This is a genomic window from Kitasatospora sp. NPDC094028 (genome assembly GCF_049543595.1).
In the GTDB taxonomy this organism is placed as follows: Bacteria; Actinomycetota; Actinomycetes; order Streptomycetales; family Streptomycetaceae; genus Kitasatospora.
On record NZ_JBMVFA010000009.1, the window covers coordinates 1 to 112,142 of the forward strand.

Annotated in this window: 107 protein-coding genes and 1 riboswitch (1 of these 108 running past the window's edge); of the genes, 46 read left to right on the plus strand and 61 right to left on the minus strand. The window is 73.7% G+C overall.

The window, feature by feature from the left end; translation table 11 throughout:
- Nucleotides 1-194: hypothetical protein (locus tag ACPC54_RS15985; protein WP_498965391.1), on the plus strand; the 194-nt coding region annotated here is incomplete at its 5' end.
- 288 nt (nt 195-482) lie between these two features.
- Here ACPC54_RS15985 and tyrS read toward each other — a convergent pair.
- Nucleotides 483-1,754 (minus strand): tyrosine--tRNA ligase, encoded by a 1,272-nt coding sequence (gene tyrS, locus ACPC54_RS15990; RefSeq protein ID WP_498965610.1) that lies wholly within the window; start codon nt 1,752-1,754, stop codon nt 483-485.
- Between the two features lie 296 nt (nt 1,755-2,050).
- Between tyrS and ACPC54_RS15995 the strand changes: the two genes are divergently transcribed.
- Entirely contained in the window at nt 2,051-2,590 is a 540-nt protein-coding gene (locus ACPC54_RS15995; RefSeq protein WP_045708873.1) for an HNH endonuclease, read from the plus strand.
- A 63-nt stretch (nt 2,591-2,653) separates the two neighbouring features.
- Here the strand turns inward: ACPC54_RS15995 and ACPC54_RS16000 are convergent, their stop codons facing one another.
- The 7 genes from ACPC54_RS16000 to ACPC54_RS16030 form a co-directional block, all read right to left on the minus strand.
- Nucleotides 2,654-4,507, minus strand: coding sequence for an outer membrane protein assembly factor BamB family protein (locus ACPC54_RS16000; RefSeq protein ID WP_498965392.1), 1,854 nt, complete (start codon nt 4,505-4,507; stop codon nt 2,654-2,656).
- A gap of 104 nt (nt 4,508-4,611) precedes the next feature.
- The gene (locus ACPC54_RS16005; protein ID WP_498965393.1) at nt 4,612-4,920 is read right to left on the minus strand and encodes a 4a-hydroxytetrahydrobiopterin dehydratase; all 309 of its coding nucleotides are present in this window, start codon (nt 4,918-4,920) and stop codon (nt 4,612-4,614) included.
- Nucleotides 4,921-4,952: 32 nt separating this feature from the next.
- Nucleotides 4,953-5,132 carry a DUF1272 domain-containing protein gene (locus tag ACPC54_RS16010; RefSeq protein WP_498965611.1) on the minus strand — a complete coding sequence of 60 codons (180 nt, stop codon included), beginning with the start codon at nt 5,130-5,132 and terminating at the stop codon, nt 4,953-4,955.
- Between the two features lie 70 nt (nt 5,133-5,202).
- Complete coding sequence (locus ACPC54_RS16015) at nt 5,203-5,961, minus strand: sulfite exporter TauE/SafE family protein (protein ID WP_498965394.1); 759 nt, start codon at nt 5,959-5,961, stop codon at nt 5,203-5,205.
- 161 nt (nt 5,962-6,122) lie between these two features.
- Entirely contained in the window at nt 6,123-7,160 is a 1,038-nt protein-coding gene (locus tag ACPC54_RS16020; protein WP_498965395.1) for an SPFH domain-containing protein, read from the minus strand.
- 10 nt (nt 7,161-7,170) lie between these two features.
- Entirely contained in the window at nt 7,171-7,593 is a 423-nt protein-coding gene (locus tag ACPC54_RS16025; protein WP_498965396.1) for an NfeD family protein, read from the minus strand.
- Between the two features lie 136 nt (nt 7,594-7,729).
- A complete protein-coding gene (locus ACPC54_RS16030; protein WP_498965397.1) occupies nt 7,730-8,521 on the minus strand; it encodes an ABC transporter ATP-binding protein in 792 nt (263 codons plus the stop codon).
- A 149-nt stretch (nt 8,522-8,670) separates the two neighbouring features.
- Between ACPC54_RS16030 and ACPC54_RS16035 the strand changes: the two genes are divergently transcribed.
- Complete coding sequence (locus ACPC54_RS16035) at nt 8,671-9,474, plus strand: Rv1486c family protein (RefSeq protein WP_498965398.1); 804 nt, start codon at nt 8,671-8,673, stop codon at nt 9,472-9,474.
- 12 nt (nt 9,475-9,486) lie between these two features.
- On the opposite strand, the gene ACPC54_RS16040 is transcribed toward ACPC54_RS16035, so the two are convergent.
- The 3 genes from ACPC54_RS16040 to ACPC54_RS16050 all read right to left on the minus strand — a co-directional run bounded on the left by ACPC54_RS16040 (nt 9,487) and on the right by ACPC54_RS16050 (nt 14,143).
- Nucleotides 9,487-10,149: a response regulator gene (locus ACPC54_RS16040; RefSeq protein WP_498965399.1), complete on the minus strand. Its 663-nt coding sequence runs from the start codon at nt 10,147-10,149 to the stop codon at nt 9,487-9,489.
- Entirely contained in the window at nt 10,142-11,239 is a 1,098-nt protein-coding gene (locus tag ACPC54_RS16045) for a GAF domain-containing sensor histidine kinase (RefSeq protein ID WP_498965613.1), read from the minus strand. The genes ACPC54_RS16040 and ACPC54_RS16045 overlap by 8 nt, the downstream gene beginning before the upstream one ends.
- A gap of 318 nt (nt 11,240-11,557) precedes the next feature.
- The gene (locus tag ACPC54_RS16050) at nt 11,558-14,143 is read right to left on the minus strand and encodes an FHA domain-containing protein (RefSeq protein WP_498965400.1); all 2,586 of its coding nucleotides are present in this window, start codon (nt 14,141-14,143) and stop codon (nt 11,558-11,560) included.
- A gap of 291 nt (nt 14,144-14,434) precedes the next feature.
- Between ACPC54_RS16050 and serB the strand changes: the two genes are divergently transcribed.
- The gene (gene serB / locus ACPC54_RS16055; protein WP_498965401.1) at nt 14,435-15,679 is read left to right on the plus strand and encodes a phosphoserine phosphatase SerB; all 1,245 of its coding nucleotides are present in this window, start codon (nt 14,435-14,437) and stop codon (nt 15,677-15,679) included.
- Nucleotides 15,680-15,785: 106 nt separating this feature from the next.
- Here the strand turns inward: serB and ACPC54_RS16060 are convergent, their stop codons facing one another.
- From ACPC54_RS16060 to ACPC54_RS16070, 3 genes are all read right to left on the minus strand, one after another.
- Entirely contained in the window at nt 15,786-16,313 is a 528-nt protein-coding gene (locus tag ACPC54_RS16060; protein ID WP_498965402.1) for a SixA phosphatase family protein, read from the minus strand.
- Between the two features lie 123 nt (nt 16,314-16,436).
- The gene (locus ACPC54_RS16065; protein WP_498965403.1) at nt 16,437-16,559 is read right to left on the minus strand and encodes an SGM_5486 family transporter-associated protein; all 123 of its coding nucleotides are present in this window, start codon (nt 16,557-16,559) and stop codon (nt 16,437-16,439) included.
- 55 nt (nt 16,560-16,614) lie between these two features.
- A complete protein-coding gene (locus ACPC54_RS16070; protein WP_498965404.1) occupies nt 16,615-17,946 on the minus strand; it encodes a CynX/NimT family MFS transporter in 1,332 nt (443 codons plus the stop codon).
- Nucleotides 17,947-18,101: 155 nt separating this feature from the next.
- On the opposite strand from ACPC54_RS16070, the gene ACPC54_RS16075 reads away from it, so the two are divergent.
- Nucleotides 18,102-18,782, plus strand: a complete 681-nt coding sequence (locus tag ACPC54_RS16075; RefSeq protein WP_498965405.1) for a FadR/GntR family transcriptional regulator — start codon at nt 18,102-18,104, stop codon at nt 18,780-18,782.
- 76 nt (nt 18,783-18,858) lie between these two features.
- On the opposite strand, the gene fabI is transcribed toward ACPC54_RS16075, so the two are convergent.
- Both fabI and fabG read right to left on the minus strand, forming a co-directional pair.
- The gene (fabI, locus tag ACPC54_RS16080) at nt 18,859-19,626 is read right to left on the minus strand and encodes an enoyl-ACP reductase FabI (protein WP_498965406.1); all 768 of its coding nucleotides are present in this window, start codon (nt 19,624-19,626) and stop codon (nt 18,859-18,861) included.
- Nucleotides 19,627-19,628: 2 nt separating this feature from the next.
- Nucleotides 19,629-20,348 (minus strand): 3-oxoacyl-[acyl-carrier-protein] reductase, encoded by a 720-nt coding sequence (gene fabG, locus ACPC54_RS16085; protein ID WP_498965407.1) that lies wholly within the window; start codon nt 20,346-20,348, stop codon nt 19,629-19,631.
- Between the two features lie 316 nt (nt 20,349-20,664).
- Here fabG and ACPC54_RS16090 point away from each other — a divergent pair, with 316 nt between their 5' ends.
- From ACPC54_RS16090 to ACPC54_RS16115, 6 genes are all read left to right on the plus strand, one after another.
- Nucleotides 20,665-21,810: an MBL fold metallo-hydrolase gene (locus ACPC54_RS16090; RefSeq protein ID WP_498965408.1), complete on the plus strand. Its 1,146-nt coding sequence runs from the start codon at nt 20,665-20,667 to the stop codon at nt 21,808-21,810.
- A 128-nt stretch (nt 21,811-21,938) separates the two neighbouring features.
- Nucleotides 21,939-23,495: a TldD/PmbA family protein gene (locus tag ACPC54_RS16095; RefSeq protein ID WP_498965409.1), complete on the plus strand. Its 1,557-nt coding sequence runs from the start codon at nt 21,939-21,941 to the stop codon at nt 23,493-23,495.
- Nucleotides 23,495-24,901: a metallopeptidase TldD-related protein gene (locus ACPC54_RS16100; RefSeq protein WP_498965410.1), complete on the plus strand. Its 1,407-nt coding sequence runs from the start codon at nt 23,495-23,497 to the stop codon at nt 24,899-24,901. The genes ACPC54_RS16095 and ACPC54_RS16100 overlap by 1 nt, the downstream gene beginning before the upstream one ends.
- 29 nt (nt 24,902-24,930) lie before the next feature.
- Nucleotides 24,931-25,482, plus strand: a complete 552-nt coding sequence (locus ACPC54_RS16105) for an RNA 2'-phosphotransferase (protein ID WP_498965411.1) — start codon at nt 24,931-24,933, stop codon at nt 25,480-25,482.
- A 124-nt stretch (nt 25,483-25,606) separates the two neighbouring features.
- Nucleotides 25,607-25,993, plus strand: coding sequence for a DUF3099 domain-containing protein (locus ACPC54_RS16110; protein ID WP_498965412.1), 387 nt, complete (start codon nt 25,607-25,609; stop codon nt 25,991-25,993).
- A 264-nt stretch (nt 25,994-26,257) separates the two neighbouring features.
- The gene (locus tag ACPC54_RS16115) at nt 26,258-26,482 is read left to right on the plus strand and encodes a hypothetical protein (protein ID WP_498965413.1); all 225 of its coding nucleotides are present in this window, start codon (nt 26,258-26,260) and stop codon (nt 26,480-26,482) included.
- Between the two features lie 177 nt (nt 26,483-26,659).
- Here ACPC54_RS16115 and moaA read toward each other — a convergent pair whose 3' ends face one another.
- The 4 genes from moaA to ACPC54_RS16135 all read right to left on the minus strand — a co-directional run bounded on the left by moaA (nt 26,660) and on the right by ACPC54_RS16135 (nt 31,015).
- Nucleotides 26,660-27,649 carry a GTP 3',8-cyclase MoaA gene (gene moaA, locus ACPC54_RS16120; protein ID WP_498965414.1) on the minus strand — a complete coding sequence of 330 codons (990 nt, stop codon included), beginning with the start codon at nt 27,647-27,649 and terminating at the stop codon, nt 26,660-26,662.
- 80 nt (nt 27,650-27,729) lie between these two features.
- Nucleotides 27,730-29,340 carry a monocarboxylic acid transporter gene (locus ACPC54_RS16125; protein WP_498965415.1) on the minus strand — a complete coding sequence of 537 codons (1,611 nt, stop codon included), beginning with the start codon at nt 29,338-29,340 and terminating at the stop codon, nt 27,730-27,732.
- The gene (locus ACPC54_RS16130; RefSeq protein WP_498965416.1) at nt 29,337-29,693 is read right to left on the minus strand and encodes a DUF485 domain-containing protein; all 357 of its coding nucleotides are present in this window, start codon (nt 29,691-29,693) and stop codon (nt 29,337-29,339) included. The genes ACPC54_RS16125 and ACPC54_RS16130 overlap by 4 nt, the downstream gene beginning before the upstream one ends.
- Before the next feature lie 278 nt (nt 29,694-29,971).
- The gene (locus ACPC54_RS16135; RefSeq protein ID WP_498965417.1) at nt 29,972-31,015 is read right to left on the minus strand and encodes a zinc-dependent alcohol dehydrogenase family protein; all 1,044 of its coding nucleotides are present in this window, start codon (nt 31,013-31,015) and stop codon (nt 29,972-29,974) included.
- 156 nt (nt 31,016-31,171) lie between these two features.
- Between ACPC54_RS16135 and ACPC54_RS16140 the strand changes: the two genes are divergently transcribed.
- The gene (locus tag ACPC54_RS16140; RefSeq protein WP_498965418.1) at nt 31,172-32,167 is read left to right on the plus strand and encodes a DEDDh family exonuclease; all 996 of its coding nucleotides are present in this window, start codon (nt 31,172-31,174) and stop codon (nt 32,165-32,167) included.
- Nucleotides 32,168-32,198: 31 nt separating this feature from the next.
- Nucleotides 32,199-33,002, plus strand: a complete 804-nt coding sequence (locus tag ACPC54_RS16145) for an SURF1 family cytochrome oxidase biogenesis protein (protein ID WP_498965419.1) — start codon at nt 32,199-32,201, stop codon at nt 33,000-33,002.
- 11 nt (nt 33,003-33,013) lie between these two features.
- On the opposite strand, the gene trxA is transcribed toward ACPC54_RS16145, so the two are convergent.
- Together trxA and ACPC54_RS16155 are read right to left on the minus strand one after the other, a co-directional pair.
- Nucleotides 33,014-33,346: a thioredoxin gene (gene trxA / locus ACPC54_RS16150; RefSeq protein ID WP_498965420.1), complete on the minus strand. Its 333-nt coding sequence runs from the start codon at nt 33,344-33,346 to the stop codon at nt 33,014-33,016.
- 3 nt (nt 33,347-33,349) lie between these two features.
- Complete coding sequence (locus ACPC54_RS16155; RefSeq protein ID WP_498965421.1) at nt 33,350-33,766, minus strand: MerR family transcriptional regulator; 417 nt, start codon at nt 33,764-33,766, stop codon at nt 33,350-33,352.
- A 96-nt stretch (nt 33,767-33,862) separates the two neighbouring features.
- Between ACPC54_RS16155 and ACPC54_RS16160 the strand changes: the two genes are divergently transcribed.
- Nucleotides 33,863-34,624: an SDR family oxidoreductase gene (locus ACPC54_RS16160; RefSeq protein WP_498965422.1), complete on the plus strand. Its 762-nt coding sequence runs from the start codon at nt 33,863-33,865 to the stop codon at nt 34,622-34,624.
- Nucleotides 34,625-34,630: 6 nt separating this feature from the next.
- Here the strand turns inward: ACPC54_RS16160 and ACPC54_RS16165 are convergent, their stop codons facing one another.
- The 9 genes from ACPC54_RS16165 to ACPC54_RS16205 all read right to left on the minus strand — a co-directional run bounded on the left by ACPC54_RS16165 (nt 34,631) and on the right by ACPC54_RS16205 (nt 41,579).
- Nucleotides 34,631-35,254 carry an alkaline shock response membrane anchor protein AmaP gene (locus ACPC54_RS16165; RefSeq protein WP_498965423.1) on the minus strand — a complete coding sequence of 208 codons (624 nt, stop codon included), beginning with the start codon at nt 35,252-35,254 and terminating at the stop codon, nt 34,631-34,633.
- Nucleotides 35,255-35,262: 8 nt separating this feature from the next.
- A complete protein-coding gene (locus ACPC54_RS16170; protein ID WP_498965424.1) occupies nt 35,263-35,859 on the minus strand; it encodes a DUF6286 domain-containing protein in 597 nt (198 codons plus the stop codon).
- Nucleotides 35,856-36,203 (minus strand): hypothetical protein, encoded by a 348-nt coding sequence (locus ACPC54_RS16175; RefSeq protein WP_498965425.1) that lies wholly within the window; start codon nt 36,201-36,203, stop codon nt 35,856-35,858. The genes ACPC54_RS16170 and ACPC54_RS16175 overlap by 4 nt, the downstream gene beginning before the upstream one ends.
- A complete protein-coding gene (locus ACPC54_RS16180) occupies nt 36,200-36,391 on the minus strand; it encodes a hypothetical protein (RefSeq protein ID WP_045699408.1) in 192 nt (63 codons plus the stop codon). Before ACPC54_RS16180 ends, ACPC54_RS16175 begins: the two co-directional genes overlap by 4 nt.
- A gap of 45 nt (nt 36,392-36,436) precedes the next feature.
- Nucleotides 36,437-36,985: an Asp23/Gls24 family envelope stress response protein gene (locus tag ACPC54_RS16185; protein ID WP_498965426.1), complete on the minus strand. Its 549-nt coding sequence runs from the start codon at nt 36,983-36,985 to the stop codon at nt 36,437-36,439.
- A 199-nt stretch (nt 36,986-37,184) separates the two neighbouring features.
- A complete protein-coding gene (locus ACPC54_RS16190; RefSeq protein ID WP_498965427.1) occupies nt 37,185-37,991 on the minus strand; it encodes an enoyl-CoA hydratase/isomerase family protein in 807 nt (268 codons plus the stop codon).
- A 243-nt stretch (nt 37,992-38,234) separates the two neighbouring features.
- Nucleotides 38,235-38,468, minus strand: coding sequence for a helix-turn-helix domain-containing protein (locus ACPC54_RS16195; protein ID WP_498965428.1), 234 nt, complete (start codon nt 38,466-38,468; stop codon nt 38,235-38,237).
- Between the two features lie 328 nt (nt 38,469-38,796).
- Nucleotides 38,797-40,395, minus strand: coding sequence for a ribosomal protection-like ABC-F family protein (abc-f, locus tag ACPC54_RS16200; RefSeq protein WP_498965429.1), 1,599 nt, complete (start codon nt 40,393-40,395; stop codon nt 38,797-38,799).
- Between the two features lie 203 nt (nt 40,396-40,598).
- On the minus strand, nt 40,599-41,579 hold the full coding sequence (locus tag ACPC54_RS16205) for a hypothetical protein (RefSeq protein ID WP_498965430.1): 981 nt from the start codon (nt 41,577-41,579) through the stop codon (nt 40,599-40,601).
- 387 nt (nt 41,580-41,966) lie between these two features.
- On the opposite strand from ACPC54_RS16205, the gene ACPC54_RS16210 reads away from it, so the two are divergent.
- The gene (locus ACPC54_RS16210; protein WP_498965431.1) at nt 41,967-43,133 is read left to right on the plus strand and encodes a glycoside hydrolase family 26 protein; all 1,167 of its coding nucleotides are present in this window, start codon (nt 41,967-41,969) and stop codon (nt 43,131-43,133) included.
- 4 nt (nt 43,134-43,137) lie between these two features.
- Here ACPC54_RS16210 and ACPC54_RS16215 read toward each other — a convergent pair whose 3' ends face one another.
- The 9 genes from ACPC54_RS16215 to ACPC54_RS16255 form a co-directional block, all read right to left on the minus strand.
- Nucleotides 43,138-44,307 (minus strand): GNAT family N-acetyltransferase, encoded by a 1,170-nt coding sequence (locus ACPC54_RS16215; RefSeq protein ID WP_498965432.1) that lies wholly within the window; start codon nt 44,305-44,307, stop codon nt 43,138-43,140.
- Nucleotides 44,304-45,131, minus strand: a complete 828-nt coding sequence (locus ACPC54_RS16220; RefSeq protein WP_498965433.1) for a Wzz/FepE/Etk N-terminal domain-containing protein — start codon at nt 45,129-45,131, stop codon at nt 44,304-44,306. The genes ACPC54_RS16215 and ACPC54_RS16220 overlap by 4 nt, the downstream gene beginning before the upstream one ends.
- A gap of 46 nt (nt 45,132-45,177) precedes the next feature.
- Nucleotides 45,178-46,293 (minus strand): glycosyltransferase, encoded by a 1,116-nt coding sequence (locus ACPC54_RS16225; protein WP_498965434.1) that lies wholly within the window; start codon nt 46,291-46,293, stop codon nt 45,178-45,180.
- Nucleotides 46,290-47,132, minus strand: coding sequence for a polysaccharide deacetylase family protein (locus ACPC54_RS16230; RefSeq protein ID WP_498965435.1), 843 nt, complete (start codon nt 47,130-47,132; stop codon nt 46,290-46,292). Before ACPC54_RS16230 ends, ACPC54_RS16225 begins: the two co-directional genes overlap by 4 nt.
- Nucleotides 47,122-48,894: a lipid II flippase MurJ gene (locus ACPC54_RS16235; protein ID WP_498965436.1), complete on the minus strand. Its 1,773-nt coding sequence runs from the start codon at nt 48,892-48,894 to the stop codon at nt 47,122-47,124. Before ACPC54_RS16235 ends, ACPC54_RS16230 begins: the two co-directional genes overlap by 11 nt.
- A complete protein-coding gene (locus ACPC54_RS16240; RefSeq protein WP_498965437.1) occupies nt 48,891-50,204 on the minus strand; it encodes an O-antigen ligase family protein in 1,314 nt (437 codons plus the stop codon). Before ACPC54_RS16240 ends, ACPC54_RS16235 begins: the two co-directional genes overlap by 4 nt.
- Before the next feature lie 5 nt (nt 50,205-50,209).
- The gene (locus ACPC54_RS16245) at nt 50,210-51,733 is read right to left on the minus strand and encodes a sugar transferase (protein WP_498965438.1); all 1,524 of its coding nucleotides are present in this window, start codon (nt 51,731-51,733) and stop codon (nt 50,210-50,212) included.
- 380 nt (nt 51,734-52,113) lie between these two features.
- Entirely contained in the window at nt 52,114-53,268 is a 1,155-nt protein-coding gene (locus ACPC54_RS16250) for a glycosyltransferase (protein WP_498965439.1), read from the minus strand.
- A 173-nt stretch (nt 53,269-53,441) separates the two neighbouring features.
- On the minus strand, nt 53,442-53,882 hold the full coding sequence (locus ACPC54_RS16255; protein ID WP_498965440.1) for an SRPBCC family protein: 441 nt from the start codon (nt 53,880-53,882) through the stop codon (nt 53,442-53,444).
- A 100-nt stretch (nt 53,883-53,982) separates the two neighbouring features.
- Here ACPC54_RS16255 and ACPC54_RS16260 point away from each other — a divergent pair, with 100 nt between their 5' ends.
- Nucleotides 53,983-54,879, plus strand: a complete 897-nt coding sequence (locus ACPC54_RS16260; RefSeq protein ID WP_498965441.1) for a HipA family kinase — start codon at nt 53,983-53,985, stop codon at nt 54,877-54,879.
- A gap of 19 nt (nt 54,880-54,898) precedes the next feature.
- On the opposite strand, the gene ACPC54_RS16265 is transcribed toward ACPC54_RS16260, so the two are convergent.
- The 4 genes from ACPC54_RS16265 to ACPC54_RS16280 form a co-directional block, all read right to left on the minus strand.
- Entirely contained in the window at nt 54,899-55,219 is a 321-nt protein-coding gene (locus ACPC54_RS16265) for a hypothetical protein (RefSeq protein WP_498965442.1), read from the minus strand.
- A 174-nt stretch (nt 55,220-55,393) separates the two neighbouring features.
- Nucleotides 55,394-56,884 carry a S8 family peptidase gene (locus tag ACPC54_RS16270; protein WP_498965443.1) on the minus strand — a complete coding sequence of 497 codons (1,491 nt, stop codon included), beginning with the start codon at nt 56,882-56,884 and terminating at the stop codon, nt 55,394-55,396.
- A gap of 237 nt (nt 56,885-57,121) precedes the next feature.
- Nucleotides 57,122-58,252 carry an amidohydrolase family protein gene (locus tag ACPC54_RS16275; RefSeq protein ID WP_498965444.1) on the minus strand — a complete coding sequence of 377 codons (1,131 nt, stop codon included), beginning with the start codon at nt 58,250-58,252 and terminating at the stop codon, nt 57,122-57,124.
- A 3-nt stretch (nt 58,253-58,255) separates the two neighbouring features.
- Nucleotides 58,256-59,710, minus strand: a complete 1,455-nt coding sequence (locus ACPC54_RS16280) for a type I glutamate--ammonia ligase (RefSeq protein ID WP_498965445.1) — start codon at nt 59,708-59,710, stop codon at nt 58,256-58,258.
- Nucleotides 59,711-60,234: 524 nt separating this feature from the next.
- Between ACPC54_RS16280 and ACPC54_RS16285 the strand changes: the two genes are divergently transcribed.
- From ACPC54_RS16285 to ACPC54_RS16325, 9 genes are all read left to right on the plus strand, one after another.
- Nucleotides 60,235-62,010, plus strand: coding sequence for a 3-hydroxyacyl-CoA dehydrogenase family protein (locus ACPC54_RS16285; RefSeq protein WP_498965446.1), 1,776 nt, complete (start codon nt 60,235-60,237; stop codon nt 62,008-62,010).
- 167 nt (nt 62,011-62,177) lie between these two features.
- Nucleotides 62,178-63,098, plus strand: coding sequence for a TetR family transcriptional regulator (locus ACPC54_RS16290; RefSeq protein WP_498965447.1), 921 nt, complete (start codon nt 62,178-62,180; stop codon nt 63,096-63,098).
- A gap of 383 nt (nt 63,099-63,481) precedes the next feature.
- A complete protein-coding gene (gene ccrA, locus ACPC54_RS16295) occupies nt 63,482-64,819 on the plus strand; it encodes a crotonyl-CoA carboxylase/reductase (RefSeq protein ID WP_498965448.1) in 1,338 nt (445 codons plus the stop codon).
- 10 nt (nt 64,820-64,829) lie between these two features.
- Nucleotides 64,830-66,860: a protein meaA gene (locus tag ACPC54_RS16300; RefSeq protein ID WP_498965449.1), complete on the plus strand. Its 2,031-nt coding sequence runs from the start codon at nt 64,830-64,832 to the stop codon at nt 66,858-66,860.
- Between the two features lie 42 nt (nt 66,861-66,902).
- Nucleotides 66,903-67,865 carry an HpcH/HpaI aldolase/citrate lyase family protein gene (locus tag ACPC54_RS16305; RefSeq protein ID WP_498965450.1) on the plus strand — a complete coding sequence of 321 codons (963 nt, stop codon included), beginning with the start codon at nt 66,903-66,905 and terminating at the stop codon, nt 67,863-67,865.
- Between the two features lie 4 nt (nt 67,866-67,869).
- A complete protein-coding gene (locus tag ACPC54_RS16310; protein WP_030059972.1) occupies nt 67,870-68,373 on the plus strand; it encodes a MaoC family dehydratase in 504 nt (167 codons plus the stop codon).
- A 148-nt stretch (nt 68,374-68,521) separates the two neighbouring features.
- Complete coding sequence (locus ACPC54_RS16315) at nt 68,522-69,724, plus strand: acyl-CoA dehydrogenase family protein (protein WP_045704018.1); 1,203 nt, start codon at nt 68,522-68,524, stop codon at nt 69,722-69,724.
- Between the two features lie 669 nt (nt 69,725-70,393).
- Nucleotides 70,394-71,086 (plus strand): phosphatidylserine decarboxylase, encoded by a 693-nt coding sequence (locus tag ACPC54_RS16320; protein WP_045704017.1) that lies wholly within the window; start codon nt 70,394-70,396, stop codon nt 71,084-71,086.
- Nucleotides 71,073-71,954, plus strand: a complete 882-nt coding sequence (locus tag ACPC54_RS16325) for a CDP-alcohol phosphatidyltransferase family protein (protein ID WP_498965451.1) — start codon at nt 71,073-71,075, stop codon at nt 71,952-71,954. The genes ACPC54_RS16320 and ACPC54_RS16325 overlap by 14 nt, the downstream gene beginning before the upstream one ends.
- 104 nt (nt 71,955-72,058) lie before the next feature.
- Here the strand turns inward: ACPC54_RS16325 and ACPC54_RS16330 are convergent, their stop codons facing one another.
- Nucleotides 72,059-73,330 (minus strand): hypothetical protein, encoded by a 1,272-nt coding sequence (locus ACPC54_RS16330; RefSeq protein WP_498965452.1) that lies wholly within the window; start codon nt 73,328-73,330, stop codon nt 72,059-72,061.
- Between the two features lie 773 nt (nt 73,331-74,103).
- Nucleotides 74,104-75,210, minus strand: a complete 1,107-nt coding sequence (locus ACPC54_RS16335; protein ID WP_498965453.1) for an alpha/beta hydrolase family protein — start codon at nt 75,208-75,210, stop codon at nt 74,104-74,106.
- 676 nt (nt 75,211-75,886) lie between these two features.
- A riboswitch (cobalamin riboswitch) is annotated at nt 75,887-76,014 on the plus strand.
- Nucleotides 76,015-76,152: 138 nt separating this feature from the next.
- Between ACPC54_RS16335 and ACPC54_RS16340 the strand changes: the two genes are divergently transcribed.
- From ACPC54_RS16340 to ACPC54_RS16375, 8 genes are all read left to right on the plus strand, one after another.
- Nucleotides 76,153-77,118, plus strand: coding sequence for a cobalamin biosynthesis protein (locus ACPC54_RS16340; protein WP_498965454.1), 966 nt, complete (start codon nt 76,153-76,155; stop codon nt 77,116-77,118).
- Nucleotides 77,115-78,659: a cobyric acid synthase gene (locus ACPC54_RS16345; protein ID WP_498965455.1), complete on the plus strand. Its 1,545-nt coding sequence runs from the start codon at nt 77,115-77,117 to the stop codon at nt 78,657-78,659. Before ACPC54_RS16340 ends, ACPC54_RS16345 begins: the two co-directional genes overlap by 4 nt.
- Complete coding sequence (locus ACPC54_RS16350) at nt 78,652-80,754, plus strand: putative cobaltochelatase (protein ID WP_498965456.1); 2,103 nt, start codon at nt 78,652-78,654, stop codon at nt 80,752-80,754. Before ACPC54_RS16345 ends, ACPC54_RS16350 begins: the two co-directional genes overlap by 8 nt.
- Nucleotides 80,755-80,760: 6 nt before the next feature.
- Nucleotides 80,761-81,366 carry a cob(I)yrinic acid a,c-diamide adenosyltransferase gene (cobO, locus tag ACPC54_RS16355; protein WP_045704009.1) on the plus strand — a complete coding sequence of 202 codons (606 nt, stop codon included), beginning with the start codon at nt 80,761-80,763 and terminating at the stop codon, nt 81,364-81,366.
- 4 nt (nt 81,367-81,370) lie between these two features.
- Entirely contained in the window at nt 81,371-82,738 is a 1,368-nt protein-coding gene (locus ACPC54_RS16360) for a cobyrinic acid a,c-diamide synthase CobB (RefSeq protein WP_498965457.1), read from the plus strand.
- 125 nt (nt 82,739-82,863) lie between these two features.
- Nucleotides 82,864-83,406: a chloramphenicol phosphotransferase CPT gene (gene cpt, locus ACPC54_RS16365; RefSeq protein WP_498965458.1), complete on the plus strand. Its 543-nt coding sequence runs from the start codon at nt 82,864-82,866 to the stop codon at nt 83,404-83,406.
- Nucleotides 83,407-83,447: 41 nt separating this feature from the next.
- Complete coding sequence (locus ACPC54_RS16370) at nt 83,448-83,924, plus strand: OsmC family protein (protein WP_498965459.1); 477 nt, start codon at nt 83,448-83,450, stop codon at nt 83,922-83,924.
- A 73-nt stretch (nt 83,925-83,997) separates the two neighbouring features.
- Nucleotides 83,998-84,543 carry a hypothetical protein gene (locus ACPC54_RS16375; protein ID WP_498965460.1) on the plus strand — a complete coding sequence of 182 codons (546 nt, stop codon included), beginning with the start codon at nt 83,998-84,000 and terminating at the stop codon, nt 84,541-84,543.
- Nucleotides 84,544-84,765: 222 nt separating this feature from the next.
- Here ACPC54_RS16375 and ACPC54_RS16380 read toward each other — a convergent pair whose 3' ends face one another.
- Complete coding sequence (locus ACPC54_RS16380) at nt 84,766-85,284, minus strand: MarR family winged helix-turn-helix transcriptional regulator (RefSeq protein ID WP_498965461.1); 519 nt, start codon at nt 85,282-85,284, stop codon at nt 84,766-84,768.
- A 142-nt stretch (nt 85,285-85,426) separates the two neighbouring features.
- On the opposite strand from ACPC54_RS16380, the gene ACPC54_RS16385 reads away from it, so the two are divergent.
- The 3 genes from ACPC54_RS16385 (at nt 85,427) to ACPC54_RS16395 (ending at nt 88,371) form a co-directional block, all read left to right on the plus strand.
- Nucleotides 85,427-86,356, plus strand: a complete 930-nt coding sequence (locus ACPC54_RS16385; RefSeq protein WP_498965462.1) for an EamA family transporter — start codon at nt 85,427-85,429, stop codon at nt 86,354-86,356.
- Between the two features lie 228 nt (nt 86,357-86,584).
- Nucleotides 86,585-87,391 carry a serine hydrolase gene (locus ACPC54_RS16390; protein ID WP_498965463.1) on the plus strand — a complete coding sequence of 269 codons (807 nt, stop codon included), beginning with the start codon at nt 86,585-86,587 and terminating at the stop codon, nt 87,389-87,391.
- A 20-nt stretch (nt 87,392-87,411) separates the two neighbouring features.
- Nucleotides 87,412-88,371, plus strand: coding sequence for a hypothetical protein (locus ACPC54_RS16395; RefSeq protein ID WP_498965464.1), 960 nt, complete (start codon nt 87,412-87,414; stop codon nt 88,369-88,371).
- 18 nt (nt 88,372-88,389) lie between these two features.
- Here ACPC54_RS16395 and ACPC54_RS16400 read toward each other — a convergent pair whose 3' ends face one another.
- From ACPC54_RS16400 to ACPC54_RS16415, 4 genes are all read right to left on the minus strand, one after another.
- Nucleotides 88,390-89,109, minus strand: a complete 720-nt coding sequence (locus ACPC54_RS16400; RefSeq protein WP_498965465.1) for a hypothetical protein — start codon at nt 89,107-89,109, stop codon at nt 88,390-88,392.
- A 69-nt stretch (nt 89,110-89,178) separates the two neighbouring features.
- Nucleotides 89,179-90,207 carry a TolB-like translocation protein gene (locus ACPC54_RS16405; protein WP_498965466.1) on the minus strand — a complete coding sequence of 343 codons (1,029 nt, stop codon included), beginning with the start codon at nt 90,205-90,207 and terminating at the stop codon, nt 89,179-89,181.
- Nucleotides 90,204-91,553 (minus strand): MFS transporter, encoded by a 1,350-nt coding sequence (locus tag ACPC54_RS16410; RefSeq protein ID WP_498965467.1) that lies wholly within the window; start codon nt 91,551-91,553, stop codon nt 90,204-90,206. The genes ACPC54_RS16405 and ACPC54_RS16410 overlap by 4 nt, the downstream gene beginning before the upstream one ends.
- A 5-nt stretch (nt 91,554-91,558) precedes the next feature.
- Nucleotides 91,559-92,461, minus strand: coding sequence for an alkaline phosphatase family protein (locus ACPC54_RS16415; RefSeq protein WP_498965468.1), 903 nt, complete (start codon nt 92,459-92,461; stop codon nt 91,559-91,561).
- A gap of 234 nt (nt 92,462-92,695) precedes the next feature.
- Between ACPC54_RS16415 and ACPC54_RS16420 the strand changes: the two genes are divergently transcribed.
- A complete protein-coding gene (locus tag ACPC54_RS16420; protein WP_498965469.1) occupies nt 92,696-94,066 on the plus strand; it encodes a cobalamin biosynthesis protein in 1,371 nt (456 codons plus the stop codon).
- The gene (gene cobC / locus ACPC54_RS16425) at nt 94,063-95,109 is read left to right on the plus strand and encodes an Rv2231c family histidinol phosphate aminotransferase CobC (protein ID WP_498965470.1); all 1,047 of its coding nucleotides are present in this window, start codon (nt 94,063-94,065) and stop codon (nt 95,107-95,109) included. The genes ACPC54_RS16420 and cobC overlap by 4 nt, the downstream gene beginning before the upstream one ends.
- On the opposite strand, the gene ACPC54_RS16430 is transcribed toward cobC, so the two are convergent.
- From ACPC54_RS16430 to ACPC54_RS16460, 7 genes are all read right to left on the minus strand, one after another.
- Nucleotides 95,096-95,887 carry an MOSC domain-containing protein gene (locus ACPC54_RS16430; protein ID WP_498965471.1) on the minus strand — a complete coding sequence of 264 codons (792 nt, stop codon included), beginning with the start codon at nt 95,885-95,887 and terminating at the stop codon, nt 95,096-95,098. The genes cobC and ACPC54_RS16430 overlap by 14 nt on opposite strands.
- The gene (locus ACPC54_RS16435) at nt 95,887-96,417 is read right to left on the minus strand and encodes a hypothetical protein (protein ID WP_498965472.1); all 531 of its coding nucleotides are present in this window, start codon (nt 96,415-96,417) and stop codon (nt 95,887-95,889) included. Before ACPC54_RS16435 ends, ACPC54_RS16430 begins: the two co-directional genes overlap by 1 nt.
- Entirely contained in the window at nt 96,414-96,959 is a 546-nt protein-coding gene (locus tag ACPC54_RS16440; RefSeq protein ID WP_498965473.1) for an HAD domain-containing protein, read from the minus strand. The genes ACPC54_RS16435 and ACPC54_RS16440 overlap by 4 nt, the downstream gene beginning before the upstream one ends.
- A 117-nt stretch (nt 96,960-97,076) precedes the next feature.
- Complete coding sequence (gene glnII, locus ACPC54_RS16445; RefSeq protein ID WP_498965474.1) at nt 97,077-98,099, minus strand: glutamine synthetase GlnII; 1,023 nt, start codon at nt 98,097-98,099, stop codon at nt 97,077-97,079.
- Nucleotides 98,100-98,272: 173 nt separating this feature from the next.
- Complete coding sequence (locus ACPC54_RS16450; RefSeq protein WP_498965475.1) at nt 98,273-99,232, minus strand: SCO1860 family LAETG-anchored protein; 960 nt, start codon at nt 99,230-99,232, stop codon at nt 98,273-98,275.
- Between the two features lie 159 nt (nt 99,233-99,391).
- Nucleotides 99,392-100,069, minus strand: coding sequence for a uracil-DNA glycosylase (locus ACPC54_RS16455; RefSeq protein WP_498965476.1), 678 nt, complete (start codon nt 100,067-100,069; stop codon nt 99,392-99,394).
- Between the two features lie 93 nt (nt 100,070-100,162).
- Complete coding sequence (locus tag ACPC54_RS16460; RefSeq protein WP_498965477.1) at nt 100,163-101,254, minus strand: amidohydrolase family protein; 1,092 nt, start codon at nt 101,252-101,254, stop codon at nt 100,163-100,165.
- A gap of 173 nt (nt 101,255-101,427) precedes the next feature.
- Between ACPC54_RS16460 and ACPC54_RS16465 the strand changes: the two genes are divergently transcribed.
- Entirely contained in the window at nt 101,428-102,507 is a 1,080-nt protein-coding gene (locus ACPC54_RS16465) for a pyridoxal-phosphate-dependent aminotransferase family protein (RefSeq protein WP_498965478.1), read from the plus strand.
- A 55-nt stretch (nt 102,508-102,562) separates the two neighbouring features.
- On the opposite strand, the gene ACPC54_RS16470 is transcribed toward ACPC54_RS16465, so the two are convergent.
- Nucleotides 102,563-104,206: an APC family permease gene (locus ACPC54_RS16470; RefSeq protein WP_498965479.1), complete on the minus strand. Its 1,644-nt coding sequence runs from the start codon at nt 104,204-104,206 to the stop codon at nt 102,563-102,565.
- 235 nt (nt 104,207-104,441) lie between these two features.
- On the opposite strand from ACPC54_RS16470, the gene ACPC54_RS16475 reads away from it, so the two are divergent.
- On the plus strand, nt 104,442-104,723 hold the full coding sequence (locus ACPC54_RS16475) for a hypothetical protein (protein WP_498965480.1): 282 nt from the start codon (nt 104,442-104,444) through the stop codon (nt 104,721-104,723).
- On the plus strand, nt 104,720-105,010 hold the full coding sequence (locus ACPC54_RS16480; protein ID WP_498965481.1) for a hypothetical protein: 291 nt from the start codon (nt 104,720-104,722) through the stop codon (nt 105,008-105,010). The genes ACPC54_RS16475 and ACPC54_RS16480 overlap by 4 nt, the downstream gene beginning before the upstream one ends.
- Nucleotides 105,011-105,025: 15 nt before the next feature.
- On the opposite strand, the gene ACPC54_RS16485 is transcribed toward ACPC54_RS16480, so the two are convergent.
- Nucleotides 105,026-105,628 (minus strand): hypothetical protein, encoded by a 603-nt coding sequence (locus tag ACPC54_RS16485; RefSeq protein ID WP_498965482.1) that lies wholly within the window; start codon nt 105,626-105,628, stop codon nt 105,026-105,028.
- Nucleotides 105,629-105,816: 188 nt separating this feature from the next.
- Between ACPC54_RS16485 and tmpA the strand changes: the two genes are divergently transcribed.
- Nucleotides 105,817-107,415: a 2-trimethylaminoethylphosphonate dioxygenase gene (gene tmpA / locus ACPC54_RS16490; RefSeq protein WP_498965483.1), complete on the plus strand. Its 1,599-nt coding sequence runs from the start codon at nt 105,817-105,819 to the stop codon at nt 107,413-107,415.
- A gap of 28 nt (nt 107,416-107,443) precedes the next feature.
- On the opposite strand, the gene ACPC54_RS16495 is transcribed toward tmpA, so the two are convergent.
- Nucleotides 107,444-108,229 (minus strand): GntR family transcriptional regulator, encoded by a 786-nt coding sequence (locus ACPC54_RS16495; RefSeq protein ID WP_045703188.1) that lies wholly within the window; start codon nt 108,227-108,229, stop codon nt 107,444-107,446.
- A 343-nt stretch (nt 108,230-108,572) separates the two neighbouring features.
- Between ACPC54_RS16495 and ACPC54_RS16500 the strand changes: the two genes are divergently transcribed.
- The 4 genes in view from ACPC54_RS16500 to ACPC54_RS16515 are tightly spaced (at most 31 nt apart) and all read left to right on the plus strand, a layout consistent with a single transcriptional unit that may run on beyond the window.
- A complete protein-coding gene (locus ACPC54_RS16500) occupies nt 108,573-109,748 on the plus strand; it encodes an ABC transporter substrate-binding protein (protein WP_498965484.1) in 1,176 nt (391 codons plus the stop codon).
- 8 nt (nt 109,749-109,756) lie between these two features.
- Nucleotides 109,757-110,734 (plus strand): ABC transporter permease, encoded by a 978-nt coding sequence (locus ACPC54_RS16505; RefSeq protein ID WP_498965485.1) that lies wholly within the window; start codon nt 109,757-109,759, stop codon nt 110,732-110,734.
- A complete protein-coding gene (locus ACPC54_RS16510) occupies nt 110,734-111,543 on the plus strand; it encodes an ABC transporter permease (protein ID WP_498965614.1) in 810 nt (269 codons plus the stop codon). The genes ACPC54_RS16505 and ACPC54_RS16510 overlap by 1 nt, the downstream gene beginning before the upstream one ends.
- A gap of 31 nt (nt 111,544-111,574) precedes the next feature.
- Nucleotides 111,575-112,142 carry the 5' portion of an ABC transporter ATP-binding protein gene (locus ACPC54_RS16515; RefSeq protein ID WP_498965486.1) on the plus strand. The gene runs 518 nt beyond the window's last position, so only the first 568 of its 1,086 coding nucleotides appear in the window; the start codon lies at nt 111,575-111,577; its stop codon lies beyond the right edge, outside the window.

A 112,142-nucleotide genomic window follows, 5' to 3' on the forward strand; every position in this document is an offset into this window, starting at 1 on the left:
TCTCCAACCCCAGAAAATCTGAGGCCGGGGATGTCAACATATCTGGCGTTGACTTTTGGCACGCTGTTGAGTTCTCAAGGAACGGACGCTTCCTTGGAGCCGCCTTCCAGCGGACCCTCCGGGCGCTTCGTTCTTTCGTGTTTCCAGCTTATCAGATGTTTTCCGCTCCGTTTTCCGGAGTTTCATTCATCTGATTTCCCGAGCTGGCCGGGGTCACTTTCTGCGACGCCCTCCACATTAGCGCATTTCGGCTGTTACCCGAAATTCACGCTCACCCCGGTTGACGAAAACGCCAACGAACCCAACCGAATGGGCGTTCAAGGGTGAGAGTGGGTCTTGCTGAGTGGATGGCCGCTCCAGCGACTCGTTCAACACTAGGACACCTGGAGGACATCGTCAAACGTCGAGGGCGGGATCCGGCTGGATCCCGCCCTCGGTGGTCGAAGCCGCAGCTCAGCGGCGTCGGGTTTCGGTCACTTCGGTCACGCCGACGCCGGCACCAGCTCCGCCGCCGCCAGGTTCCGCTTTCCGCGGCGCAGCACGAGCCAGCGGCCGTGCAGCAGGTCGGCCTCGGTGGGCACGGCCTCCTCGTCCGTCACCTTGACGTTGTTGAGGTAGGCACCGCCCTCCTTGATCGTGCGGCGGGCGGCCGAGCGGCTCGGCGCCAGGCCGACCGCGACCAACAGGTCGACCACCGGCTGGAGTTCGGCGACCTCGGCCTTGGGCACCTCGGCCAGGGCGGCGGCGAGGGTCGGGGCCTCCAGGTCGGCGATGTCGCCCTGGCCGAACAGCGCCTTGGACGCGGCGACCGCGCGCTCGTACTGGTCGGCGCCGTGGACGAGCGTGGTCAGCTCCTCCGCAAGGGCGCGCTGGGCGAGGCGGGCGGCGGGGCGCTCGGTGGTCTCGCGCTCCAGCTCCTCGATCTCCTCCTTCGAGCGGAAGCTGAAGATCCGCAGGAAGTTGGAGACGTCCCGGTCGTCCGCGTTCAGCCAGAACTGGTAGAAGGCGTACGGGGTGGTCAGCTCGGGGTCGAGCCAGACAGTGCCGGACTCGGTCTTGCCGAACTTGGTGCCGTCCGCCTTGACGATCAGCGGCGTGGCCAGCGCGTGCACGGACTTGCCGTCCGCCTTGCGGATCAGGTCGGTGCCGGCGGTCAGGTTGCCCCACTGGTCGCTGCCGCCGGTCTCCAGAGTGCAGCCGTAGCGGCGGTTCAGCTCCAGGAAGTCCATGCCCTGGAGGATCTGGTAGCTGAACTCGGTGTAGCTGATGCCCGCGTCGGAGTTGAGCCGCCGGGCGACGGCCTCCTTGGCGATCATGTTGTTCACGCGGAAGTACTTGCCGACGTCGCGCAGCAGGCTGATGGCCGACATCCCGGAGGTCCAGTCCAGGTTGTTGACCATGCGCGCCGCGTACGGGCCCTCGAAGTCGAGGAAGCGCGAGATCTGGCCGCGCAGGCGCTCGACCCAGCCGGCCACCGTCTCGGGGTCGTTGAGGACGCGCTCGGCGGTGGGCTTCGGGTCGCCGATCAGGCCGGTGGCGCCGCCGACCAGGCCGAGCGGGAGGTTCCCCGCCTGCTGGATGCGGCGCATGGTGAGGATCTGCACCAGGTTGCCGAGGTGCAGGCTGGGCGCCGTGGGGTCGAAGCCGCAATAGAACGTGACCGGGCCGTCCGCGAACGCCTTGCGCAGTGCGTCCTCGTCGGTGGACAGGGCGATCAGCCCACGCCACCGCAGCTCGTCGACGATGTCCGTCACGGTCACGCTTCTCCTTCGATCGGGCGTCCGCCCGGCTCGGCCCCCGATTCGGTGAGGGGCCGCGGGTCGGTACGACTCCAGCCTGGTAGAGCCTACGCGGTTCCGGCCAGGGAGTTTTCGTCGAGGCACCCGGCCGGGGTCGCCCGGGCACTCCCCCGGGTTCCTCCCCGACACCGGAAATTCCGTTGTTCGTCGGCTGTGTGCCCATTCAGAGTGGTTCCGCCGCCGCGCGGCGGCAGTGACGTGTGTGGAGACGGTCGTGCCGCCGTGGCACGCCCGTGGGAAGGGTGTGCCGAGTGCGCAACACGCTGGTTCTGAACGCGAGCTACGAGCCCCTGACGACGGTGTCGCTCCAGCGCGCCGTCGTCCTGGTGCTCCAGGACAAGGCGGTGGTGGAGCAGGCGCACCCGCTGCGCTCGATCAGGGGGACGGGCGTGACCGTCCCGGTGCCCCGGGTGATCAGACTGCAACGGTACGTACGGGTGCCGTTCCGACAACAGGCCCCGTGGTCGAGGCGGGGTGTCCTGGCCCGGGACCAGCACCTCTGCGCGTACTGCGGACGGCGGGGCACCACGGTGGACCACCTTCAGCCCAAGTCGCGTGGCGGCGAGGACAGTTGGATGAACACGGTGGCCGCGTGCGCCGAGGACAACCAGCGCAAGGCGGACCGGACGCCCGAACAGGCCGGGATGCGGCTGCTGCGCCGGCCGTTCGTGCCGACGCCGCAGGCGACCCTGATGCTGGCTCTCGGCCTGCGGGGCTCGGAGGCCAGGGAGCTGGCCGACTGGCTCCCCGCGATCCCGGGGCAGCCCGCCCAGGCGGTCCCGGCGGCCTGAGCCCACGGGCGCCCGAGCGCGGATGCCCGAGCGCGGGCGCCCGAGCCCACGCGTGCGCCGGGCTCAGCCCTTCGCCTGGTAACCCGCCGCCGTCCCGAACGTGCCCGAGTGCTCCGGCACCACGACCACCTGCCCGCCGCCGATCAGCACCCGCCCGGACACCAGCAGCGAGCCCGTGCCGGGCGGGAAGTTCCCGCCGGTCGCCTCCTGGCCGCCGGCCACCGGGAACCTGCTGAGGCGGGCGGGCTGGTCGCGGCGCTCGTCGGCGGCGAGCACCAGCGCGCCGCCGTCGAGGCCGACCAGCCGGACGGCGCCCTTGGCGGCCGACTGCGCCTTCCAGCGCTGCTTGCCGGTGTCGAGGTCGTAGCCGGCCACGGCGACCGGCCCGCTGCCGCTCGCCGGCACGATCGAGGCGACCATCGTGCGGTCCTGGAAGTAGACCTCCGGGGTGGCCGAAAACGTACCGTGGGCGACGTCCAGCCGGCCGCCGTCCGCGACCACCGGGATCTCGGCGGCCGGGTCGCCGGCCGCGCCCCAGGCGAACACCCGGTCGTCCTCGGGCTTCCCGCCGGTGGTGAGGACGACGGCGGGCTCGGCGGAGAGCACCGTGACGGTCTTCGGCTGGTTGTTCAGGCCGCGCCACCAACTCACCTTGCCGTCCGCGGTGTTCAGCGCGACGGCCTGGTTCGCGGGGGTCGAGTCGGCACAGGAGGAGGCGACCAGCACGGTCTTGCCGGTGACGCCGCCGGAGAGCGTGCAGAACTTGCCCTGCCCGGTGTACTGCCAGACGTCCTTGCCGTCCGCGGCCTCCCAGGCGACCGCCCGGTCGTCACCGACCGCGACCACCTTGTCCTCGGTCACGCCGATCCGCGCGACGTAGGCGCCCTTGGCGTCCGAGACGGTCTTCGTCCACGCGGTCTTGCCGGTCTTGGTGTCCACCGCCGCGACCAGCGTGCAGGGCGCCTTCGGATCGGCCTGGGCCCGGAACACCGCCGCTCCCAGGCCTGCCTGGTTCACGGTCGCGGACAGCCCGCACGGGACGGCCCCGACGGCCGGCGGCTCGACCGCCCAGGTGGGCTTGCCGGCCGTACGGTCGTAGGCGCGCACGCCGGAGGCGTCCGCCCGGACCACCGCGTCGCCCAGCAGCCAGCTGCCGACCAGGGTGTCGTCCGCCCCCGGCTGTGCCGCCGCCGGCTGGGCGGCCCACGCCCGGGTGTGCGCCACGGCGAAGCCCGGCTCGCCACCGCTGTCCGCGGCGGCCCGGTCACCGCCCTCCGCGCCGACCATCAGCCCGGCCGCGACCAGCACCGCCAGCGCCGCGACCCCGGCTCCCGTGCGCACCAGCAGGGCCCGGCGGCTCGGCACGTGCTCCCCGGTGAGGACCTTCTCGCGGGCCGCCTTCGCCCTGGCCGCCAGCGAGGAGCCCGAACGCCCCTCGGCCCCACGCCGGGCGGTGGCCCTCGACGGCGCGGCGGCGGGTGCGACGGGCTCCGCGGGGGCCTCCTCGTCGGCCGGCTCCGGCTCAGGCTCCTCGGCGAGCTGCACGTAGCCGTCCGCCGAGTACTCCGCGCCCTCCGGTGCGTACAGCTCCTCCGGCGTGCCCTGCTGCTGCCCGTGGTCCGGGTACTGCGGGTACGCCGGGTACTGCTCGTGCTGCTCGTACTGCTGGTACTGCTGGTACTGCTGGTACGGATCCTGCTGGTAGCCGCCCTCGACGTACCCGGTCTGGCCGTACCCGTTCTGGCCGTGCCCGCCCTGCGCGTACCCGCCCTGCCCGTACCCCTCCCACGACACCGGTGGGGCGGGCTGGAAGGGCTGCTGCTGCTCGTAGCCGCCGCCCTGCCAGTCCTGCTGCTGCGCCTGCGGGTACCAGGGCTGCTGCCCGGCGTGGGCGTCTCCGAAGGGCTCCTGCGCCATCCGTTCCGTCCCTCCGAGCCGCCCTGCCTGCCGATGCGGCAGTCAGCATCTCACGGCCGTCCGGAGGGCGGGCCTCCGCCCTGGGAGGGCCGGAAAGGCAGGGCCTAGACCCCCGCCGACTCCGCGCGCAGGGCCTCGTCGATGCGGGCGGCGAGGGTGAAGTCCAGGCCGGTGAGCCCGCCCGCGCTGTGGGTGGAGAGGACGAAGCGCAGGCTGCGCCAGCGGATGTCGATGTCCGGGTGGTGGTCGAGCGCCTCGGCCTGCTCGGCGACGGCGTCGACGACCCGGATCGCGGCCGGGAAGTCGGGGGCGTCGGCCGAGCGGACGATGGCGTCGCCCTCCCGGGTCCACCGCGGCACGGCCGCCAGGGCCGCCGTGATCTCGTCCTCGCTCAGCCGTGCCCTGCTGCTCATCGAAGTGCTCCCATTCCGGGTCGTGGTGCGGGTCAGGCGGCCTTCCGGCGCGGACGGACCACGAGCTCGCCGCCGCAGTTGGGGCAGGCGGAGGCCATCGCCGCGGTGCAGTCCGGGCAGAAGGTGCACTCGAAGGAACATATCGAGGCGGGGCCGTCCACCGTCAGCGACACCGCGCAGCGCTCGCACGACTCGCGCATCTCCAGGGCCATGTCCTGTTCCTCCGAATTCCAGACGATCACAAGGGAGTTCATTCACACATCAGGCCGACCGCCGACGCGGTCAGCCCAGCAGCAGCTTGGTGACGGCGGCCAGACCGACCACCACGATCACCGCGCGCAGCGCGACGGGCGGCAGCCGGCGGCCGACCTTGGCGCCGAGCCCGCCGCCGATCAGCGAGCCGACCGCGATCAGCCCGGCGGCCGTCCAGTTCACCGTCGAGGTGAACAGGAAGAACAGGGCGGCGACGCCGTTGACGATCAGTGCCAGCGCGTTCTTCACCGCGTTGATCCGCTGCAGGTCCTCCTGCAGCAGCATGCCCATCAGCGCCAGCAGCAGCACGCCCTGCGCGGCGCCGAAGTAGCCGCCGTAGATGCCGGTGAGGAAGACGCCGGCGAGCAGCACCGGGCTGCCGTCCGGGTCGCCGCCGGGGCGACGCCGGGCGGCGACGGCCCTGGCGACCCGGGGCTGGATCACCACCAGCACCAGGGCGAGCAGGATCAGCGCCGGGACGATCGCGTCGAAGGCGCCCTTCGGCAGCTTGATCAGCAGCAGCGCGCCGACCAGTCCGCCGAGCAGCGAGGCAGTGCCCAGGCGCAGCAGCCGGCGGCCCTGGTCGGCCAGTTCGCGCCGGTAGCCGATCACGCCGCTGAGCGAACCGGGCACCAGGCCGAAGGAGTTGGAGACGTTGGCGGTGACCGGCGGGATGCCGACGGCGAGCAGCACCGGGAAGGTGATCAGCGTGCCGGAGCCGACGATGACGTTGATCATCCCGGCGCCGACGCCGGCCACCAGGACGGCCATCGCCTCCCAGAGCGTCACGGGTCACCCCTCCTCGTGGTCCTGTCCGACGTGATCATGCCGGACGGCCGCCCCCGGGGACCAGAGCCGCCCGCCATTCGGGACGCACGACACAGTGGCGCGGGAACGCCGAGGGCCCGCCACCGTACGGCAGCGGGCCCTCGCCGGGGTTCGGGGTCCGATCACTCGGGGTCGATCTTGCGGTACTCCCGCGGCCGGGCGGCGCCCTTCTCGGTGTCCACCGGGCGCGGCCCGGAGGCCGGGTCGATCGGCACCTGGGTGGCCGCCGGCGCCGGCGCCGGGATGCTGGGCGCGGCGACCGCGCCGCCGTTCATGCCGCCGCCGTTGCCGGTCAGCCCGTTGAAGGCGCCGCCGAGGCCCTTGAGCGCGTCGCCGACCTCGCTGGGGATGATCCACAGCTTGTTGGCGTCGCCCTTGGCGAGCTCGGGCAGGGTCTGCAGGTACTGGTAGGCGAGCAGCTTCTGGTCGGCGTCGCCGTCGTGGATGGCCTCGAAGACCGTCCGGATCGCGGCCGCCTCACCGTCCGCGCGCAGCACGGCCGCCTGGGCCTCACCCTCGGCCTTGAGCACCTCGGCCTGCTTCTCACCTTCGGCCTTGAGGATCTGGGACTGCCGCTGGCCCTCGGCGGTGAGGATCGCGGCGCGCTTGTCCCGCTCGGCGCGCATCTGCTTCTCCATCGAGTCCTGGATGGAGGTCGGCGGCTCGATCGCCTTCAGCTCGACCCGGTTGACCCGGATGCCCCACTTGCCGGTGGCCTCGTCCAGGACGCCGCGCAGGCCGGCGTTGATGACCTCGCGGGAGGTCAGGGTGGACTCCAGGTCCATCGAGCCGATGATGTTGCGCAGGGTGGTGACGGTCAGCTGCTCGATCGCCTGGATGTAGCTGGCGACCTCGTAGGTGGCCGCCCGGGGGTCGGTCACCTGGTAGTAGATGACGGTGTCGATGTTGACGACCAGGTTGTCCTGGGTGATCACCGGCTGCGGCGGGAACGGCACGACCTGCTCGCGCAGGTCGATCCGGTTGCGGACCCGGTCGATGAACGGGACGACGATGTTCAGCCCTGCGTTGAGCGTCCGGGTGTAGCGGCCGAAGCGCTCCACGATCGCGGCGCTGGCCTGCGGGATGACCTGGATCGTCTTGATCAGCGCGATGAAGGCCACCACGACCAGGACGACCAAAACGATAAGGACGGGTTCCACGGACTCTCCCCTAGACGACCAGGGCGGTCGCGCCCTGGATTTCGAAGACCTCGACCTGCTGCCCGGGCTGGAAGACCTGGTCCGGGTTGAGCGCGCGAGCCGACCAGATCTCGCCCTTGAGCTTGATCCGGCCGCCCTCCCCGTCGACGGATTCCACGACGACCGCGGTGGCGCCCTGGAGCGCCTCGATGCCCATCTTGACCTGCGCTCCCTTCCTCAGCTGCCGGTAGGCGATCGGGCGGACGAAGGCCACCAGCGCGACCGAGACCACCACGAAGACCAGGGTCTGCAGAACCCCTCCCCCGCCCAGCCCGGCCACGGCCGCGGCCGCCAGCGCGCCGACCCCGAACATGCCGAACTCCGGCGCCGTGGTGAGCACCAGCGGAATGCCGAGCACCACGGCGAGCAGGAGCCACCACGTCCAGCTGTCCACCCGACACCATCCTAGGGAGCGAAGGGTCCTCAGGGCGGACAGTTCCCGCAGGTCCAGGGGCGGAAACCGGTCGCACGTGCGACCGGTTCCGACGCCCCCTCAATCAGGACACGCCGTTCGGGGCGCGGCCCGGGGCTCAGCCGAGCGGCAGGCCCTGCGCCGACCAGCGGTCGCCGTGGCGCTCCAGGGTCAGCGGCAGACCGAAGCACTTGGAGAGGTTGCGGGCGGTGAGCTCGGTGTCGATCGGACCGGCGGTGAGCACCTTGCCCTGACGGATCATCAGGACGTGGGTGAAGCCGGGGGCGATCTCCTCGACGTGGTGGGTGACCATCGCCATGGCCGGGGCGAACTCGTCCTGGGCGAGCGCGCCGAGCCGGCGGACCAGGTCCTCGCGGCCGCCGAGGTCCAGGCCGGCGGCGGGCTCGTCGAGCAGCAGCAGCTCGGGGTCGGTCATCAGGGCGCGGGCGATCAGGGTGCGCTTGCGCTCGCCCTCGGAGAGGGTGCCGAACTTGCGGGCGGTGAGGCCCGCCATGCCCATCCGGTCGAGCAGGGCGAGGGCGCGGCCCTCGTCGGACTGGTCGTAGCTCTCCTGCCAGCTGACCGTCATGCCGTAGGCGGCGGTGAGCACGGTCTGCAGCACGGTCTGCTCGGCCGGGAGCTTGTCGAACATCGAGGCGCCGGCCAGGCCGATCCGGGAGCGCAGCTCGAAGACGTCGATCTCGCCCAGCTTCTCGCCGAGCACCGAGACCTTGCCCGAGGTCGGGAACAGGTACGAGGAGGCGATCTGCAGCAGGGTGGTCTTGCCGGCGCCGTTCGGGCCCAGGATGACCCAGCGCTCACCCTCGGAGATGGACCACGAGACCTGGTCGACCAGCGCGCGCCCCTCCCGGACCACGGATACGTCCACCAGCTCCAGCACGTCGCTCATGCCCACGCCTTCCCCAAAACAGAAATCTCGGCCGTCGATGCGGGCGGCGGTCCCGGCCCCGGCAGCCGGTGGGCACGGGGTGGGTGCGCCGCACGCGCATGGGCAAACCTACGCCACCCGGATGACCGCCGATTCCGTAGGCTGGCCGGATGCTCGCCACTCCTGCCGACAATCCGTACGAAGAGCCCCGTTCGGGGCGGCTGACCGCCTGGGGCAGCGCCCTGCTCGCCGGGCTGGTGCCGCCGGACGACGCCGCCGCCGCGATCCAGGGCGCCGACGAGAGCCACCGGGTGACCGGCCTGCCCGGGGACGGGCCGGCGGACCTGCACGGCCTCACCTGGGCGCTGGGACGGCTGCGGGTGCTCGGCGCGAAGGGCCTGCGGCTGGCGCTGCCGTCCGCCGGCCACCCGCTGGGGCTGACCGGCCCGGCGGCGTTCAACGAGCGGGCGATGGGCGCGGGCGAGGCGGTGCTCGCGGTGGGCCTGCCGCTCGGCCTGGTGCCGGAGATCACCGTGTACGGCCCGGAGGGGGATCGCTCGGCCACCGTGCTGTGGCGCTGTGCCGAGGTCGGCGACACCCCGCCGGCCGACGTCCCCTCGCTGCACGAGGCCGAGCGGGAGCTGGCGGACGGGCTGCGCGAGGCGACCCTGCTGCTGACCCGGCTGGACGTGGCCGGCGCCGGGCCCGGGGCGCTGCGTGCCCTGGAGGCGTACCGCCGGCGCGGGCACGCCGAGCTGCTGGCGCCCGGCTACCCGCCGCGCGCGGTGCGGGTGCTGGAGTCGGCGCGGCAGGTGTCGGCGCTGCTGGCGATCGCCGCGGACGGGCACGGCGCGGCGGTGAGCGCCTCCGAGATGGCGGCCCGGCAGTCGGTGCTGGCGCCGCTGCGGCGCACCGCCCGGCGGGCGCAGGTCGCGGCGTACAACGCCCTGGTGGACGAGCGCGAGGCCCGCTAGGCGGGACTGCTCCTAGCCGCCGCTGGGGCCGGCCTCGCCGTTGCGGACGGCCCAGAGCGCGGCCTGGGTGCGGTCGGCGAGGTCCAGCTTCATCAGGATGTTCGACACGTGGGTCTTCACGGTCTTCTCGGACAGGTGCAGGCTGCGGGCGATCTCCCGGTTGGAGCGGCCGTCCGCGATGTGGCCGAGCACCTCGCGCTCGCGCTCGGTGAGGGTGCCGCCGCGGCCCTGCGGGGCGCGCGGGCCGTCGTCGGAGAGCAGCGCCTCGGCCAGTTCGGGCTGGAGCAGCACGTGGCCGGCGTGCACCGAGCGGATCGCGCCGGCCAGCGCCTCCGGGTCGACGTCCTTGTAGACGTACCCGGCGGCGCCGGCCCGCAGCGCGGGGACCATGGTGCGGTGCTCGGTGAAGCTGGTGACGATCAGGATGCGGGCGCGGCTGCCCTCGTCCTTGAGCGTGCGCAGCGCCTCGATGCCGTCCACGCCGGGCATCTTGAGGTCCATCAGGACGACGTCGGGGTCGAGTTCGCGGGCGCGCTCGACGCCCTCGGCGCCGTCGGCGGCCTCGCCGACGACCTCGATGTCGTCCTGGACCTCCAGGAAGGTGCGCAGTCCGCGGCGGACCACCTGGTGGTCGTCGACCAGCAGGACGCGGATCGACGGCGTGCTGTCAGGCACCGGGGACCTCCATCTCGACGAGCGTCCCCCGGCCGGGGGCGGATTCCAGGGTGAGGGTGCCGCCCACGGCGGCGGCGCGGTCGCGCATCGAGGCCAGGCCGAGGTGGCGGCCGGCCCGGCGGACGGTGTCGGGGTCGAAGCCGCGGCCGTCGTCGCGCACCCGCAGGACGGCGCCGCGGGCGGACGTCCCGGCCAGGGTGACGGTGACCCGGCGGGCGCCGGAGTGGCGCAGCGCGTTGTGCAGCGCCTCCTGGGCGACGCGCAGCAGCGCGGCCTCCTGGGCGGGCGGCAGGGCGCGCACGCCGTCCGCGGCGTAGGCGAGGTCGGCGGTGTGGGCGCGGTCGAGGAGCTGCACCTGGGAGGCGAGGGTGGCGCTGAGCCCGTCCTCCTCCAGGGCGGCGGGGCGCAGTTCGACGACGACGGCGCGCAGTTCGTCGGCGGCCTCGGCGGCGAGCCGGGCGACCTCGGCGAGTTCGGCGCGGGCCCGGGCCGGGTCGCGGTCGACGAGCTTGGCGGCGGCCTTGGCGGTGAGGCGCAGCGAGAAGAGCTTCTGCGAGACGGCGTCGTGCAGGTCGTGGGCGATCCGGGCGCGTTCGCCGGCCAGGGTGAGTTCGCGGCTGCGCTCGTAGAGGCTGGCGTTGGTGAGGGCGAGGGCGGCGTGCGCGGCGAGGATGCGCAGCAGTTCCTCGTCGTGGTCGGTGAACAGGCCGCCGCCGCGCTTGTTGGCGAGGAAGATGACGCCGATGACCGGGGGTTCGTCCTCGGCGGCGTCGGTGTCGAGGACGGGCATGCCGAGGAAGGCGTCCATCTCGGGGTGGGCCTCGGGCCAGCCGCCGAAGGCGGGGGCCTGCCGGACGTCGGCGAGCCGGGTGGGGCCGGTCTCGTGGAGCATCTTGGCGAGCACGCCGTGCTGGCGGGGCAGCGGGCCGATCGCCCGCCACTGCTCGTCGGTGACGCCGTCGACGACGAACTGGGCGAAGCCGCCGTGGTCGTCGGGCACGCCGAGGGCGGCGTACTCGGCGTCGAGCAGTTCGCGGGCGGAGGCGGTGATGCGGCGCAGCACCTCGCGGACCTCCAGGTGGCGGCTCATCGCGAGCAGGGCGCGGCTGACGGCGGCGATCCCGGCGAGCGGGTCGCAGGCGGGCAGCGGGCCGTCGTCGGGCAGCGGGCCGTCGTGCGGCCGCGGCGTGGCGCCGGTGGGCCGGGGGTCGTCACCGGTGGTGCTGGGCATACCGCCAAACTACCGCCGCCGCAGGGGCGGTCGCGTCCGTCCGGGGCCGTGCAGGGCGCAGGTCCACAGCCCTAGGACCAGCGACCCGACGGGCCCGGCGGACGGCCTGGAAACGCCGGAGGGCGGCCCTCCCCGGCGTGGGGAGGGCCGCCCTCGGGGCGAACGGCGGAGCGGGCGTCAGCCCTTCTGCATGACCTCGGGCTCGTGCCGGCGCTGGAGCCGGGTGACGATCACGCCGATGGCGACCGAGATGGCGATCAGCGCGGCCGCGTCGATCGACCACTGGGCGACGCTCTGGTGCCACAGCGGGTCGTACTTGGGGTGCTCGAAGTCCTTGTTCCAGGGGCCCATCAGCTTGGACAGGTCCAGCGTGGTGGCGACGATGCCGGTGCCCCAGCGGGCGGGCATCAGCCAGGCGGCCTGCTCCAGGCCGGGCTTGCTGAAGATCTGGAACAGGCAGCCGGTGAAGACGACCTGGACGATGGCGAACATGACCAGCAGCGGCATGGTCTTCTCGGAGGTCTTGACCAGGGCCGAGATCATCAGGCCGAACATCATCGCGGTGAAGCTGAGCAGGATCATGCCGATGGTCATCTCGATGATCGGCAGGTTCTTGACCAGCAGGCCGTGCTGGGGCAGCTTGCGCGGCAGGAAGCCGACGGCGGAGATGATGGCGCCCTGGATCACGCTGAACACGCCCAGCACGATGACCTTGGACATCATGTACGCCGAGCGGGAGAGCCCGGTGGCTCGTTCTCGCTCGTAGATCGCCCGTTCCTTGATGAGTTCTCGGACGGAGTTGGCCGCGCCGGAGAAGCAGGCGCCGATGGCCATGATCATGATGATCGTCGCGGCGCCGCTGTTGAGGTGCAGCTGGGACTTCGGGTTCGCCGCCAGGCCCGCCTCGTTGGGGACGAGCACGCTGACCGCGCCGATGACGGCGGGTAGCAGCACCGACAGCGCGAGGAAGCCGCGGTCGGAGGCGAGCACGGACATGTAGCGGCGCATCAGCGTCCACAGCTGGGAGCCCCAGCTCTGCGGCTTCGGCGGCTTGACGGCCTCCTGGGCGACCTGGACGTGCTGCACCTCGCCGGCCTCGACGGTCGGCGCGGAGTACTGCTGGTAGTGCACCGAGCCGCGGTAGCGGCCGGCCCAGTCGTGGTCCGGGTAGTTCTCGAAGGCCTGGAAGACGTCCGCCCAGGTCTCGTAGCCGAAGAAGTGCAGGGCCTCGTCCGGCGGGCCGAAGTAGGCCACCGAGCCGCCCGGCGCCATCACCAGCAGCCGGTCGCAGAGCGCGAGTTCGGCCACCGAGTGGGTGACGACCAGGATGGTGCGGCCGTCGTCGGCGAGGCCGCGCAGCATCTGCATGACCTCGCGGTCCATGCCCGGGTCGAGGCCCGAGGTGGGCTCGTCCAGGAAGATCAGCGAGGGCTTGGTGAGCAGCTCCAGGGCGACCGAGACGCGCTTCTGCTGGCCGCCGGAGAGCGCGGTGATCTTGTTGTCGGCGCGCTTGTCGAGGCGCAGCTCGTACAGCACCTCGTCGATCCGGGCGTCGCGCTCCTTGGCCTCGGTGTCACCGGGGAAGCGCAGCCGGGCCGCGTACTTGAGGCCCTTCCGGACGGTCAGTTCGCGGTGCAGGATCTCGGACTGCGGCACCAGGCCGATCCGGGAGCGGAGTTCGGCGAACTGCTTGTAGAGGTTGCGGCCGTCGTACAGCACCTCGCCGCGGTCGGCCGGGCGGTAGCCGGTCAGGGCGCGCAGCAGGGTCGACTTGCCGGAGCCGGAGGGGCCGATGACGGCGACCAGGGACTTCTCCGGGAGGCCGAAGCTGACGTCGTCGAGCAGGACCTTCTTGCCGCCCTTGTGCTCGACCTCGACGGTCAGGTGGCGGGCGGAGAAGGAGACGGCGCCGGTGTCGACGAACTCCTGCAGCTGGTCGCCGACCAGCTGGAAGCCGGAGTGGCCGACGGTCAGCCGGTCCTGCGGGCCCATCAGCTGACGCTGCACCCGCTGGCCGTTGAGGTAGATGCCGTTGTGGCTGCCGAGGTCGACGATCTCGTAGCGGCCGTCCGGGAGTTGGCGCAGCTCGGCGTGGTGGCGGGAGACCTGGAGGTCGGACACCACGATGTCGTTGTCGAGCGCGCGGCCGATCCGGACGGTGCGCATCGCGGCGGTCAGGTTGCGGATGACGGTCGGCTGCGGGCCGCCGCCACCGCGCTGCGGCGCGGACGGGAAGCCGTCCTGCGCGAACGGGTCCTGCGGGAAGCCGGGCTGCGGCTGGGCCTGGTACCCCTGCTGCTGCGGGAAACCGGCCTGCGGCGGCTGCTGCCCCGGGTACGGCTGCTGCTGGTACGGCTGCTGGGGGGCCTGCGGCGCCCAGTTCTGCTGGGCCGGCGGCTGCGCGTCCGGGACGGGCCCGCGGGTGGTGACGGCCTCGTGCACAGGGGTCGCCTGCGGGGCGGCGACGGTCGCGGGGGCCGAGAAGGCGAGCCGGGGGCCGTTCTCCGCGTTGCCCAGGTTGACCACGGCACCGGGGTACAGCTGGGCCTGCATGGTGCGGGCGCCGGCCACGTACGTGCCGTTGGTGCTGCCGTGGTCGTCCAGCTGCCAGCCGCTGCCGTTGAAGCTGATGGTCCCGTGTCCCCAGGAGACCCTGGCGTCGTCGAACGGGAAGTCCGACTGCGGGTTGCGCCCGATGGTGTAGGACCGCCCGGGCTCCAGAGTCCGCTGCTGTCCGTTGATCTCGATGACGAGTTGCGGCACTTCTTGCCTGCCCCGCTCTCTCGGTTCCCCCGATTTGTGGCCCCCGCCGGGGGTGCACTGGCCTGAAACTGACGGAGGAATCATTCCAGCCCGCCGACCTCAGGTGAAAGTCACCCCGGGTGACTGTGACCAGGCTGCTACCCGGCGGCTCGCCCGCCCGCCTCCGGAGCGCTCCCGGCCCGGCACCGACGGTCGGCGTTCCCGCGCCCCTTCGGCTCGGGGCGTCCACCCGTCCGCGACGTGGGACGGGTGCTCGGGGGCCGCGGGCCGGCGGGTAGCGTGGGAGTCACCATGAACGCATCGCCCCTGGCCGCTGAGCCCCTCCCCGCCGCCCAGCACCGGACCGCGGACGAGCGCACCCTGCTCGTCAAGGTGTTCGGCAAGGACCGCCCCGGCATCACCGCCGGCCTCTTCGCGACGCTGGCCGGTTTCGGCGTCGACGTCATCGACATCGAGCAGGTCGTGACCCGCGGCCGCATCACGCTGTGCGCCCTGGTCACCCCACCGTCCGCACCCGGCGCCGAGGGTGGTCTGCGGGCCACCGTGCACCGCTGGGCCGACGAGCAGAAGCTCCAGGCCGAGATCCTCTCCGGCATCGGCGACAACCGGCCGCGCCGCGAGGGCCGTTCGCACGTGACGGTGCTCGGCCACCCACTGACCGCGGCCGCGGTCTCCGCGCTGACGTCGCGGATCACCGCGGCGGGCGGGAACATCGACCGCGTCTTCCGCCTCGCCAAGTACCCGGTGACGGCGGTCGAACTGGCCGTCTCGGGTGTGGCCCCCGAGGAGCTGCGGGCGGAGCTGGCCCAGGAGGCGGCCACCCAGCGGGTGGACGTCGCGGTGGTGGCGGCCGGCCTGGAGCGCCGGGCCAAGCGCCTGGTGGTGATGGACGTGGACTCCACGCTGATCCAGGACGAGGTGATCGAGCTGTTCGCCGCCCACGCGGGCTGCGAGGAGGAGGTCGCCGAGGTGACGGCGGCGGCGATGCGCGGCGAGCTGGACTTCGCCGAGTCGCTGCGGGCCCGGGTGGCGCTGCTGGCGGGGCTGGACGCCTCGGTGACGGAGAAGGTGCGCGCGGAGGTCCGGTTCACGCCGGGGGCGCGCACCCTGATCCGCACGCTGCAGCGCCTGGGCTTCCAGGTGGCGATCGTGTCCGGCGGGTTCACCCAGGTCACCGACCACCTGGCGGCGGAGCTGGGGCTGGACTTCGCGGCCGCCAACACCCTGGAGGTCGAGGACGGGAAGTTCACCGGCCGGGTGGTCGGCGAGATCGTGGACCGGGCCGGCAAGGCCCGCTGGCTGGCGCGGTTCGCCGAGCAGGCGAAGGTGCCGCTGGAGCAGACGGTGGCGATCGGCGACGGCGCCAACGACCTGGACATGCTGAACGCGGCCGGGCTCGGGGTGGCCTTCAACGCCAAGCCGGTGGTGCGGGAGGCCGCGCACACCGCCGTGAACGTGCCGTTCCTGGACACCGTGCTGTACCTGCTGGGCATCACCCGCGAGGAGGTCGAGGCGGCCGACCTCCCGATCGAGTAACGGCGCCGGACGCACGTGAGGGGCGCGCGGATCCGATCCGCGCGCCCCTCACCCGTGCTCGGACGGCCTTCCGTACGGCCCGGCGGGCCCGCGTACGGCCCGGCGGTCAGTCCTGCGGCGTGTGGTACGAGACCAGCTCCGCCACGCCCGGCTCCACGCCCTTCCAGGAGCCGCTGAAGCTGAGCACCGCGATCGCCGCGGTCGGGAAGCCGCCGAGCCGCAGCCGCTCCAGCGCGTCCCGGTCGCCCTCGTCCCCGGCCAGCACCTGGGTGAGCCCGAGCACGCCGGGGTTGTGGCCGACCAGCACCACGTCGGCGTACTCCTCCGGGGTCTCCTGCAGGACGGCGATGATCTCGCCCGGGCTGGCCTCGTAGATGCGGTCCTCGTACACCGTCTTGCGGGCCCGCTTGGGCAGCTCGTGCGCCGCCAGCTTCCACGTCTCCCGTGTGCGCAGGGCGGTGGAGCAGAGCACGAAGTCGGGGTTGATGCCGGAATCGGCCATCCAGCGGCCGGCGTCCGGGGCCTGGTGGCGGCCCCGGTCGGCCAGCGGCCGCTCGTGGTCGTCCACGCCGTTCGGCCAGTCGGCCTTGGCGTGGCGGAGAACGATGATCCTGCGGGGCATTTCGGCGCTCATACCCAGCAAGCTTGGCAGAAAAGCCGCCCGGCGGCGCGATGCTCCGGGGTGCCGCCACGCGCGGGGGCGGCAGGTGCCACCATGCGCCGTTCACCGGCGCTTCATCCGGGTGGTGGCGGCCGGTCAGCCCATCGCGTCGGCGACGGAGGCGACGATCGCCACCACCACCACGATGGCGGCGAAGATGAGGGCGATCCGGCCGAGCTGCTTGCGGCCGTCGGTGGGGTTCGGGTCGAGAACGGGCATGTCGGGATTCTCCCACCCCGAACACACCCGTCCGCCGCCACCCCTCAGCCCTTGGTCAAGCCTTGACCCGCGCGGCGGGGAGCACCGCCTCGTCCTCGATGTGCCGGGCCCGCGCGGCCCGCAGGCCGAACAGCATCTGCGGCACCAGCAGCAGCGCCAGGAAGCCGAGCGGCCAGTACCACTCGCCGGTGACCTGGTAGATCCGGCCGATCAGGATCGGGCCCGGGATGGAGATCAGGTAGCCGACGCCCTGGGAGAAGACGGACAGCTGCGCCACCCCGCCGGCCGTCCGGGCGCGCAGCCCGATCATGGTCAGCACCAGCGGGAAGGCGCAGTTGGACAGGCCCACCAGCACGCACCACAGCCACGGCGCCCCGGCCGGGGCGAGCGCCAGACCGGCGTAGCCGGCGATGCCGCAGGAGGCCAGCACCACCACGAACAGCCGCTGGTCGCCGCGCCGGGCGGCCAGGTTGGGCAGCACGAAGGAGACCGGCACGCCGATCACCATGGTGACCGCGAGCAGCGCCCCGGAGGTGCCCTTGTCGATGCCGGCGTCCTGGAAGATCTTCGGCAGGAAGCCCATCACCACGTACGCGCCGGTCGCCTGCAGGCCGAAGAAGCAGGCCAGCGCCCAGGCCGTACGGCTGCGGGTGATCGGCAGCCTGGCGGGCGCGGCGCCGTCCGAGGCCCGCTCGCCGCGCTCGCGCCGCACGACCAGCACCACCAGCCAGAGCACCAGGGCGAGCGCGCCCAGGCCGGCCCAGGCGCCGAGGCCGTAGCGCCAGTCACCCCCGAGGGAGTTGGTCAGCGGCACGCTGACCAGGGCGGCCAGGGCGGTGCCGGCGGACAGCGCCATGGAGTACAGGCCGATCATCGGACCGACCCGGTCCGGGAAGTACCGCTTGATCACCACCGGCAGCAGCACGTTGGAGACCGCCACCCCGGCCAGCGCGAGCGCGGTGAGCAGCAGGAACACCGCCGTACCGCCGGCGAAGGAGCGGGCGAGCACGCCCGCCGTGATCGCGCCCATGCCGGCCGTGATCACCGCGATCGGGCCGATCCGGCGGGCCGCCGCGGGGGCGAGGAAGCCGAACAGCGCGAAGCACAGCGAGGGCACGGCGGCGAGCAGCCCGGCGAGCGTCGGGTTCATCCCGAGGTCGGCGCGAACCTGGTCGAGCAGCGGCCCGAGGCTGGTGACCACGGGGCGCAGGTTGAACGCGGCGGCGGCGATCGCGACGGCGAACAGCCAGACGCCGTACTTGGCGGCGGGAGGAACGGGGGCCGCGGGGGCGGGGGCCGCGGGGGTGGCGGAGGTGCCGGCGGGCCGCTCGGTCTGCGGCCGGGCCCCGGCCCGTGCGGAAGCGGTGGTGTCTGCTGCGGGAGGCATGCGGGCCATCATAGAATGATGGGATGAATTGATGCACCTCGGAATTGGCATGATGGGCCGACCGCCCGTCCCCCGTCATCCGCCGTCACCCCCCGGCCATCCACCGGACACCATCCACCCGGCCCCACCCGAGCCGTAGCCGCAAGGAGACCCCCGTGGCGCTGTCCTCGCCGAGGCGCACCCCGCTGTCCGACCAGGTGATCGCCCAGCTGCGCGCCCAGATCACCTCCGGGGAGTGGCCGGTCGGCTCGCGCATCCCCACCGAGGCGGCCCTGGTCGAACAGCTCGGGGTGGCCCGCAACACCGTCCGCGAGGCCGTCCGCGCCCTCGCCCACAACGGACTGCTGGACATCCGGCAGGGCTCCGGCACGTACGTCCTCGCCACCAGCGAGCTGGCCGGGGTGATGCACCGCCGCTTCGCCGACGCCGACCCGGCGCAGGTCGCCGAGCTGCGGGCGACGCTGGAGACCTCGGCGGCGGGCCTGGCCGCCGAGCGCCGCACCGAGCGCGACCTCGCGCTGCTGGACGCCGCGCTCGCCCGCCGCGAGAGCGCCTGGCAGTCCGGGGACGCCGAGGCCTTCGTCCAGGCCGACGCCGCCTTCCACCAGGCCGTCGTCGCCGCCGCGCACAACGACGCGCTGCTCGCCGTCTACTCCGACCTCGGCGAGGTCACCCGGGAGCACCTGCGCAAGGACGTCGGCCCCGAGCTGATCGCCGAGCGCTACGTCGGCCACGACACCATCCTGGAGGCCATCCGGGACGGTGACAGCCGACGCGCCTCGGTGGAGGCCGGCCGCGCCATCGGCGTCTGCGCGGACGCCTGCGCCGAGTCCTGAGGAGCGCGCAAACGCCGCTGCCCGGCACCCCCTGCGATCAGGGGTGCCGGGCAGCGGCGTACGGGCGGGGCGGGCGTCAGGCGCCGATGGCGTGCAGACCGCCGTCCACGTGGACGATCTCGCCGGTGGTCTTCGGGAACCAGTCCGACAGCAGCGCGACGATGCCGCGGCCGGCCGGCTCCGGGTCGCTCAGGTCCCACTTCAGCGGGGAGCGCTGGTTCCAGGTGTCGGCCAGCTCGGTGAAGCCCGGGATGGACTTCGCGGCCATCGAGCCGATCGGACCGGCCGAGACCAGGTTGCAGCGGATGTCCCGCTCGCCCAGGTAGCGCGCCAGGTAGCGGTTGGTGGCCTCCAGCGCGGCCTTGGCCGGGCCCATCCAGTCGTACTGCGGCCAGGCGAACTGCGCGTCGAAGGTCAGGCCGACGACCGAGCCGCCGTCCTGCATCAGCGGCAGCAGCGCCGTGGTCAGCGACTTCAGCGAGTACGCCGAGACGTGCATCGCGGTGGCCACGGACTCCCACGGGGTGTCCAGGAAGTTGCCGCCGAGCGCGTCCTGCGGGGCGAAGCCGATCGAGTGGACGACGCCGTCCAGGGTCGGCAGGACCTCGCGGACCTGGTCGGCCAGGCCGGCCAGGTGCTCCGGGTTGGAGACGTCCAGCTCCAGCACCTTCACCGGCTTCGGCAGCTTCCGGGCGACCCGCTCGGTCAGGCTCGGGCGCGGCCACGCGGTGAGGATGATCTCCGCACCCTGCTCCTGGGCGAGCCGGGCGGTGTGGAAGGCGATGGACGACTCCATCAGCACACCGGTGATGAGGATGCGCTTGCTTTCGAGGATTCCACTCATGATCAGTGACCCATGCCCAATCCGCCGTCCACGGGAATGACGGCTCCGGTGATGTACGCGGCCTCGTCCGAGCTGAGGAACCGCACGGTCGAGGCGACCTCGGCGGGCGCCGCGTAGCGGCCCAGCGGCACGCCGGCGACGATCTCCGCGCGGCGCTCGTCACTGAGCACGGCGGTCATGTCGGTGTCCACGAAGCCGGGGGCGACCACGTTGACGGTGATGTTGCGCGGGCCCAGCTCGCGGGCCAGCGAGCGGGCGAAGCCCACCAGGCCGGCCTTCGACGCGGCGTAGTTCGCCTGGCCCGGCGAGCCGGACAGGCCCACCACGGACGAGATCAGGACCACGCGGCCCTTCTTGGCCCGCATCATCAGCTTGGAGGCGCGCTTCACCACCCGGAACGTCCCGGTGAGGTTGGTGTCCAGGACGGACGTGAAGTCCTCCTCGGACATGCGCAGCAGCAGGGTGTCGTTGGTGATGCCCGCGTTGGCGACCAGCACCTGGACCGCGCCGTGCTTCGCCTCGATCTCGGTGAAGGCGGCGTCGACCTGGGCGGCGTCCGTGATGTCGCAGCGCACCGCGAGGACGTCGTACTTGGCCAGCGCCTCGGGCACCTCGCCCGAGCGGCTGGTGATGGCGACCTTGTCGCCCGCCTCGGCGAAGGCCTGGGCGATCGCGAGGCCGATGCCCCGGTTTCCTCCGGTGACGAGAACCGAGCGGCTCAACGATCCACCTCTCTCCCCTGGGTCTGCGCGTACGTCGGAATGCGTACGCAGTCTGTGACGCTATCGGGCGCCCGGCGACGGCGGCGCATCGGGCTCCCACAGCGCCGCACCGGAGGAACTGTCGCAATCCGACAATCCCGGTCACCGCGCCCGACTCCGCAGGTCGGCGCACCGAGGGGTTGCGCGAACGCCCCTTTCCGGCCACTGTGCGGGAACAACACGGACGGGTGCACCCGTTGCCCCCGTGGTGCGGACCGACCCGGGACCGACCGCACCGACCCCCGAGGCGTCCCGGCGAACAACGAAGGCAGCGCCCATGACCAAGGCCCGGCCCGGGAGTCCCCGCCGACCCGCACGACTGCTGGCCCTGACCGCCCTGGCGGCAGGCCTCGGCGCGGCCGCCTGGTCGCTGCGCGACCTGCCGGCGGCGTTCGGGCGGCGGCCGGACGCCGAGCGCGAGGAGCGGGTGCGCGACTCGCCGCAGTACCGCGACGGCGCCTTCCACAACGCCCCCTCGACGCTCGCCCGCGCCTCCGAGGCCCCCGGCTTCGACGCCGGCACCGCCCGCCGGATGCTGTTCGAGCGCGGCGGCCGGGTCCCCGCCCACCCGGTGCCGACCGTCCGCCCCGAACCGACCACCGGCCCGGCCGCCGAGGGCGTGCGGATCACCTGGTACGGGCACGCCTCCGCGCTGGTCGAGCTGGAGGGCTTCCGCGTCCTGCTCGACCCGATCTGGAGCGACCGCTGCTCCCCCGCCGCGCACGTCGGCCCCAAGCGGCTGCACCCGGTGCCGGTGGAGCTGGAGGAGCTGCCGCCGGTCGACGCGGTGCTGATCTCGCACGACCACTACGACCACCTGGACATGGCCACCGTCAAGCGCCTGATGCACACCCAGTCCGCGCCGTTCGCGGTGCCGCTCGGCATCGGCGGCCACCTGCGCCGGTGGGGCGTCCCCGAGCACCGCATCATCGAGCTGGACTGGGACGAGACCTGCACCCTGGGCGACCTGGTGCTCACCCTCACCTCGGCGCACCACTTCTCCGGTCGCGGCCTGACCCGCAACACCACCCTGTGGGGCTCCTGGGTGATCGCCGGCCCGACCCGCCGGGTCTTCTACACCGGCGACTCCGGCTACTTCGAGGGCTACGCCCGGATCGGCGAGCAGCACGGCCCGTTCGACGCCGCGCTGGTGCAGATCGGCGCCTACGACGCGGCCTGGGCGGACATCCACATGACCCCCGAGGACGCCGTGCTCGCCCACCGCGACCTGCGCGGCGGCCTGCTCGTCCCGGTGCACTGGTGCACCTTCAACCTCGGCCTGCACCCGTGGGCCGAGCCAGTCGAACGGCTGCTCGCCGAGGCCAAGGCGCAGGCCGTCCCGCTGGCCGTCCCGCGCCCCGGCGAGCAGGTCGACGTCGACAACCCGCCGGAGCTGGACGGCTGGTGGGAGACCGTCGGCTGACACGGGCCGACCACCACGGGCGGGCCGGCCGAAATGTGCTGGCCGAATACCCGGTGGACGGGAAATGATGCGGTGCGGGCGCCCCTGTGCGGTGCCCGCGCCACACCCCCCGCGACCTGGGAGCCCGCTTGCCTCCGATCCCTCCGGCCGACCGCGTCGGCGCCCCGCGCGCCGTCGACCCGCTGTTCCTCGCCCTCCCGCTGCGCGCCCTCGCCGACGCGGCCCTCACCCGGGCCCGCGAACTCGGCGCCGCGCACGCCGACTTCCGGCTGGAGCGGGTCCGCAGCGCCTCCTGGCGGCTGCGCGACGCCCGCCCCGCCGGCACCTCCGACAGCCTGCAGCTCGGCTTCGCCGTCCGGGTGCTGCTGGACGGCGCCTGGGGCTTCGCCGCCGGCGTGGACCTCACCCCCGGCGCCGCGGCCAGGGTCGCCGAGCAGGCCGTCGCGGTGGCCCGCCTCTCCGGCGGGATCAGCCGGGCGGCCGGCGCCACCGAGCGGGTCGAGCTGGCCGACGAGCCGGTCCACCGGGACGTCACCTGGGTCTCCGCGTACGAGGTGAACCCCTTCGAGGTGCCCGACGCCGAGAAGACGGCGCTGCTCGCCGAGTGGAGCTCCCGGCTGCTGGCCGCCGAGGGCGTCTCGCACGTCCAGGCGAGCCTGCTGACCGTCCAGGAGAACAAGTTCTACGCGGACACCGCCGGCACCGTCACCACCCAGCAGCGCATCCGGCTGCACCCGGAGCTGGAGGCCACCTCGGTCGACGAGCGCACCGGCGCCTTCGACACCATGCGCACGCTGGCCCCGCCGGCCGGCCGCGGCTTCGAGTACCTGACCGGGACGGGCTGGGACTGGGACGCCGAACTCGCCGAGCTGCCCGGCCTGCTGGCCGAGAAGATGAAGGCCCCGAGCGTGCGGGCCGGCCGCTACGACCTGGTCATCGACCCGTCCAACCTCTGGCTGACCATCCACGAGTCGATCGGCCACGCCACCGAGCTGGACCGCGCCCTCGGCTACGAGGCCGCCTACGCCGGCACCTCCTTCGCCACCTTCGACCAGCTGGGCACGCTGAAGTACGGCTCCGAGCTGATGCACGTCACCGGCGACCGCACCGCCGAGCACGGCCTGTCCACCATCGGCTACGACGACGAGGGCGTGGCCACCCAGTCCTGGGACCTGGTCCGGGACGGCATCCTGGTCGGCTACCAACTCGACCGCGGCATGGCCAAGTTGAAGGGCTTCGAGCGCTCCAACGGCTGCGCCTTCGCGGACTCCCCGGCGCACGTGCCGGTGCAGCGGATGGCCAACGTCTCGCTCCAGCCCGCCGCCGACGGCCCGGACACCGCGGGCCTGCTCGCCCAGGTGGAGAACGGCCTGTACATCGTCGGCGACCGTTCGTGGTCGATCGACATGCAGCGCTACAACTTCCAGTTCACCGGCCAGCGCGCCTACGCCATCAAGAACGGCGAACTCGCCGGCCAGGTCAAGGACTTCGCCTACCAGGCCACCACCACCGACTTCTGGGGCTCGATGGCCGCGGTCGGCGGCCCGCAGACCTACGTCCTCGGCGGCGCCTTCAACTGCGGCAAGGCCCAGCCCGGCCAGGTCGCCGCGGTCAGCCACGGCTGCCCGTCCGCGCTGTTCCGCAACGTCAACGTGCTCAACACCCAGCAGGAGGCGGGTCACTGATGACCGACCTGACCGCGAACCGGCCGCACGAACTCGTCGAGCTGGCACTCGGCCTCTCCCGCGCCGACGGCTGCGTGGTGATCGCCGACGAGGAGTCCACCGCCAACCTGCGCTGGGCCGGCAACGCGCTGACCACCAACGGCGTCACCCGGGGCCGGCGCCTCACCGTGATCGCCACCGTGGACGGCGCCGAGGGCACCGCCTCCGGCGTGGTCTCCCGCGAGGCCGTCACCGCCGAGGACGTCGAGGCCCTGGTGCGCGCCGCCGAGGACGCCGCCCGCGCGGCCGGCCCGGCCGAGGACGCCCAGCCGCTGGCCGCCGACCGCCCGTCGTCCCCGGACTTCACCGAGCCCCCGGCGGAGACCTCGATCGAGGTCTTCGACGCCTTCGGCCCGGCCCTCGGCGAGGCCTTCGCCCGCGCCGCCGCCCAGGGCGAGCTGCTGTACGGCTTCGCCCGCCACGAGGTCACCAGCAGCTACCTGGGCAGCTCGACCGGCCTGCGGCTGCGCCACGACCAGCCCACCGGCATGGTCGAGATCAACGCCAAGACGGCCGACCTGTCCGGCTCCGCCTGGGCCGGCGCCGCCACCCGTGACTTCACCGACGTGGACGTCGCGGCCCTGCACGCCGAGCTGACCAAGCGCCTCGGCTGGGGCGCCCGCAAGGTCGACCTGCCGGCCGGCCGCTACGAGACGCTGCTGCCGCCCTCGGCCGTCGCCGACCTGATGGTCTACCTCAACTGGTCCTCCGGCGGCCGGGACGCCCACGAGGGCCGCACCGTCTTCGCCAAGCCCGGCGGCGGCACCCGGATCGGCGACAAGCTCAGCGCCCTGCCGCTGACCCTGCGCTCCGACCCGAGCGAGGAGGGCCTGGAGGCCGCGCCGTTCGTGCTCGCGCACTCCACCGGCGGGGACGTCTCGGTCTTCGACAACGGCCTGCCGATCGAGGCCACCGAGTGGATCCGCGAGGGCGTGCTCAACGACCTGGTCACCAACCGCCACGCGGCCGGCCTCACCGGCCTGCCGCTGCGCCCGCCCGTCGACAACCTGGTGCTGGAGACGGCCGACCAGGCGACGGCGCCGACGCTGGACGAGATGATCGCCCGCACCGAGCGCGGCCTGCTGCTCACCTGCCTCTGGTACATCCGCGAGGTGGACCCGGCGACGCTGCTGCTCACCGGCCTCACCCGGGACGGCGTCTACCTGGTCGAGAACGGCGAAGTGGTCGGCGCCGTCAACAACTTCCGGTTCAACGAGTCCCCGGTGGACCTGCTGAACCGGATCACCGAGGTGGGCCGCACCGAGCGCTGCCTGCCGCGCGAGTGGAGCGACTACTTCACCCGCACCGCGATGCCACCCGTGCGTGTCGCGGACTTCAACATGAGTTCGGTCAGCCAGGCCTCATAGCCGCTGGTCGACGGGGGGATACGAGAGACATGACGGACGAGAAGCGGACGGTCAGAACCAGCAAGATGCTGTCCCGCATCCTGCGGCACGACCCCGGGCGGGTCGGCATCGAGCTGGACGAGGCCGGCTGGGTCCGGATCGACGTGCTGCTCGCCGCCCTGGCGGCCAAGGGCAACCGGCTGACCAGGGCCGAGCTGGACCACGTCGTGGCGACCAACAACAAGCGCCGTTTCGGCTACTCCGCGGACGGTCTCTCGATCCGCGCCAACCAGGGCCACACGGTGGCGGTCGACCTCGGTCTGGCCGCCGCCGTGCCGCCCCCGGTGCTGTACCACGGCACCGCCGACCGCCACCTGGCGTCGATCTTCCACGAGGGCCTGCGCCCGATGGCCCGCCAGGACGTCCACCTGTCGGCGGACACCGAGACGGCCACCCGGGTCGGCGCCCGGCACGGCCGCCCGGTGGTGCTGACCGTCAACGCGGCCGCGATGACGGCGGACGGCCACGAGTTCCGGCTCAGCGAGAACGGCGTCTGGCTCACCGACGCCGTCCCCCCGCAGTACCTCTCCCGGCGCTCGTAGCGCGCTCGCACACCCGACCGGGTGGGCGCCGCCCACCCGGTCTCGTCGCCGCCCCGCCTCCGGCGTACCGTGAGGAAGTCGTGCGGCGAGGCACGCGGACGCGTGGACGAGGGCGGTTGGACACATGGGCAAGAACGGTGGCGAGGTCTACCGGATCACCGGAGCGCGCAGCAGCCTGAGCGAGGACGTCGGGGGGCGCCAGCGCCGGTACGTCATCTCGATGCTGCTCCGCACGGTCTGCGTGCTGCTCGCCGTGGTGCTGTGGGACGTCCAGCGCTGGCTGGCCTTCGGGGCGCTGGCGGGAGCCGTGCTGCTGCCGTACTTCGCGGTGCTGATCGCCAACGCGGGCCGGGAGCGGGCCCCGGGTCTGCCGAGCACCTTCGACATCCCCGCCGACACCCCGCTGATGCTCGGCCCCGGCGGCACCGGTGGGACGGGTGGGAAGCCTGCGCCGGGTGGTACGGGCGGGGCTCAGGAGGCGACCACCGATTCTTCACAGGACGTGAGCTGACTGTCCGTTCTGGTCGGTTTCGTCATGATGTGGACCGCCGAAAGCTCAAAATAACCTCAGATTAATCATGCAGGACCTCCCCATCCGAGGCCCTCGGCGTGACATACTGCGTACGCGCTCCGCATCCCCCGTCGGAGCGACGGACCGACGCCGGGCGGCTCCCCCCGTGGCTGCCCGGCGTCGCCATGCCCGCGCCCGGGCAGCGCGGGGTCGCGTGACAGACTGGCGGTGACGACGCACCCGCCAAGCACCGAGGACGGCCCGATGGACACCCCGATCTGCTCCGCCAAGGGCTGCCGGGCGGACGCCCGCTGGGTGCTGGTGTGGAACAACCCCGCGCTGCACACGCCGGACCGCCGCAAGACCTGGCTCGCGTGCGACGAGCACCGCGAGCACCTGTCGCAGTTCCTCGGCGTGCGCGGCTTCCTCAAGGAGACCGTCGCCTTCGCCGACTGGACGCCCGAGCCAGCGGAGAACCCGGGCCGCTAGGGCCCGTCTTCAAACCCCCGCCTGCGGGCCGACGCCGGGGCACGCACCTCGCCGCGTTGTCGTCGGTCGCCAATGCTCCGCAGTGGCTCCCTCCTCCGCCTTGCGATGCACGCACCCCAACGCCGCCCCGCCCGCCCTCCGGGCGGACGACGGGGGTTTGAAGACGGGCCCTAGGACTCAGCCGCCGATCGCCGACATCGGCCGGTCGGGCTGGTGGAACTCCGGGTCGTCGATGCCGGCCCCGGCCTTCTTGCCCCACATCGCCGCCCGCCACAGCGCGGCCAGCTCGGCGTCGTCCGCCCCCGAGCGCAGCGCGCCGCGCAGGTCGGTCTCCCCGGTCGCGAACAGGCAGTTGCGCACCTGCCCGTCCGCGGTGAGCCTGGTCCGGTCGCAGGCCCGGCAGAACGGGCGGGTGACGGAGGCGATCACGCCCACCCGGCCCGGGCCGCCGTCCACCAGCCAGCGCTCGGCGGGCGCCGCGCCCCGGCCGGCGGCGGGCTCCGGGGTGAGCGCGAAGCGGGCGCCGAGCAGGTCCAGGATCTCCCCGGCGGTGACCATCGAGGAGCGGTCCCAGCCGTGCTGGGCGTCCAGCGGCATCTGCTCGATGAAGCGCAGCTCGTAGCCGTGCTCCAGGCACCAGGCCAGCAGGTCGGCCGCCTCGTGGTCGTTGACCCCGCGCATCAGCACCGCGTTCAGCTTGACCGGTGCCAGCCCGGCGGCCTCGGCGGCGGCGAGCCCGTCCAGCACGTCGTGGTGGCGCCGGCGGCGGGTGAGGGTGTGGAAGACGTCCGGGTCGAGGGTGTCCAGCGAGACGTTCACCCGGTCGAGCCCGGCCGTGCGCAGCGCCGCGGCCGTCCGGGCCAGGCCTATGCCGTTGGTGGTCAGCGACAGCTCGGGGCGCGGCTCAAGCCGCGCGCAGGCCTCGACGATGCCGACCAGTCCGGGCCGCAGCAGCGGCTCGCCGCCGGTGAAGCGCACCTCCCGCACGCCCAGCTCGCGCACCGCGAGGGAGACCAGCCGGACGATCTCCTCGTCGGTCAGCAGGTCGGGCTTGGCCAGCCACTGCAGGCCCTCCTCCGGCATGCAGTAGGTGCAGCGCAGGTTGCACCGGTCGGTCAGGGAGACGCGGAGATCGACAGCCTGCCGACCGAAGGTGTCCAGCAGCACGTACGTCCCTTCCCGAGAAATGCGACCGGCCCGGCCACCGTCGACGGCGGGGCCGGGCCAGCATAGTCATCGCACAACGATCAATGGGCGCCCAGTCCGGTCAGCGAGCGGACCTCCAGTTCAGCGTACTTCGCCGGGTCGGCCCGTTCGCGGGAGAGCAGGGTGCCGATCCACCCGGCGAGGAAGCCGACCGGGATGGAGACCAGGCCGGGGTTCTCCAGCGGGAACCAGTGGAAGTCGGAGTCCGGGAAGAGCGAGGTCTTGGCGCCGGAGACGACCGGGGAGAAGACCACCAGCACCACCGAGCTGATCAGGCCGGCGTAGACCGAGCTGACCGCGCCGGCGGTGGTGAAGCGCTTCCAGAACAGCGAGTAGAGCAGGGTCGGCAGGTTGGCCGAGGCGGCCACCGCGAAGGCCAGGGCGACCAGCGCGGCGGTGTTGAGCTTGTCCGCGTAGAGGCTGAGCACGATGGCGACGGCGCCGATCACCACCGCGGCCCACTTCGCCGAGCGCACCTCCTCCTTCTCGCTCGCCCGGCCGCGCCGGATCACGTTGGCATAGAGGTCGTGTGCGAAGGAGGCGGAGGAGGCCAGGGTGAGCCCGGCGACCACGGCGAGGATGGTGGCGAAGGCGACGGCCGAGATCACCGCGAGCAGCACCGCGCCGCCGGTCGTCCCGGCACCGCCGCCGAGCACCTCGGCGAGCTGCGGGGCCGCCGTGTTGCCGGAGGCGCTGGCGGCCTTGATCTCCTTGGAGCCGACCAGCGCCGCCGCGCCGAAGCCGAGCGCCAGCGTCATCAGGTAGAAGACGCCGATGATGCCGATCGCCCAGAGCACCGACTTCCGGGCCGCCTTGGCGGTGGGCACGGTGTAGAAGCGGACCAGGATGTGCGGCAGGCCGGCGGTGCCGAGCACCAGCGCGATGCCCAGGCTGATGAAGTCGAGCTTGGAGGTGTTGCTGACACCGTACTTCAGCCCCGGTTCCAGGAAGGCCTCGCCCTTGCCGCTCGCCGAGGCGGCCGCGCCGAGCAGCTCCGAGGGGTTGAAGTGGTACTTGGCGAGCACCAGGACGGTCATCAGCGCGGCGCCGGCGATCAGCAGGACCGCCTTGACGATCTGGACCCAGGTGGTGCCCTTCATGCCCCCTATCACCACGTAGACGACCATCAGCGCGCCGACCGCGACGATGGTCCAGCGCTTGGCGCCGTCCCCGCTGACCCCGAGCAGCAGGGCGACCAGCGTGCCGGCCCCGACCATCTGGGCGAGCAGGTAGAAGATCGACACCACGATGGTGGAGACGCCGGCGGCGGTGCGCACCGGGCGCTGGCGCATCCGGAACGCCAGCACGTCCGCCATGGTGAAGCGGCCGGAGTTGCGCAGCGGCTCGGCGATCAGCAGCAGCGCGACCAGCCAGGCGACCAGGAAGCCGATCGAGTACAGGAAGCCGTCGTAGCCGGACAGCGAGATCGCCCCGGCGATGCCGAGGAAGGACGCGGCGGACATGTAGTCGCCCGAGATGGCCAGGCCGTTCTGGAAGCCGGTGAAGCCGCGGCCGCCGGCGTAGAAGTCGGCGGCGCTGCGGTTCTGCCGCCCGACCCAGACGGTGATGACCAGGGTGGCCAGGACGAAGACCCCGAAGAGGGTCATGGTCAGGCCGCGGTGCTCCGTGGCGGAGCTGGCGAGCTCTGTCATTCGGCGGACTCCCGGGGGGCGTGGACGACGGCGCCGTGCGCCTCGCGGATCGCGGTGGCGGTCGGGTCGATCCGCCGGTTCGCGTAGCGGGCGTACCAGGCGGCGATGGCGAAGGTGGTGGCGAACTGGAGCAGCCCGAGCACCAGGGCCACGTTGACGTGCCCGACGACCTTCGTTCCCATCAGCCCGGGGGCGTAGCAGGAGAGCAGGACGTACAGCAGGTACCAGAGTACGAATCCGATGGTGACGGGGAAGGCGAAGCTCCGGAACGAGCGCCGTAGCGTGCGGAACTCCTCGCTCCTGTCGATGAGTTGGACGTCCGTAGGGGTCGTGGTGATCGGCGGCGAATCCACTCTTACTCCTCACTCCTTCGGCGTAGCGGTCACACGTGGGGAACGATCGAACGTGAGGGGCGTCACAGTTCTCGTGCGCGCCGCGCAATGCTAGGAGCGTCGTGCCCAACCCGAAAGGGGTTGATCACGATCAGCCAGTCGTTCACCCCCTCGCACCATCCAATTGGCCGAAAAACGCCACAACCTCCACAACCGGAGCCGGCCACACACCGAAGGGGCGGCACCGCCCAGCGATGCCGCCCCTTCAGGACTTTGACGAACCGTCAGCCGCCGACCCGTCAGAAGCTGATCCGGACCTTCAGTGCGGAGCGGTCGTCCATCGCCCGGTAGCCGTCCGGCACGCCGTCCAGGTCCACCGTCCGGTCGAAGACCAGGCCCGGCTCGATGGCGCCCGCGAGGACGTCCGGCAGCAGCTCGGGGATGTACGCGCGGGCCGGCGCGACGCCACCGTTCAGCGAAACGTTCCGCCCGAACATCTGGCCGATATCCACCCCGGCGCTCCCGCCGTGCGGCACCCCGACGTAGCCGACCGCGCCGCCGTCCCGGGCGATCGAGATCGCCGTGCGCATCGACTCCTCGGTGCCGACCGCCTCCAGCACCGCGTGCGCGCCCTGCCCGCCGGTCAGCTCCTTCACCGCCTCGATCGCGGCCTCGCCGCGCTCGGCCACCACGTCCGTCGCCCCGAAGCGCCGGGCCAGCTCGGTCCGGGCCGTGTGCCGGCCCAGCGCGATGATCCGGCCCGCGCCCAGCCGCCGCGCCGCCAGCACCCCGCACAGGCCCACCGCGCCGTCGCCGACCACCGCGACCGTGGCACCCTCGCGCACCCCGGCCGAGACCGCCGCGTGGTGCCCGGTGGCCATCACGTCGGACAGCGCCAGCAGCCCGGGCAGCAGCTTCTCGTCCCCCGCCGCCTCCTTCGGCAGCTTCACCAGGGTGCCGTCCGCGAACGGCACCCGGACCGCCTCGCCCTGCCCGCCGTCCGAGCCGACCTGGCCCCAGAACCCGCCGTGCGGGCAGGAGGTCTGCAGGCCGTCGCGACAGAACTCACACGTCCCGTCCGACCAGACGAACGGCGCCACCACGAGGTCGCCCTTCGCGAAGCCGCGCACCTCGGCGCCGACCTCCTCGACCGTCCCCAGGAACTCGTGGCCGATCCGCTGCCCGGCCACCCGCTGCGCGACCCCGCGGTACGCCCACAGGTCGCTGCCGCAGATGCAGGCGTTCAGCACCCGGACCACCACGTCGGTCGGGTGCTGGATCACCGGGTCCGGGACCTCTTCGATCCGGATGTCGTTGGGGCCGTGGATCACGGTGGCGCGCATGGAATCTCGTCCTCACGGGAGCGGAGCAGAAACGGAACGGCTGCCGGAAAGCAGTCGGAACAGCTGTCCGAATTCCCCCGTCGACCACTCTATTCCCGGCACCCGGCCCGAACACTTCGACCGGGTCCGCCGCCCCGCCCCTTATCCTGTTGGACCATGCAACCGATCCAGCCCGAGACGTACGGCGCGCCGCGGACCGCCCCGGTCCCCGCCCAGCGCTCCGCCGCCCCCGCCGAGGGCTTCGCGGTGGTCGACGTCGAGACCACCGGTCTCGGCCGCTCGGACCGCGTCATCTCCGCGGGCGTCTACCAGCTGGACCACGACGGCGAGGTCACCGACCACTGGTACACCCTGGTCAACCCCGAGCGGGACCCGGGCCCGGTCTGGATCCACGGCCTCACCGCCGAGCTGCTCGCCTCCGCCCCGACCTTCCCCCAGGTCGCCGACGAGTTCGCCGAACGGCTGCGCGGCCGCGTCCTGGTCGCCCACAACGCGCTCTTCGACTGGAACATGATCTCCCGCGAGTTCTCCCGGGCCGGCCTGCGCGCCCCGGTCGAGCAGCGGCTGTGCACCATGGTCCTCTCCCGCGACCTGCGCCTGCCGCTGCCCAACGGCAAGCTCTCCTCGCTCGCCGCCCACTTCGGCGTCCAGCAGCGCCACGCCCACAACGCCCTGGACGACGCCCGGGTGCTCGCCGAGGCCTTCCGCCCCAGCCTGCACCTGGCCCGCTCGGGCGGCGTCCCGCTGCCGCTGCAGAACTGCGTCGCGGTCACCGACCTCGGCGAGGACGAGCCCGCCGCCCCCGGCCGCTCCTCCTGGACCGGATCCCAGTACCGCCAGTCCAAGAAGCGCCCGCCGTGCCCGTACTCGAACCCGGGCCGCTGGGAGGACGGCAAGCCGCTCGTCCAGGGCATGCGGGTGGCCTTCACCGGCGACACCGCCACCGACCGCGAGCTGCTGGAGGACCGCGCCGTCGAGGCCGGCCTGCACATCGCCACGTCGGTGAGCCGGCTCACCAGCCTGCTGGTCACCAACGAGCCGAACAGCTGGAGCGGCAAGGCCCGCAAGGCCCGTGAGCTGGGCACCCCGGTGGTCGGCGAGGACGCCTTCCTGCAGCTCCTGCGCGAGGTCGCCCCGCACCCCGGTGCGTGAGCCGGGTGTGAGGTCGGCGTACCGTTCCCGTGTGTACCGTTTCCTGCTGACCCGCCAGTGGCTGATCACCATCCTGATCGCGCTGCTGCTGATCCCCGCGACGATCGAGCTGGGGTTCTGGCAGCTGCACCGCCACCAGGCGCGGGTGGCCCGGAACGAGCTGATCGGCAAGGCCCTCACGGCCGCACCCGTCCCGTTCGACACCCTGTCGGCGGCCCCGGGCACGGCCGTCCCCAAGGACCTCACCTGGCGCGCGGTGACGGCCACCGGCCAGTACGACCCGGCGCACGAGTTCGTGGTCCGCAAGCGGACCGACTCCAGCGGCACCATCGGCTACTTCGTGGTGACCCCGCTGAAGCTCTCGGACGGCAAGGGCACCGTCCTGGTCAACCGCGGCTGGGTCGCCTCCGCCGCCACCGCCACCGAGTACCCGGCCGTCCCGGCCGCCCCGGCCGGCGAGGTCACCCTCACCGGCCGGCTGCGCCCCGACGAGACCACCGGCGGCAGCGAGGGCTTCGTCAAGGACCGGGCCGGCCTGCCCGACCGCCAGTTCAACCTGATCAACACCGCGCAGCAGACCAAGGAGACCGGCACCGAACTGCTCGGCGGCTACCTCGAACTCACCGGCACCACCCCGGCGCCGGCCGACCAGCCGCAGCTGATCCCCGATCCCAACCACTCGGACATCGGCCCGCACATGGCCTACGCCGTCCAGTGGTGGCTGTTCACCGGGATGATCCCGGTCGGCGTCTGGGTCCTCGCCCGCCGCGAGGCCAAGGACCGCGCCAAGCAGGCCGCCGAGGCCGAGGCCGGCGCCGAGCCCGTCCCCGCGTAGGGCCCCGGCCGCTACAGGACGTCCGCCAGCTCCCGCAGCAGCCGCGCCTTCGCCCGCGCGCCCACCACCGACCGCACCGGCTGCCCGTCCCGGAACACCATCAGCGTCGGCATCGACAGCACCCCGTACGCGGCCTGGGTGCGCGGGTTGCGGTCCACGTCCACGCTCACCACCCGCAGCCGGTGCGCCTCCTCCCGCGCGATGTCCGCCAGCACCGGCGCCATCATCCGGCACGGCGGGCACCAGTCCGCCGTGAAGTCCACCAGCACCGGCCCCTGCGCCGACAGCACCTCCGCCGCGAACGTGTCGTCCGTCACCGCCGGCACCCCTGCGATCGCCACCATCGCCTACTCCTCCTCCGTGGTCATCCCGCACAGCGGGGCCCGATCGGCCTCCGCCGCCAACTCGTCCCGCGCCCGCACCGCCCGCTCGAACTGCCCGGCGACCTGCTGCCGGACGGCCTCCAGCCGCGCGATGCACGCGTCCAGCTCGGCCAGCTTCCGCCGGTACACCTCCAGCGACGCCGGGCACGAGTCCCCCTCCGGATGCCCCGCCCGCAGGCACTCCACGAACGGCCGGGTCTCCTCCAGCTCGAAGCCGAAGTCCCGCAGCATCCGGATCTCCCGGAGCAGCCGCAGGTCCGCCTCGTCGTAGGCCCGGTACCCGTTGCCCGCCCGCCGGGCCGGCAACAGCCCCAGCTGCTCGTAGTACCGCAGCGCCCGCGTGGTGGTCCCCGCCCGCTCCGCCAACTCCCCGATCCGCATGACCGCCTCCCGTGCTTCCGGACACCGACCGTAAACCTTGCCCCCGACGTCAACGCCAGCCCCGGGCCGGGCCGCCCGGCGGGCAAGATGGTCCCCATGGATCTCGGACTCAAGAACAAGGCCTACATCGTCACCGGCGCGACCCGCGGCCTCGGCCTGGCCACCGCCCGCGAACTCGCCGCGGACGGCGCCCACGTCCTGGTGACCGGCCGCACCCAGGCCGCCGTCGATGCCGCCGTGGCCGAGCTGAACACCCTCGGCACCGCCCACGGCGTGGTCGCCGACAACGCCGACCCGGCCACCGCCGCGCGCCTCGTCGACGAGGCCCGCACCCGCTTCGGCCGCTTCGACGGCATCCTGATCAGCGTCGGCGGCCCGCAGGCCGGCACCGTCCAGGACACCCCCGAGGCCGCCTGGCGCGATGCCTTCGAGTCCGTCTTCCTCGGCGCCCTCCGGCTCGCCCGCACCGCCGCCGCCGAGCTCACCGAGGGCGGCGTGATCGGCTTCGTGCTCTCCAGCTCCGTCCGCCAGCCCGTCCCCGGCCTCGCCGTCTCCAACGGCCTGCGCCCCGGCCTGGCGATGGCCGCCAAGGCGCTCGCCGACGAGCTCGGCCCGCGCGGCATCCGGGTGCTCGGCCTGCTCCCCGCCCGGATCGACACCGACCGGGTCCGCGAGCTCGACGGCCTCGCACCCGACCCGGCGGCCGCCCGCGCCGCCGCCAGCGCCGGCATCCCGCTGGGCCGCTACGGCACGCCCGAGGAGTTCGGCAAGGTCGCCGCCTTCCTGCTCTCCCCCGCCGCCTCCTACCTGACCGGCCTCATGGTCCCGGTCGACGGCGGCGCGATGCGCACGCTCTGAGGCTCCTCACACCACGCGCGGCCGCCTCCTCCGCCGGTGCCGGTGCTCGACGGGGGCGGCCTGCAGCACCCGGATCCGCAGCTCGGCCGGCAGCTCCGCCAGCCCCAGGCTCGCCCGGGCGTCCGCCCGCGGGCCGTCCTCGAAGTGCTCGACCAGGCCGACCGGATCCCCGCCCGGCGTCAGCCGGACGGCCCCGCGCAGCCGCGGGTGCCGGGGCGCCCGCACCAGCCGCACCCCCGCCCGTTCGACCTCCGGCAGCACCGCCGTCCCCCGCTCCAGCACGTCCTCCAGCGCCCGCGCGGTCACCCGCAGCCGCAGCCCGCCGGCCCCCGGCGTCGGGACGGCGATGCTCGACAGCCCGGTGCGCCGCAGCTGCGCCACCAGCCACCAGGCCATCCCGACCACCAGCACCGACAGCCCGCTCACCACCGCGGGCCACCACCAGTCCCGCGCCACCCACCGCATCCGCGACCGGTCGCTGAGCAGCGGCTGGTCCGGCGAGGTGAGCGGCCACCGGCTCGGCGGCTGCACCCCCAGGTGCCGGTACAGGCCCAGCCCGCCCGCCAGCACCAGCGCCCCCACCCCGAGCAGCAGCACGCCCGCCACCCCCAGCAGGACCCGGTTCACCACCGCCCGCCTCATCCGGCCACCTCGCTCCGCCCGGCGTCGCCGGCCTCGCCGACCGCACCGCCCGCACCGCGCGCGGCCCGCACGTCCAGCCGCAACGGCCGCGCCACCCCGACCCGGGCCAGTTCCTCCCGCAACTGCCGCTGCACCGCCGCCGGATCGGCCGGCCCGACCAGCCGTACCCGCACCCGCCGCCGCCCGACCCGGATCCGCAGCTCCTCGATCCCGGTCAGCCCGGCCGCCCGGTCGGTCAGCAGGTGCGCGATCCCGCCCTTGTCGATCGCCGCGGTCGTCTCCCCGTACGGCCACAGCGGGAGCCAGCGCCGCAGCCCCGGCGCGAACGCCAGCCACAGCAGCCACCCGCCGAGCGCCACGGCCACCCCGGCACCGGTCAGCACCCACACGTCGTCGAGGTGACGGGTCGCCAGCTCGTCCGCCAGCTGCGCCCGCCACCGCCGGGCCGGCTGCCCGGCCCGCACCGCCACCACGTCGTAGAGCAGCGCCCCGGCCGCCACCAGCACGGCGGTGGCGACCAGCGCCGCCGCGGCCGTCCGCGGCGCCCGCAGCCGCGGCACCTTCCCGTGCGGCACCTCGTCCGCGCCACTCACGAGGCTCCACCGCCGATCAACTTCTCGACCACGACGACCACTTCCGACACCCTGGTCCCGGTCAGCGCGACGACCTGAGCCGCCACCCGCTCCCGTACGCCCCGGGCGAGCGCCGCGAGGTCGGCGGGGAACGGCAGCTCCACCTCGACCCGGACGGTCACCGTGCTGCCCGGCACGCTCACCGACACGCTCGGCGGCGCCCCGCGGACCGACCGCCCCGCCCAGACGCCGGCCAGCGCCTCCCGGGCCGCCGCCCTTGCGATCCGGGCGTAGACGCGCTCCGCGATCCGCAACCGCCCCCGGCCGCCGGCCGCGCGCGCGGCAGTGGCGGTGCGCCCCGTCAACGACGCCGGTCCCGCCCGCGCAGCAGGTCACCGAGGTCCCCCAGCTCGATGTCCCCCTCCGCCAACCGGCCGAGCACGAACCCCACCAGCCCGAGCGCCGCCACCAGCAGGAACGCCGCGAACCCGCCGAAGTACCCGGCGAAACCGAGGGCCATGCCCACCACCAGGCCGACGATGGCCAGGTTCATCCGCTCCTCCTCGTCGTCGACTGCCGAACCGTCCACCGCCGCGCGCTACTTGAGCCTGGGCCGCTGCCCCGGGGCGAGCAGCTGCTCTTCCTCCTCCTCGGCCTCCGGCTCGTCGGGCAGGTGGACGTCGTTGACCGCGATGTTCACCTCGACGACCTCCAGGCCGGTCATCCGCTCCACCGCGTCGATGATGTTCTCCCGCACCTGGCGGGCGAGTTCGGGGATGACCACGCCGTACTCGACGACCAGCGCGATGTCGATGGCGGTCTGCTTCTCGCCGACCTCCGCCTTGATCCCCCGCCCGACGCTGGACTTCCCGCCGGGCACCCGGTCCCGCATCGCGCCGAAGGTGCGGGCCAGCCCGGAGCCGAGCGCGTGGATGCCGGAGACCTCGCGGGCGGCCATCCCGGCGATCTTCTCGACCACGCCCACGGCCAGCGCCGTCCGCCCTCGGTCGGCGACCGGCCGCCCGCCGGCGCCGGTGCCGCCGGAGCCGCCGCCGGCCGGGCCGGTCCTGGCGGCGGGCGGCGCGCCCGGGGTCGGGGCGTTGCCGGTGTGCTTGTGCATGGTCGAGGGCGTCGGAGTGTCAGGCATGGGGCGGGTCTCCCGTCGTACGGCTCCAGCTATATCGCAAACCACCCCAACTCTGACATCGCGCCACGTCCCCCGCCCGCCGGGCGCGTCCGCCCACGCGACGACGAAGGCCCGGCCCCGGGGTGGTTTCCCGGGGCCGGGCCTTGCGGACGAGCACCCGCCCGGAACGCCGCACGGGCGAGCGGGCGAGCGGCGGCAGTCAGTCGCCGATGCCGGCGAGTTCGCGCAGCCGGCGCGCCTGCGCCACCCGTTCGGCGGAGCGCTGCTCGTCGAACGAGCGCCCCGCGGCGCCCTGGAGCAGCGCCTTGGTCTCGATCACGGCGCCGCGCGGGGCGGCCAGCAGGGCGGCCGCGAGGTCCCGCGCGGCGGCGTCCAGCTCGGCCGCCGGGACGGCCAGGTTGGCCAGCCCGATCGCGGTGGACTCCTCGGCGCCGACCCAGCGCCCGGTCGCGCAGATCTCCAGCGCCCGGGCGTACCCGACGAGGTCGACCAACGGCTTGGTCCCGGCGAGGTCCGGGACGAGCCCGAGCGAGGTCTCCTTCATCGCGAACTGCACGTCGTCGGCGACGACCCGCAGGTCGCAGCCCAGGGCGAGCTGGAAGCCCGCGCCCACGGCGTGCCCCTGCACGGCCGCGATGGAGACCAGGTCGGCGCGGCGCCACCAGGTGAAGGCCTCCTGGTAGGAGGCGATGGCGGCGTCCAGGCCCTGGTCATCGCGGGCGGCGAGCTCCAGGAAGGTGGGCTCGCCCGGGATGCCCTCGGGGGTGAACATCGCCCGGTCCAGCCCGGCGGAGAAGGAGACGCCCTCCGCGCGCAGCAGCACCACCCGGACGCTGCCGGGCAGTTCGCGGCCGGCCGCGACGAGGGCGCGCCAGAGCGCGGGCGACTGGGCGTTGCGCCGCTTGGGCTGACAGAGGGTGACGACGGCGAGGTCACCCTGGATCTCCAGGCTGACGCCGTCCCGCTCCCAGCTCGGGGCCTGCGGGTCGGTGGCGGGGGCGGTCATGCGGGAACCTCCGGTGGCGAGGGATGGGGCTACCGGAGAGTAACAAACCCGGGCGCGCGGCGGCAGGGCCTCGCGCCGGTGAAGTGACGAAACCAGGGGCGGGCCGGCCCCGGACACCGCCCCGGACATGACGATCGGCGGCCGGTCCACTCGGCCCGGGGGTGGACGTTCAGTCGGCGCCGACCGCGCCGCACCCTCGGCCGGCGTCCTGCCGCCGCGCCATTGGCTAGAGCTGACGGACCGTCAGGAAGCGGCCCCGGCAGCCGTCTTGTTCTTGCCTCGCGTGGCACCGCCGCGGCCCCGGAGGATCACTCCGGACTCGCTCAGCATCCGGTGCACGAAGCCGTAGGAACGACCGGTCTCGTCCGCGAGAGCGCGAATGCTCGCCCCGGCGTCGTACTTCTTCTTGAGATCGGCCGCGAGCTTCTCACGCGCGGCACCGGTCACCCGGCTGCCCTTTTTCAGAGTCTCGGCCACCCGTGCCTCCTCATTTGCGTTGCTCGGTCAGATTCCCATGATCACCCATACACCGCGTCCTGGCCACCCATTCGACAAGGTCGATGTCGGGATTGCCCCGACCTTCGGTGGTGATCCGAGCGCACCAGGGCGCTCACACAGAGTGCACGCCCCCGGGGGAGTGCCGCCGGACGCCGGGAAAGGGCTGATCAGCAACGTCGGCCCGGCCACGATCGAGTGGCGGGCCGACGGGAAGTCCTCAAACGGAATACCGGGCTACTTCATTCCCGGACACGCCGTGAGTACCAGTTTTTCTGGTCCGAATAGCGGAGAAGGCGTCTACGTCGGGTCAGGCCAGGTTGACCAGATCGGCGTAGGCCGGGCTCCAGAGGTCCTCCACCCCGTCCGGCAGCAGGATGATCCGCTCCGGCTGGAGCGCGTCGACCGCGCCCTCGTCGTGGGTGACGAGCACGACTGCACCGGTGAACTCGCGCAGCGCGCCCAGGATCTCCTCCCGGCTGGCCGGGTCGAGGTTGTTCGTGGGCTCGTCGAGCAGCAGCACGTTGGCGGAGGAGACCACCAGGGAGGCCAGCGCCAGACGGGTCTTCTCACCGCCGGAGAGCACCCCGGCCGGCTTGTCGACGTCGTCCCCGGAGAACAGGAACGAACCGAGGATCTTGCGGATCTGGACCAGGTCGGTGTCCGGCGCGGAGGAGCGCATGTTCTCCAGGACGGTGCGCTCCGGGTCCAGCGTCTCGTGCTCCTGGGCGTAGTAGCCGATCTTCAGGCCGTGGCCCGGGGTCACCTCGCCGGTGTCCGGCTTCTCCACCCCGGCCAGCATCCGCAGCAGGGTGGTCTTGCCCGCGCCGTTGAGGCCGAGCACGACGACCCGGGAGCCGCGGTCGATCGCCAGGTCCACGCCGGTGAAGATCTCCAGCGAGCCGTAGGACTTCGACAGGTCGGCCGCGGTGAGCGGGGTCTTGCCGCAGGGGGCCGGGTCCGGGAAGCGCAGCTTGGCGACCTTGTCGCTCTGGCGCACCTGCTCCAGCCCGGAGAGCAGCTTCTCGGCGCGGCGGGCCATGTTCTGCGCGGCCACCGTCTTGGTCGCCTTGGCGCGCATCTTGTCGGCCTGCGCGTTCAGCGTCGCGGCCTTCTTCTCGGCGTTGGCCCGCTCGCGCTTGCGGCGCTTCTCGTCGTCCTCGCGCTGCTGCTGGTACTGCTTCCAGCCCATGTTGTAGACGTCGATCGCGGAGCGGTTGGCGTCCAGGTAGAAGACCTTGTTGACGACCGTCTCGACCAGCTCGACGTCGTGCGAGATGACGATGAAGCCGCCCTTGTAGGTCTTCAGGAAGTCCCGCAGCCAGGCGATCGAGTCGGCGTCCAGGTGGTTGGTGGGCTCGTCGAGCAGCAGCACGTCGGAGTCCGAGAACAGGATCCGGGCCAGCTCGACGCGGCGGCGCTGACCACCCGAGAGGGTGTGCAGCTGCTGGCCGAGGATGCGGTCCGGCAGGCCGAGCGCGGCGGCGATGGTGGCGGCCTCGGCCTCGGCGGCGTAGCCGCCCTTGGTCAGGAACTCGGTCTCCAGCCGGGCGTACTTCTTCATCGCGTTGTCGCGGGTGGCGCCCTTGCCGTTGGCCATCCGGTCCTCGTTCTCGCGCATCTTCTTCAGCACGGTGTCGAGGCCGCGGGCGGAGAGGATGCGGTCCTTGGCGAGGACGTCGAGGTCGCCGGTGCGCGGGTCCTGCGGGAGGTAGCCGACCTCGCCCGAGCGGGTCACCGTGCCGGCCGCGGGGATGCCCTCGCCGGCCAGCACCTTGGTGAGGGTGGTCTTGCCGGCGCCGTTGCGACCGACCAGGCCGATCCGGTCGCCGGCGGCGACCTTGAAGCTCGCGGACTCGATCAGGATCCGGGCACCGGCGCGCAGTTCGAGGGCGTTGGCGGAGATCATGGCTGGGACTGCTCCTGGGACGTGAGCGGACGGCCGGGCGGGGGCCCGGGGCCGGGCGAGCGGGAAGGGGCTTCGACGGCGGTCGGCGCGCTGGACGGGCGCCGCGGCCCGCTAGTGCCCGGAGAAGACAGCCATGACGGCAAGTCTACCGGGCCGCGCGGAACACCCCGGGGCGGTACCGCCCCGGGGTACCGGACCTGCGGCTACGGCTGCGGGGTCCCCGCGGGGGCGGCCGGGGCGGCGCTCGGCGCGGGCGGGGCCCCGGCCGCCGGGCTCGCGCAGCCGACCTGCGGGCGGACGGCGGCGAACGGCGCGGCGGCGCTGCCGCAGCCCGTCTCGGGCGCGGCCGCCTTGGTGTCGAACACCCGCGGCGGGACGACCGGGCCGTCCGAGATCTCCACCCGGCTCGCGTCCAGCACCTTGACGGTCGCCGCCGGTCCGGTGCTCATCGCCCAGCCACTGCTGTCCAGCCGGAAGCCGGTGATCGCGCCGGAGACGGCCAGCCCGGCGCTGTTGGTGCAGGTGCGCGGCACGAGCACGGCGTAGTCGGTGTGCACGGTGCGCAGCGGGTCGTAGACGCAGCCGTTGGCGGGCTTGTCGTTGTAGCGCAGGTCGCCGTCCGCGTCACGCAGGCCCATGGTGAGGTTCGGCGTGACCACGGCCAGCCAGGGCGAGCCGGCCCGCTGGACGGTGTGCAGCGCGGCCTTCGCCCGCTGCTTGGCGAGCTCCTTGCGCTGGTCGTCGGTCCGCTTGTCGGCACCGGGCTCGCCGGAGCCGCGCAGCCAGTCCGTCAGGCCGGGCACCGCGCGGTGCCAGCGCACCTCGTGGTCGCCCGGGCGCACCGAGGTGAGCAGGCCGTCGTCCCAGACCACGATCGCGTTGTCCCCGGCCATCGCCAGGTACAGCGCCTCGGCGCCCTCGCGGCGGTAGGTCCAGGCCTGCGCGCCGGTCTGCTGGTGGAAGGCCTCCAGGCCGCCGCCGACCACCCGCAGGTCCAGGTCCGCGGCGGTGAGCGACTGCGAGCTGACGGGCGTGGCCTCGGTGTTGCCCGGTCCGGCCACCTTGTCACCGAACGGCTCCGGCTTGTTGGCGTGCGCCGCCGCTCCGGCCGCAAGGACCAGCATCACCGCCAGGGCAGGCAGGATCGAGCGGGGGGTCAGTACACGCAGCGGCTTCCGGGACACAGCCGGAGCGTATCCAACCGCGATGGGGCGAGTCAGCCGGGATTCGGCCGCCGCCCGCGCCCGCCACCGCGCACGGGGCCGTGTGCGCCCTCCACGCGCGCCCGCCCGCCCACCTGCGTCGTCCGGGCCGGGGCCGGGTCGCCGGGCCGCGGGCGCGGGGCGGCAGCGGCGCGCGGGACCGTTACAGAGCTGATACACGGCCCCCCTGGCGGGGGCCCGGCGGCCGTCACGGCCGGCGTTGCGGCAGACGGCGTTCGAATACCGCCCACTTTAGAGTGACATTCGGCTTTTCCGACGCCCTCCGGCCCTACTGTCGGCGAGCGGGTCGCCACGGTCCGTCCGCACCGTCGCCCGTCCGCCCGCCCCGCGCCGTCCGGAGGAGAGACCATGCGAATCGGCCGCCTGACGATGGCCGCCGCCGCCCTGCTGCTGATGGCCACGGCCAGCGTCCCGTCCGGGACGCCGCTCAGCCAGTCGGAGCGGCACAGCCTCTCCTCGGACGCCTTCGAGCCGCGCGGCGCCGCCCCCCGGCCGCCCGTGCAGCGGCCGAAGCACGAGCCGCCGTTCGGCGCGTTCGTCGGCTCCTGGGACAACTACATCCCGCAGATCGGCCAGTACGCGCGCTGGCTGGGCGACGCGAACCTGCAGGTCGGCCACACCTACCTGGCGGGCAACGGCTGGGCCGACATCGAGGGCGAGCCGGTGGTGCTCGGCATGTGGTCGCAGTGGCGGCTGGCCGACCCGTCCCGGCTGCTCGTGCTCGGCGTGCCGATGCTGGTGCCGAACGAGGCGAACGTCTCGGACGGCGAGGTCGCCAAGCTGCTCGGCCAGGGCGCCCGCGGGGACTTCGACGTCCACTTCCTGCGGCTCGCCCGCCGGCTGGTCGCGCTCGGCGGCGCGGACACCGTGCTCACCATCGGCTGGGAGATGAACGGCGTCACCTACACCCACCGCTGCCGGCCCGACCCGGCCGCCTGGAAGGCGTACTGGCGGCGGATCGTGGGGGTGATGCGCTCGGTGCCCGGGCAGCGGTTCCGCTTCGACTTCGCGCCCAACCGGGGCCTGGACGCGATCCCGTGGACCAAGTGCTACCCCGGCGACGACGTGGTCGACATCATCGGCATGGACAGCTACGACCAGCCCGCCGGCGCCGGCTTCGACGACTACGTGCGCGAGCCGTACGGCCTGCAGGACCAGGTGGAGTTCGCCGCCCGGCACGGCAAGCCGGTCTCGTACCCGGAGTGGGGGCTGTTCCGCAACGGCGACAACCCCGAGTTCGTGCAGCGGATGGTCGACTGGATGCGCACCCACGACACCACCTACCAGACCGTCACCGACTACTGCCCGCACGGCTTCTACCAGTGCGACCGCAACCCGCGCTCGGCGGCGCGCTTCAAGCAGCTGATGTCCGGCTCGAAGGGGGCGCCGGTGGCGGTGCCGACTGCTCCCCCGGCCCTGCCGACACCGCCCGCACCGCCGACCGCACCGGCCACCCCGACCCCGGCCTCGCCGTCCCCGTCCCCGTCGACCACCGCCAAGCCGGCCAGACGCTGACGGATCAGCGGAGGCGGCGCGCCAGCAGGGCCTGCTTGAGCCGGGGGAAGCGGGTCCGCAGCTGGTGCACCGCCACCTGGCGGGCGCGCACCAGGCCGGCCCGGACGGCGGCCGCCGGCGCCAGCCCCGCGGGGCCCAGCAGCAGCCGCTGGTTGTGCAGTCGATCGGGCCGCCAGCGCTGCTTGTACGGCTCCTGGCCGCGCAGCAGCCCTATCACCGGGATCTCCGCGCCGACCGTCTCGTCCAGCGCCGCGCTGAACAGCAGCCCGGCGATGTCCAGCCGCTCCCGCAGCATCGGGTGCGCGCCGTACAGGTAGAGCCCGCTGAACGACGGGCAGAGCAGCAGCAGGTTCACCGCGACCAGCTGGCCGTCCAGGTGGAACTGGTGGACGGCGGCCTTGCCGGCGGCGACCAGGGCCGCGGTGGACTCGTTCAGGTGCCGGGCGAAGCGCTCGGTGCGGTGCTCGGGGGTGACGCCGCGGTCCTGCCACTGCAGGAAGTGCAGCCGCAGCAGGCCCTCCAGCGCCTCCGGCAGTTCCTCGACCGGCGTCGAGCGGACCGTCACCCCGGCCTCGGCGATCTTGCGCAGCTTCACCCGGTTGCGCTGGGCGGTCTTGCCGGGCAGCCGCTTGAGCAGCCGGTCCATCGGGACGCCCGGGAGGTACTGGCAGAGCGAGTCCTGGTAGCGGCGGCGGCGGCCGCGCCAGTGCTCGTACACCTGCTGCACGGCCGCCTCCGGGTGCACCTCGCGCAGCTCCAGGAACTGCCAGGGGCGGGTGACCGGGAGGGCGGCGGCGAGTTCGGCGGCGGCCCGGTCGGCGTACTCGTCGTCGAGCAGCACGTCGGTGTAGTCGACCAGCCCGGCGCCGAGGCCGGTCAGGCCGCCGAGGAGGCCGCGCCGCCGGAAGGCGCCCGCACCGACCAGCCGGCCGTCCCGGCGGACCAGCACCACCCGCAGCGCGCCCGGGCTGCCGTAGTGGTGCCACCAGGAGCGCTGCCAGGCGGAGGCCTGGAAGAAGGTGGCGGTGCGGCAGCGGGCCGCCAGGTCGTCCCACTCCTCGGCGAGGGTGTCCAGGGCGTCGTCCTCGCGGCGCAGCTCGGTGGTCCAGGCGGGCGCGGTGGAACCGGAGGTCTGCTGGGCGGGCAGGCCCGCGCGGCGGGTCCCGGTGCTCATCGGCCGCTCCCGGCCGTGGTCTTCTCCTTGGCCGGGGTCTTCGGCCCGGCCTTGGGGGCGTCCTTCGCGGCGGGCTTCTCCGCCGGCTTCTCCGCGGCCTTCCCGGCCCCGGCGGGTTCCGGCGCGGCCTCCTCCTCGGCCGCGGCCGGCGCGGGCCGCGCCTCGCCGCGCGGGCGCGGGGTGCTCGGCGCCTCGGCGGCGGGCGCCGTCTGCGTCTCCGGTGCCGCGGGCGTCCCGGGCGTCTCGACGGCCTCGGCCGGGTCGGCGCCGGAGCGGCGGCGGGTCATCATCACCAGCGCGCCGAGCAGCAGCCCGGCCGCGCCGCCGACCGCGATGTCCAGCTTGCCCGAGGGGGTGGTCGGCTTGTCCGGCTCGGCCGCCGGGGCCAGCGTCACCAGCCGGACGTTGGTGTCCCGGCTGCTGGTGTTGGCGAAGGAGACCAGCGCGCGGGCCACCGCGTCGGCGGTCTGGGCGGCCTCCTGCGGCCGGGTGCCGGTGCCGGTGATCTCGATCATCGGCGCGTCCGGCGAGGTCGTGCCGTGCACCAGGGACTCCAGGTCGGCGCGGCTGTGGCCGGTCTCGGCGGCCGCCACCGCCAGCACCTGCGGCTGGCCCGCCAGCCGGCCGTACGCCTGGGCGAAGTTGGTCGCCGTGGCGGCCTCGCCCGGGTTCTGCGCCACCACGAGCACGTAGGCGCTGGCGGCGTACGAGGGGTGCGAGACGACGGCGTACCCGGCGCCGGCGGCGGCGCCCAGCGGCACCGCGAGCACCACCGGCCACCAGCGGCGGACCAGGCGGCGGGCGCTTCGGCGCGGTGTGGTCATGGGTGTTGCTCCTTGGATATGCGAGGGCGGTGCCGGCAGCGGGCGGTCAAGCGCGGGCCAGCCGGTCGTAGAGGGCGCCCAGGTCGGCGGCGACCCGGGCGATGTCGTAGTGGCCGACCGCCGGCGGGTGCGGCAGCGGGTCGGCGGTGTGGTCGTCGAGGTGCCGCAGGTCCCGCAGCGCGGCGGCGTACGCGGCGGGCTCGGAGGGGATCCGGCGGGCCTGCGGGGCGGCGCTGGGCGGCAGTTCGTCGAGTGCCGGGCAGGCGCTGTGCCGTACCGGCAGCCCGGCGGCCAGGCCCTCCAGCGCGCCGAGTCCGAAGGTCTCCGCGGTGGAGGGCGCGGCCAGCACGTCCATGACGGTCAGCAGCTCGGGCACGTCGTCCCGCTCGCCGGTGAGCACCAGCCGGTCCCGGATGCCGAGTTCGACCGCCCGGTGCTCCAGCGCGGCCCGTTCCGGGCCCTCGCCGACCAGCACCAGCCGGGCGGCCGGGTCGAGTTCGGCCAGCGCCTCGACCAGCACCTCGAAGCGCTTGCCGGGGACCAGCCGGCCGACCCCGCCGACCACCCAGCTCCGTTCCGGCAGACCGAGTTCGGCCCGCAGCCGGCGGCGGACGGCGGCCCGCTCCGCGGGCGGGCGGCGGAACCGGGCGGCGTCGATGCCGTTCGGGATCAGCTCGACCCGGGCGGGCGGGACGCCCCAGGAGTGCAGCGTCTGGGCGACCTGCCGGGAGACGGCGACGGTGGTGCTGCCGAGCCGTTCGGCCGCCAGGTAGAGGCCCTTGACGCCGCGGGTGACCGGGCGGCCCTCGATCACCCCGGCGTGCAGCGAGTGCTCGGTGGAGACCACCGCGCGTACCCCGGCCAGCCGGGCGGCCAGCCGGCCGTACAGCTGCGCCCGGTAGAGGTGGGTGTGCACCAGGTCGTAGCGGCCGGCCCGGACCAGCCGGACCAGCCGGGGCAGCGCGCCGAGGTCGCGGTTGCCGCGCATGCCGAGGTGGTGGACGGTCACGCCGTCCGCGCGCAGCGCTTCGGCGACCGTGCCGGGGTTGGTCAGGGCCAGCACCTCGCACTGCTGATGGGCGGGCAAGTGCCGCAGCATCAGGTGGAGTTGGCGTTCTGCGCCACCGGAGGCGAGCCCGGTGACGATGTGCAGGACCCTCATCGCCCGGCCTTTCGCCGCAGTTCGATCAGGGTGTCGCGCAGCCGGTGGCGGCCCTGTTTGGCACGCAGCCGCCAGGCGCCGTCGCGGTCGCCGACGTAACAGCGCGGCAGCGCGAAGCGGCCGGTGAGCGGGGAGTGCGTGATGGCGCAGGCGTAGTCGTAGCCGGCCTCCCGTACGGCCAGGGTGGCGGGCAGGTCGACGGCGCCGTACGGGTAGCAGAAGCCGGTGACCGGGCCGCCGACGACCTCCTCCAGCAGCCGCCGGCTCTCCCGGGCCTGGACCTCCAGGGCCTCGGCGGGCAGGCCGGGCAGCGCCTGGTGGCCGAGGCCGTGCGAGCCGATCTCCCAGCCGGCGGCGGCGAGTTCGGTGACCTCCGGGACGGTGAGCAGCTTCTTGCGCGGGCCCTCGGCGTCCCAGCCGTTGTCCTGCCCGAGCAGGTCGGCGACCACGTACGCGGTGGCGGTGAAGCCGTACGCCTGCAGGATCGGTACGGCGTACCGCGCGAAGTCCGCGTAGCCGTCGTCGAAGGTCAGGCCGACCAGATTCTCGTCGCGGCCGAGGGCGCGGGCCCGCATCAGCTCGCGGACCGAGACGCCGCGCCGGCCGCGCCGGTGCAGCCAGGCGATCTGCTCGGCGAAGCGCTCCGGACTGACGGTGAGCCGGTACGGGTCCTCCTTCTCGACCGCGACCGAGTGGTACATCAGGATCCACGGCGAGGCGGAGCCGGGGGCGGTCGGTTCGCCGAGCGGGCGGCGGCTCCTGGGCAGACGCGCCCGGTTCGGTGGGGCGCTGGTGACGCCCGCCCGGGCCGAACGGACGGTTCCCCGTTCACTGTCCATGGGGGGTCTTCCCTTCGTCGGCGACGGTTGGCGGGTTGGGAGCGGGCGCCGCGGCGAGCGCGGGGGCGGGTGCCGGCACGCGCCGGACGGCACGGACGGCGGCGAGGACGGGGCCGCGGACCTCGCGGGCACCGAGGCAGGTGCCGAGGACGGCGAAGGCCACCACCACGGCGAGGCCGCCGAGGAGGGTGTCGAGCAGCGGGTCGTCGACCAGGGCGGCGGCGGCCGCGCCGAGCACGGTGGCCCCGGCGGCCGCGGCCACCAGCCGGGCGTGCCCGCCGAGCACCCGGCGCAGCCGCAGCGGGATGCCGCGCAGCACCAGGCCGCGCAGCAGCAGCGCGGCGGTGGCGGTGATGCCCGCCGCGTTCCCGGCGGCGAGGCCGAGGGCGCCGAACCGCGGCGTGGCGAGCAGGCCGACCGTGACGGTGACGGCGAGGCCGAGCAGCATCGCGGCGACCGGGTACCAGTCGAGCAGCCGCCGGCCGCCCGCCCCGGCGCTCGGGTCGTCGGCGCGGCGCACCACCGGGCGCAGCGAGAAGTACGGCCGGATCATCACGCCGATCAGCGCCTGGGCGGGCAGGCCGAAGCTGTAGACCCGGATGACCTCGGCGGTGGCCTCGGTGTCCCGCGGGCCGAAGGCGCCGCGCTGGAACAGCAGCGACACCACCGCGGGGGCGCAGGCCATCAGGAAGGAGGTGCCGAGCAGCACGACGGCGGCCGCCTGGCCGAGGTCCTTCTCGACCCGGTCGCGGGCTGCGGTGACGTCGCCGGCGGCGAGCGCCCTGGCCACCAGGGGGAAGGTGACGGTGCAGATCAGGATGCCCGCCGTCATGGCGAGCTGGGAGACCTTGGCGGCGTAGTTGAGGTGCGAGATGGTGCCGGGCGGCAGCGCCGAGCCGAGGTAGCGCTCGACGAAGACCTGCGACTGGCGGGTCAGCGTGAAGGAGGCGACCGGCAGCAGCGCGAGCGGCATCAGCACCAGGGCCGGGCGGGCGGGGCGCCGGCCGCGGCCGGCGCCGGCGGCGCCCTCGCGCAGCCCGCGCAGGAACGGGCCGACCAGCAGGCCGGCCATCAGCAGGCTGCCGAGCGCGACGCCGAGGGCGGCGGAGCGCACGCCCAGGAACGCGTGGCCGGCCAGCAGGACGCCGAGGATGCCGAGGTTGTAGGCGACGTAGATGCCGGCCGGGGCGGTGAAGCGGTGGTGGGCGCGCAGCGCGGCGGCGAGGTAGCCGGCCACGCCGAAGGGCAGCACGGTGATCGCGGTGATCCGGGTGCAGGTGACGGCCAGGCCCGGGTCGGTCAGGCCGGGGGCGAGCAGTTCGACCAGCTGCGGTGCGCCGAGGGCGACGGCCAGGGCGAGGCCGCTGAGCGCGATCAGCAGCCAGGGCAGGGTGGCCCGGACCACCTGGCGGACCGGGTCGGGGGCGTCCGGGTCCTCCTCGCGCAGCACCAGGGCGAGCGCGAAGGCGGGCAGCATGATGAAGGACATGGCGTCCTCGATCAGCAGCGGGGCGGCCGTCTCCGGGACGGTCCAGGCGACCAGGAAGGCGTCGGTGCCCTGGTTGGCGCCGAAGTAGCGGGCGAGCAGCAGGTCGCGCAGCAGGCCGAGGCCGGAGCCGGCGGCGCTGAGCACGGCGGTGATGCCGAAGGCCTTGGCGAGGAAGCCGCCGCGGGGCGCCGGGCCTGGCCCGGGGGGCGGTTCGGGGGCGCTGCGCGGGGCCGGGAACGGGGCGGCGAGGGCGGTCGGCCGGTCGGCGGTCACCGGGTCACCTCGCGGACACGGGCCCTGGCGGCGAGGCCGAGGACGACCGAGGTCAGCACCGTGGTGGTGCCGCCGATGTCGGCGTACAGGAAGTCCACCAGCACCCAGGTGAGCAGGGCGAGCGCGGCCAGGCCGAAGCCCCGGCGGTTGCGCAGGCAGCCGAGCAGCAGGCCGAGGAAGAGCGTCGCGTAGGCGGTGACGCCGATCAGGCCCTGCTCGCTGAGCACCAGGAAGTACATGTTGTGCGGGGAGAGCAGCGGCTCGCGCTGGAAGCCCATGGTGGGGTCGGCGGCGTCGCTGCCGGAGGAGAGCCGCAGCGGGGCGTGGCTGTCGCGCAGTTGCGGGAAGGCCTTGGGGCCGGCGCCGTGGACGGGGTGGTCCTGCCAGATCCGGCCGGCGGTGGCCCACAGGTCGTAGCGGTCGGAGACGGACTGGTCGGGGGCGGCCGAGACGGAGCCGATCGAGCTGAGCCGTTCGGTGACGCCGGAGGCGCCGAGCCCGAGGCCGCCGACCAGGACGACGGCGGCGGCGAGGCCGAGGACGGTGCCGCGGACGAACAGCCGGGCGTCGGCGCGCAGCAGCAGCACGGTGGCGGCGACGCCGGTGGCGATCCAGCTGCCGCGGCTGAACGAGACGGCGAGTGGGAAGGCCAGGAAGGCGGCGGCGCCGAACATCGCCCGCCGCAACCGGGGGTCTCCCCCCGGCCCCCGTTCGCCCAGTCCGAGGGCGAGCGCGGCCAGCAGCCCGTAGCTGACCACGGTGGACATCGCCATGACGTCGAGGGCGCCGAAGGTGCCGATCGCGCGGATCGGCTGGCCGGTGTACGAGGCGCCGGTGCGGGTGAGGTACTGGTGGGCGCCGACCGCGCCCTCGATCAGCGCGGCGAGCACGAAGGAGCCGAGGACGAGCCGCTGGTCGGTGCGGTCGCGCAGCGAGCACAGCACCGAGGCGGGCACCAGGACGAACACCTGGGTGAGCCGGACGAAGCCGGTGACGCTGGTGGCCGGGTCGATCGAGCCGACGGTGGCGACGGCGGCGGCGGCCACGATCCCGCCGAACAGCACGCAGGTGGTGCGGCTGAGGGCGGGCAGCCGCCCGCGCAGCAGGTTGACCGCGGTGAGCGCGACCAGGGCCAGGGAGGCGAGGTCGGCGGCGGTGACGTGGACGGCGGCCGTGACGTCCTTCTCGCCGGTGGGCACGCAGACCAGCAGTACGGTCGCGGCGGCCAGCAGGCTGGGCCGGTCGGCGGCCGCCGCGAGGGTCTTCCGTAACGCCGGGCGACGCGGTACGGCGGGAAGGGTCAGGGCCACGCGAGTCAGCTCCCGTCCGGGTGGAGCATCAACGCCGCCGTGCGGCACAGGATCTTGACGTCCTGCCAGAGGCTCCAGCTCTCGATGTAGCGGTTGTCGAAGCGCGCCCGGTCCTCGATGGAGGTGTCCCCGCGCAGGCCGTTGACCTGGGCGAGGCCGGTGAGGCCGACCGGGACGCGGTGGCGGTCGGCGTACTCGGGGTAGGTCTGGCTGAACCGCATGACGAAGTACGGCCGTTCGGGGCGCGGGCCGACCAGGCTCATGTCGCCGCACAGCACGTTCCACAGCTGGGGCAGCTCGTCCAGCGAGCTCTTGCGCAGCAGCCGGCCGACGGTGCCCATCCGGTGGTCCTGGGAGATGTTCCAGCGGGTGGCGGACTCGTGCTCGTTGCTGGGGCGCAGGGTGCGGAACTTGAGGACGGTGAAGACCCGGCCGTCCAGCCCGGTGCGCTGCTGGCGGAAGAGCACGCCGGAGCCGGTGTCGAAGCGGACGGCGAGCGCGCACAGGGCGAGCACGGGGGCGAGCAGCAGCAGACCGAACGCGGCGGCGGTGATGTCCAGGGCCCGTTTGGCGGCCCAGCCGGGGCGCTGCAGCGCGGGGCCGCCGACCCGCAGGCAGGGGAAGCCCCACAGGTGGTCGCCGCCGGCGATCGGGGCGGTGGGCAGCGAGCCGTACTCGCGCAGCGCGGGGACGAGCCAGACCTGGCAGCCGAGCCGGGCGGCGTCGCGCAGGGCGGCGGCGGTCTCGGCCTCGTCGGCGGCGCCGGCGGTGGCGATCACGTGGTGGATCCGGTGCCGGCGGACCTCGCGCTCCAGCACCTCGCGGCCGCCGAGGACGGGCAGGTCGGTGTCGCCGGCCAGCAGCGGCGGGTCGGCGTCGAGGAAGCCGACCGGGCGCATCCCGTACTCGCGGTGCTCGCGGAGGGCGGCGGCGACCTTGCGGCCGAGCCGCCCGGCGCCGAGGACCAGGACGGGGCTGGGCCGGCCGCGGCGGATCCGCCGGACGAGGTGGTAGAGGAAGCCGCGGCCGAGGGCGGCGATGAGCAGCTGGGCGCCGAGCAGGACGGTGAGCCGGGCCGGGGTGGCCGGGCCGCAGTCGGGCCAGCGCCCGTCCAGACAGCCGGCCAGGGTGACGGCGAAGGCGGTGGCGACCACGGCGCGGCCGGCCAGTGCGGGCAGTTCGTCGAGGACGGACAGGGTCAGCCGGGTGCGGTAGAGGCCGCCGGCGAGGTTGAGCAGGAGCAGCAGGGGCAGGACGGCGGCGACGCCGAGCAGTGGCGCGAGCGGGGTGGCCGGGTCGACGGCCCGGTTGGCGATGCCGGTGGCGGCGCACAGCGCGATCGCGTCGACCTGGATCAGGGTGAGCGGCAGGGCGAGGCGGGAGCGGACGGGGCGCCGGTGGCTGTGGGGGGCGGGTACCGCGCGGGTCTGCGCGGACCTCGCCGGACGGTCGAGCAGCCCGGTGCCCGGCCGGTGCGGGCCCGTCAGGGGCCCGCCGGGTCGCGGCACACTGTCGTGGTCAATGGTCATCAGCGCACGAACTCCCCTGCTGTGTGCCCGGGGCGACGGCGCCCCGGCACCGGATGGCGGGGGGCGGCCGTCCCGGCCCGGTGGGCGCGGTCCTGACTGCACCTGCTGCCGCTGGCGGCTTTCGGTTTGCTCGCGAGGGCGGCGGTCGCGGCGGACTCGGTCGCGATTGACTCGATCGCGAATTCCCGGCGTGAAATCGAAATGAAGCAGGCAAAATCAGACAATACCGAACCGAACCTGACAGGCCGGAAGTTGACTTGCCGTTTCATTCCAGCCGCCCATTAATAGGTATTTCTGATTTGCCACCCCGCCCGAAAATCCGGTTGCGGGTGCGAATAGGACCGCGCCGCGGCGGCGGGCATTCACGGCATGTGAAACGATCAGATCCGCTCCGGGACACGGGCCCGACGCCGCCCGGCCGCCGGGCCGGCCCCCAGCAGATGGCGGTACAGGCCGTCCACCTGTTCGACCACGGTTCGTACATCGTGCCGCGCCGACACGTGCTCGCGCAGCCGGGCGCCGCGCCGCTCGCACTCGATCGAATCGGACAGCGCCTCGGCCATTCGGGTGGCCAGGGCGTCCGGATCCTCCGCGCGGACGACCGATTGCGCCCGTTCGGCCGGGGGCAGGCACTCCCGCGCACCCGGCACGTCCGTCAGCAGCACCGGACGGGCCGCCGCCATCGCCTCCAGCGGGGCCAGCGCCATGCCCTCCCAGCGCGAGGGCAGCACCACCAGATCGGCCGCCGCCAGCCACGGGCGCGGATCCGGCACGTCCCCGACCAGCCGGACCCGGGAGGGCTCGGCCGTCTCCCGGACCAGCTCCGCGATCCGCTGCTCGTCCGGCCCTCCGCCGACCAGCGCCAGCCGGGCCTGCGGCACCCGGCGCAGCACCTCCGGCCAGGCGGCCAGCAGCACGTCCTGCCCCTTCTGCCGGCACAGCCGGCCCACGCAGACCGCGAGCGGGGCGTCCAGGTCCAGGCCGAGCGCGATCCGGGCGGCCCGGCGGTCGGCGGGCGAGTAGTGGCGCACGTCCACACCGTTGGGCACCACCGCCCAGTCGGCGTGCACCCCGGCGGCCACGCCGTCCGCCCGCTCCTGGACGCTGACGCACAGCAGGCGGTGCGCCCAGCGGGTCGCGAAGCGCTCCCAGCGCAGGGTGGCGGCGGCCAGCGCGCCGTCCACGGCGGCGAAGGACCAGGCGTGCGGCTGGAAGACGGTCGGCACCGCGCCGCGCACGGCCAGCCGGCCGGCCAGCCCGGCCTTGGCGCTGTGCAGGTGGACCACGTCGGGGCCGGCGGCCCGGACGATCCGGCGCAGCCGCCAGGCCTCGGCGGCGGTGGCCGGGCCCGGGGAGCGGTCGGCGGGCCAGTCGCGGACCAGCGCGCCGACCGCACCGGCCTCCGCGGCCAGCCGGCCGCCGCGCGGACAGGCGACCAGCACCCGGTGGCCGGCCTCCCGCTGGCCCCGGACCAGGTCGACGACGACGCGGGCGACTCCGCCGTCCACCGGCTGCGAAACGTGAAGGATCGTCATATGCACGGCGGCGAGCCTAGGGTCGCTCCCCCGTGCCGGGCCGCCCTCGTCACCCGGAGGTGGCGGGCCGTCCACCCGTACGGCTTTCGGTTCGTACGGGTGGGCGGATCAATCGAATTCCCGAGCGACCGGACGGTGCCCGCCGATCGGGCCCGGGTGCACCCGGGAGGACCTCAGCGGACCTCGGCGGCCAGGTTCGCGAGCACCTGGTCGTGGATGCGGTTCAGGCCCTTCGGCGCGAAGGTGCGCTCGAAGAAGCCGCCGATGCCGGTCGCGCCCTGCCAGGTCGCGGTGACGGTGACCTTGGTGCGGCCCTCGCCCGCCGCCGCGACCGTCCAGGTGATCACCATGCTGGAGTTGGCGTCCGTCTCCACCAGCTGGTCGGGCTTCGGCGCCGACACGGTGAACAGGCAGTCGCGCACCCGCTTCTCGGTGGCCTGCAGCCGCCAGTGCACCTGGGTGCCGGCGCCGGTGCCGCCGACCCGGACCTCGTACTCGCTGTACTGCGCGGGCAGCAGCTTCGGGCGGGTCACCTGGTAGTCGGCCAGCGCCTCGTACACCCGCTCCGGAGCGGCGTCGTACGTCCGCTCGGTGGTGGCCTGCACCTGTCCCATGGCCTTGCACTCCTCGTGTGGTGGGTACCGCTGTCCGTACCGCTCTGCGGCAAGCCAATCACAGCGGTCGGCCCGTGACGCGGCGGGTAGGGTGGCCGGTGTGCTCGATCAGGTGACAGCAGTGCGCTACGTCGATCCGCTGCGCGCCGGCGGCTCGGTGCCCGGTGTGGTGGAGACCGACGACCTGGGCACGTACGTGGTCAAGTTCACCGGGGCCGCGCAGGGCCGCAAGGCGCTGGTGGCCGAGGTGATCGTCGGGGAGCTGGCCCGGCGGCTGGGGCTGCGGGTGCCGGAGCTGCGGCTGGTCGAGTTCGACCCGGTGGTGGCGGCGGACGAGCCGGACGCCGAGATCCAGGACATGCTCAAGGCCAGCGGCGGCCTCAATCTCGGGATGGACCTGCTGCCCGGGGCGCGGGACTACCGGCCGGGGATGGTCCCGGTGGACTCGGCGGAGGCCGGGCGGGTGGTCTGGCTGGACGCGCTCACCGGTAACGTCGACCGCACGGTGCACAACCCCAACCTGGTGGTCTGGCACGGGCGGGTCTGGCTGATCGACAACGGCGCCGCACTGATCTTCCACCACCGCTGGGCCACCGCCGAGGCGGCGGTGGGCAAGCGCTACGACCTGAGCGCGCACGCGCTGGGCGCCTCGGCCCCTGACGTCCGGCTGGCCGACGAGGACCTCGGGCCGCTGGTCACCGTCCCGCTGCTGGAGGAGGTGCTGGCGCTCGTCCCGGACGAGTGGCTGGCCGACGAGCCCGGCTTCGACTCCGCGGACGCCGTCCGGCACGCCTACGTGACCCACCTGGCGGCCCGCGCGGTGCTCTCCGAGCAGTGGCTGCCGGAGGGCTTCGCCACCCCCGAGCAGCTGCGCGAGGCCGAACTGCGGCGCGCGGCCCGGACCAGGGCCGGGCGGCCGGCCTGGCTCCAGGAGGTGCCGGACCTGCACGGCAAGCCCTCGGTGGAGACGGTCTGGGAGCACCACTTCGACGAGTGATCGCCTTCCAAGACGGGCCCTAGCGCTGGAGGATCGCGACGTACTCGATCGCGGTGCCGAGCAGCAGTCCGAAGCTGACCACCGGGAACGCCACGCTGCGGGGGAGCCCGGACACCCGGGTGACCAGGAACGCCAGGAGCAAGCCGAGCAGCGGGCCCAGGAGCATCACCAGGGCGGCGGGCACGGCCACGACCGCCGAGGAGCCGGCGGCCATCCCCATCACCGCGATCACCAGGCCGCCGGTCGCGAGCGTCGCCAACATCGGTGCGGCGAGCAGCAGTTGGCCCACGCCCAGGGCGAGCCCGAGCGGGTTCCGCTTGCCGGGAAGGGTCTGTGCCATGACGATCGACTCCTGTGACGACTCCGTTGGGGACGGATTCATCCTGTCCGGCGGCCGCGGCCCGGGCCTGAGTACCCGTACTCAAAACCGGGCGGGGAGCGGGACCCGATGGGCCCCGCTCCCCGCCTCAGTGTTCAGGTGTCGCCGTGGTCAGCGCGTCAGCACGTCAGAGCGTCAGCGCCACCACTGGACCGCCTTCTCGGCGTTGATGATGCCCGCGCCGTAGAAGCCGTTGTCGTCCGCGCCGCCCTCGCAGGTGGCCTTCCACTGGCCGGTGCCGCCCGGGTTGAACTCGCCGGTCGGGCAGGCGTGGGACTCGGCCTGGTTGGTCAGCAGCTCGGTCAGCTCGTCCGGGCTCGCCCACGGGAAGGTGCTGGCGAGCAGCGCGACCACGCCGGTGACGTGCGGGGTGGCCATCGAAGTGCCCTGCATGTAGCCGTACTTGTTGCCCGGGATGGTGGACAGGATGCGGCCGTCCTTGTCCGGGGTGTCCGGGATCTGGTAGCGCTTGTCGCCACCCGGCGCGGCGACGGTGACGACGCCCTTGCCGTAGCTGGAGTAGTAGGCCTTGTCACCCTTGACGCCCACTGAGGAGACGGCGATGACACCGGGCAGCTCGGTCGGCAGCGACAGGCAGTCGTTGGTGACCGGGCGGGTGCCGGGGGTGGTGTCGTCCGGGCTGGAGACGTCAACGGTCTTGTGCGCCAGGTCGATGTTCTCGTTGCCCGCCGCGGCGACGTTGAGGACACCCTTGCGCTGCGAGAAGGCGACGGCCTTGCGGACGGCGGCCGTGATCGCGGCCTGGTCCTTGTCGTTCTCGCAGTTGAACATCCACGGGTCGACGTAGTAGCTGTTGTTCGTCACCTTGAAGCCGTGCTCACCGGCCCAGACGAAACCGCAGATCGCGTTCTCGGGGTAGATCATGCCCGCGTCGTCGACGACCTTGACCGCGGCCAGCTTCACGTTCGGGGCGATACCGACGACGCCCTTGCCGTTCTTGGCGGCGGCGATGGTGCCGGCGACGTGGGTGCCGTGGTCGCTGGTGGTCGGCTGCCACGCCTTCCAGTCGGTGTTCGTCCTGCCGTCGATGCAGGAGACCGACTGCGAGGCGTCCACGTTGGCGGCCAGGTCCTCGTGGGTGGCGTCGATGCCGGAGTCCAGCACGCCGACCGTGACGGAACGGCTGCCGAGCGAGATCTTGTGCGCCTTGTCGACGCCGATCTGGCGCATGTCCCACTGGTTGGGCTCGTACGGCTCCTGGCCGGGGGCGGCGGCGTTGGCGCCGGTCGGGGCCTCGGCGACCTCGGCCTTGCCCTGGTCGGCGGCGGTGATGCCCTTGGTGCGGCTGGCACCGACCGATTCGACGCCCTTGGCGAGGCGGAGCTTCTCGGCGAACTTGGTGTCGTTCGAGCGGGCGATGACGACGCCGATCTGCTCGTACGAGGAGACCACCGTGCCGCCGAGGCCCTTGACGGCCTGCTCGACCTTCTGCACCTGGCCGTGGTTGGCCTTGGTGTTGACGACGTAGCTGAGCAGCGGACCGGTCGTCGTGTCGCCCGTGGGGGCCGCGACGGCGTTGCCGGCCGGCAGCGCGAGGGCGCCGGCGGTGGCGAGCACGAGGCCCACCGCCGCGTACCGGGTCCGGCTGATCCGAGGAACTCTCATAGGGGTAGGCCCTCCCGAGTCGTCATGCGGCAGCTGCGGTGCAGGTGCACAGGGAATGACCGGGACGCTAATGAAGATTGGCTTATAAGCGCAAGAGGTAGTCATCTAATCGTCACATCTTGACCATGAGCACCCCAGGGAAGTTCGCAGGTCAACAGACGCAACAGAAAAGAAGATTGTTAAACAGTGATGGTTCGCCGACGAGCCGGTGCGGGCTCCGGCACCGGCCGGGACGCGCTAGAGGGCGTACAGCCGACGCGCGTTGTCGGCCGCGATCCGCTCGGCGATCCGGCGGGCGTCCGCGGCCGAACAGGCGCCGTCCGCCTGCCAGTCGGCCAGCACCGAGCCCAGGCCGTGCCGGAACTGTTCGGCCCCGACCAGGAACAATTCGGGCAGCCCGTAGGCGTCGGTGGAGAACAACAGCTTGCCGAACGGTACGAGTTCCAGCATCTCCCCCAGCACCGCCGCGACCCGGGGCCCGGCGTAGGAGGCGGTCAGCCCGAGATCGGTGTGGACCGTCGGGAAGGCCTGGGCCAGCCAGCCGGCCTGCCGGTGGTACGGGTAGCCGTGCAGCAGCACCAGCGGGACGCCGCTGGGCTCGGCGGCCCGTACGAAATCGGCCAACAGGGACGGGTCGGCGCGGTGCAGGACGAGATCGGGGTCGCCGAAGCCGGTGTGCAGCTGCAGCGGCAGGCGCAGCTCGGCGCAGACGTCCACGGCCGTCCAGAGCAGGTGGTGCAGCAGCACCGGGTCGGTCAGCTGGGTGTGCCCGGCGCGCAGGCGGGCACCGGCCGCGGCCACCACGGCGGCGCGGCCGGGCCGTTCGGCGGGCACGGCCAGGCCGTGCCGGTAGGCGATCACCGACTTCATCGCGACGGCCCCGGTGGCGGCGGCCGCCAGCGCCCCGGCGACGGCCCGCGGCCAGTCCCCGGCGCCGCTCGGCACCTCCTCGGCGACCGTTTCGAGCCGGACCACCTCGCGCACCAGCGCGCCCGCCGCCTCGGCGAGTTCGCTCGGCGGCAGCAGGGCGTGCCCGGCCGCGGCGGTGAGGCCGGTGTCGACCAGGCAGGTGTCCAGCCGGGCGGCCGCGAGCAGCCGGCGGGTGGCCTCGGCGGCGCCCAACTCCCGGCGCCGGGCCAGGTACTCGGCGGCCGGGGTGTGCGCGGGCAGGCCGAGCGCGGGCGGGCACCAGCGCCGGACGGCCAGACCGAGCGCGCTGTCGAAGGGTGAACAGCCCGGCGCGGGCGGCCGGTCGGACTCGGTGAGCAGCCCGGCCAGGGCGTCGTCGGCGAGCTCGGCCGCGACCACGCCGTGGCAGTGGTGGTCGACCAGCGCGACGGCGAGCCCGGCTGACCGGTCGGGGCTCACCGCTCAGTACCGCCAGCGGGTGGCCGCGGCCACCTCCTCGGGCGCGGCCGCCGCGTACTGCTCGGCCTCGGCCCGGCGCACCGCGCGCACCGCCTCGTACAGCGGCTCGCCCAGCGCCTCGCGGAGCACCGCCGAGCGCTCGTACGCGGCCAGTGCCTCGGCCGCGCTCCGCGGCAGCCGGGGGACGGTGCCGGGCGGTGCCTCGGCCGGGTCGCCGGTCAGCTCCGGCGGCAGGGCGCGGGGGCCGTCCAGCCCGGCGAGGCCGGCGGCGAGCACGCCACCGACCGCCAGGTACGGATTGGCGCTGGCGTCGAAGCACTTGACCTCGGCGTTGGCCGCGGCGGCCCGCTCCTCGGTGGAGCCGGTGACCAGGCGCAGCGCGGCCTCGCGGTTCTCCAGGCCCCAGCACCGGTAGGCGCCGGCCCAGTGCTGGGGCACCAGCCGCAGGTACCCGGCGGGGCTGGAGCAGCCCAGCACCAGCAGTTCGGGCAGGGCGTCGAGCACCCCGGCGAGGAAGGCCTCGGCCTCGGCGGTGAGGCCGTGCGGGCCGGGGCCGCCGTGGCCGAGGTTGCGGCCGTCGCGCCAGAGGCTGAGGTGCAGGTGCCCGCCGTTTCCGACCGAGCCGGCCTCGACCACGGGGGCGAAGGAGGCCCGCAGGCCGTGCGCGGCGGAGACGGCCCGGACGGTGTGCCGGACGAGCACGGAGGTGTCGGCGGCGGCGACCGGGCCCTCGGGGGCGACCGAGACCTCGAACTGGCCCGGGGCGTACTCGGGGTGGACCTGCAGGACGGTCAGCCCCTGCTCGCCGAGGGCGCGCAGGACGTCGCGCAGGTAGTCGGAGAGGTCGGTGAGCCGGTGCATCCCGTACGCCGGGCCGTGCGTGGGGTAGACCGGCTCCTCCGCCGGGCTCCCGGCGAGGGCGACCACCCACTCGACCTCGATACCGGCCTTGAGGCTCAGGCCGCGCGCGGCCGCGGCGGCCTCCATCCGGCGGGCGAACAGCCGCTGGCAGCCGGGGTGCGGCTCGCCGGCCTGGGTGTAGCGGTCGGCGGGAGCCCAGGCCCAGCCGGGCTGGGCGGCCAGCGGGACGACCCGGTCGAGGTCGGGGTAGAGCCGCAGGTCCCCGGTGGGGCCGCCGATGTGGGCGCTGGTAGTGATCGCGTCGTCGGCGAGGAAGACGTCGAAGCAGGGCGCGGCGCCGACGCCCCACTCGGCGGCGTGCCGCAGGCCGCCGAGCGGGACGGCCTTGACCCGGGCGATGCCCGCGTTGTCGATCCAGGTGAGGGCGATCGCCTCGACGGCGGAGGTGCGCAGCCGGTCGGCGGCCGCGTCGGCCCGGGCCGCGCGCTCGGCGCGCGGGGGCAGGGCGACGGCGGCCGCGGCGGCGGCGTTCGCGGTCGCCCCGGGTGCGGGGTCGGCGGCCCGGGCGACGGTCCCGGTGCTCGTTCCGGTGGTCATGTCACCCATGCTGCCCCGCTCGCCCGGGTTCGGTAACTCCCCTATCGAGTGGTCCAAACGGACGACCGTCCACCCGTTCACCCGTTCGGGGAACAGACCATGATTTTCCAGGTGGGACCCCTTCCTACTGGTCAGTAGCTTCGCTACAGTGGCCGCACGCACCACCGCCGGGCTTCGGGAGCCGCACCGGCGGGGTCCGCGTCGCCGTGCGTCCACGGCGCTCGCGCGGTGCGTCTTCACCGGCCGGTGCCGCGATCGGCGGCCGACCGGATCCCCGTTCTCGTATCAGCGTCGCTTCCCGCACACCTGAGCGCCTGAACAGCACGGCACACCCCCCTGTACGGCCGGAGCGGACCGGCCGCCGCGCGGGTGCGCCGCAACCCCGTCATCTCCCCAGCCCCCCGCGCGTGAACCCTCCTCCGGCGGCGGCCGTGTTCCCGTGCCCGTCGACGGCGTTCTCGTCGACGGGTGCGCCGGCCGTCCGCCGGAGCACGCGCGGGCCCTTCATGACTAGGAGTCAGGACATGGAGCGTCCCTTCCCCACGGTCGCCGTCGTCGGCCTCGGCACGATGGGTGCCGGTGTCGCGGTGGCCGTCGCCAAGAGCGGCCGCCGGGTGATCGGCATCGAGGCCGGCGAGGACTCCGCCGCCCGGGCCCTGGCCCGGATCGAGGAGGCGACCGCGCACGCCGTCGACCGGGAGCGGATCACCGCCGAGGAGCGCACCGCGCTGCTGGCCCGGATCACCGTCGGGCACGAACTGGCGGCCGCCGCCGAGGCCGACCTGGTGATCGAGGAGGTGCCCGAGCAGCTGGAGCTGAAGCGCGAGGTCTTCGCCGAGCTGGACCGGATCTGCCCGCCGTCCACCGTGCTGGCCACCGGCACCACCGCGCTCTCGGTGACCCGGATCGCCGCCGCCACCGCCCGCCCGGAGCGGGTGCTGGGCCTGCACTTCTTCAACCCGGTGCACAGCATGAAGCTGGTCGAGGTGGTCCGCACGGTGCTGACCGCCCCGCAGACCGCCGAGGACGCCGCCGCGTTCGCCCGCGACCTGGGCAAGGAGCCGGTGGCGGCGGGCGACCGGGCCGGCTTCGTGGTGAACGGCCTGCTGTTCGCGTACCTGAACCAGGCCGCCGCGATGTACGAGTCCAAGTACGCCTCCCGGGAGGACATCGACGCCGCGATGCGGCTCGGCTGCGGCCTGCCGATGGGCCCGCTGGCGCTGCTCGACCTGATCGGCATCGACACCGCGCGCACCGTGCTGGAGGCCATGTACGAGCAGTCCCGGGACCGCCTGCACGCGCCCGCGCCGATCCTCGGCCAGCTGGTCGCGGCCGGGCTGCTGGGCCGCAAGACCGGGCGCGGCTTCTACGCGTACGAGGCGCCGGGCTCGTCCAGGCCGGTGGACGCGGCGACCGGCCCGGCCCGGCCGAAGGTGCCGGGCCGCGAGGTGCGCACGGTCGGCGTCTGCGGCTCGGGCACGATGGCGACCGGCATCGTCGAGGTGTTCGCCAAGGCCGGGCATCCGGTGCTGCTGGCCGCCCGCAGCCAGGAGAAGGCGGACCTGGCGAAGGCGCAGCTGGCCAGGTCGCTGGAGCGCTCCGTCGCCAAGGGCCGGATGAGCGCCGAGCAGCGGGACGCCGCGCTGGCGCTGGTGACCCCGGTCGGGCAGTACGCCGAGCTGGCGGACGTCGACCTGGTGGTCGATGCCGTCGCCGAGGACCTGGCGGTCAAGCGGGAGCTGTTCGCCACCCTGGACAAGATCGTCCGCCCGGGCGCGGTGCTCGCCACCACCACCTCCTCGCTGCCGGTGATCAGCTGCGCGACCGCCACCTCGCGGCCGCAGGACGTGATCGGCATGCACTTCTTCAACCCGGCGCCGGCGATGAAGCTGGTCGAGGTGGTGTCCACCGTGCTGACCGCGCCGGACGTCACCGCGACGGTGCTGGAGCTGACCGCGAAGGTGCGCAAGCACCCGGTGGAGTGCGGCGACCGGGCCGGCTTCATCGTCAACGCGCTGCTGTTCCCCTACCTGAACGACGCGGTGCGGATGCTGCAGGAGCACTACGCGACGGTGGACGACATCGACACCGCGATGAAGCTCGGCTGCGGCTACCCGATGGGCCCGTTCGAGCTGCTGGACGTGGTCGGCCTGGACGTCTCGCTGGCCATCGAGCGGGTGCTGCACCAGGAGTTCCGCGAGCCCGGCCTGGCCGCGGCGCCGCTGCTGGAGCACCTGGTCGCGGCCGGCTGCCTGGGCCGCAAGACCGGCCGCGGTTTCCGCGACCACGCGCGCCGATGACCACGCCACCGGCCGGCGCCTCGCCGTCGCAGGGCGGCGCCCGGCCCGGCTGGACCCCGGGGACGGTTTCCGCGCGCTGGCCGCGCCCGGCCGTGACCGGCCCGGTCGCGCCGGTGCGGCGGGGAAGGGCCGTGGCACCGCCGTCCGGGCCGTGTAGCGTTCCGGGCATGGATCGGGTTCAGTCAGCCACCCCGCAGCACCCCGTCGGCCCCCGCGGCGGCGACCGCACGGCCTCCGCGACCGGGGGCAGTGGACCGGACGGCGGGCCCGGCAGCCGCCGGGCGGCGGCCCAGCGCCAGCAGATGCGCCAGGACCTGGCCACGGCCGCGATGGACCTGTTCGCCTCGCAGGGCTACGAGGAGACCACGGTCGACCAGATCGCGGCCGCCGCCGGGGTCGCCCGGCGCACCTTCTTCCGGTACTTCCGGTCGAAGGAGGAGGCGATCTTCCCGGACCACGACGACACCCTGATCCGGGTGGCCGACCTACTGGCCAGCGCCGAGCCGGAGGAGCACCCGCTGGACGTGGTCTGCCGCGGCATCAAGGAGGTGCTGCGGATGTACGCCTCCACGCCGGGGGTGTCGGTGGCGCGGTACCAGCTGATCCGGCAGGTCCCGGCGCTGCGCGAGCGGGAGATCGCCGTGGTGGCCCGCTACGAGCGGCTGTTCACCCGCTACCTGCTGGGCCGCTTCGACACCGGCGAGCCGATCCCGACCGGTTGGCAGATCGGCGGCGAGGACGACTCGATGCTGGCCGAGGTGTCGGCGGCGGCGGTCGTCGCGGCGCACAACCACGTGCTGCGGCGCTGGCTGCGGGCCGGCGGCCGGGGGGACGTGGAGGCGCAGCTGGACCACTCCTTCGAGGTGATCCGGCGGACCTTCTGGGCGGCCAGCGCGCCGGGTGCCAGACGCCGCGGCTCCGTGGTGGCACCGGGTGCCAATGGGACCTTCGGGGACGCGGTGGCGGAAAGCGCACTGAGTGCCAGTCCTGGAGGTGAGGTGCTCATCACAGTCGCCCGGACGGACGCTCCGCTGGACGTGGTGGTGGACAGCATCCGGGCCGCACTGAGCGGCGCACGGGAGTCCTGAGCCCTAAATAAGAGCAGGTCAGAGCGGCATCCAAGGCCCGCGCCGAACAGTCGGCGCGGGCCTTTCGGATGCCCGTGCGACGCGCGTCGCACGCCGTTCGGCGCCTTTCCGGGGCGTCGAAATTCGTGACACCCGGTGTCTTTACGCCTGGCACAGGGTGCCACTACCTTGTTACTCACCAGTCGCGGCGCCGCGGCTCCCCACCTCGGCGCGCCGTCGTCCGGCGTTCCCACACCCCGGGAGCAGTGCCAGTACCCGCCCGCTCCACCCCGGGCACCAGAACTGACCAGCCCACCAACCATCGTCCCAACGAAGCCGGTGTCCGCTCCCGGCTCCCCCAGACGCCCTGTGTCCCTCGCACAGGTACGCCTTCGGAGGCAGCCATGCAGGAAATCCTCGACGCGATCCTCAGCACCGACGCCACGTCGGCGGACTTCGCGGCCATCAAGCTCCCCGAGTCCTACCGGGCCGTGACGCTCCACAAGGACGAGGAGCAGATGTTCGCCGGCCTCGACAGCCGCGACAAGGACCCGCGCAAGTCGCTCCACCTCGACGAGGTGGCCCTGCCCGAACTCGGCCCCGGCGAGGCCCTGGTGGCCGTCATGGCCAGCGCGGTGAACTACAACACCGTGTGGAGCTCGATCTTCGAGCCGGTCTCCACCTTCGGCTTCCTGGAGCGGTACGGCCGGCTGTCGCCGCTCACCAAGCGCCACGACCTGCCGTACCACGTCGTCGGTTCCGACCTCGCGGGCGTGGTGCTGCGCACCGGCGCCGGGGTCAACGCCTGGAAGCCCGGCGACGAGGTCGTCGCGCACTGCCTCTCGGTCGAGCTGGAGTCCCCGGACGGCCACAACGACACGATGATGGACCCGGAGCAGCGCATCTGGGGCTTCGAGACCAACTTCGGCGGCCTGGCCCAGCTCGCCCTGGTGAAGACCAACCAGCTGCTGCCCAAGCCCAAGCACCTCACCTGGGAGGAGGCCGCCTCCCCGGGCCTGGTCAACTCCACCGCGTACCGCCAGCTGGTCTCGCGCAACGGCGCCGGCATGAAGCAGGGCGACAACGTGCTGATCTGGGGCGCCAGCGGCGGCCTCGGCTCGTACGCCACCCAGTACGCGCTGGCCGGCGGCGCCACCCCGATCTGCGTGGTCTCCAACGACCAGAAGGCCGAGATCTGCCGGGCCATGGGCGCCGAGGCGATCATCGACCGCTCCGCCGAGGGCTACAAGTTCTGGAAGGACGAGAACAACCAGGACCCGCGGGAGTGGAAGCGCCTCGGCGCCAGGATCCGCGAGTTCACCGGCGGCGAGGACGTCGACATCGTCTTCGAGCACCCGGGCCGGGAGACCTTCGGCGCCTCGGTGTACGTCACCCGCAAGGGCGGCACCATCGTCACCTGCGCCTCCACCTCCGGCTACATGCACCAGTACGACAACCGCTACCTGTGGATGTCGCTCAAGCGCATCGTCGGCTCGCACTTCGCCAACTACCGCGAGGCGTTCGAGGCCAACCGCCTGATCGCCAAGGGCAAGATCCACCCGACCGTGTCCAAGGTCTACTCGCTGGAGGAGACCGGCCAGGCCGCCCTTGACGTGCACCACAACAAGCACCAGGGCAAGGTCGGCGTGCTCTGCCTGGCCCCCGAGGAGGGCCTGGGCGTGCGCAACGCCGAGTTCCGTGCCCAGCACATCGACGCCATCAACCGCTTCCGGAACGTGTGAGACGGACCAGATGACTGAGCCACAGAAGCGCGACCGCCCCTGGCTGATGCGGACCTACGCCGGGCACTCCACCGCGAGCGACTCCAACGCGCTCTACCGGCGGAACCTTGCGAAGGGCCAGACCGGCCTGTCCGTCGCCTTCGACCTGCCGACCCAGACCGGCTACGACTCCGACCACATCCTCGCCCGCGGCGAGGTGGGCCGGGTCGGTGTCCCGGTCGGGCACGTCGGCGACATGCGCACCCTGTTCGACGGCATCCCGCTCGAACAGACCAACACCTCCATGACGATCAACGCCACCGCGATGTGGCTGCTGGCGCTCTACCAGGTGGTCGCCGAGGAGCAGGGCGCGGACATCGCCAAGCTGACCGGCACCACCCAGAACGACATCGTCAAGGAGTACCTGTCGCGCGGGACGCACGTCTTCCCGCCCGGCCCCTCGGTGCGCCTGATCACCGACATGATCGCCTACACGGTCGGCAACATCCCGAAGTGGAACCCGATCAACATCTGCAGCTACCACCTGCAGGAGGCCGGGGCGACGCCCGTCCAGGAGATCGCCTACTCGATGTGCACCGCGATCTCGGTGCTCGACGCCGTCCGCGACTCCGGCCAGGTGCCGGCCGAGCGGATGGGCGAGGTGGTCGCCCGGATCTCCTTCTTCGTGAACGCCGGCGTGCGCTTCGTCGAGGAGATGTGCAAGATGCGCGCCTTCGGCCGGCTCTGGGAGAAGGTGACCCGGGAGCGCTACGGCGTCACCGACCCGAAGCGGCGGCGCTTCCGCTACGGCGTGCAGGTCAACTCGCTCGGTCTGACCGAGGCCCAGCCGGAGAACAACGTCCAGCGGATCGTGCTGGAGATGCTGGCCGTCACGCTGTCCAAGGACGCCCGCGCCCGCGCCGTCCAACTCCCGGCCTGGAACGAGGCGTTGGGCCTGCCCCGGCCGTGGGACCAGCAGTGGTCGCTGCGCATCCAGCAGGTGCTGGCGTACGAGTCGGACCTGCTGGAGTACGGCGACATCTTCAACGGCTCCGAGGTCATCGAGGCCAAGACCGCCGACCTGCTGACCGGCGCCGAGGCGGAGATCGCCAAGGTGCTGGAGATGGGCGGCGTCATCCCGGCCGTCGAGTCCGGCTACCTGAAGTCCAACCTGGTCGCCTCGCACGCCGCCCGCCGGGCCCGGATCGAGTCCGGCGAGGACAAGATCATCGGCGTCAACTGCTTCGACACCACCGAGGACAGCCCGCTCACGGCCGACCTCGACACCGCGATCATGGTGGTCGACCCGGCCTCCGAGCAGTCCGTGCTCGCCGCCCTGGAGGCCTGGCGCGGCAGCCGTGACGAGGCCGCCGCCCAGCAGGCGCTCGCCGAGCTCAAGGCCGTCGCCGCCACCGACGCCAACCTGATGCCGGCCACCCTCGCCTGCGCCCGCGCCGGCGTCACCACCGGCGAGTGGTCCTTCGCCCTGCGCGAGGTGTTCGGCGAGTACCGGGCGCCCACCGGCGTCGGCGGCGCCCCGGTGGCCGTGCCCGCCGAGCCCGGCGGCGAACTCGCCCAGGTCCGCGACGCGGTGGCCGCCACCGCCGAGGAGCTGGGCGCCGGGAAGCTGCGCCTGCTGGTCGGCAAGCCCGGCCTGGACGGGCACTCCAACGGCGCCGAGCAGATCGCCGTCCGGGCCCGCGACGCCGGGTTCGAGGTGGTCTACCAGGGCATCCGGCTCACCCCGGAGCAGATCGTCTCCGCCGCCGTCGCGGAGGACGTGCACTGCGTGGGCCTGTCCATCCTCTCCGGCGCGCACGCCGAGCTCGTCCCCGACGTGCTGAAGCGGTTGCGCCGGGCCGGGGTGGAGGATGTTCCGGTGATCGTGGGTGGCATCATCCCGGCAGCGGACGGCGAGGCCCTCAAGGCCGCCGGCGTCGCTGCCGTGTTCACCCCGAAGGACTTCGGCATCACCACCATCATCGGCCGGATCGTGGACGAGATCCGGCTGGCCAACAAGCTCCAGCCGTGGACGCCCGCACCGACCGCGGCCACGAACTGACCAGCTGACCAGCTGACCACTGGGAAGGAACCCTCAACTCCGATGACTTCTGTCAACCGACTGCGCCCGCGCCGCTCCTGCCTCGCCGTACCGGGCAGCAACCCGCGCTTCCTGGAGAAGGCCCAGGGCCTGCCGGCCGACCAGGTCTTCCTCGACCTGGAGGACGCCTGCGCCCCGCTGGTCAAGGAGAGCGCCCGCCACAACATCGTCGACGCCCTCAACAACGGCGACTGGGGCAACAAGACCCGCGTCGTCCGCGTCAACGACTGGACCACGCACTGGACCTACCGCGACGTGATCACCGTGGTCGAGGGCGCCGGCCCCAACCTCGACTGCATCATGCTGCCGAAGGTCCAGGACGCCGAGCAGGTCAAGGCGCTCGACCTCCTCCTCACCCAGATCGAGAAGACCATGGGCTTCGAGGTCGGCAAGATCGGCATCGAGGCGCAGATCGAGAACGCCAAGGGCCTGATCAACGTCGACGCCATCGCCGAGGCCTCGCCCCGGCTGGAGACGATCATCTTCGGCCCGGCCGACTTCATGGCCTCGATCAACATGAAGTCCCTGGTGGTCGGCGAGCAGCCGCCCGGCTACAACGCCGACGCCTACCACTACATCCTGATGCGCATCCTGATGGCCGCCCGCGCCAACGACCTGCAGGCGATCGACGGCCCGTACCTGCAGATCCGCAACCAGGAGGGCTACCGCGAGGTCGCCGGCCGTTCCGCCGCGCTCGGCTTCGACGGCAAGTGGGTGCTGCACCCGGACCAGGTCGCCGCCGCGAACGAGATCTACTCGCCCTCGCAGGAGGACTACGACCACGCCGAGCTGATCCTCGACGCGTACGACTACTGCACCTCCGAGGCGGGCGGCGCCAAGGGCTCCGCGATGCTCGGCGACGAGATGATCGACGAGGCCAGCCGCAAGATGGCCCTGGTCATCGCCGGCAAGGGCCGCGCCGCCGGCATGGAGCGCACCACCAAGTTCGAGATCCCGGAGGCGTAAGGCCATGCAGTTCGGACGCACCTACGAGGAGTTCGAGGTCGGCGCGGTCTACAAGCACTGGCCCGGCAAGACGGTCACCGAGTACGACGACCACCTGTTCTGCCTGCTCACCATGAACCACCACCCGCTCCACATGGACACCAACTATGCGGAGAAGACGACGGACTTCGGCAAGAACGTCGTCGTCGGCAACTACATCTACTCGCTGCTGCTCGGCATGTCCGTCCCGGACGTCTCGGGCAAGGCGATCGCCAACCTGGAGATCGAGTCGCTGCGGCACATCGCACCGACCTTCCACGGCGACACCATCTACGGCGAGACCACCGTGCTCGACAAGTGGCCGTCCAAGTCCAAGGACGACCGGGGCATCGTGTACGTCGAGACCAAGGGGTACAAGCAGGACGGCACGGTCGTCTGCATCTTCCGCCGCAAGGTGATGGTGCCGACCGAGACGTACATCAAGGAGCGCGGCGGCGAGCAGCCCGGGCGCCCGACCCCGCTCTCCTGACCCCTTTCCCCTCAAGACCCCGGACGGGGAGGCCGCCGTCATCGGCCGACCCCCACCCGGAACGGGGGCCCTGCTGCCGCAGCCACGCCGGCAGGGCCCCCGGCAATCCCCCCCCCCCCGGACCCTCAGAACAAATCGGAGCCGCACGATGGGACGCCTGGCACAGACCGACGGCCTCACCGAGATCCAGCGGGACATCCTCGCCACCGTGCGGGATTTCGTCGACAAGGAGATCATTCCGGTCGCGACCGAGCTGGAACACAAGGACGAGTACCCGACCGCCATCGTCGAGGGCATGAAGCAGCTCGGACTGTTCGGCCTGACCATCCCCGAGGAGTACGGCGGCCTCGGCGAGTCCCTGCTGACCTACGCGCTGGTGGTCGAGGAGATCGCCCGCGGCTGGATGTCCGTCTCCGGGATCGTGAACACCCACTTCATCGTGGCGCACATGATCAACGCCCACGGCACCCAGGAGCAGAAGGACTACTTCCTGCCGAAGATGGCCGCCGGCGAACTCCGCGGCGCCTTCTCGATGTCCGAGCCCGGCCTCGGCTCGGACGTTTCCGCCATTTCCACCAAGGGCGTCAAGGACGGCGACTTCTACGTCCTCAACGGCCAGAAGATGTGGCTGACCAACGGCGGCACCTCCACCCTGGTCGCGGTCCTGTGCAAGACCGACGAGGGCGGCAGCACCCCGTACAAGAACATGACCACCTTCCTGATCGAGAAGACGGCCGGCTTCGGCCCGAACCCGACCGTGCCCGGCCTCACCGTGCCCGGGAAGATCGAGAAGATGGGCTACAAGGGCGTCGACACCACCGAGCTGGTGCTGGAGGACGTCCGGATCCCGGCCGACCGCGTCCTCGGCGGCGTGCCCGGCAAGGGCTTCTACCAGATGATGGACGGCGTCGAGGTCGGCCGCGTCAACGTCGCGGCCCGCGGCTGCGGCGTCGCCCGCCGCGCCTTCGAGCTGGGCATCTCGTACGCCCAGCAGCGCTCCACCTTCGGCAAGAAGATCGCCGAGCACCAGGCCATCCAGTTCAAGCTGGCCGAGATGGCCACCAAGGTCGAGGCCGCGCACCAGATGATGGTCATGGCCGCCCGCAAGAAGGACAGCGGCCAGCGCAACGACCTGGAAGCCGGCATGGCCAAGTACCTGGCCTCCGAGTACTGCAAGGAGGTCGTCGAGGACGCCTTCCGCATCCACGGCGGCTTCGGCTTCTCCAAGGAGTACGAGATCGAGCGGCTCTACCGCGAGGCCCCGATGCTGCTCATCGGTGAAGGAACTGCGGAGATCCAGAAGATGATCGTCGGTCGCCGGCTCCTGGAGGAGTACAAGATCGCCGAGTGATCGGTCGCCGATCACCGGATGATCACCGGTCGATCAGCGGGTGATCACCGAGCGGTCGCGGTTCGATAGCCGATTGATCGCCGATTGATCGCTGATCGGTCGCCTTCTGATCACCGGGCCGCGGACGGGCACCGTCCGCGGCCCCGCGAACAGCCGGGGAACGGGCGTGCGGGCCCGCCCCGGCAGAGCGCCGTGCCCCGTCACGGTCCCGGCCTGGTCCGCCTGGGTCCGGCACGGCCCTCCGGAAGCGGGGGGGGGGGGGGGCGCGGGGCCCCCCGCCCCCCCCCCCCCCCCCCCCCCCCCCCCCCGCGCGCCCCCCGCCCCCCCCCCCCCCCCCCCCCCCCGCTTCCGTACACCCGTTTCCGGCCGCCCCGGCCGTTTCCCCCGGCCCACCGGCCCCGCGCACCCCGGGCGGGTTCAGCCCGCTCCCCCGCTGAGACAAGAGTCACCAGCCGCGTCCGGTCCCTTGGGAACCGGACCGGGTCGAGCTACGGTCATAGAGGTGGGTGCGTCTACGCGCTCCCGCCGGACACATGAACGAGCAGGCGGGTTGCCCACCCACCGTGTGCTCCCGATAGCATCCACCGGGACAGCAAGCCGTCCCTCTATTACCGATCCCGCGGTGGCCCCCCGTCCAGCGGCCATGATCCCCCGCGACAAAGGTCTTCGATGCCCATCAGCCCGTCCCCTCACACCTCCGTCACGGACCGCGACGTCCTCGCAGCCCGGACGGCCGGTCGGCGACCCCGCGTGACCATCGCGCGCGGAGCCACCCCCTGGTTCGTCCCCACCCTCGCCACGGCCGCCGTGACCACCGCCCTCACCCGGCGCAGCGGCAAGTGGGCCCTGGCGGCGGTTCCCGCCTGCGCGCTGAGCGCGGGCATGCTGTGGTTCTTCCGCGACCCCGAGCGTGAGATCGGCACGGGCAGAGTGATCTCCCCCGCGGACGGCGTGGTGCAGAGCATCGACGCCTGGCCGGACGGGCGCACCCGCGTCGCGATCTTCATGAGCCCGCTCAACGTCCACGTCAACCGCGCGCCCCTGCCGGGCACGGTGACGTCGGTCGAGCACGTCGCGGGCGGCTTCGTGCCCGCGTTCAACAAGGACAGCGACCAGAACGAGCGGGTCGTCTGGCACTTCGACACCGAACTCGGCGACATCGAGATGGTCCAGATCGCGGGGGCCGTGGCCCGCCGCATCGTGCCGTACGTGGCCGCCGGTACCAAGGTCGAGCAGGGCGACCGGATCGGCCTGATCCGGTTCGGCTCCCGGGTCGACACCTACCTGCCGGCCGGCGTCGAGGTCGGCGTCGAGGTCGGCCAGAAGACCACAGCCGGGGTGACGCGCCTTGACCGTGACTGATCCTGAGACAATCGTCGGCCTGGACGACGAGGAGACGGCCCTGCGCCGCCGCCGCTGGGCGCGCGACCGCGAGCTGCGCGCCCCGCGCTCTCCGCAGCACCTGTCCACCGCCGACTTCCTGACCCTGGGGAACGCCGTCTGCGGCTTCCTGGCGATCTACTCGATCACCACCGGGGTCCTGGTCCCGCACATCACCAATCCGGACGCCGCTCCGGACCGGCACAGCGCCGCCACCGCGGTCACGCTGCTGCTGATCGGCTCGATGTGCGACCTCTTCGACGGCCTGGTGGCGCGCAAGCTGCGCTCCTCGGCCCTCGGGGCGGAACTGGACAACCTGGCCGACCTGATCAGCTTCGGCATCGCGCCGGCCTACTTCGTCGCGGTCTGGGGCATGGTCTCGTCGACCGGCGCCAGCAGCAAGCTCTCGGCGCTCATCGCGCTGACCGTGCTGCTCGCGGTCGTGCTGCGGCTGGCCCGCTTCTCGGCCGTCAAGATGCGGCCCGGGGTGTTCCAGGGCATGCCCTGCCCGATGGGCGCGATGACGGTGATCGCCATCGTGCTGCTCGACCCGCCGTTCCAGCTCGGCCTGCTCGCCATCTTCGGCGCCGCGTACCTCATGGTCAGCCGGATCGAGTACCCGAAGCCGCAGGGGCTGCTGGCCACCGCGACGCTCTGCTGGATCGTCGTCTCCATCGGCTGCCTGGCGGCCTGGGCGACCGGCCTGCCGGGCGGCGACGCGCTGCTGCACGTCGGCGCGTTCGCCCAGATCACGCTGGCCGCGATGGCGCCGCTGCTGGTCATCCGGCGCAAGGTCGGGCAGAAGGTCGGCGACGTCCGCGCCCGGCGGGCGGAGTCGCGGCTCGGCTGAGCCCGTTCACCCGTCGATCCACCACGCATGAGGAAGGGCCCGGAACCTGATGGTTCCGGGCCCTTCCTCATGCGTCGACCGGGCGGCCGACCGTGCGTCGACCGCTACGCGCCGCCGGTGTGGACGCTGAACGCGGAGCGGCGGGCCGCCCGCGCCACGCCCGGGTCCGGGTGCACGCCCGAGACCGCCGTCAGCACCGAGGCCGCGCGCGGGTGCCCCGACTGCCGGGCCCGGGCGAACAGCCGCACCGGATCGCCGGCCGAGGCGCCCTCGACGTGCCCGACCAGCAGCTCCGTCTCGCCGTGGTCCAGCACCGCCGCCGCCGTGTCCACCCAGAGCCAGGCCGCGTCGTCCGCGCCCAGCACGTCCGCCGGGGAGACCCCCTCATCCGCGCGCTCGGCCAGCCACAGCAGCGCGTACGGGCGCAGCACCGGCTCGTCCACCGCCGCCCGCACCGCCTGCTCCGCCGGGCCGCCGGCCACCCGCAGCGCCTCGAAGGCCAGGCCGCGCACCAGCGCGTCGTCGCCCTGGGCCGCGTCCAGCAGCTCGGCCACCGCGCGGTCCGCCGGGCGGGCCGCCACCCAGGCCCGGTACTCCGCCCGGGCCGGGCCCGGCGAGTAGTCGGCGCAGGCGTTCAGCAGCTCGAAGGCGCTCTGCTCGATGTGCCCGGCCGCGGTCTGCGCGACCGTGCAGATCTCCTCCAGCTTCGCCCGCACCGCCCAGTGGCCCAGCGGGGACAGCTCGGCGGCGTCGTCCGCGCGGACCACCGCGCCGACCGCGGCCAGGCCGTCCAGCATCCAGTCCAGCACGGCGGCCACGTCGGAGGGCGCGGCCGGGGTGTCGATCTGCGGCTCCCGGCAGGTGCCGCGCACGGCCGACACGGCGGAGGCCGCGTGCGGCACCGGCGACAGGCCCGGGCCGGCGGCGCCGCCGACGCGGCGCTCGTCCAGGCCGCGGCGCAGCAGCTCCAGCAGCTCGACGTCGGCGACCGGGCCGTCCACCAGGTGCAGGAAGGACAGCAGCTGCGGGGCCTGGTCGACGGCCTGTCCGGCCAGCACCGCGAACACGCCGCGCAGGGCGGCCGGCGGGACGGGCGCGAGCAGCGTCCAGGCGTCGAACAGCGCGGACCAGCCGCGCACCACCGCCTCGTCGTCGTGCTCCCAGGCGTGCAGGCGCCAGCCGGGGCCGGCTCCGCCGTCCCGGGGCTCCACCAGGCCGACCAGCAGGGCCTGGCCCCAGGCCTTCGCGGCGGCGCCGACCGTCATGGCCAGCGCGCGGCCCGCGGCGCGGGCGTCCTCGGGCAGCAGCTCGCCGCGCTTGTCGACTTCTTCCAGATCGCCGGCCCAGCGGGCGATCCGCACCGCGTCCACCAGCATCCGGCGGGCCAGCGGGGCCAGCTCGGCGGGGGCGGGGAAGCCCTCCGGAACCGGAACCCGGCCCCGCCCGGGCGCCGGGGCCGGGCCCCGTCGACGGGGTACGCCGGGCCTGGGTACACCGGCCCCGCCCGGCCTGCCACCGGCTGGCCGGTGGGCCGTACCGGGGAGACGGGTCACCGTCGCACCGGTACCGATCGTCGGTTGGAGCGGGGCATCACGGTCGCGCGGGTTCCGAGACGTCACGTCGAGCAGTCTTCCCCTTGCACCGGCCTTCTGTCACATCCGGTTGTCCGTACGACCGGACGCGCCCGGACGGCACCTCCGCAAGATCGGGCAACAGTGGCAAACCGGCTGGCCGGAAACGTGTGGCGGGTCCATGCCAGGACGAGTGGGTCGGTTGCGGTGCCCGACCGGGCAGTCACGCTCCGTGTGCGGCGGCCCGCCCGAGCGGCCGCTCGGGCGCCGCGCGGGAAGTCGGCCCGGCCGACTTCCCGTGCTTCGGGTGCGGGCGGGCGGGGGGAATGGAAAGGAAATCGGACCCATCGGTTTCGCGTGCCGCGCGGAAAGTCGACGGGGCCGACTTCTCGCGCATCGCGGGGGGCGCCAGGAATCGAACGGGCACAGCGGTATCGACTTTCCGTGCGGTGCGGATCACAGCGGGAACACCGGAGATCGGCCACGGACGAACCGGGTTCGGGAAGCGGCGAAAGCGCAGGAAGTCGGCCGGTTCCACTTCCTGCGCGGGAGTTCGCCGCGAGCCATCGCGGGCCGGATCAGAGGAGGGGGGTGAGCCAGCGGCGCAGGAGTTCGGTGTAACGCTCGGGGGCGGAGTTCCAGAGGGCGGCGTGGTCGGCGCCGGGAAAGGTCTGCAGGCTGACCACGTCGGGCCGGGCGTGGGCGAGGCTCTCGGCGGCCCCCAGCGGGGCGATGGAGTCGTCCGGACTCTGCAGCAGCAGGGTGGGCACCCGCAGGTCGGCGCCCTCGGCGATGCGGGCGAAGTCGGCGAGGTCGACGCCGGTGCGGCCCTGCGCGGCGAGCGCGCCCAGCTCGGCGACCGTCCCGGACCAGCCCGCCCGGCGGGCGTCGCGGCGGGCGCCGGCCTGGAGGTCCAGCACCGGCGAGTCCAGGATCAGGCCGCGGATCGCGTGCGACCAGGCGGACCGGGCGGCGGTCTGCAGCACCATCGTCGCGCCGACCGACCAGCCGTACAGGACGACCTTGCCCGCGCCGTTGTCGAGCGCCAGCCGGATCGCCGACTCGACGTCCCGCCACTCGGTCTCGCCGAAGTGGCTCAGCCCGTCCGGGGAGGCCGGGGCGCCCTCGTCGCCGCGGTAGGTGACGGCCAGCGCGGGCATGCTGAGGCGGTCCAGCACGGGGAGCACCGGGAGCGTCTGCTGCCGGTCGGCGCCGGGGCCGTGCACCAGGATCACCCAGGTGCCGCGTTTGCCGTCCACGTACCAGGCGGGCAGGTCGCCGAGCTCGCCCTCGGCGGTGGTGCCGGTGAAGGGGAGGCCGAGCGCCGTGGTCGGGTCGCCGAGCAGGACGCGCGGGGTGAAGCGGACCTCGGTGCCCGGGGCGAGGGTGCCCCGGTCCGCGCGGACCAGCCGTCGGGTGACGCCCTCCGGGTCGCTGTGCAGCACCTCCGCGACGACGGCGTGGCCGCCGCCCTCCCACTCGACCGCCCAGCGGCCGGGGAGCAGGGCCTCCGGGCGCCGGGCGAAGGTGACCCGGCCGGCGGCGAGCCGCCGGACGACGAGCGGACCGGACTCCGGCGTCACGGTCTCCGGCCGGACCATCCGCTCGGAGGCCTTGCGACCGACCACCAGGACGGCGGCCCCTACGGCGGCGGCCGCCACGACGGCTGCGGTTCCCCAACGCATTTCGTTCCCCGCTCTGCTGGTCGGTCCGGACGGTGTTCGTGCACCAGTTCACCGGCGGGCGGCGCGCCGGGCCACCGGGCTGGGCCGTCCGGGGCACGACAACGGGGGGATCAGACGGGATTTCGGTGGTCCGGTGGCCGAGAAGTCCCCAGGAGTTCCCAGAAGCGACCGGTGAGGCTCCGGGCGGCGGGTGGGGCGGCCGGGGTGCCCCAGTGGCCGGCCAGCTCGGCCTCCTGGTGGACGGACAGGGCGACGCCGCCCGGCGGGCGGCCGCCTCCCGGGTGAGCTCGCGGGCCGGCCGGTGGTCGCGAAGCCCCGCCGGGCGGGTGCCCGTCAACTGGGCGGCGGGGCACCGGAGGACGCGGGCGAGGGCGATGAACTCCGTCTGGTCGGGGCGCAGCTCACCGCTCTCCCAGGCGAGCACGTGGGCGGGCAGGAGCCTGACGCCGTGTGCGGCCGGACCGTCCGCGACCTGTTCCGGGGTCAGGCCGAGGCCGGTGCGATGGGCGCGAGCGGCGGCGGGCGAGAACGGCACCGGGGGCGGGCGCGGGGCCGCGGGGGGCTGGGCGATCGCACAGCCCGGTGCGGTGCGCGCTGTGACCAACCCCTCCGTGACCTCGGTTGACTGCCGGTTCGGCAGCGTGATGGGATTCCGGGGCCAAACGGAGGCATGGAGAGGAAGCCGGTGCGAGTCCGGCGCGGTCCCGCCACTGTCACCGGGGAGCACGACCGGAAAGGCCACGGCGGGCCGTCAGGAGCCGCTGGAAGGCCCGGAAGTGCGTCCGACCCGGAAGCCAGGAGACTCTCGCCCCCGGTACGTCGATCCAGGGCGCGGACCCTGAGTGAGGACACGCACGCGATGCAGGCTGCCCCGCCCCGCCGGACTTCGAGCTGCCTTCCGCCGTGCGCCCGGTAGCCGCGCGGGCGACGACCGCGCGCCCCGTGCGCCCGCTGACCCGGGCCGCCGCGTTCGCCCTGGGCGCCGTCGTGGGCTACGCCGCCGACACCCGCTTCGCCGATCCCCGCGGCGGCCACCCGGTGGCCGCCTTCGGCACCGCCGCCACCGCGCTGGAGCGACGGATGTGGCGGGACGGCCGGGCGGCCGGCGCGGCGTACACGGCACTCGCCGTGGGCACCGTCGCGGCCGGCGCGCTCGCCCTGGACCGCACCGTCGGCCGGCGTCCGCTGGGCCGGGCGGCGCTCGCGGCGGCCGCGACCTGGACGGTGCTCGGCGGCACCTCGCTGACCCGGGAGGCGCGCACCATCGGCCGCTCGCTGGCCGCCGGCGACCTGACGGCCGCCCGGGAGCGGCTGCCGCACCTGTGCGGGCGGGACCCGAGCGCCCTGGACGAGCAGCAGATCGCCCGCGCCGTCGTCGAGTCGGTGGCCGAGAACACCGCCGACGCCGTGGTCAACGCGCTGGCCTGGGGCGCCCTGGCCGGCACGCCGGGCCTGCTGGCGTTCCGCGCGGTGAACACCCTGGACGCGATGGTCGGCCACCGCTCGCCCCGCCACGCCCGGTTCGGCTGGGCCTCCGCCCGGCTCGACGACGTCGCGGGCTGGCCGGGCGCCCGGCTGACGGCGCTGCTGACCGTGGCCGCCGCCCCCGAGCCGCGGACGGCCTGGCGGGTCTGGCGGCGGGACGGCTCCGCCCACCCGAGCCCGAACGCGGGCCAGGCCGAGTCGGCCTTCGCGGGCGCGGTCGGCGTCCGCCTCGGCGGGACGCTGCGGTACGGCGAGCGCGTCGAGCACCGGCCCGTCCTGGGCGAGGAGTTGCGGCCGGTGACGGTGGACGACATCGAGCGGGCCTGCACGCTGTCGCGGCGGGTCGGCGCGCTCGCGCTGGGTACGACGGTCGCGGGGCACGTCCTGCTGCGCGCATGGCGAAGGAAGGGTGGGGGGTCATGAGCAACGCACTGCTGGTCGCCGGGACGACCTCGGACGCGGGCAAGAGCGTGGTCACGGCCGGCATCTGCCGCTGGCTGGTCCGCCAGGGCGTGCGGGTCGCGCCGTTCAAGGCGCAGAACATGTCGCTGAACTCCTTCGTCACCGCGGACGGCGCCGAGATCGGCCGCGCCCAGGCGATGCAGGCGCAGGCGGCCCGGGTCGAGCCCGAAGCGGCGATGAACCCGGTGCTGCTGAAGCCGGGCGCGGACGGCCGCAGCCAGGTGGTGCTGCTCGGCCGGCCGGTCGCCGAGGTCGGCGCGCTGGACTACCGCGAGCGCAAGCCCGTCCTGCTGGAGCGCGCCCTGGAGTGCCTGGCGGACCTGCGCCGCCGCTACGACGTGGTGGTGTGCGAGGGCGCCGGCTCACCCGCCGAGATCAACCTGCGCGACCGCGACATCGCCAACATGGGCCTGGCCACCGCCGCCGCCCTGCCCGTCGTGGTGGTCGGCGACATCGATCGCGGCGGGGTCTTCGCCGCGATGTACGGCACCCTGGCGTTGCTGTCGGAGGAGGACCAGCGGCACGTCGCCGGCTGGTTCGTCAACAAGTTCCGCGGCGACGGGCGGCTGCTCGCGCCCGGGCTGGAGATGCTGCGCGAGCTGACCGGCCGCCCGGTGCTGGGCACGCTGCCGATGCTGCCCGGCCTGTGGCTGGACGCCGAGGACTCGCTGGACCTGTCCACCGTGGTGGACCGGGTGGACGGTCGCGGGCCGCTCGGCGCGGACGTGCTGCGGGTCGCCGTGGTGCGCTTCCCGCGGCTGTCGAACTTCACCGACCTGGACGCGCTGGCGCAGGAGCCGGGCGTGCTGGTGCGCTGGGCGACCCGGCCGGAGGAACTGGCCGACGCCGACCTGGTGGTGCTGCCCGGCACCCGGGCCACCGTGGCCGACCTCGCCTGGCTGCGCGAGCGCGGCCTGGAGCCGGCGCTCAAGGCGCGGGCGGCGGCCGGGTTGCCGATCCTCGGCGTGTGCGGCGGCTACCAGATGCTGGCGCGCTCGATCGACGACGCGGTGGAGTCCAAGGCGGGCCTCGTCGCGGGGCTCGGCCTGCTGCCCACCGACGTCCGGTTCGGCGCCGAGAAGGTGCTGGCGCGGCCGGTCGGCGAGGCGTTCGGGCACCGGGTCGAGGGGTACGAGATCCACCACGGGGTGGTCGCGGTCGACGGGGGCGATGCGTTCATCTCCGATGACCACGGGCAGAGCCTGGACGGCTGCCGGGTCGGCTCGGTGTGGGGAACCACCTGGCACGGCGTGCTGGAGAACGACGGGTTCCGTCGCGAACTCCTGCGCGAGGTCGCCGAGTTGGCCGGGCGGGCGTTCGTGCCGGCGCCGGACACCTGCTTCGCCGAGGCGCGCGACGCCCGACTGGACCGGCTGGGCGACCTGATCGAAGAGCACGCGGACACCGACGCGCTGTGGAAGCTGATCGAAGGCGGGGTGCCGGCGGCCGGAACGCTGCCGTTCCTCCCGCCCGGGGCACCTGTGGGAGTGACGCATGACTGACGTCCGCTATCCGTTCACCGCGATCGTCGGCATGGCCGACCTCCGGCTCGGGCTGCTGCTCAACGCCGTCTCCCCGGCCGTGGGCGGCGTGCTGGTGCGCGGCGAGAAGGGCACCGCGAAGTCCACCATGGTGCGCGCGCTGGCCGGGCTGCTGCCCTCCATCGCCACCGTGGACGGCTGCCGCTTCGCCTGCGACCCGGCCGCGCCGGACCGGCAGTGCCCGGACGGGCCGCACGCCGCCGGTTCGAGCGCTTCCGAACGGCCGTCCCAGCTGGTCGAGTTGCCGGTCGGCGTGGCCGAGGACCGGATCGTCGGCTCGCTCGATCTGGAGCGGGCGCTCGCCGAGGGCGTCAAGGCCTACGAGCCCGGGCTGCTCGCCAAGGCGCACCGCGGCGTGCTCTACATCGACGAGGTGAACCTGCTCCAGGACCACGTCGTCGACCTGCTGCTGGACGCCGCCGCGATGGGCCGCTCCTACGTCGAGCGCGAGGGCGTGTCGGTGCGGCACGCGGCGCGGTTCCTGCTGGTCGGCACGATGAACCCGGAGGAGGGCGAGCTGCGGCCGCAGCTGCTCGACCGGTTCGGCCTCACCGTCGAGATCGCCGCCACCCGGGACCCGGCCGAGCGGGCCGAGGTCGTCCGGCGCCGGCTCGGGTACGACGCCGACCCGGCCGGCTTCGCCGCGCGGTTCGCCGAGGAGGAGCGGGAGCTCGCCGAACACATCACCGCCGCCCGGGAGTTGCTGCCCAAGGTCGAACTGACCGATGTGGCGCTGCGTCAGATCACCGCCGTGTGCGCCGCGTTCGAGGTGGACGGGCTGCGCGCGGACATCGTGATGGCGCGCACGGCCGTCGCGCTCGCCGCCTGGGCGGGGCGCACGGAGGTGCTGGAGGAGGACGTCCGCAAGGCCGCGCAGCTGGCGCTGCCGCACCGGCGGCGGCGCAACCCGTTCGACGCTCCGGGGCTGGACGAGGAGCAGCTCGACCGGACGCTGGAGGAGCACGCGCAGCCGGAGGAGCCGGAGGGGCCTGAGGAGCCGGAGCCCGAGGGCGACGGGCCTGATGGCAACGGGCCCGAGGGCGACGGGCCCGAGGGCGGCCCCGAAGGCGGCGGTCCGGACGGCGGCCCCGATGGCGGTGGCGCCCCCGAGCCGTTCGACGGCGCCGCGCCGGAGGACGGACCCGCCACCTCGGCCGAGGACGAGCCCGCGCAGCCGCCCGTACCGGCCCAGCACCCGGCGCCCGCGCGGGAGTCGGCGCCCGTCGCCGCCGGGGACCCGTACCGGACCAGGCTGTTCACCGTGAAGGGCACCGGGCACGGCGCCCAGGGCCGCCGCTCCCCCGCCGAGACCACCAGCGGGCACACCGTCCGCGCCCGCCGCCCGCAGGGCACCCTCAGCCGGCTGCACCTCACCGCGACCCTGCAGGCCGCCGCGCCGCACCAGGTGGCGCGCGGGCGGGACGGCCGGGCGCTGGTGCTGCACAAGGACGACTTCCGCGAACAGGTGCGCCAGGGACGGGAGTCCAACCTGGTGCTGTTCGTCGTCGACGCCTCCGGCTCGATGGCCGCGCGCCAGCGGATGAGCGCCGTCAAGGGTGCGGTGCTGTCCCTGCTGATGGACGCCTACCAGCGGCGCGACAAGATCGGCATGATCACCTTCCGGGGCACGGGCGCCGAGCTGGCGCTGCCGCCCACCTCCTCCGTGGAGGTCGGCGCGGCCCGGCTGGAGTCCCTGCCCACCGGCGGGCGCACCCCGCTGGCCGCCGGCCTGCTGCGCGCCCACGAGGTGCTGCGGGTGGAGCGGCTGCGCGACCCGAACCGGCGCCCGCTGCTGGTGCTGGTCACCGACGGCCGGGCCACCGGCGGGCGGGACGCACTGGCCCAATCCCGGCGCGCCGCCTCGCTGTTCGCCGCCCAGGGCACGGCCAGCGTGGTGCTGGACTGCGAGTCCGGGCCGGTGCGCCTCGGCCTCGCCCGTACCCTGGCCGGGTTGCTCGGCGGCACCGCCGTCAGCCTGGACGAGCTGCGCGCCGAGGGCGTGGCCTCGCTCGTCCGCGAGAACCGTTCCGTTTCCTCCGTGCGAAAGGCGGCCTGAGCCGACATGCCCAAGGGTGTCCCCGAGAGCGTCCCCGACGACGGCCTGACGACCCGTCAGCGCCGCACGCAGCCGATCACCGCCGTGCACACCGGCCCCGGCAAGGGCAAGTCCACCGCCGCCTTCGGCATGGCGCTGCGGGCCTGGAACCAGGGCTGGTCGGTCGGGGTGTTCCAGTTCGTGAAGTCCGCCAAGTGGAAGGTCGGCGAGGAGAACGCGCTGCGCGTGCTCGGCGCCTCCGGCGAGGGCGGCACCGTCGACTGGCACAAGATGGGCTCCGGCTGGTCCTGGATCCAGCGCTCCGCCGAGCAGGAGATGACCAGCGAGGAGGCGGCCAAGGAGGGCTGGGAGCAGGTCAAGCGCGACCTCGCGGCCGAGACCTACCGCTTCTACGTGCTCGACGAGTTCACCTACCCGATGCACTGGGGGTGGATCGACCCCGACGAGGTGGTCGCCGTGCTCAAGGACCGCCCCGGCAGCCAGCACGTCGTCATCACCGGCCGGTACGCGCCCGAGGCGCTGACCGAAGTCGCCGACCTGGTCACCGAGATGACCAAGGTCAAGCACCCCATGGACGCCGGCCGCAAGGGCCAGCGCGGTATCGAGTGGTGACCTCTTGAGCAACATCCCCCGCCTCGTCGTCGCCGCGCCCTCCTCCGGCGCCGGCAAGACCACCGTCGCCACCGGCCTGATCGCGGCGCTCGCCGCGCGCGGACTGGCGGTGTCCCCGCACAAGGTCGGCCCGGACTACATCGACCCGGGCTACCACGCGCTCGCCGCCGGGCGGCCGGGCCGCAACCTGGACGCCTTCATGTGCGGGCCGGAGCGGATCGCGCCGCTGTTCCTGCACGGCGCGGCGGGCGCCGACGTCGCGGTGGTCGAAGGCGTCATGGGGCTGTTCGACGGGGCCTCCGGCCGCGGGGAGCTGGCCTCCACCGCGCACGTCGCCAAGCTGCTGCGGGCGCCCGTGGTGCTGGTGGTCGACGGCTCCTCGCAGTCCCGGTCGGTCGCCGCGCTGGTGCACGGCTTCGCCTCCTGGGACCCGCAGGTGCGGCTCGCCGGGGTGATCCTCAACCGGGTCGCCTCCGACCGGCACGAGCAACTCCTGCGCGAGGCGCTGGAGGAGGGCTCCGGCGTACCGGTGCTCGGCGCGCTGCGCCGCTCGGCCGCCGTCGCCACGCCGTCCCGGCACCTCGGGCTGATCCCGGCGGTGGAGCGCTCGGCGGAGGCGCTGAAGGCCGTCGCGGACATGGGTGACCTGGTCGCCTCCTCGGTCGACCTCGACGCGCTGCTGGAACTCGCCCGCACCGCACCGGAGTTGGACGCCGAGCCGTGGGACCCGCGGACCGAGGTCGAGCCGGTCGCCGGCCGGCCGCGGATCGCCGTGGCCGGCGGCGCGGCGTTCTCCTTCTCGTACGCCGAGAACGCCGAACTGCTCGCCGCGGCGGGCGCGGACGTCGTCCCGTTCGACCCGCTGCACGCCTCCGCCCTGCCGGAGGGCACGGCCGGCCTGGTCATCGGCGGCGGCTTCCCGGAGCTGTACGTCCGGGAGTTGAGCGGCAACGCCGAACTGCGCTCGGCCATCGGCGCGTTCGCCGCCGCCGGCGGTCCGGTCGCCGCCGAGTGCGCCGGACTGCTGTACCTCGGGCGCGAGTTGGACGGCCTGCCGATGTGCGGCGTGCTCGACACCGCGTCCCGGATGACCGAACGGCTCACCCTCGGCTACCGGGAGGCCGTCGCCCTGCACGACTCCCCGCTCGCCCCGGCCGGCACCCGGCTGCGCGGGCACGAGTTCCACCGGACGGTCTGCGAGCCGGGCGCCGGCGAACACCCCGCCTGGGGATGGAAGTTGCCCACCGGACCGCACCGCGAGGGCTTCGCCGCGGGCAACGTGCACGCCTCCTACCTGCACCTGCACTGGGCCGGGACGCCCGGGCTCGCCGCGTCCTTCGCGGCGGCCGCGGCGGCGTACCGCGCCGGGTGATGCGGGGGCGGTGCGGTTCGGTGCGCGTGCGGTTCGGTGCGCTGACGGTTCGGTGCGCTGACGGTTCGGCACGGCGGCGGCTTCATGTGGTGACTCCGCCGCGGGCCCGTCCGTAGGATGCGCGCATGCGCGTGATCGTCCTCAACGGCGGCTCCAGCTCCGGCAAGTCGAGCCTCGCCCACCGGCTGCAGGAGCTGCTGCCGGACCCGTGGCTGCACCTCGGCGCCGACACCCTGGTCGACGCACTGCCGCCGCGACTGCTCGGCGGGGCCGAGGGCCTCGGCGGCGTCGCGGACGGCGACGGCACCGTCGAGGTCGGGCCCGCCTTCGCCGCCCTGGACGCCGCCTGGACGCTCGGCGTCGCGGCGATGGCCCGGGCCGGGGCGCACGTCATCGTCGACGAGGTGTTCCTCGGCGGCGCCGCCTCGCAGGCCCGGTGGCGTACGGCACTGGACGGCCTCGACGTGCTGTGGGTCGGCGTGCACTGCGACCCGGCCGTCGCCGCCGCCCGCGAGGCCGCCCGCGGCGACCGCGTCGCCGGGATGGCCGCGGCCCAGGCGACGGCGGTGCACGCGGGCGTCACCTACGACCTGGTGATCGACACCACGCGGGCGACGGCCCGGGAGTGTGCCCGAACCGTCCTCGCCAGGGTCGCCACCTGCGGTTGACTGTCGTCCGGCAGGGTTCCCGGCACTTGGAGGCGATCGGCATGACCAAGCAGCACACGTACACCGTCGAGATCAACTGGACCGGCAACCAGGGCACCGGCACCCGCGATTACCGCTCCTACGCCCGCGACCACGAGGTCGCCGCCCCGGGCCTGCCCACCATCCCCGGCTCCTCCGACCCCGCCTTCCGCGGCGACCCCGCCCGCTGGAACCCCGAGCAGCTGCTGCTCGCCTCCATCTCCCAGTGCCACCTGCTCTGGTACCTGCACCTGTGCTCGGTCAACGGCGTCGTCGTCACCTCGTACACCGACCAGCCGGTCGGGCAGATGGCCGAGACGGCGGACGGCGGGCACTTCACCTCGGCGGTGCTGCGGCCCCGCATCGAGGTCGCGGAGGAGGGCATGGTCGACAAGGCTGTCGCCCTGCACGCGGACGCCCACCGGTCCTGCTTCATCGCCAACTCGGTCAACTTCCCCGTCCGCCACGAGCCGGTCGTGACGGTCGCCGCGGCGGACTGACCCCCGCCGTCCGCGGCGCGCGGGGCGGCGGGTACGGTCGCGGGTCGTCGCACCCACGGATCGAAGGACACCCATGCGCCGCGCCGCCGCACTCTGCCTGCTCGTGACCACCGCCGCCGCCCTGGCCGGCTGCGCGAGCGGCACCCCCGCGGGCAGCCCGGCGGCGGCCCCCTCGGCCGCCGCCTCCTCGGCGGCCCCGGCCGCCGCGCCCACCACTGCCCCGACCGCCGCCCCTGCCGCCGCCGCGAGCCCGAGCGCCGGTGCGAGCGCCGCTGCAAGCGCCGGTGCAAGCGCCGACCCCGTGCAGGCCTGGGCGCTGCAGTCCTCGCAGTTCAGCACCGTGAGCTCCGCCGTGCTCCCGATGACCACGGCCATCATGACCTCGCACGGCGACCCGGCGACCGTGGGCAAGGCGTGCACCGCCCTGGCCGGGAAGGTCAACGGCGCCCAGCCGGAAGCCGGCGCGCCCGCGGAGTGGGCCAAGGTCATCGCCGGCCTGCAGAAGGCCACCGAGCACTGCGACGCGGTGACCGCCGGGGACTCCGGCGCCTACGACCGGATGCAGAGCGACTTCGACACCGCCATGACCCACCTCAAGCCGATCATCGACCGGATCTGACCATCCGCCGGCACACCCGGCGGCCGCCCCGCCCCCGAGGCGTCAGCCGCCCTGCCCGAAGGTGCCCTTGAGCGGGTTGCCGCGGGCGTGGCAGGTGGCGCAGCGCAGGCGGGTGCAGATCGCGGACACGCGAACCCATCGCGTCGCCACCGTCGCACGCCGCGCACCGGCGCGGGAAGACGTCGGTTCCGCGCGGCCCCCTCGGCCACCCCCGCTCCCCCGTCAGCCCCGGCCGAGCAGCGGCTCGGTGTCGCCGTGGGCGACCAGCAGCTTGCGCAACAGGCCGTCCAGCTGGGCGCGTTCACCGGCGTCGAGGGCGGCGAGGATGCGTTCCTCGTTGCGGACGTGGCCGTCCAGGACGGAGTCGATGAGGTCCTTGCCGGCCGGGGTGAGGCGGACCAGGACGGCGCGGCGGTCGTTCGGGCAGGGGCGGCGCTCGACCAGGCCCTTCGCGGAGAGCCGGTCGACGCGGTTGGTGATGGCGCCGGAGGTGACCATCGCGGCCTTGAGCAGCGCGCGGGCGTTGAGTTCGTACGGTTCGCCGGAGCGGCGCAGGGTGGCGAGGACGTCGAACTCGGAGGAGTCCAGGCCGCAGCTGGTGAAGTACTCGCGCAGGGCGCCCTCGACCCGGACGCCGAGCCGGCGCATCCGGCCGACCAGGGCGATGACGTCGACGTCGAGGTCGAGCCCGGTCCCGGCCCACTGCTCGACGATCTCGTCGATGGTGTCGCGCTGCTGCATGGTCGTCCGCCTTTCGTGACTGCCGTCGTTCACCGGCCCCCTCCCGGTCCACATATCTTAACGCTCACATACTTGACGTTCAGTTACCCCAGGCGTAGAAATATCTCAACGTTCAGATAATCAACGTTCAGGGGGATCTCTGATGGACCGCAAGCGCATCGGCATCGCCGCCACCGCAGCCCTCGCCCCGGCCGCCTGGGGCACCACGTACCTGGTCACCACCCAGCTGCTGCCCGAGGGCCGCCCGCTCCTGCTCGCCGCGCTCCGCGCCCTGCCCGCCGGGCTCCTCCTGCTCCTCCTCGGCCGCAAGCTCCCCCAGGGGCGTTGGTGGGGGCGCTCGGTGATCCTCGGGATGCTCAACATCGGGCTGTTCTTCCCGCTCACCTTCGTCGCCGCCTACCGCCTGCCCGGCGGCGTCGCCGCCACCATCGGCGCGATCCAGCCGCTGCTCGTCGCCGGGTTCTCCATCGGCGTGCTCGGCGTACGGCCCGGACGGCGCGCCCTGGTCGCCGGGCTGGTCGGGGTCGGCGGCGTGGCCCTGCTCGTCCTCAACGGCGGCGCCCGGCTCGACGCCCTCGGCATCGCCGCGATGGCCGCCGCGATCGCGCTGATGGCGATGGGCACCGTCCTCATCCGCCGCTGGGGCCGCCCCGAAGGCGCCACCATGCTCGACGTGACCGCCTGGCAGCTCCTCGCCGGCTCGGTCGTCCTCGTCCCGCTCGCCGCCTTCGTCGAGGGCGCCCCGCCCGCGCTCAGCGCCGCCAACCTGGCCGGCTTCGCCTACCTCAGCCTGTTCAGCACCGCGGTCGGCTACGTCCTCTGGTTCCGCGGCATCGACCGCCTCGGCGCCGGCCCGGTCTCCTTCCTCGGCCTGGTCAACCCCGTCGTCGCCACCCTCGGCGGCCTCGTCGTCCTCCACCAGACCCTCACCCCCTGGCAGCTCCTCGGCCTCGCCCTCGCCCTCGGCGCCCTCCTCCTCGGCCAGGCCCCGACCCGCAAGCCCACCACCACCCTCCCCACCCCGACCCCCCTCCCCGACCCGGTCACCCCCCTCCCCACCCCCGCCCGCTGACCGCCCCCCACCCGCCCCCACCCCGCCACCCCGGGCCACCCCGGCGGGGCGGGGGCGTTCCCACCCCGCCACCCGGGCGGGCGGGCGAGCCGATGACACGGATGCGAACGTCGAGGAGGCCCCCGGACGACGCTCCGAGCACTGCGCCGGGTCTGGCGTACCGGGCCTCCGGGCGGGTAGACGGCTGTTGTCCCGGATCGCCGGGTCCGAAGGGAAGGGATGGCCTCGATGGTCGATGCCGACGAAGTGCGCGCCGCAATCGCCGCGCAGGTCGAGGAGTTCGCGAGCGTCAATGACGCGGGAGTCCGCAGCGTCCTGATCCGCACGCTCGGCGACGGCCCGGAGATCACCGTCGCCCATGAGGCGGACCGGGTCCTGCCGGCCGCGAGCCTGGCCAAGATGATCCTGGGCGTCGCGTTCTTCGAGTGGGCCGAGCGCGGCGAACTCGACCCGGACACCCGGGTCCGAATCGGCGCGTTGCCCACAACCAGGTATCCGAGCGTGCTGCAGGCACTCGATCCCGATTCGACCGTGACCGTGCGGGAGCTGTGCGGCTTCGCTCTGGTGACCAGCGACAACCCGGCGGCCGAGCACGTGCGGGCCGTCCTGGGGCAGGAGCGGATCGACGCCACGATCAAGGCGACCGGCCTGCACGCGACGGCGTTCCCGGCAGGCTTCTCCGAGCAGGAGCTGGGGCCGCTCGGACGCGCCAACACCACGACGGCCGAGGACATGCTCCGCCTGATCGAGTACATCGACCGGACGCCGCACCTGGAGCCGGTCCGTCGCTACCTGGTCAACTACCTGCGGAACGACCGGATCCCGTCCCGGCTCGACGACGACCTCCCGGTCCGGCACAAGACCGGAAGCCTGCGCGGCATCGTGAACGACGCCGGCATCGTGCTGCACCCGGCCGTCCCCGTCGCCATGGTCTTCCTGACGGAGGGGCAGTCCGACAACGTCCGCACGGCACAGGAGATCGGGCAGGTCTCCGAGCGGATCATCCGGATCGTCGGGGACGGGGCAGCCCGCTGACGGGCTCAGGGGGGCGGCGCATGGCCGTGGTTCAGGAACGACAACTGCGCAAGATCCTCATGCTGGTGAACACCCTCGCACTGACGGCGGGCCTGGTGTGCGTCGTGGCGGCCGCGCTGCTGACGCACCAGCCGGTTCTCGCCACCGTCCTCAGCCTCGTCGGCGGCGCCTTCGTGTCGGCCGCGGCCGTGACACTGGCGATCGGGTCGCTCACCGTGCGGGAGACCACCGAACAGGTGGACAGCGCCGTCCTGCGCGGCATGCAGGACGTCCTCGGCCCGGTACGGGACCCGCTGTTCGCGGGAGCGCTGTCCGCGTACCGCTACGACTGCCTGCTCTCCCCCGCGCCGTCCGGTGACACCCACCCCGACTACCTGTACCAGAGTTTCCGGATCTCCTACCGGATCGAGAGCCTGCCCAAGGTGGTGTCCGTCGCCTGCCTCGCTTCCAACGACGACGCCGGTCTGGACGGTTTCACTGGGCCGGAGTACCTGCTGCGCTGGATGATCGACGACACGCTCGACCCGGACGACCCCGAGATCTTCACCATCGGAGCCGTCCGGGTGGACAACCGCGATCTGGAACGACGGCCCGCCACGCAGGAGGCCGTATCCGGCGGGCGGGCCCGGATCGAGCACTTCGCGGTGCCACGGGAGGCCCAGAACACCCTCGGCCACCTCGTCGAACTGAGCATCACCGCACGCAAGTTCGTGGGCAACGACCGGCGCATCCGCATTCAGGCGCAGGTGTTCCGTCACGTCACGGACGCCGAGTACCGGCTCACCATCGACCCGGCGCTCCGCCCGACCCGACTGAGCGTGAACGCCTCGGAGATCAGCGCGCTCGGGGCCGCGCACGGCGCCAGCGTCCGGGCCACCTTCCCGGCGCCGTTCCAGCACACGGCGGGCCTGATCCAGTTGCCGTTCCCACTGCAGCCGGGGAGCGTCATGGCCTTCACCATCGAGCGCGACGTCTCCTGAACGCCCGACGCGGGTGGGTCAGCCGGTGGCGCGGATGTAGATGTCGGCGGCGTCGGGGAGGTCGCCCGGGGTGGTGGCGACGTAGATGTGGCGGGCGCTGGTGGGAGTGGGCGTGGGAGTGGGCGTGGGGGTGGGGGGCGGCGTCGGGGTGGGGGGCGGAGTGGGGTCGTCGGTGGGGGCGAGGTCCTCCTCGGCGGCCGGATCCGAAGCCGGGGCAGCGGCAGCGGCAGAGGCCGAGGCCGAGGCAGACGCAGAGGCCGAAGGCGGCGGCGGGGAGTCGGGGCCGTCCGGGAGTTCGGGGGCCTCCGCCGGGGGGTCGCCGCCGAGGGCGGCGGTGAGGTCGGGCGGGAGGGGGGCGGCGGGGCCGGGGGCGGGGAGGTCGTAGGTGTGCAGGAAGTCGCCGAGGCCGGGCTCCTTGCCGCCGACGAGCCGGTAGTGGAGGTAGGCGACGGGGGCGCCGTCCGAGGTGTGGGTGTAGACGGCGCCGACCGGGGTGTAGCGGTGGTCGGCGCCGGGGTGTTGGGAGGGGTGGAGGCCGGCGAGGCGTTCGGCGCGGTCGCGGTCGGTGAGGCGGCCGGGGATGCCGAGGGTGAGGGCGTTGACGCCGCGGACGGCGAGGGCGGCGAGGACGGCGACGAACAGGACGAGCCCGACCGCGACGGTGCGGCGCAGCACCGGGCGGCCGTGCAGGACGGGCCAGGAGTCGGTCACCGTGCGCTCGGGCGGGATGCCGTCCATGGTCGTTCGTTCCCCCGTTCGATCATCCGGACGTCACCTTCCCGACGAGGGACGGCGGCCGGAAGTTCCTCAGCCCAGGTAGGCGGGTGCGACGGCCGCCGTGGTGACGCGCACGGCGCTGCCGCTGCCGTCCGCGGGGACGGTCCACAGGTCGGCGCCGTAGTCGCCGGGCAGGGCGTAGAGCAGGGTGTGGTCGTCGGACCACAGGGCCTGGTCGTCGATGTTGCGGTGTTCGGCGGTGGCGGTCTCGGTCATCGTGGCCAGGTCGAGGACGTAGAGCCGCCAGGGCGCGTCGGCGGACAGGCCGGGGACGCGCTTCTTGTAGGCGACGCGGGTGCCGTCCGGGGAGAGGGAGGGGCATTCGACGTTGTCGTGCAGGGTGGTGAGGGTGCGGGCGGCGAGGTCGCCGCGGACGAGGTGGGTCTGCCCGCCGGTGGCGACGGTGGCGTAGAAGGTGGCGTCGTCGGCGAAGGTGACGCCCCAGATGTTGACGTCGTGCGCCTGGAGGGGGTGGCCGTCCTGGAGGACGGTGAAGTCCTCCAGGTTCTCGCGCAGGTTCCAGTCCCGGACGTCGACGATGGAGGTGCGGGTGGAGAAGTCGGTGCCCGCGTAGGAGTCGCCGCTGACGAAGACCGTCCAGGCGGCGAGGTGCCCGGACGGGGAGACCCGGGAGCGGGTGGGGATGCCGGCGGCGGGGAAGGAGCGCCGTTCGTGCAGGTGGTCGTCGAGGACGACGGCCCGGTAGGTGTCCTCCAGGGCGCCGTGGACGGCCTGCAGGCAGATGCCGGTGCCGGCGGCGGCGTGGAAGCGCAGGCACTGGACGCCGGAGGCGGTGCGCGGGCCGTCCGGCCGGTCGGCGGGGACGGTGGTGATCTCGTCCCGCTGGGGGCCCCAGGCCATGTTGCGGAAGAGCAGTTGCCGCCCGCTGCCGCCGGTGAGCGCGACCTGGCCGCGGTGGACGGCGGGCCCGCCGGGCTGGGCCTGGTCGCGTTCGGCGGTGCGGTCGGCGGCGTACAGGACGGCCCCGGTGCCGACCGCGCCGAGCAGCAGGACGGCGACCAGCAGCACGATCACCCTGGTCCGGTTCTGGAGGTTCATTCGGCTTCCTCGGCGGTGACGGCGGCGGCAGCGGTGACGGCGGCGACGGGTTCGGTGGGGCGCAGCACGGCGGCCGCGCCGGCGACGCAGAGTGCGAGCGCCCCGGCCGACCAGGCGAGTGCGCCGGTGCCGCCGACCGCGCTCCACAGCGCGCCGAACAGCAGCGAGCAGGCGAACCGGGCGAGCGCCTGCCCGGTGCCGACCAGGGCGAGCCCGGCGCCGCGCTGTCCGGCCGGGACGGTGTCGGCCGCGGCGGCGGCGAGCACGCCGTCGGTGGCGGCGTAGAAGGCGCCGTGCAGGACCAGCACGCACAGCACCACGGGCAGTCCCCGCAGCGGCGAGAGCAGCAGCCCGTACCCGAGCAGCAGGACGCCGTGCCCGGCGAGGAACAGGGTGCGCCGGCCGATCCGGTCGGCGAGCAGGCCGAGCGGGACGGCGAGCAGCAGGAAGGCGGCGGCGGTGCCGAGCGGCAGCAGCGGGAACAGGTCGACGGACAGGCCGAGGCGCTTCTGGATCAGCAGGTAGAGGAAGGAGTCGCTGACGGTGGTGAGGCCGAGCAGCACGGCGCACAGGGTGAGCCGGCGAAGCCCGGGCAGCCGCAGCAGGGTGAGGCTGTCGCGCAGTGAGGGAGCGGACGTCGACGGCTGTTCGCCCTGCTGCCGGTTGGGCACGAACAGCAGCAGGATCAGCACGCCGAGCACCGCGACGCACGCGCTGACCGCGAACACCGCGTCGTAGCCGTGCCGTTCGCCGCCGTCCGCGAGCAGCGGCCCGCCGGCGAGGCGCAGCACGAAGAAGGCGGTGAGCGGGCCGAGCAGGGCGCCGGCGGTGTCCATGGCCCGGTGGACGCCGAACGCCCGGCCGCGGTGGGCGGGTTCGCAGGCGAGCGAGATCATCGCGTCGCGGGGGGCGGTTCGCAGGCCCTTGCCGGTGCGGTCGACGGCGATGACGGCGCCGATCAGCGGGACGGTGTGGACGAGCAGCAGCAGCGGCTTGCAGAGCGCGGACAGCCCGTAGCCGACCGCGGCGACGGCCTTGTGGCGGGCGGCGCCGTCGCGGCCGCGGCGGTCGGCGAGGTGGCCGCCGAGGAGCCGGACGAGGGCGCTGAAGCCGTTCTGGAGGCCGTCGAGGAGGCCGAAGCCGAGCGGGGAGAGGCCGAGTCCGGTGAGCAGGTAGAGCGGGAGGACGGCGGAGACCATCTCGGAGGAGATGTCGGTGACCAGGCTGACGGTGCCCAGGGCGAGCACCGCGCCCGGTACGGCGCGCAGGGCGGCGCCCCGCCGCGCCGGCCCGGTGGGGGCCGGCGCGACGGGGGCCTTGGTGCTGCGGGAGTCCGCGACGTACACGGGCGTCAGTTCCAGATGCCGGTGATGTCGTTGGCACCGGCGGAGTTGCCGGCGTGGGCGTTGACGCCGGCCAGGTCCTCCAGGGTGTGCAGCACGTCGTAGTGGTTGTAGTGGGTGGCGGTGCTGCTGCCGGGGGCGACGTGGGCGCCGTAGACCAGGGTGGGGATGCGGTTGCCGGACAGCTTGTTGTCCTCGTCGAAGGTCATGACGAGCAGGCTGTTGTTGGCCTTGGCCCACTGCGCGTAGGCGTCGAGGTTGTTCTGGATCCAGCTGTCGCCGGTGCCGACCGAACAGTCGTGCATGTCGCTGCACAGGTTCGGGATGACGAAGGAGACCTTCGGCAGGGTGGTGAAGTCGGTCGGGAAGGCGTCCATGCCGACCGCGCTGGAGGTGGGGACGTTGCCGAAGCCGAACCACGGGTTGTGCTTCTGCGCGTAGTCGCCGACGCGGCAGTCGGTGGCGCCGACGCCGGGGATGTCCTCGTTGTAGCTGCCCCAGGTCTGGCCGGAGGCGATCAGCTCGGAGGCCAGGTTCGGGCCCTGGAAGGCGCCCGGGTCCACGCAGCTGTCGTCGGTGACGCCCTGGGCGCTGCCGGAGAACAGCATGTAGTAGTTGGGCTGGCTGGGGTGGGTGAGCGCGTAGGACTGGCTGAGCGTGGCACCGCCGGCGACCAGGGTGCCGTTGATGTACGGGGCGTTGGAGCTGCCGATCACCTGGTTGTAGGCGTGGTTCTCCATCACCACGACGACCACGTGGTCGGGGGTGGGCAGGCTGCCGGCCGAGGTGTCGGCGGCGGCGGTGCCGCCGGCGGCCCAGAGGCCGAGCGAACCGGCCACCAGGCCGAGGCCGGCGGCGAGCGCGGTGACCGGGCGGAGCTTGCGCGGGGTGCGGGGGCGTGCGAAGGCCATGGGGTCCTCCGGTGTCGGGGGGCTACGAGCGGAGCCGGGCGGGCTCCGGGCTGGAGCGCCGAACACAGTAGGAGGAGTGGGGTGACGTGTACCCCACAAAAAAGGTAAAGAAAAAAAGAACAGCTCCAGTGTCCCCGGAAGCCGGGGTCACCCGCGCCCCGATTGACCCGTCCGTTCGCGCGTGGTGGGATCGCGGGGGCCCGAGCGGGGCCGAGCGCGAAGGGGTGGGCACGGATGATCGGGATCGTCTCCCTCGGCGGGAGGTGCCGCGCGCTCGCCGAGGAACTGCACGCCGCCTGGCCGGAGAGCAGCGAGCTCCGGCACGCCTCGAACAGCAACTGCTTCGGAGCGCCGGAGGCGGTCGACTACGCGGTCGGCCGGTTCGAGCGGGCGGTCGTCGTCGGGCCCGTCCCGTACACCGTCTCGACGCTGGCCCTGCGGGGCCGGCTGCCGCGCGGCGTCGACCTGCTCTGCCTGGACCCGTACGGCCGCTGGGTGGTCCAGCTGGCCGGCGGGGAGCGCGGCCGGGAGCTGGCCCGGGAGGTGCAGGCCGCCCTCGGCGTGACGCCGGTGCTCGACGAGGCGCCGCCGAGCCCGGAGGACCCGCTCGACGTCCTCACCCCGCACGCCGTCCGGTACCACCGCGCGGGCTCCGCCGCGACCGTCCGGGCCGCGGCGGACGGCAGCCCGGTGCGCCTGGTCACCGAGGTGCCGTACCCGCTGCCCGCGCTGGCGCCGCACATCCGCCCGGACGCGCCCGCGGACGCCCCGGTGCTGCGGATCACCGACCGGGAGGACCCGGGCGGCAGCGACCTGCTGGTCGTCCCGCGCACCCTGGTCGTCGGCATCGGCGCGAGCGGCGGCGCCGAGCCGGAGGAGGCGATGCGGCTGCTGATGGCGACGCTGAAGGAGACCGGCTACCTGCGCACCGCGATCGGCCGGCTGGCCACCGTCGAGGGCAAGGCCGACCACCCCGCGGTGGCCTGGGTCTCGCGCTGCCTGAACCTGCCGGTGGACGAGCACCCGGCAGCGGAGCTGGCCGAACTGACCGTGCCGAACCCGTCCGCGGCGGTCGGGACGGCCGTGGGCACCGCGAGCGTCGCCGAGGCGGCCGCGCTGGCGAGCGCGGACGGCGGCGAACTCCTCGTCCCCAAGCGGAAGTCGGCGGCGGCGACGGTCGCGATCGCCCGGGCCGCGGTGCGCGGACGGCTGGCGCTGGTCGGCCTCGGGCCCGGCGAGCCGGACCTGCTGGTGCCGCGCGCGCTGGCCGAACTGCGCCGCGCCTCCGCCGTGGTGGGCCGGCCGGCGGCCGTCGAGGCGGTGGCCGGGCTGCTGCGGCCGGGCACCCGGCTGATCCCGGTGGAGGCCGCCCGAGCCGACACCGACGCCTCCCGAACCGACAACGACACCGACACCGACGCCCCCCTGGACGCCGCCGGGCGCCCGCTCGACCACCTGGCGGCCGCCGCCCACCTGGCCGCGCACGGGCACGCCGTCGCGCTGGTCGCCCTCGGCGACGGCGCCGACCTCGCCGCGCCGCCCGGCCGGTACGACGTCCACCGCGTCCCCGGCCTGCCGCACCCCCAGCAAGGAGCCACCGCATGACCACGCCCGAACCCGACCTGCGCCACCACGGCGACGCCGAGGTCCGCGCCGACGGCAGCGGCCTGGTCGACCTCGCCGTCAACGTCCGCACCGGCACGCCCCCCGGCTGGCTGCGCGAGCGCCTCGCCGCCACCCTCGGCGACCTCGCCGCCTACCCCGACCAGGGCGCCGCCCGCGCCGCGGTGGCCACCCGGCACGGCCGGCCGGTCGGCGAGGTGCTGCTCACCTCGGGCGCGGCCGAGGCCTTCGTGCTGCTCGCCCGTGTCCTGACGCCACGTCACATCGCCGTTGTGCACCCGCAGTTCACCGAGCCCGAGGCCGCGCTGCGGGACGCCGGGCACCGGGTGCACCGGGTGCTGCTCACCCCCGAGGACGGCTTCCGGCTCGGCGCCGTCCCCGAGGAGGCCGACCTGGTGGTGCTCGGCAACCCGACCAACCCGACCTCGGTGCTGCACCCCGCCGCGGCCGTCGCCGCGCTCGCCCGGCCCGGGCGCACCCTGGTGGTGGACGAGGCGTTCATGGACACCGTGCCGGGCGAGCGCGAGTCGCTGGCCGCCGTCCGCGACCTGCCCGGCCGGGTCGTCGTGCTGCGCAGCCTCACCAAGACCTGGGGGCTGGCCGGCCTGCGGATCGGCTACGTGCTCGGCCCGGCGCCGCTGATCGCCGAGCTCGGCGCGGCCCAGCCGCTGTGGCCGGTCTCCACCCCGGCGCTGGCCGCCGCCGAGGCGTGCAGCGCCCCGGCGGCGCTGGCCGAGGCCGACCGGGCGGCGGCCGAACTGGCACTGTGGCGCGCCTACTTGCTCAAGGGTCTGGCGGCCTTCCCGGCCGTCCGGGTGTACGGCGAGCCGGCCGCCTCGTTCGTCCTGGTCCGGCTGCCGGGCGCGGCCGCCGTCCGGGAGCGGCTGCGCGGGCACGGCTTCGCCGTCCGGCGCGGGGACACCTTCCCGGGGCTGGGCGAGGAGTGGCTGCGGATCGCCGTGCGGGACGAGGCCACCACCGACCGCTTCCTCGACGCCCTGGCCGCCGTGCTCAGTTCAGCCTGAGCTCGTCCCCGACCGCGATCCGCCCGGGTACCAGCACCTGCGCGTACACGCCCGCGCAGGGCAGGGCGGGCATCCCCTCCAGCGGCACCAGCCGGTTCCGCTCGGCGGGGGTGCGCAGCGCCTCCGGGCGGCGCGGCAGCGGGCCGTGCCGCAGGGTGGGTACGGCGCAGCGCGGGGTGGGCACCAGGACGCGCAGCCGCAGCGTCGGGCCGATCGCCAACTCCCGCCCCACCCAGGCGTTCTCGACGAAGCCCTCGCCCTCGGTGCGGATCACCAGGTTCGGCCGGTAGCGCTCGGCCTCGACGCCGACCGCCGCCAGCGTCGAGCTGGTGATCAGGTGCAGCGGGGCGAAGTCGAAGAATCCGCCGTCCGGCGCGGCTCGGCCCAACTCGTTGACGGTGACGTCGACTTCGGCCTCGATGCCGTGCGCCAGCACCTGCTCCGGCACGGCCCGCTCGACGGCGGCGCCGGGCGGCCGATCGGCGATCAGCGTCACCTTCCGGCCGAGCGCCTCGGACAGCTCCGCCTCGTCGACGCGCCGCCCGTCCGGCCCGGTGATCACGGCCCCGCCGCCCCTCGAAGCCGCCGCGTACCCGAGCAGGCCGGCCCACAGCCGCGGGTGCTTGGCACTGGCGACCTTGCCGGTGGCGACGTCGAGCAGCGCCAGCGCCCGGTCGCCGGCCAGGCCGCGCGCGCCCGCCTCCGCCCGTGAAAGCTCCTCCCCCAGCAGCGACTTCACCGGGTAGCGACGAAGCCGCTCCACCGCACCGACGACCATCAGTCCTCCTCCGCCCACTCGCGCAGCGCCGCGAAGTGCAGTTCTTCCAAACCGGTCCGGGGGTCTATCCACAACGGCAGCGCCGGGCCGGGGTGGTGGGCTTCGATCCACTCGATGTCCGGCGGGCCGATCTCGTCGTCCACCCAGACGAACGGGCGCCCGGCCGCCCAGGCGACCACGTCCCGGGTCTTCCAGTGCAGGCCGTCCGGGTCCTCGCCGAACAGGTTCGTCCACGCGATGTACGGCAGCCCGGGCAGCCCGATGCGCGGGCCGATGAAGGTGTTCGCCTCGTCCATCCAGGTGGTCGCCCAGGCCAACTCGTACGGCAACGACAGCAGTTCGGGCCCGTGCCCGGGGTTCAGCCAGACCCGCAGCGGCTTCACCTGCGAACGCGGCGTCGGCGCGTTGCGGGCGACCCAGCTCTCGGGCAGCAGCCGGTGGGTCTCGTAGCCCTCGGGGCGGCGGGTGCCGGGCGCGGCGTACGGGTTGAGCGGCCCGTCCACGTCGATCAGGAGCAGCGGCGGCGTCACGCGGCGGCCCCCGCGGCAGCGGCCCACTCGCGCAGGGCGGCGAAGTCCTCGACGCGCAGGCCGAGCCGGGGGTTGACGTGCAGGGTGAGCGCCGGGGCGGGGTGGTGGGCCGCGATCCACTCGGCGTCCTGCGGCCCGAGTTCGTCGTCCACCCAGACGAACGGGCGCCCGGCCGCCCAGGCGACCACGTCCCGGGTCTTCCAGTGCAGGCCGTCCGGGTCCTCGCCGAACAGCTCCGACCACGCGATGTACGGGAGTTCGGGCAGCCCGAGGAGGGGGCCGATGAGGGTGTTGGCCTCGCCCATCCACGTGGTCGCCCAGGCCAGTTCGTACGGCAGCGACAGCAACTCCCGCCCGTGCGCCGGGTTCAGCCACACCTTGAGCGGCTTCACCTCGCCCTCCGCGCGCCGCGCCTGCCGCTGCGCCCACCAGCTGGGCGTCAGCCGGTGGGCCCGGTACCCCTTGGGCCCGCGCAGCCCGGGCGCGGCGAAGGGGTTGAGCGGTCCGTCCACGTCGAGGAGGAGCAGGGGTTGCGGCGTCATCCCTGAATTCTCGGGCGGCGGAACCGGATTGACCAGCGATTTGCGTGCTCGGGAGGAAGGAACGCCGCAGGCCCTCCCCCGTTCGGGGAAGGGCCTGCGCACACGCACCGGGGTGGATCAGACCTGGCCGGCCTTCTCCAGGGCCGCGCAGCAGGTGTTGATCAGGAGGCGGGTGACGACGTAGGGGTCGACGTTGGCGTTCGGGCGACGGTCCTCGATGTAGCCCTTCTTCTCCACCTCGACCTGCCACGGGATGCGGACCGAGGCGCCGCGGTCCGAGACGCCGTAGCTGTAGACGTTCCACGGGGCGGTCTCGTGCTTGCCGGTCAGGCGGGACTGGATGTCGTCACCGTACTGGTTGACGTGCTCCAGCACGATCTCCTGGGAGGCGCCGAGCGACTCGCAGGCGGTGATGATGGCGTCGTAGCCCTCGCGCATCGCCTTGGTGGAGAAGTTGGTGTGGGCACCCGCACCGTTCCAGTCGCCACGGGCCGGCTTGGCGTCCAGGGTGGCGTCGATGCCGAACTCCTCGGCGGTGCGGTAGAGCAGGTAGCGGGCGATCCACAGGTCGTCCGAGACGGTCAGCGCGTCGACCGGGCCGATCTGGAACTCCCACTGGCCGGGCATGACCTCGGCGTTGATGCCGCAGATCGCCAGGCCGGCGTCGATGCAGCGGTCGAGGTGCAGCTCGACGATCTCGCGGCCGAAGACCTCCTCGGCGCCGACGCCGCAGTAGTAGCCGCCCTGCGGGGCCGGGAAGCCGCCCTCGGGGAAGCCGAGCGGGCGGGAGCCCTTGAAGAAGGTGTACTCCTGCTCGATGCCGAAGATCGACTCCTGCGCGGCGTACTTGCCCTCGACCTCGCGCAGCAGGGCGCGGGTGTTGGACTCGTGCGGGGTGCCGTTCGTCTCCAGGACCTCGCAGAGGACCAGGATGTTGTCGCCACCGCGGATCGGGTCCTTGACGACCTTCACCGGCTCCAGCACGCGGTCCGAGGCGTGGCCCTCGGCCTGGTTGGTCGACGAGCCGTCGAAGCCCCAGGTGGGGATCTTGTCGGCGTTCGGCAGGACGCGAGTCTTGGAACGGAGCTTCGCGGTCGGCTTGGTGCCGTCGATCCAGATGTACTCGGCCTTGATTGCCACGGCTTGTCCCTCGCGTTGCTGGGTGGTGGGTGCCCGCGTAGCGTCGCAAGCCGCCGTTTCCCGGTTGTTCCTCTCGTGTAACGCCCATGTGAACCAACCGTCCGCGTCGGCACGGTCACGGTGCGGGAGTGCCGGGCGCGGCACTCCCGCCTCGACGGGTGCCGTCGGTGCCGTCAGTGCCGGCGGGCGTGCGCGGCGTGCCGGCGCCGGGTGGCCCACAGCGCGGCCGCCCCGCCCGCGACCAGGGCGGCGGCCCCGGCGGCCAGCGGGCCGGTGGCGTCGCTGCCGCCGGTGCTGGCCAGCCGCTCCTTCTCGACCGCGGCCCGCGGCGCGGCCGCGCGCGAGGCGGTGGTGTCGGCGACCGGCTGGGCGGCGGGTGCGGAGCTCGGCGCGGCCGCGGCCGTGGCGGGCGCGGAGGTGGCCGGCGCGGCGGGCTTCTCGCAGCTCACCGAGGCGACGGTGACGGTGCCGGTGACCTTGGCGACGTTCAGGTTGAGCGGGTTCACCTCCACGTGCACCTCCAGCGCGGAGGCCGCGGCGGTGGTCGTGGTGGTGGTCTTCCTGGAGAACTCCACCGAGACGCTGCCGACCGCCGGGACGTCCACCGTGGTCGGCCCGTACAGGCCGAGGGTGACGGGCTTGCCGAGCACGGTCAGCTTGGCGGGCGCGACGACGTTCGCAGTCGGCGCCCCGTCCACTGGGCAGGTGACCTCGGCGCTCATCGCCTCCAGGCCGAGCAGCGCGGTGCCGGTCAGGCCGGGGGCGTTCACATCGGCGTTGACCAGCTTGACGGAGGCCGCGGCGCCCTTGTCGTCGGCGCGGGTGACGGACTTGCCGATGTCGGCCTTGACCAGGGTGACCGGCCGCTGCTGGTCGACGCCGTCCACGGTGGCGGTGAGCACCGATCCTTCGCGCTCGGCCGGGGACTCGACCTTGTTCAGCGCGATGTTCACCGGCACGGCCACCGCGCTGTTCAGCAGCTTGACGTCCAGGGCGAGCTCGGCGGTGACGGCACGCGCCTTGCCCGGCGAGGGCGCCGGCTCGGCCGCCTGGACGGGCGGGGCGGTGAGCAGTGCGCACACCACCGTGGCGGCAGCGGCGGAAACGATTCGGCAGGACGGACGGGAAGACATGGCGGTACCCCCACACACGGCTGAAACGATGAGCCGCCAGTCTTCTCAAACGATCCGTCACATGAGTCACACAGAACGTCATTTCACCCGTTGGAGTGAGATTGACATTCCACGCTGACCCGACTCTGCTACGGACCCGCGTTCCGCCCGGTCAACGGGCTACGGCAGCCGCCAGTCCACCGGCTGCGCCCCCTGCCGCACCAGCAGCTCGTTGGCCCGGCTGAACGGCCGCGAGCCGAAGAAGCCGCGGTCCGCCGACATCGGGCTCGGGTGCACCGACTCGACGGTCGGGACGTTGCCCAGCAGCGGGCGCAGGTTGCGGGCGTCGCTCCCCCACAGGATCGCCACCAGCGGGCCGCCGCGCGCCACCAGCGCCCGGATCGCCTGCTCGGTGACCGCCTCCCAGCCCTTGCCCTTGTGCCCGCCGGGCTTGCGCGGCTGGGTGGTCAGCGCCCGGTTGAGCAGCAGCACGCCCTGCTGCGACCAGGGCGTGAGGTCGCCGTTGGAGGGCTGCGGCAGCCCGAGGTCGGTGCCGTACTCGCGGAAGATGTTGACCAGGCTCGGCGGGATCGGCCGCACCTCGGGCGCCACCGAGAAGCTGAGCCCCACCGCGTGGCCGGGCGTCGGGTACGGGTCCTGCCCGACGATCAGGACGCGGACGTCGGCGATCGGCTGCTGGAAGGCCCGCAGGATGTTCGGGCCGGACGGCAGGTAGGTGCGGCCGGCGGCCACCTCGGCGCGCAGGAAGTCACCCATGGCGGTGATCCGCCCGGCGACGGGCTCCAGGGCGGTGGCCCAACCGGGCTCGACGATCTCGTTCAGTGGACGCGGTGCCATGGGCGTCACCCTATCGGCCTAGACCGACAGCCCGTCACCTCGGATGATCATGCTTTCGCGGTGGCCCCGGCGCACCCCGCCGGCCGCGCCGCCTCAGCCCACCACGCGCCCCCGCAGCACCACCGCCCGCGGGTCCGCCAGCACCCGGACGTCCGCCCGCGGGTCCTCGGCGTACACCACGAAGTCCGCCGGCGCGCCCTCCTCCAGGCCCGGCCGCCCGAGCCACGCCCGGGCGCCCCAACTCGCCGCCGACAGCGCCTCGGCCGGGCTCAGCCCCGCCTTCACCAGCTCCGCCACCTCGTCCGCGACCAGCCCGTGCGCGAGCGAGCCGCCCGCGTCCGTGCCGACGAAGACCGGGATGCCCGCGTCGTGCGCGGCGCCCACCGTGGCGTAGCGGCGCTCGTGCAGCCGCCGCATGTGCGCCGACCAGGCCGGGAACTTGGCCTCGCCGCCGGCCGCGAGCGAGGGGAAGGTGGCGATGTTGACCAGCGTCGGGACGATCGCCACGCCGCGCTCGGCGAAGGCCGGGATCAGCTCCTCGGTCAGCCCGGTGGCGTGCTCCACGCAGTCGATGCCGGCGGCCAGCAGGTCCGGCAGCGACTCGGCCGCGAAGCAGTGCGCGGTGACCCGCGCGCCCTCCTCGTGCGCCGCCGCGATCGCCTCGGCCAGCGCGTCGCCGGGCCAGCAGGCGGCGAGGTCGCCGCGCTCGCGGTCGATCCAGTCGCCGACCAGCTTCACCCAGCCGTCCCCGCGCCGGGCCTCGGCCCGGACGTACGCGGCCAGGTCGCCGGGCTCGATCTCGTGCGCGTAGTTGCGGATGTAGCGGCGGGTGCGGGCGATGTGCCGCCCGGCGCGGATGATCCGGGGCAGGTCCTCGCGCTCGTCGATCCAGCGGGTGTCGGCGGCCGAGCCGGCGTCGCGGATCAGCAGGGTGCCGGCGTCGCGGTCGGTGAGCGCCTGCTTCTCGCTGGTCTCGGCGTCGACCGCGCCGTGCTCGTCCAGGCCGACGTGGCAGTGCGCGTCCACCAGGCCGGGCAGCACCCAGCCGGTCACCGTCCGGACGTCCCCGGCGGTCGGCGGGCGGGTGAAGCTCACCCGGCCGTCCACCACCCAGAGTTCGTCCCGGACGTCCTCCGGACCGACCAGCACCCGACCCCGCACGTGCAGCACCGCGCCATCGCTCATGCCCCGCACTCTAGCGGCGGCCGGGTTCCCTGTAAGCAGCGTCCATGCGGCAGACTCGTTTCCGCACCCACCACCCCGGCGGCGAAAGGCCCAGACGTGAGCGAGCGAAGCGAGCGAGCCATCGAAAGGTGCGCGTGGGTGAATGCCCTCGCCGAGCGGAGCGAGGCGGGCGCATGAGTCCCTACCTCGACCTCCCTCCGCTCAGCGCCGCCGCGTTCGCGGCGATCGAGGACCGGGTGGCCGCTCTGCTGCACACCGAGGCCGACGTGATCGTCACCCAGGGCGAGGCGCTGCTGCCGCTGGAGGCCGCGATCCGCGGCGCCGCGCACCCCGGCTCCACCGCGCTGAACATCGTCACCGGCCCGTACGGGCAGACCTTCGGCAACTGGCTGCGCTCCTGCGGCGCGGACGTCGTCGACCTCACCGCGCCCTTCGACGCCGCGGTGAGCGCCGCGCAGGTCGCCGAGGCGCTGGAGGCGAACCCGGGCATCGACTTCGTCTCGCTGGTGCACGCCGAGGCCGCCACCGGCAACACCAACCCGGTCGCCGAGATCGGCGCCGTGGTGCGCGAGCACGGCGCCCTGCTGATGCTCGACGCGGTCGCCTCCGTCGCCGCCGAGCCGCTGCTCACCGACGCGTGGGGCGTCGACCTGTGCGTGATCGGCGGCCAGAAGGCGATGGGCGGCCCGGCCGGGGTCTCGGCCGTCTCGGTGTCCGAGCGCGCCTGGGCCCGGATCGCCGCCAACCCGGCCGCCCCGCGCCGCTCCTACCTGTCGCTGCTCGACTGGAAGGAGCGCTGGACGGACGCCGGCCGCACCGTCCTGCCGCACGCCCCGGCCCAGTTGGAGATGCTCGCGCTCGGCGCCTGCCTCGACCGGATCGCCGCGGACGGCCTGCCGGCCGTGATCGCCCGCCACCGCGCCGCCTCGGCCGCCACCCGGGCCGGCGTCCGCGCCCTCGGCACGCTCAGCCCGTTCGTCCACGAGGACGCGCACGCCGCGCCGGTCGCCACCACCCTGCGCACCCCGGACGGCGTGGACGCCACCGCGCTCGCCGCCCGGCTCGACCCGGCGCTGCCCGTCCAGCCCGGCGGCGGCGCCCTGGCCGGCTCGATGCTGCGGGTGAACCACTACGGCCCGGCGGCCTCGCCGGAGACCGTCCGCGCCTGCCTGGGCGCCCTCGCGGCCGCCACCGGCGCCGACGCCGCGCCGGCCCTGGCCGCCGCCGACGCCGCCTGGGCGGCGAGCGTCTAGACGCCGCGCAGCGGCCCCGGGAGCGCTCTCCCGGGGCCGCTGCCGTCATGGGGACTCAGTGCCCGCCCGCGTCCACCACCTCGACGCCGCGGATGTTCCGCTCGATCTCCTCCGCCGGCAGCGCGACCGCCAGCGCCCAGTAGTAGATCACCAGCGAGAACACCACCACGACGCCGATGTCGTACCAGAGCCCCAGGTTCCCCTTCGCGCCCACGCCGAAGGTGCCCTGCCAGGAGATCAGGCCCATCCCGACCAGGTAGACCGGCAGCCACTGCCCGGCCCGGAAGTCCATCCGCGGCGCGTTCGGCACGCCCCTGGACGCCGCGTACACCGAGTACCCGCCGAGCAGCACGTACCCGATCACGATCGCCAGGCCGAGCCGCCACAGGGTGTCCCAGCCGGCCCAGTAGATGACCAGGCTCGCCACCGCGAAGGCCAGCGGCGAGATGATCGTGCCGCCGGGCAGGTGGTACGAGCGCTCCATCCCCGGCAGCCGCTTGCGCAGCACCCCGAAGGCCAGCGGCGCGCCCGCGTACATCAGCACCACCGCCGAGGTGATGAAGCCGACCAGCCGCTGCCAGCTCGGGAACGGCAGGAAGCAGAGCACCCCGGCCACCCAGGCGATCAGCAGGCCCAGCCACGGCACCGAACGCTTGTCGGTGTACTGCAGGGCCTGCGGCGCGTAGCCGTTGCGGCTCAGGCCGTAGGTGACCCGCGAGCTGGAGGTGATGTAGACCAGGCCGGTGCCGGCCGGCGAGATCACGGCGTCGATGAACAGGATGGTCGCCAGCCAGCCCAGGCCGATCAGCGTCGCCAGGCCGGCGAACGGGCCGCTGATCCCGGGGTAGGTGAGCGTGCTCCAGCCGCCCTTGAAGGTCTCGGGCGGGAGCGCGCCGATGAACACCACCTGCAGCATCACGTAGACGATCGTGCCGATCACCACCGAGCCGAGCACCGCCCGGGGGATGTCCCGGCGGGGGTTGCGGCTCTCCCCCGCCCACTGGATGGCCTGCTCGAAGCCGAGCAGCGCGAAGATCACGCCGCTGGTGCTGATCGCGGCGAGCACGCCCTTGGCGCCGTCCGGCGCGAAGCCGTGCACGTCGAAGTTGGAGCCGTGGAACTCGGTGATCCCGAAGGCGAAGATGGTCAGGACGGGGACGAGGACCTTCCACACGGTGGCCACGCTGTTGGTGTGGGCGAGCAGCCGCACGCCGAGGAAGTTGATCGCCACGAAGACGCCGAGCAGGGCCGCCGAGACGACGAACCCGGTGCCGGTCAGCGTCAGGTCCTTGTGGTTCAGCAGACCGTCCGCCCAGCTCCAGTGCTGGGCGTAGTTGATCATCGCCTGGACCTCGATCGGGGCGATGGTCGCCGCCTGCAGCCAGGTGAACCAGCCGAACGACATGCCGGCGAACCCGCCGAAGGCGTAGTGCGGGTACCGGGCCGTCCCGCCGGCCACCGGGAACAGGCCACCCAGTTCGGCGTGGATCAGCGCCAGCAGGACGATCGCCAGCGCGCCAATGCCCCAGGACAGCAGCGCCGCCGGGCCCGCGGCCACCGCCGCCTTCTGCGCCCCGAACAGCCAGCCGGAGCCGATGATCGCCCCGACCGAGGCCCAGAGCAGCCCGGCGAGCCCCACCTCCCGCTTCAGCCCGGTGTGCCCCGCGCCGGCGGTACTCGACTTCGTGCTGTGTGCCATGCGCGGCCACCTCTCTCATCGGGGAGAAATCCACCCCGACAGTGCCGCAGCCCCCGCGCCTCCCCACTCCTCGAAACGCCCTCCGACCTGCGCCCTCACCCGAACGGCCGCCACCGGCCGGGGTCTGCGGAACCCGTCCCGGAGATCGGTCCGGCCGCAGCGCGGGTACTGACCGGGGCCGCCGGGGGAGGACACTGGTAGCCGGTCCCGCCCGCACGAGACTTCCGGAGGAACGGTGAGCGCAGCCCCCCTGGACGGCCACCACGACGGCCGCCGCCCCATCGCCCGCACCCAGGACGCCGTCGCCGCCGCCCTGCCCCCGGCCCAGCGGATGGAGTTCTACCGGGAGATGGGCGAGGCCGACGACGAGACGATCGGCGGCGTCCTGCGGCGCTGGTGGCTGCGGGCCGAGCTCTACCGGGATCCGGAGGGCGACCGCATCCACGCCGCCGTCCAGGACGGGACGGCCCCCGGCACCTCCGCCTCGGCCGTCCTGCGGCGCCTCGGCACCCGGTGAGCACGCACGACAGGGGCCCGGACGAGGACGACCCGATCACCCTCTCCCCCGCCGTGGAGGACTTCCTGGCCGCCCCGGACACACCGGCCGACGTCTTCTCCGCCGTCGTCGCCTTCCTGGTCGACCTGCGCGAGCACCCCTTCCCCCACCTGAGCATGCCGGTCCCGGGCCGTACGGGGATGCACTCGGCGCCGCTGCGCCGTGATCTCGGGCTGGTGGAGTACGCGGTGGACGAAGGGCAGGATCCGCCGCGGGTGTACGTGTCCCGGATTCTGCGCGCCGACTGATCTGGTCGGGTCCGCTCAGGACGACGGCACCTCGGCCTGGTGGCGGAAGTCGCGGGCGTGGGCGGCGGCGGCGTCGACGTCCTCGGTGGTCTCGCTGTACATGCCCCACATGCTGCCGTCCGCCCAGTCGCAGACGGCGACGGCCTGTCCCTCCTGGTCGGCGCGGCCGCACCTCATGACGCCGCCGCGGTCGCCGGGGTCGACGCCGTGCAGGTCCGCGAGTTCCTCGCCGTTGGAGCGCTGGCGGTCGACGAGGTCGTCGAGTTCGGAGGACGGCACGAAGATGTGCCGCTCGCCGACGGTGAGGAAGACCATCCGCCGCCGCTCCTCGTCGAGGTACGTGGTGGCCGAGACGCCGGACTGGGAGCCGACCCGGCTCTGCTTGGCCCGGGAGGCCTTCGGGGCGAGCGGCAGCCCGTCGAAGGTCTTCGGCGGCTCGTACCGGTACGCCCCCAGGTTCGCGAAGTTGTCGGCGAAGGCGACGCCGAAGCCGGCCGTACCGAGAACGGCGACGGCGGCGACGGTCGACCACAGCTTGCGGCGGGAGCGCGGCGGCGGGGCGGCGGGGGTGACGTCCACCAGGAGGTCGGCGGGCTGCGGGTGATCGTTTTCTGGCACGCGCAGATTCGAGCAGGTCTGGACCTCCGCGCGCAATGCTTTTCGGCCACCTCTCCCGGCACAGTTTCCGCAGCGTTCACCCGCCCGGCACGCGGATCTCACCGCCGACCGGCAGGCTCCGGCCGCGAGGACGAGTTGGCTGTACAACTCAGCCGCGACGCCCGTGCCGCCCGCCGAGGAGGAGACCCATGACCGAGCCGCTGTCCACGTACTGGCTGCGCGACAACTGCCCGTGCGCCGAGTGCCGGGCGCCGGGGAACGGGCAGAAGCTGTTCCAGATCGACGACCTGCCGGACGACCTCACCCTCGCCGCGAGCACCGAGATCGGCGGCAACCTGGAGGTGCTCTGGTCGGACGGCCACCGCTCCCGCTACCCGCTGGCCTGGCTGCGCGAGGAGCAGGGCGACGACGGCCGCACCGAGCGGGGCAAGCGACTCTGGACGGCCGCGGACTTCCGGCGCGGCCTCCCCGAGGCCGACTGGGCGGCGTACCTGGCCGACCCGGCCGAGCAGGCCGCGGTGCTGTCCGCCGTGCGCCGCAGCGGCTTCGCGGTGCTGCGCGGGGTGCCGGCCGTGGAGCGGCAGGTCCTGGCGGTGGCCGAGAGCTTCGGGTACGTCCGGGTCACCAACTACGGCGAGCTGTTCGACGTCCGGGTCGAGCCCGACCCCAACAACCTCGCCTTCACCAGCGCCGCCATCGCCCCGCACACCGACAACCCGTACCGCGACCCGGTGCCCACCCTGCAGCTGCTGCACTGCCTGGAGAACTCCGCCACCGGCGGCGACTCCGGCCTGGTCGACGGCTTCACCGCGGCCGCGCTCCTGCGGGACGAGGCCCCCGAGGCCTTCGCACTGCTCACCCGCACGCCCGTCCCGTTCACCTTCCGCGACCGCCGCACCGAGCTGCGCGCCGACCGCCCGCTGATCGAGGTCGACGGCTTCGGCCGGATCCGCGAAGTCCGGTTCAACAACCGCTCGTTCGGCACCCTGCGCGGCGGCGCCGCCGACCTGGACGCCTTCTACGCCGCGTACCGCCGCTTCGCCGCGATCACCCTGCGCCCCGAGCTGCGGCTGACCTTCCGGCTCGACCCGGGCGACTGCCTGGTCTTCGACAACACCCGCCTGCTGCACGCCCGTACGGCCTTCGAGCAGGACGGCCGCCGGCACCTGCAGGGCTGCTACGCCGACCTCGACTCGCTCGCCTCCACGCTGGCCGTGCTGCACCGCCGCACCGCCGCGCTGGACGAGCTCGCCGGGCTGTTCGCGGGCGAGGGCGCCGGGGAGTACCTGGGCGAGGAGGTGACCATGGCCGAGCACATGCTGCAGGCCGCCGCCGCTGCCGCGGCGGCCGGGGCCGCGCCGCGGCTGGTCGCCGCCGCGCTGCTGCACGACGTCGGGCACTTCTTCGACGAGCACGGCCACGACGCCTCGCACGGACGGGACTTGATGCGGGGCCGGGACAACCGCCACAGCGACACCGGCGCCGCCTGGCTGGCGCAGTGGTTCGGCCCGGAGGTCACCGAGCCGGTCCGGCTGCACGTCGCCGCCAAGCGCTACCTGTGCGCCGTCGAACCGGGCTACCGGGAGCGGCTGTCCGAGGCGTCCGAGTACACCCTCGCGGTCCAGGGCGGCCCGATGGACGACCGGCAGGCCGCCGGGTTCGCCACGCTCCCGGGCGCCGCCGACGCGGTGGCCGTCCGCCGCTGGGACGAGCGGGCCAAGACGGCCGGCGCCGAGGTGCCCGGCTTCGAGCACTACCGCCCGCTGCTCGCCTCCCTGATGCGCTGACCAGGGGCCCTCGGCCGGGGCGGGGGCGTCAGTCCCCGTCCCGGGCGTGCCGCGAAAGCGCCGACGTGGCCAGCGAGTTGTGCACGCTGAAGGCCACCGTCCCGGGCAGGTAGCGGTCCTGGGACCACTCCACCGGGGTGCCGGTCGGGTCGGTGGTGCGCCGCCGCTCGCGCAGCAGCGGGCCGCCGCGGCGGCAGCCGAGCAGCCGGGCGTCGACGGCGTTGGCCGTCACCACGTCGATGGTGTGGTCGGCGTCGGTGAACAGGATGCCGTGCTCGCGCAGCACTTCGGTGTGCGAGACCACGTCGGTCGGCAGCTCGGCGACGATCTCGCCGACCCGCGGCGGGTAGATGGTGCGCTCGACCATCACCGGAGTCCCGGACAGCGTGCGCAGCCGCACCGTCACGTACACCTCGGCGCCCGGCTCCAGCCGCAACTGCTCGCACTCGGCGGCATCGGCCGGGCGGCGGACCAGCGAGTCCAGGATGCCGCCGGGCTCCTCGCCCATCGAGTACGCCCAGTGCGTGAAGCTCAGCAGCTCGGAGAAGCTCTGCACCCGGGCCCCGCCGAGCACCACCCGCCGGGTGCCGCGCCGCGAGGTGACCAGCCCGTCCGAGCGCAGCACCGCGAGGGCCTGACGGACCGTGCCGCGGGAGACGCCGTACTTCTCGGCCAGCGCGCCCTCGGCGGGCAGCCGGCCGGCCTCCCCGTACGCCCCGGTGGTGATGGCCTCGCGCAGGTCGGCGGCGACCTTCCGGTACAGGGCGGCGCCGCGCTCCGCGGCCGGGGCCGGGCGCCCGGGCTCAAGTGCCACGTCAGTCAATGTCCCTCCTGGGGCGGTGTCCTGCGCAGCCGTACCGGCGCGGACAGCCCGACCTTATCCCGCTGCGCGATTCGAGCATCGCACCGAACGGATCGCGCGCAGATGGCTGGATTCCACCGTTCCCGCAGCCGACCCCGGCTCTGAGCCGTCCGTTCACCTTCCCGTCACCGGGTTCCTGGTTACTTACCTCCGTCAGCGAAGTTGGCTAGTCAACTCGGACGGATCCGAACTCACCTCGGACCGCTCCGGACCCGCCGCTCGCCGGATCCCCCGATCCCGACGCCTCTCCCTTGCTGCAGAACCCAGCAAAGCCCCCTTCTCAGGAGACTGACCCGTGACCGTGCACCGCGCCCGCACCGCCGCCATCGCGGCTGTACTGACCGCCGCCGCACTCTCGCTCACCGCCTGCGGTTCCGCCGGCTCCTCGTCCGCCAAGGCCGGCTCCAACGACGTGTCCGGCGGCGGCAAGAGCGCCAAGACCGCCACCTCCGCCGCCGACCTGGGCGGAATGGACGCCCTGGTCGCCGCCGCCAAGAAGGAGGGCAAGCTGCACGTCATCACGCTGCCCAAGGACTGGGCGAACTACGGCAAGCTGATGGACGGCTTCAAGGCCAAGTACGGCATCGAGATCGAGGACGAGAACCCGGACGGCTCCAGCCAGGACGAGATCAACGCGATCACCTCCCGCAAGGGCCAGGACCGCGCCCCCGACGTCGTCGACCTGGGCGCCGCGTTCGCCACCTCCGGCGCCAAGCAGGGCCTGTTCGCCCCGTACAAGGTCGCCGACTTCGACAAGATCCCGGCCACCATGAAGGACGCCGACGGTCTGCGCTACAACGACTACGGCGGCTACATCTCGATCGCCTGCGACGCCAAGAAGGTCTCGGCCTGCCCGAAGACCTTCGCCGACCTGCTGAAGCCCGACTACAAGGGCATGGTCGCGCTGAACGGCAACCCGACCAAGGCGAACGCCGCGTACAGCGCCGTCATGGCCGCCGCCCTGGCCAACGGCGGCTCGCTGGACAACATCCAGCCCGGCATCGACTTCTTCGGCAAGCTGAAGCAGGCCGGCAACTTCAACCCGGTCGAGGTCACCCCGGCGACCATCGAGAAGGGCGAGACCCCGATCTCCATCGACTGGTCCTACCTGAACACCGGCTACGCCGACAAGTTCAAGGACAAGGGCATCGACTGGCAGGTCGCCATCCCGTCCGACGGCGTCTACGCCAACTTCTACAACCAGGCCATCAACAAGGACGCGCCGCACCCGGCCGCCGCCCGCCTGTGGGAGGAGTACCTCTACAGCGCGGAGGGCCAGAACGGCTTCCTGGGCGGCTACGCCAACCCGGCCCTGTTCGACGCCATGAAGGCCGCCGGCACCCTGGACGCGACCCTCGCCGCCAAGCTGCCGGCCGTCGAGAAGCCCTTCACCACCTTCCCGACCGACGACCAGACCACGGCGGCCAAGAAGGTCGTGACCGAGAACTGGGCCAAGGCGATCTCGGGCTGATCTGACTCATGACTACGGCTCCCACCCCGGTGCCGGCCCCCGCCTCCGCCGCCCAGAGCGGCGGGGGCGCCCCCGGCCCCGCCACCCCCACCACGGCCTCGGCCCGCACCGCCAAGGCTCCCCGCCCCGGCCGCCGCCGGGCCGGCGGCAGCCGCGCCTGGCTCGCCGCCCTCCCGCTGATCCTGTTCTTCGTGATCGGCTTCGGCCTGCCCGCCGTCGCGATCGCCATCGGCGCGTTCACCACCTCCTCCGACGCCCCGGACGGCGGTGGCACGTTCACCACCGACAACATCACCGGCTCGCTGCAGGGCGCCTACTGGACGGCCCTGTGGGGCAGCGTGAAGCTGTCGCTGCTGACCGCGCTGATCGCCACCGTGGTCGGCCTGCCGCTGGCCCAGGCCGTGGCGACCTCCCGCCACCGGGTCTTCCGCGAGGCCGTGATGTCCGCCTCCGGCGTGCTCGCCAACTTCGGCGGCGTCCCGCTGGCGTTCATGTTCGTCGCCACCCTCGGCAACGCCGGCGAGGTCACCAGGAAGCTCGGCCTGACCAAGCACGGCTGGAGCCTCTACACCTTCTCCGGCCTGTCGGTGGTCTACCTCTACTTCCTGGTCCCGCTGATGGTCATCACCATCACCCCGGCCCTGGAGGGCCTGAAGACCCAGTGGCGCGAGGCCGCCGCCAACAACGGCGCCACCTCGGTGCAGTACTGGCGGCACGTGGCGCTGCCCGTCCTGCTGCCCTCGCTGCTCGGCGGCTTCGTGCTGCTGTTCGGCGCCTCCTTCGCCGCGTACGCCACCGCCGAGGCCATGGTGGGCAGTTCGGTGCCGCTGATCTCGATGCAGATCGGCGACGCGCTGTCCGGCAACGTCCTGGTCGGACAGGGCAACCTCGCCCTCGCCCTCGGCCTCGACATGATCGTGGTCGCCTGCCTGGTGATGGCCCTGTACCTGCCCCTTCAGCGCCGGAGTGCCAAGTGGCTCGCCTGATCAATCGCATCCGCTTCGGCCGCGGCCTGGTCCTGCTGATCTGCGGGACCTACTTCGCGGTGCCGATGGCCGCCTCGCTGTGGTTCAGCATCGACGACAACAAGGGCGGGACCACCTTCCGCGCCTACACCGAGCTGCTGAACGCGCCCGGCTTCACCGACAGCCTGGTGCTCAGCCTCGAACTGGCCGGCGTCACCGTGGCCGTGCTGCTGCTCCTGCTCGTGCCGGCGGTGCTCGCCGCCCGGCTCGGCGCCCCGAAGCTGCGCCCGGTGATCGAGGTGATGTGCTCGATGCCGCTGGTCGTCCCCGTCGTCGCGCTCACCACCGGCATCATCGGCGTGCTGCGCTGGGGCCCGGACTACCTGCAGGACACGCCGTTCTTCCAGACCATCGTGGCGATCCAGGACCCGGGCTTCCCGATCGTCCTGATCATCGCCTACGTGCTGATGGCGCTGCCGTTCGCCTACCGGGCGATCGACTCCGGCCTGCGCGGCGTGGACGTGGTCACCCTGGTCGAGGCCGCCCGCAACTGCGGCGCCGGCTGGCTGCGCGCCGTCTTCACCGTGGTGCTGCCGAACCTGCGCAGCGCGCTGCTGAACGCGGCCGTGCTCACCGTCGCCCTGGTGCTCGGCGAGTTCACCACCGCCTCCATCCTCGGCTTCGCCCCCTTCTCGGTGTGGATCAACTCCAACGGCAAGAGCGACGGCCAGATGTCCGTCGCGGTCTCGATGCTCAGCCTGCTGATCGTCTGGCTCGTCCTGCTGCTGATGTCCGCCGTCGGCCGCGGCCGCAAGACCGCCCGGTCCTGAACCACCCCACGCTTTCCAGGAGTTCCCAGTCATGACCACGGCCACCGCCACCGCCGGCGGCGTCGCGCTCGCCCCCGGCAGCGCCACCGTCGAGTTCCGCTCGCTGCGCCGCTCCTTCGGCGCCACCACCGCCCTCGACGGCCTCGACCTGACCGTCCACCCCGGCGAGCTGCTCGCCCTGCTCGGCCCGTCCGGCTGCGGCAAGACCACCGCGCTGCGCATCCTGGCCGGCTTCGAGCAGCACGACTCCGGCGAGGTGCTGGTCGACGGCAAGGACATCACCTCGATCCCGGCGCACAAGCGCGACGCGGGCATGGTGTTCCAGTCGTACAGCCTCTTCCCGCACCTGACCGCGCTCGACAACGTCGCCTTCGGGCTGCGGATGCGCGGCACCGGCAAGGCCGAGCGCCGCAAGCGCGCCCAGGAGCTGCTGGAGCTGGTCGGCCTGCCGCACCGCGCCGAGCACTACCCGCACCAGATGTCCGGCGGCCAGCAGCAGCGCATCGCGCTCGCCCGCGCCCTCGCCCTGCAGCCGCGCGTGCTGCTGCTCGACGAGCCGCTGTCCGCACTGGACGCCAAGGTCCGCCTGCAGCTGCGCG

Coding starts and splice junctions, on each gene's coding strand:
- ACPC54_RS16000 (WP_498965392.1), bottom strand. CDS start 4,507: ATGGCGCAGGAGCCCTTCGGAGACGCCCACGCCGGGCAGCAGCCCTGG.
- ACPC54_RS16005 (WP_498965393.1), bottom strand. CDS start 4,920: ATGAGCAGCAGGGCACGGCTGAGCGAGGACGAGATCACGGCGGCCCTG.
- ACPC54_RS16010 (WP_498965611.1), bottom strand. CDS start 5,132: ATGGCCCTGGAGATGCGCGAGTCGTGCGAGCGCTGCGCGGTGTCGCTG.
- ACPC54_RS16030 (WP_498965397.1), bottom strand. CDS start 8,521: ATGAGCGACGTGCTGGAGCTGGTGGACGTATCCGTGGTCCGGGAGGGG.
- ACPC54_RS16035 (WP_498965398.1), top strand. CDS start 8,671: ATGCTCGCCACTCCTGCCGACAATCCGTACGAAGAGCCCCGTTCGGGG.
- ACPC54_RS16045 (WP_498965613.1), bottom strand. CDS start 11,239: ATGAGCCGCCACCTGGAGGTCCGCGAGGTGCTGCGCCGCATCACCGCC.
- serB (WP_498965401.1), top strand. CDS start 14,435: ATGAACGCATCGCCCCTGGCCGCTGAGCCCCTCCCCGCCGCCCAGCAC.
- ACPC54_RS16060 (WP_498965402.1), bottom strand. CDS start 16,313: ATGAGCGCCGAAATGCCCCGCAGGATCATCGTTCTCCGCCACGCCAAG.
- ACPC54_RS16065 (WP_498965403.1), bottom strand. CDS start 16,559: ATGCCCGTTCTCGACCCGAACCCCACCGACGGCCGCAAGCAGCTCGGC.
- ACPC54_RS16070 (WP_498965404.1), bottom strand. CDS start 17,946: ATGCCTCCCGCAGCAGACACCACCGCTTCCGCACGGGCCGGGGCCCGG.
- fabI (WP_498965406.1), bottom strand. CDS start 19,626: ATGAGTGGAATCCTCGAAAGCAAGCGCATCCTCATCACCGGTGTGCTG.
- ACPC54_RS16090 (WP_498965408.1), top strand. CDS start 20,665: ATGACCAAGGCCCGGCCCGGGAGTCCCCGCCGACCCGCACGACTGCTG.
- ACPC54_RS16100 (WP_498965410.1), top strand. CDS start 23,495: ATGACCGACCTGACCGCGAACCGGCCGCACGAACTCGTCGAGCTGGCA.
- ACPC54_RS16105 (WP_498965411.1), top strand. CDS start 24,931: ATGACGGACGAGAAGCGGACGGTCAGAACCAGCAAGATGCTGTCCCGC.
- ACPC54_RS16110 (WP_498965412.1), top strand. CDS start 25,607: ATGGGCAAGAACGGTGGCGAGGTCTACCGGATCACCGGAGCGCGCAGC.
- ACPC54_RS16115 (WP_498965413.1), top strand. CDS start 26,258: ATGGACACCCCGATCTGCTCCGCCAAGGGCTGCCGGGCGGACGCCCGC.
- ACPC54_RS16125 (WP_498965415.1), bottom strand. CDS start 29,340: ATGACAGAGCTCGCCAGCTCCGCCACGGAGCACCGCGGCCTGACCATG.
- ACPC54_RS16135 (WP_498965417.1), bottom strand. CDS start 31,015: ATGCGCGCCACCGTGATCCACGGCCCCAACGACATCCGGATCGAAGAG.
- ACPC54_RS16140 (WP_498965418.1), top strand. CDS start 31,172: ATGCAACCGATCCAGCCCGAGACGTACGGCGCGCCGCGGACCGCCCCG.
- trxA (WP_498965420.1), bottom strand. CDS start 33,346: ATGGTGGCGATCGCAGGGGTGCCGGCGGTGACGGACGACACGTTCGCG.
- ACPC54_RS16155 (WP_498965421.1), bottom strand. CDS start 33,766: ATGCGGATCGGGGAGTTGGCGGAGCGGGCGGGGACCACCACGCGGGCG.
- ACPC54_RS16160 (WP_498965422.1), top strand. CDS start 33,863: ATGGATCTCGGACTCAAGAACAAGGCCTACATCGTCACCGGCGCGACC.
- ACPC54_RS16180 (WP_045699408.1), bottom strand. CDS start 36,391: ATGAACCTGGCCATCGTCGGCCTGGTGGTGGGCATGGCCCTCGGTTTC.
- ACPC54_RS16185 (WP_498965426.1), bottom strand. CDS start 36,985: ATGCCTGACACTCCGACGCCCTCGACCATGCACAAGCACACCGGCAAC.
- ACPC54_RS16190 (WP_498965427.1), bottom strand. CDS start 37,991: ATGACCGCCCCCGCCACCGACCCGCAGGCCCCGAGCTGGGAGCGGGAC.
- abc-f (WP_498965429.1), bottom strand. CDS start 40,395: ATGATCTCCGCCAACGCCCTCGAACTGCGCGCCGGTGCCCGGATCCTG.
- ACPC54_RS16210 (WP_498965431.1), top strand. CDS start 41,967: ATGCGAATCGGCCGCCTGACGATGGCCGCCGCCGCCCTGCTGCTGATG.
- ACPC54_RS16215 (WP_498965432.1), bottom strand. CDS start 44,307: ATGAGCACCGGGACCCGCCGCGCGGGCCTGCCCGCCCAGCAGACCTCC.
- ACPC54_RS16220 (WP_498965433.1), bottom strand. CDS start 45,131: ATGACCACACCGCGCCGAAGCGCCCGCCGCCTGGTCCGCCGCTGGTGG.
- ACPC54_RS16225 (WP_498965434.1), bottom strand. CDS start 46,293: ATGAGGGTCCTGCACATCGTCACCGGGCTCGCCTCCGGTGGCGCAGAA.
- ACPC54_RS16230 (WP_498965435.1), bottom strand. CDS start 47,132: ATGGACAGTGAACGGGGAACCGTCCGTTCGGCCCGGGCGGGCGTCACC.
- ACPC54_RS16245 (WP_498965438.1), bottom strand. CDS start 51,733: ATGACCATTGACCACGACAGTGTGCCGCGACCCGGCGGGCCCCTGACG.
- ACPC54_RS16250 (WP_498965439.1), bottom strand. CDS start 53,268: ATGACGATCCTTCACGTTTCGCAGCCGGTGGACGGCGGAGTCGCCCGC.
- ACPC54_RS16255 (WP_498965440.1), bottom strand. CDS start 53,882: ATGGGACAGGTGCAGGCCACCACCGAGCGGACGTACGACGCCGCTCCG.
- ACPC54_RS16265 (WP_498965442.1), bottom strand. CDS start 55,219: ATGGCACAGACCCTTCCCGGCAAGCGGAACCCGCTCGGGCTCGCCCTG.
- ACPC54_RS16270 (WP_498965443.1), bottom strand. CDS start 56,884: ATGAGAGTTCCTCGGATCAGCCGGACCCGGTACGCGGCGGTGGGCCTC.
- ACPC54_RS16280 (WP_498965445.1), bottom strand. CDS start 59,710: ATGACCACCGGAACGAGCACCGGGACCGTCGCCCGGGCCGCCGACCCC.
- ACPC54_RS16285 (WP_498965446.1), top strand. CDS start 60,235: ATGGAGCGTCCCTTCCCCACGGTCGCCGTCGTCGGCCTCGGCACGATG.
- ACPC54_RS16290 (WP_498965447.1), top strand. CDS start 62,178: ATGGATCGGGTTCAGTCAGCCACCCCGCAGCACCCCGTCGGCCCCCGC.
- ccrA (WP_498965448.1), top strand. CDS start 63,482: ATGCAGGAAATCCTCGACGCGATCCTCAGCACCGACGCCACGTCGGCG.
- ACPC54_RS16300 (WP_498965449.1), top strand. CDS start 64,830: ATGACTGAGCCACAGAAGCGCGACCGCCCCTGGCTGATGCGGACCTAC.
- ACPC54_RS16305 (WP_498965450.1), top strand. CDS start 66,903: ATGACTTCTGTCAACCGACTGCGCCCGCGCCGCTCCTGCCTCGCCGTA.
- ACPC54_RS16310 (WP_030059972.1), top strand. CDS start 67,870: ATGCAGTTCGGACGCACCTACGAGGAGTTCGAGGTCGGCGCGGTCTAC.
- ACPC54_RS16315 (WP_045704018.1), top strand. CDS start 68,522: ATGGGACGCCTGGCACAGACCGACGGCCTCACCGAGATCCAGCGGGAC.
- ACPC54_RS16320 (WP_045704017.1), top strand. CDS start 70,394: ATGCCCATCAGCCCGTCCCCTCACACCTCCGTCACGGACCGCGACGTC.
- ACPC54_RS16330 (WP_498965452.1), bottom strand. CDS start 73,330: ATGCTGGTGGACGCGGTGCGGATCGCCCGCTGGGCCGGCGATCTGGAA.
- ACPC54_RS16335 (WP_498965453.1), bottom strand. CDS start 75,210: ATGCGTTGGGGAACCGCAGCCGTCGTGGCGGCCGCCGCCGTAGGGGCC.
- ACPC54_RS16345 (WP_498965455.1), top strand. CDS start 77,115: ATGAGCAACGCACTGCTGGTCGCCGGGACGACCTCGGACGCGGGCAAG.
- ACPC54_RS16350 (WP_498965456.1), top strand. CDS start 78,652: ATGACTGACGTCCGCTATCCGTTCACCGCGATCGTCGGCATGGCCGAC.
- cobO (WP_045704009.1), top strand. CDS start 80,761: ATGCCCAAGGGTGTCCCCGAGAGCGTCCCCGACGACGGCCTGACGACC.
- cpt (WP_498965458.1), top strand. CDS start 82,864: ATGCGCGTGATCGTCCTCAACGGCGGCTCCAGCTCCGGCAAGTCGAGC.
- ACPC54_RS16370 (WP_498965459.1), top strand. CDS start 83,448: ATGACCAAGCAGCACACGTACACCGTCGAGATCAACTGGACCGGCAAC.
- ACPC54_RS16375 (WP_498965460.1), top strand. CDS start 83,998: ATGCGCCGCGCCGCCGCACTCTGCCTGCTCGTGACCACCGCCGCCGCC.
- ACPC54_RS16380 (WP_498965461.1), bottom strand. CDS start 85,284: ATGCAGCAGCGCGACACCATCGACGAGATCGTCGAGCAGTGGGCCGGG.
- ACPC54_RS16385 (WP_498965462.1), top strand. CDS start 85,427: ATGGACCGCAAGCGCATCGGCATCGCCGCCACCGCAGCCCTCGCCCCG.
- ACPC54_RS16390 (WP_498965463.1), top strand. CDS start 86,585: ATGGTCGATGCCGACGAAGTGCGCGCCGCAATCGCCGCGCAGGTCGAG.
- ACPC54_RS16395 (WP_498965464.1), top strand. CDS start 87,412: ATGGCCGTGGTTCAGGAACGACAACTGCGCAAGATCCTCATGCTGGTG.
- ACPC54_RS16400 (WP_498965465.1), bottom strand. CDS start 89,109: ATGGACGGCATCCCGCCCGAGCGCACGGTGACCGACTCCTGGCCCGTC.
- ACPC54_RS16405 (WP_498965466.1), bottom strand. CDS start 90,207: ATGAACCTCCAGAACCGGACCAGGGTGATCGTGCTGCTGGTCGCCGTC.
- ACPC54_RS16415 (WP_498965468.1), bottom strand. CDS start 92,461: ATGGCCTTCGCACGCCCCCGCACCCCGCGCAAGCTCCGCCCGGTCACC.
- ACPC54_RS16420 (WP_498965469.1), top strand. CDS start 92,696: ATGATCGGGATCGTCTCCCTCGGCGGGAGGTGCCGCGCGCTCGCCGAG.
- cobC (WP_498965470.1), top strand. CDS start 94,063: ATGACCACGCCCGAACCCGACCTGCGCCACCACGGCGACGCCGAGGTC.
- ACPC54_RS16430 (WP_498965471.1), bottom strand. CDS start 95,887: ATGGTCGTCGGTGCGGTGGAGCGGCTTCGTCGCTACCCGGTGAAGTCG.
- ACPC54_RS16440 (WP_498965473.1), bottom strand. CDS start 96,959: ATGACGCCGCAACCCCTGCTCCTCCTCGACGTGGACGGACCGCTCAAC.
- ACPC54_RS16450 (WP_498965475.1), bottom strand. CDS start 99,232: ATGTCTTCCCGTCCGTCCTGCCGAATCGTTTCCGCCGCTGCCGCCACG.
- ACPC54_RS16455 (WP_498965476.1), bottom strand. CDS start 100,069: ATGGCACCGCGTCCACTGAACGAGATCGTCGAGCCCGGTTGGGCCACC.
- ACPC54_RS16460 (WP_498965477.1), bottom strand. CDS start 101,254: ATGAGCGATGGCGCGGTGCTGCACGTGCGGGGTCGGGTGCTGGTCGGT.
- ACPC54_RS16465 (WP_498965478.1), top strand. CDS start 101,428: ATGAGTCCCTACCTCGACCTCCCTCCGCTCAGCGCCGCCGCGTTCGCG.
- ACPC54_RS16470 (WP_498965479.1), bottom strand. CDS start 104,206: ATGGCACACAGCACGAAGTCGAGTACCGCCGGCGCGGGGCACACCGGG.
- tmpA (WP_498965483.1), top strand. CDS start 105,817: ATGACCGAGCCGCTGTCCACGTACTGGCTGCGCGACAACTGCCCGTGC.
- ACPC54_RS16505 (WP_498965485.1), top strand. CDS start 109,757: ATGACTACGGCTCCCACCCCGGTGCCGGCCCCCGCCTCCGCCGCCCAG.